The sequence below is a fragment of the Desulfobacterales bacterium genome, assembly GCA_034520365.1.
Classification (GTDB): domain Bacteria; phylum Desulfobacterota; class Desulfobacteria; order Desulfobacterales; family Desulfosalsimonadaceae; genus M55B175.
This window is the reverse complement of sequence record JAXHNP010000007.1, coordinates 863,735-978,506: the sequence shown is the minus strand read 5'-3', so window position 1 is coordinate 978,506 and position 114,772 is coordinate 863,735. Positions and strand designations below refer to the sequence as shown.

Genomic DNA, 114,772 nt, shown 5'->3' with positions numbered 1-114,772 from the left:
ATCATCTGGACCCGGTCGAAATTTTCCTCGTCCTCTTTTTCCTCTTCCGTCAGCGCCGGAAATTCCGAGCGCGGATGGGACCAGACCACGCCCTCGCGGAGGTTGGCCCGCTCGACGATACAGCCGGGAAAATTAAAGACATCATGGTTGAGGCGCCTGGAACAGGCGCCGATCACGATGGTATTCGTTCCCTCATCCACATCCTTCTGGATGAGCTCCGCCCCGTCTTTGCTGCACAGAAATTCATGGGTCTTGCAGGAAAGCCCCTCTTCATCCACGACATCACAGATACTTTTTATATCCAGGGCATCGCCGATGCCGCAGCCTGTGCAGATATACACACCATATTTTTTACTCATGGTTACCTCCTACCGCTTCACCAGGGTTTGAATCGCCTTGAGAGCCATACCGGTTGCGTTCTGGTTGGATGAAACCACATCGGCCGGTTTATTGGCACATCCAGCGGCGAACATGCCGCCTTTCTCAAAATCATTGATGATAAATCCGTCTTCCGTATACTTTAAGTCAGCCGGCAGCTTCGCCTTGGCAGCGGTGGGCTGCATGCCGGTGGCCAGCACCGCCATATCCACCGTCTGGCGGATTTTTTCACCGGACAGGGTATCTTCGGCCACCATCGTCACCTGCTGGCTATCCGGGCCCTCTTCGACCTCGGCGACCTTCCCTTTGATAAAGATGACGTTTTCATCTTCCTTGATCTGTTTATAGAACCGTTCATACCGGTATCCCGGTGAGCGGATGTCTATGTAGAAAATATAGATCTTGGCATCCGGATACTGCTCCCGGATATAGGTTGCATGCTTAAGCGAGGCCATGCAGCAGATATAGGAGCAATAGGGGAGGTGATTTTCATCCCGGGAGCCCGCGCACTGGACAAACGCGATCGTCTCAGGCGCCTTGTCATCCGACGGCCGCAGGATCTGGCCCTTGGTTGGACCGTTGGGTGCGGCCAGCCGCTCCATCATCATATTGGTAATCACATTCGAGAACCGCCCGTAGCCCAGATGATCCAGTTTGGCGGCATCATAGGGCTCCCACCCGGTGGACCAGACAACGGCGCCCACCGGCAGATCAAATGTCTCCGGCTGCATGTCCAGATCGACGGCATCATAGGGGCAGGCCTCTTTGGCGCGGTTGGCGTCCTCGGTGCCGATGATCTGCGGGGATATCACGTAACGGGCCGGAAAGGCCATTTCGTGCGGCAGATAGGCCCCTTTCATCTTATCCATCCCGAAATTGAACTCATTGGGAATATCCATCTGGCAGGCCTCTGCACAGGCGTTGCAGCATGTGCAGTTTTCATTCACATACCGGGGATTTTTCTTAATGCTCACATTGTAGTTGCCGGGTCCGCCGTCCACCTTCTCGACCTCGGCCATGGTGTAGACATGGATGTTCGGATTGTTCTTGATCCGCTGAAAATTGATCTCCAGGCCGCAGGTGGGAGGACAGAGTTTCGGAAAATACTGTTTCAGCTGAGCCACTCGTCCGCCCAAATAGGGATTTTTTTCAATAATGAAGACTTCGTACCCCACCTCGGCGGCTTCGAGGGCCGTTGTCAACCCGCTGATACCACCCCCGACGACCATTATGCTTCCGCTAAACGGGGCTCCTGTTCCTTCAGTCATCCTAACCCTCCGTACATTAAATTGTTGGACTTGCTGGTTTGTGCTTCAGGTAGACGCCTCGTGCCATCCTAATGCTGTCTGAATCCGCACAATCCTCCAAGGCTTGACGCAAAACTTAAAAACTCGATACCGGCCCGACCCACCGGGTTTATCCGGTGCCCAGTTTTTAAGTTTTTCTCGCACAGGCGCGAGCGCCGTCTATGAGCAGCCAGCGGGCCGCAAGGATTAATAAAAACCTCCAGGCGCCGGAGAAGGCACCTGGAGGTGTATCGCTTACATCACAACAGATCCCGGTTTAGCTCGGAATGATCTGGACATAATCGCGTTTAAAGGTGTCCCATTCACCGCTCTTGGGATCGTACTTGGAGTTGGTGAAGCAGAACCAGTTCTCGTCATCCTGTTTCGGATAATCCGCCTGGTAGTAAAAGCCCGGATACCGGGTTTCTTTCCGGAACTGAATGTGGCGCAGGTGGGATTCCACCGTCCAGATACGATGGTAGATTTCCCAGGCGCGCATCAGCTCATGAAGATCGCCGGCAGCCAGTTTTTCACAGTCTTCGCGCATGACCTGGAGCAGATCCATGACAACTTCAAGCATCTTGGAGGTCGTCTCATAGTAGGTCTGATGACCGGCACCGTATTCGTTGGTGGCTTTCATGAGACGCAGCGCCATTCCGGAGGGCTTGATGTAGGCCGGGTTGACGTCGATATCCGTGGTGTATTCGTAGTTATCCAGGAAGGTCCGTACCGGTTTGTACACCATGTCCACGATTTCTTCCTTGCTCATGGGCAGTTCCGGCTTGAAGTCCGCATGGTCCTTGGCGTAGCGGACCATCTGCTTTGCCGCCATCCGGCCTTCCGCATGGGAGCCGGAGGAGAACTTATGCCCGGAGCAGCCGACGCCGTCACCGGCGGTGAACAGACCGTCGACCGTGGTCATCCGGTTGTAGACCTTGCCGTTGTCCGCCTTGATCTTGTAGGAATCCGGAACCCAGTCATAGTCCGGACCGGAAGTCCACAGACCGCAGCAGCCGGAGTGAGAGCCGAGCAGGTACGGTTCGGTCGGCATAATCTCGGAGTTTTTCTTTTCCGGCTCGGTGTTGGTGGCGCACCACAGGTTGGCCTGGCCGCAGGTCATATCCAGGAAGTCTTCCCAAGCTTCGGATTCGAGGTGCTTGAGCTCTTTTTTGTCCAGACTCTTCCCGATTTCGGCCAGCGCGGTGACCGTATCCATCTGGATCGGACCGCGGCCTTCTTTCATCTCAAAGAGCATGAGATGGTTCCGCAGACAGGTGGGGGTAATGGCTGCGGTGCCGTACGGCGCATAATTTTCCAGCTCTTTCTTGGCCGCGTCGCCGGTCACGTAGACTTCGCCCAGACCGTTCAATGCCTTGGCTTTGAACAGCAGGAACCAGGCGCCGACCGGGCCGTAGCCGTCTTTGAAACGGGCCGGGGTGAATCGGTTTTCCATCATGGAAAGTTCCGCACCGACCTTCATGCACATGGTGTAGGTGGAGCCAGCGTTCCATACCGGATACCAGGCACGCCCCTTACCTTCACCAACGGAGCGCGGCTGATAAATATTAACAGCGCCGCCGCAAGCCACCATCATGGTCTTGGCCTTGATGATGAAGACCTTGTTCTCGCGCACGGAGAATCCGACCGCACCAGCGATCTGGTTTTCTTTGTTTTTGTCCAGCAGCAGCTCAACGATGAAAACCCGCTCCAGAATGTTGTCTTCGCCCAATGCCAGCTTGGCGGCTTCAGCAACGATTCTCTTATAGGATTCACCATTGATCATGATCTGCCATTTACCCGTGCGGACCGGGGAAGCGCCAGACTTCAGGGTTCCCAGCTTGAGGCCCTTCTTACCGTCCATGTTTTTGCCTTCGTCGGTCTTTTTCCATACCGGCAGGCCCCATTCCTCGAACAGGTGAACCGAGTCATCGACATGGGTACCCAGGTCGAAAATCAGGTCTTCGCGGACAATGCCCATGAGGTCGTTTCGGACCATGCGGACATAGTCGTCCGGAGTATTGTCGCCAAGGTAGGTATTGATGGCGGAAAGGCCCTGGGCCACCGCACCGCTTCTTTCCATGGCGGCTTTGTCAACCAGCAGCACGCTCTGGTCATCGCCCAGCCATTTTTTAACCTCAAATGCTGATCCGCAGGCCGCCATACCGCCGCCTACGATCAGAACATCAACTTCTCTTTCTTCAACTTCGGGATCCCTTACCGCTTTCAGCTCTCCCCGCGGTTTATTCGGTAATGCCATGTGTTATCCTCCTAACTTATATAAAAAATTGACACATTGTGATCGAAGAAAATTAATCTTCGTTCGCCCGCGCAAGCTAAACAGTCGCCTGCGGTTTCGGAATCTGATACCCTTCTGATTCCTCGGTTGAAAGCAGTTCGCTCTCGAGATCCTTGCCTTTCAGGTCCGCATAAGCATTGGCGGAACCTTCGGGGGTGGTCCGGATGGGGAACTTGAAGCGCTTAATGGTGCCGTTTCGGAATTTGCAGGTCCACATGATATCCTCGGTACCCATCATCGGATAGATGCTGCTCCCCAGGGGAACAAAGTCCGAATAGCCCCTTACTTCAATGGCCTGAGTCGGGCAGATCTTGACGCAGGAAAAACATTCCCAGCATTGATCCGGTTCTTGGTTGTAAGCCTTCATGGTGTTGGGTTCAAGCACCATCAAGTCGTTCGGACAGATGTACTGGCACGCGGTCTTATCGCCGCCCTTGCAACCATCGCACTTTTCTGTGACTACGAAACTCGGCATTATCTACCTCCTACTTGTTTACGGTTTAATGACAGTGGATTCTGAAATCCACTTAAATGTACTATTTTTTGTCAGGTTTAGGTTGCCGACACCTCCTTTCTCCAGATTCCCTTCAAACATTTTCAATCTATTTTTCAGGCAATTAACGGTGATCCTGCCTTAATCTACAAAATCGCTGAAACAAAAATTCCCAAATAAATCAAAAGGATATGTTTGTCCATTTGCAAAGTAAATTATTTAACACCCCCCAAAACACTTGTCAAGAAATTTTGATCTGCCTGTTTTTCATGCAGATACAGGGGGTTACAAAAACATTAATTTTCAACATAGGCGGTTTATCCGAAGCACGCATACAATATATTGTGCATTTATCGGCGCCGCTCCGGGTACCGCCGCTCCACCCGATCGGAAACCCCGGTTACCACTTCATAGGTGATGGTCCCGAGCTGATCCGCCACCTCTGCCACGGGCAGCCCGCCTGTATCATCCGGACCGAAAGCCACCACCTCATCGCCCATTTCCACATTGGCAATGTGTCCCACATCCAGCATGCTCTGATCCATGCAGACCCGGCCGATCACAGGGGCGGATTGGCCCCGGACCAGCATCCGGCCTTTGGAGGAAAGCAGCCGGTTATAGCCGTCCGCATACCCGATGGAGACGGTGGCAATCGTCGTGGGCGCCTTTGTCTCGGCCGTGGCGCCGTAGCTCACGGGAAATCCGGCGCCAACGGTTTTCAGGTGAATGATCCGGGATTTAAGGGTCATGGCCGGCTTGAGCGCCATCCGGGTGCGGCTTACCTGGTCGGACGGATAGAGCCCGTAAACCGATATGCCGGCCCGGACCATATCCATGTGGGTCTCCGGCATATCGATAATCGCCGCGCTGTTTGCCGCATGGCACAGATCAAATGTAATTCCGGCATCCGCAAGGGCGGATTTTAACCGCTGGAAACGCGCAAACTGGCGGCGGGCAAAACGCTTGTCCTGATGGTCGGCGGTGGCAAAATGCGTGTATAGACCTTCGACCCGCAGGCCGGGAAGGTTTTTGATCGCCGCAATCTCATCCAGCGCCGCCTGATTCACACCCTCTTCCCCGCTGCCGTTTTCGGAGCCAGGCGCCGCCGCCATCACCCCCAGCCGCCCCATGCCGGTATCCACTTTTACATGGACAGGCAGAGGATTGTCCGAATGCCCGGCCTGCCCGGCCATCTGCCCGGCCGTCTGATAGGAATAGACGGTCTGGATAAGATTGTGCGCCAGCAGCTCGCAGGTAAACTCAGGCGGGGTGTAGCCGAAAATCAAAATCGGCGCCCTGATGCCTGCCTGGCGGAGACACAGCGCTTCGGGATACCGGGCAACCCCCAGATAATCCGCCCCGGCCGCCAAAGCCTGTCTGGCCACCGGCACAATGCCGTGGCCGTAAGCGTTGGCCTTGACCACGATCATCAGCCGGGTGCCCGGCGTTAAAATCGACCGCAGTTGTTTGACGTTATGACGGATCGCCGACAAATCGATTTCCGCCCACACATCACCGGCACCGTCACCCGCCTCCGTCTTGCCTACGATCTCTTCAGCCATGAAAAACTCCCGCAGCCGCACCCATTATTGGCAAAAACGGCGCCTTTCCTTTGGGACAGACCCATCATAGCCCCCGATCCAAACTCCGGTATTGGATCGCCTCGGCCAGGTGATCCGTGCCGATGGATTCAGAACCCGCCAGATCCGCAATGGTTCGGGCGATCTTTAAAACGCGGTTATACGCGCGGGCAGACAGGCCGAGCCGCTCGACCGCGGATTCCAGAAGCGCGGCCGAGTCCCGGCTTACCTGACAGAAGCGCTTGATATGCCGGTCCTTCATCCGGGCATTCACATCTCCGCCGGCTGCATTAAACCGCTGCGCCTGCCGGCCTCTGGCCGCAGCCACCCGTTCACGGATCGCCCGGCTGCTCTCTTCGGCCCGCTCCCCGGCCAACTCCTGATAAGAAAGGCGGGGCACCTCGATATGAATATCAATCCGGTCAAGCAGGGGACCGGAAATTTTTTGCCGGTATTTCTGTATCTGAGCGGCGGAACAGGTGCAGGCATGATGGGAATCCGTATAATAGCCGCACGGGCAGGGATTTAGCGCACCGATCAGGATAAAACAGGCGGGATAGGTAATGGCGCTGGCCGCCCTTGAAATCGTGACTTCATACCCCTCCAGCGGCTGCCTGAGAACCTCCAGGACCGGCTTTTTAAACTCCGGCAGTTCATCCAGAAACAGAACCCCGTTATGCGCGAGGCTCACCTCTCCCGGTTTGGGGTTTGCCCCGCCCCCGATCATTCCGGCATCGGATATGGTATGGTGGGGCCCCCGGAAGGGCCGCTTAGTCACAAGGCCCGGATGTCCATTCATCAGACCCGCCACGCTGAAAATTTTGGTGGTCTCAATCGCCTCCTCAAAGGTGATCGCCGGCATGATGCCGGCAAATCTTTTGGCCAGCATGGTTTTCCCGGATCCCGGCGGACCGATCATAAGAAGATTGTGCCCGCCGGCTGCGGCGACCTCCATGGCCCGCTTGACATGGGCCTGGCCGGCGACTTCGGCGAAATCATCGGTGATTTCGCCCGCATCATTAAATAAATGATCGAGCTCGCAGGGCTCCGGGCTGATCTCGCGGGCACCGGTAAAAAAATCCACGGCTTCCGCCAAATTTTTCACCGGATATACCGGGATATCTTTTACCACAGCCGCCTCCCGGCGGTTGGCAAAAGGGACCATAATGCCCCCATACCCCCCATCCCTTGCGGCAATGGCCATGGGCAGGCAGCCGTTTATGGGCTTAACCCGGCCATCCAGCGCAAGCTCGCCGATAATCGGCATATGGCTGATGCCATTGTTTGCAATTATGCCGGTAGCCGCCAAAATGCCCAATGCGATGGGCAGATCAAAACCGGTCCCGCCCTTTTTAATATGGGCCGGGGCGAGATTGACCGTGATGCGGTCATCCGGAAACCGATATCCGCAGTTGGTAATCGCCGCCTTGACCCGCTCCCGGCTTTCCCGGACGCTTATTTCAGGCAGCCCGACAGTGGTAAACGCGGGCAGCCCCCGGGCAATATCGACCTCCACCTCCATCAGGTATCCGTCAATCCCGACGACCGCCCCGCTTACAATTTTTGACAGCAAATCGCCTCCTCATTCATGTTTTCAGGCGTATGTCCCCCGGTTATGGACAAGGGTTATAACAAAGCATACAAAAGAGGACAATCGCTTTTGCCACGCATGTGTTTGCATTTTTTTTTCACATCAGTTATATCCGTTCTACATGGACAGCAATCACCCGAAAAATTCTAAAAATGAGAATACCGTCGCGATTTGCGAATCCTGCCCCCTTCATCAGCGGACCCTGGCAAAGCCGGTCCATTTTTCCGGGGTCGGGGTGCATTCGGGCCAGTCGGTAAATCTCACCATCAAACCCGCGCCCACAAATTTCGGCATTAATTTCAGGCGGATCGATCTGCCCACGGCCCCGCTCGTTAAGGCCACTTTCAGCCGGGTGGTGGATACGAGCCTGGCCACGGTCATCGGCGAAGGCGGCTGCATTGTCTCAACGATCGAGCACTTGATGGCCTGTTTTGCGGGCCTGATGATTGACAATGCCATATGTGAACTTGACAATTACGAGCCCCCGATCATGGACGGCAGCACCGGCGAATTTACCCGGGCCATCCGCGAGGCAGGCATTGTCAAACAGGATGCGCCGCGGATGTACTTTGTGGTCAAATCGCCCATAAAATTGGTCGGCGAAGACAAATCCGTGCACCTGTATCCGTCCCGGGAACGCCGGCTGACCAGCACCATTAAATTCGACCACCCGGCCATCGGCGAGCAGACTTTTTCGGTACTCCTCTCGGAGGAAAATTTCGTCCGGGAAATCAGTGATGCCCGGACATTCGGCTTTCTTAAGGAAGTCGAATACATGCAGTTTTTCGGGCTGGCCAAAGGCGGATCGCTTGACAACTCAGTGGTCATTGATGAAAACGGGGTCATGAATGAAGGCGGTTTACGGCACCCGGATGAATTCGTGCGGCATAAAATACTTGACGCGATCGGGGATTTTTCTTTACTTGGTATGCCGATTCTGGGCCATCTTGTTTTATACAAATCCGGCCACAATTTTAACCATGAATTCCTGAAAACCTTTTTTGATCAAAAATCAGCATGGGAGACGGCATCGCTGAATGCCCAGGATATGTTTGAACGACCCGGGGCGGATCAGACCTCGGTGATCATCTGAGGCCGGCGAGATTTTGGAGGCCGAAACGCTTATGAAAAAACCGGATGGCGTAATACTTAAAATTCTGCTGGTCGCCGCATGTTTGCTGCTCGCCCTCTCATCCCCAGTGATGGCCAAAGAGGTAAAAATCGCTGATTTTGCGGTCACCAACAACCGGGATGACCTGCTTGTTTTTTTTTCGGTCAAGGGGGCCTTTACCCGGGAAATGGTCGAGGCGATCCAAAACGGCATCCCCACGACCTTCTCCTATTTCGTGCGCCTGGAGGAAGATAAGATCCTGTGGTTTAAGAAAAAAATCGCGGCCAAAAGCTTTACCCACACGATTAAATACAATAATATGAAGGATGAGTATGTGATCAAGCGCTCCTGGGATGCTGACAAGGCCATCACCACCAAATCCTTTGAGCAGGCCAAATCCCTCATGGCTGAAATCAAAAGCTTTCGCCTGACCGATCTTGATCCTTTGGAAAAAGAGCACCGCTACATAATCCGGGCCAAAGCCGAACTTGACAAAGTCACACTGCCGTTTAAGCTGCATTACATCCTTTTTTTCACCGCCCTGTGGGATTTTGAAACAAGCTGGCATTCGTTTAAGTTTAAATACTAACCCCCGCCCCAGAACCATGAAACCTAACCGATACAAAGCGCCGAGCACTGCAATGGATCGCAAACGCCGCAAGCGCGAGGTCATTATTATCATCGGGGTCGTTGCGCTGATCTCGGTTTTAAGCTATATCACGGTCCGCGCCTTTGGCTCCGGCTCCCAGATCCCGCCGGCCAATATGGCGTTGATGTTCATTTTGATGAATATCAACATGCTGCTTTTGATCACGCTTTTTTTCCTTATTTTCCGAAATGTGATCAAGCTCTATCATGAACGCAGAAACCGGGTGGCCGGCAGCAAGCTCAGGACCAAGCTGATAGCCGCATTTATCGGGCTTACCCTTTTGCCCACCGTTGTGCTGTTCTTTTTCTCCATCCAGTTCATCACCACCAGCATCGAGTTCTGGTTTAAAATCCCCATTGAACAGGCCCTGGAAAACTCTCTGGAGGTGGGGCAGAATCTGTACAAACTGGTGGAGGAAAACAATACCTTTTTCCTGGATAAAGCCGCCTATCAGGTCGACTCCCGGGACCTGCTGGCGCCCAAAAACCGCTCCGAACTGGGCAACTATACCCAGGTGGTCCAGCGCGCCTTTAATTTAAACGCCGTGGAATTTTATAACTCGAATTTTAAGCGGCTCACCCAGTCGGTTTCCGAAAATCTCAAAAACCACACCTTCGAACCGGTGGATGCGGATGCCCTGCAAAAAGGCATGGCCGATTCCAAAAAGACATGGTCTGTCTCCGAGCATATGGCGGGCGGCGAAATCATCCGAAATATCTCCGCCATCCCCTATGGGGCGCAGGGCCCGGATATTGACGGCTTTGTCGTGATCAGTATTATTTTGCCGCCGGATTTGGAAAAAAATCTGGGCTCCATCTCCAAGGGGTTTGAAGAATACCAGCAGATGAAAATGTTAAAGCGCCCCATTCGGATATCCTATTATATTACCCTTTCGATTGTCTCCCTGCTGGTGGTTTTCTGCGCCATCTGGTTCGGGATGTATCTATCCCGAAACATTACCGTGCCGATCATGGAGCTGGCCGAGGGCACGCGCCGGGTCGCGGAGGGTGACCTCTCCTACCGGATCGATGTCATTGCCGACGATGAAATCAAAACCCTGGTGGACTCCTTTAATAAAATGACCCGGGATCTGCGCTTTAACCGAAAAGAACTCGAATTCTCGGCCAAAAAGCTCTATGAGCAGAACATCGAAATCGAGGAGCGCCGGCGGTACATGGAAATCGTGTTAAACAATGTGTCCACCGGCGTGATCTCCCTTGACTCCCATGGTCTCATCACCACCATCAACGATTCGGCCGAGCGGATGTTAAATATCAGTGCCGAGGATGTGATAAACAAGAGCTATAAACATCTGCTTAAGGAGGAAGACAATGCCCTGATCCAGGAGATCCGGGACCGGTTCTGGGAAAAACGGGAGGAGAGCCTCATTAAGTCGGTCAATATGACCATTCAGGGCAAATCGCGAAGCTTCAAGGTGACCTTCAACGCCTTAAAAGATGACAACGGCCGCCAGATCGGGCTGGTGATGGTCTTTGACGACATGACCGAAATCGAGAAAGCCCAGCGGATGGCCGCCTGGCGGGAAGTCGCCCGGCGGATCGCCCATGAGGTTAAAAATCCGCTCACCCCGATATCGCTTTCCGCGCAGCGGCTGAAGCGCAAATACAAATCCGCGATCGATGATCCGGTCTTTGACGAATGCATCCAGACCATTGCCGAGCATACGGAGTTGATCCGCAACCTGGTCAACGAATTCTCTACATTCGCCAAATTCCCGACCGCCAACCCGACCCCGTGTGAACTGCCCCCGATCGTTAAGGAATCGGTGGCTTTGTACGAGGATGGGTACCCCAATATTGAGTTTCATACACAAATCCAGGATAATATCCCGATGCTGCGGCTTGACCGGCAGCAGATTAAACAAAGCCTGATCAACCTTATCGACAATGCGATCTCCTCTATTAAAACCAAGGGACAGATCACCGTGGAGGTTTCCTGCAATGCCCGGCGGGACAAAGTTTACCTGGCTGTCGCGGACACGGGCGAAGGCATTTCCGACAAAGACAAACCGTTTCTGTTTGAACCGGATTTTACCACCAAAAAAACGGGCATGGGCCTGGGGCTGGCCATTGTCAGCACTATCGTGTCCGATCACAACGGCCGCATCTGGGCGGCGGACAACCCGCCCCGGGGGGCCCGGTTTGTGGTCGAACTGCCGGTTAACGGCACCTGAAGGAGCATTTATGTTTCCATCGATTCTGATTGTTGATGATGAAGCGTCCATACTCAAATCATTGAGCGGGATCCTGGCTGACGAAGGGTTTGAGACCCTGACCGCCACCAATGGGTATGAGGCGCTTAAAATCCTTGAAAAGGAACTGCCGGATCTGGTGCTGCTCGATATCTGGATGCCGGGCATTGACGGGATTGACACCCTAAAAGAGATCAAGATACACCATCCCAGCACCCAGGTCGTGATGATCACCGGCCACGGCACCATTGAAACCGCGGTGAATGCCACCAAAATGGGCGCCTATGATTTTATCGAAAAGCCCATCTCCATCGACAAGGTCATCGTGGCCATTAATAACGCCCTAAACTTCCGCCGGCTGGAGGAAGAGAATCAGTATCTGCGGAAAAAAACCATTGAGCGAAACGCCATCACCGGCAGCAGCCCCCCGATCCAGGAACTAAAAAAACAGATCAGCATTGCCGCGCCCACGGATGCCTGGGTATTGATCTCCGGCGAACACGGCACCGGCAAAGAGCTGGTCGCCCGCATGATCCATCAGTTCAGCCACCGGGCGGATAAGCCCTTGATTGATGTCAACTGCGCAGCCATCTCGCATGAACTTTTCGAGAGCGAACTCTTAGGCCATGAAAAAGGCGCCTTTACCGAGGCCACGGCAAAAAAGAAGGGAAAATTTGAACTGGCGGATCAGGGCACCCTGTTTTTTGACGAAATCGGGGATATGGACTTAAAGACCCAGGCCACCCTGCTCCGGGTCCTGCAGGAAAAAAAATACCAGCGCATCGGCGGAGACCGGACACTCTCCGTAGACGTGCGGATCATCGCCTCGAGCAACAAGGATCTGGCCGGGGAAATCGAAGCCGGCCGGTTCCGGGAGGATCTGTATTATCGCATCAATGTGATACCGATCGAAGTTCCCCCGCTGCGGGAGCGCCAAGCGGACATTCCGGAGCTGGCCGGATTATTTTTAACCCAAATTGCCGAAAATAACGCGCTGGCACTCAAAACCCTTTCCGAATCCGCCCTCACAATGCTGCAGCAGTATTCCTGGCCCGGCAATGTGCGGGAGTTAAAAAATCTGCTGGAGCGGCTGGTGATTAGCACAACCAAGGAGACCATCGAGGCATCGGATATCCCGCCGCCGTATAATCCGAAATCAGGCGAGAGTAAAGAAGCAGACCCCGCCCTGTTTGCCTTTGACCGTTTGAAAGAGGCCCAGCAGGCCTTTGAGCAGGCCTTTATCCGTCAAAAACTCAGGCAGTATGAATTCGATATCTCAAAAACCGCCAAACGCATCGGTGCGGACAAATCGCAGGTTCAAAAGATCGCCAGAAAGATGAAATAATCCCATGCGAATTATCAGCGGCTTATATAAAGGCAGAAAACTCATGCCGGTCCGCGGCAAAGAGATCCGACCCACCGGCGGGAAAGTCAGAGAGGCCATATTCAGCATTCTGGCCCGGGATATAGCGCACGCCCGGATTTTGGATCTGTTTGCCGGCACCGGCGCATTCGGTCTGGAAGCCCTAAGCCGGGGGGCGGCGCGCGCGGTATTTATTGAGTCCGATGACCGGGCCATTGCGGCGATAAAAAAAAACATCCGCCTCTGCCGGGCGGAAAAGCAGGCCCAGTGCATCAAATGGGATATCACCCGGGATCTGAACTGCATCCGATCCCTTCGGCCCGGTTTTGACGTGGCATTTATGGATCCACCCTACCAGGGCGATTTTATAGCGCCAGCCCTTAAAAACCTGGCGGAAAGCAACGGGCTTGAAAACGGGGCCGTCATTGCCATCGAACATTCAGCCAAAGCCCCTCTGCCCGAAATCCATCCCCCGTTTTACGTCACGGACCGCCGCAGGTATGGAAAAACCCTTGTAACCTTTTTAAATTTTATGATAGAGAGGGCGTTGCCGCAATCCCCCTCGGAGACGGTATCAGACCAATAGAACCCGAAAATAACATGTGACAAGGATGGCCCTATGGAACGTACGGCGGTATACCCCGGTTCATTTGATCCGGTCACCAACGGGCACCTGGATATTATCCAGCGCGGCCTGAAAATTTTTGACCGAATTATCATCACCATTCTGGACAACCCCGCCAAGCAAACGCTCTTTTCCGTTGATGAACGCGTCGCCCTTCTGCGGGAGTCCCTAAAGGACGTTGAGAATATCGAGATAGACTCTTATAAGGGCCTGCTCGTGGACTATGCCCAGCGCCGGCAGGCCAATGCCATCCTGCGGGGCATGCGGGCGGTATCGGATTTTGAATATGAATTCCAGATGGCGCTCATGAACCGGCGGCTGAACCGGGAGATCCAGACCGTATTCCTTATGACCGGGCTTCGCTGGATATTCACCAGCTCCTCCATCATCAAGGAGGCCGCGCGGTTTGGCGGAAACATTGAAAGCATGGTGCCGCCGGTGGTCCAGAAACAGCTTCAGGAAAAATTCGCCGCCCTGGCCTAACCCACGGCTTTATCTCGGCAGGAGTAATCCGGAGGGCGGATAAGCGCCAGCGCATCCGCCAAATGCTACCCCACGGCTTTCTCGCGGGAGAACCATTCCAGGCAGATCACAAAAATAAAGCCCGCGAGCATCAGCGCCACGGCAAACAGCAGATCCGTATCAAACGCCCCGGGCATAACGTTTTTCTCGCGCAGCACCCGAAGCTCCCCGCCGACCATTTTGGCTTCCAAAGTTTCCTTCCAGGGCCAGATTTTGCGCATGGACCCCACCATCAGGCCGGTGAGAAACGCCAGGGTCAGATTGTGATAGGCATCCAGCAGATACTTCAATACCCGGGAAAATCCGGCCAGCCCCAGGCCGCAGCCGGCCACAAAAACCAGGATAATGCCGGCATTGACCGGATCGAACGGATTTTTGAGCGTTGCGGTGATGAACTCATACTTGCCCAGGATGAGCAGGATAAATGCCCCGCTTAGCCCGGGGAGAATCATCGCACAGATGGCGATAAACCCGGACAGAAAGATAAACCAAAGGGTCTCCGGGGTGGTGGCCGGCACCAGATGGACGACCTGAAAGGCCGCGGCCGCCCCGATGAGAAAGGTTATTGCGGTGCCCGCATGCCACCGGTCGATTTTTTTCCCCACCACCCAGATCGAGGCGGCAATCAGACCGAAAAACAGGCTCCAGGTCAGCTGCGGGTGGTGATGAAGCAGATAATTCATGATCCGGGCCAGCGTAACCACCGCCAGCCCGATCCCCAAAAAAAGCGAGAGGAGAAACCGGATGTGAAGCTCGGCCAGCGCGGTCTTGATATCCAGGACTGCCAGGCGGCCGATTACCCTGGCGTTTGCGGATTTCACCGCTGCCAGCAGGTCCTCGTATATCCCGGTAATCAGGGCGATGGTGCCCCCCGACACCCCGGGCACCGTGTCCGCCGCCCCCATACACACCCCTTTGACCGCCAGAAAAACCGCGCTCTTAAAGGAACGGGGGCCCGGACTGCTGAAAAAGGCCTCCGCCCAGGATTTAGGCGCCGTCTGCCTCACTCTTCGCCCCACCCGTGCTCGCCTACCAGTTTAACAAACCGGCACCCGCCAAGCCGGGTTTTATGAATGCCGTTTTCATCCCGAAACAGCTTGATCAGCTCCTGGGAGAAGGACTGTCCCACGGGAATCACCATCCGGCCGCCCATGGCCAGCTGATTCACCAGGGTTTTGGGGATTTCCGGGGCGCCCGCGGTAACTAGTATGGCATCAAACGGGCTTTCCTCCCGCCAGCCCATGGTGCCGTCCGAGTATCGGGTCACGATATTCATATACTTCAATTGATCAAAGATTTTGCGCGCCCGGATATAGAGGTTGCGCTTTTTTTCGATGGTATAGACTTTATAGGCGATTTCCGCCAAAACCGCCGCCTGATAGCCGGAGCCGGTGCCGATCTCAAGCACCCGGTCCTCACCATCCACCTGCAGCGCCTGGGTCATGTGGGCCACGATATAGGGCTGGGATATGGTCTGCTGCTCGCCGATAGGCAGGGGGTGATCCGCATAGGCCTGGTCCATCAGCGCCTCGCTGACGAACATATGCCTGGGCACCCGGCGCATGGCCGCAAACACCCCCGGATCATTAATCCCGCGGGCCTCAATCTGATTTTTCACCATGGATTCCCGCAGGCGCTGGTATTTTCTTGAGTCAAATTCCATAATGATGAAGGAAACTATCAACTCCCCCCGCACCCGTCAAGCGAATAAAGGGGCGGGCCCAACAAAGCGTGACTTGCTTGGCCCGGCGCTTTAAAATCTTCTTGTTTTTCGCCATCATTCGGCTTACCTTGGGCCCAACCTTTTAGAAGAAGAGTGGATAAATGAAGTGGATTGAAGCCAAAGTGATTATCGACTATTCCCTGTATCAGGATATGGATACCGCCATTTCCCTGATCTCAGATATTTATTATGACATCGGGCTAAACGGGGTGAGCGTGGAAACCCCGGAGTATGATCCGAGCGCCGACTGGGCCCAGGATGCGGCGCCCATGCCGGATCACCATTCCGTGATCGGCTATTTTTCAAAAAACTCGCGGCTGGAAGAGAACTGCCGCCACCTTGAGGCCGCCCTTGCCCGGATCAACGAAAATGACGGCATTGTCACCCGGGTCATCTACACGGATGTCGACGAAGAGGACTGGGCCGAGTCCTGGAAGAAGTTTTTCTATCCGCGCAAAATATCGGATCGGTTTGTGATTAAGCCCACCTGGCGCGAGTATCAAGCCAATCCCGGGGAAACCATCCTTGAAATCGATCCGGGCATGGCCTTTGGCACCGGGACGCATCCCACCACCAGGCTTTGCATTCAACTCCTGGAATCCTATTTAAAGCCGGGCGACACCTTTCTGGATGTGGGCACCGGCTCGGGCATCCTGATGATTGCCGCGGACCGGCTGGGCGCCGGGCCGATGACCGGCATTGACAAGGATGAGGACGCGGTGGCCGTGGCCATGGAAAATCTTTCCCAAAACCGGATTGCCCCGGAAAAATACACCCTAAAAACCGGCCACCTGGCGAACAAGGTATCCGGTCAGTTTGATTTTATCGCTGCCAACATCCTGACCGAAGTGATTCTCACCCTGCTCTCGGATATTCCCGGGCTGCTGAAACCGGATGGAATTTTCATCTGCTCGGGCATTATCGGCGACAAGCGGCAATGGGTATTGGATGAAATGCTTAAAAAAGGCCTGACCGTCTATGAATCCAGGGCCGAGGAGGACTGGATCGCTTTTGCCGCCGGACTGGCCCGGACCGCACGGGCATAACTTCAGCGCTTCATCCCCGCCTCCTTGGAGAGTACAAAATGTGATGAAGGCATATCAACTTTCCTCATCGCCGGATAAGCGCTTTTCCATTTCTATGTATTGACGCTCCTTCTGGATTTCCGCCGCCAATTCCTCTTCGGTCGGCAGATAGAGCTTATATCGGGAAGCGAAAATCTGTTTATTATCCTCCGGCAACGTGTATCGAACCACGGCATCACTTTTATCCGAACACAAGATAATGCCAATGGGCGGATTTTCGCTTTCATCGGTAATCTCACGCTGGTAATAATTCACATACATCTGCATCTGGCCGATATCCTGATGTTTCAACGCCCCCACTTTCAAATCGATCAACACAAAGCTTCGGGTCAGGCGATTGTAAAATACCAGGTCAATATAAAAATGGTTTTCATCCAGGGTGATCCGCTGCTGCCGGGCCATAAACGCGAAACCCTTACCAAGTTCCAAAAGAAACTGCTGCAACTTGTCAATCAGCGCACCTTCAAGGTCTTTCTCCAGAAGCCGGCTTTGCTGCGGGAGCCCCACAAATTCCAACACATAAGGATCTTTGACCAAATCGGCGGCCTGCTGAACATCGTGTCCTTTTTCAGCCAGTTCCCTGACACCGTCTTTGTCCCTTGAGAGCACCAGCCGCTCGAACAGCAATGAATTGATCTGCCGTTCCAGCTCACGGGTTGACCAGCGGGCATTCACCGCTTCGTTCTCATAAAAGGCGCGGGCAGAAGGATCTTCCACGCGCAACAGTATGCGGTAATGTGTCCAGGTCAATTCTCGACGCACTGCGTCGATTTTTGGATAACCGAGATAAAAAGCGCGCATATTCCATAAGTTGGACTTATCAAAGCCCCTGCCAAACTCAGCCGAAAGTCTCCTTGAAAGTTCCTTAATCAATCTTTTACCATATTCTGCCCGCTCTTTTCCCCGCTGTTCTTCTTCAACAATCAGTCGGCCAATATTCCAGTAGCAGGCAACCATCTCGGCATTGACCGCCTGTAGCGCCCTGGACCTGGATTGAATGAGAAGGTCTTTGATCTTCTGGTAGAGGTGTTGGGTGGATTCTTCGGGTGTGTCACTTGTCATAATACGATTCTCTTTAAAGCTTTGCTATGGATAAAAGTTCATCACATGAAATCCATAAAACTTTCCGATTAGCCTAATCCGCTCCTTGACCCGGGTCGTAACCTTTTCCGCGGCGAATTTCGGCAAAGACTTGGCCGCCGAATTCATAAATCTCATCCGAGTAACGGGCGGTAGCTTTAAGCCGATCAAGAGCGGATTGATATTCTAATAAATTTAATGCGTTTTTGTATAGTAAAAAATTGAGCACCATCAGGGTATTGAAATATGGCAAATTCGCCTTTCTCGCCCTCATCAAGATCTGCCTATCCTCGGATATAATCGGCAGCCGAAAGCCGACGGCGGTGCGGAAAAGCATCTCATCGGTCGAATCCGCACAGTCCTTCCGGTTTGTTATGTCAATAATACGAATCGGGCACTCAACCTCTTCGGTACCGAATTCGCGGATAACGCCCGGAATCGTAAATAGCCGGATCCATTGGCTGGTTTCGGCTAAAAGGGCAATTTCTTGCAAATAAATCAATGATGACGTATCAATGATGGCCTGAAAGAGATGATCGAACTGCTGGAGGGCGGAGCGCGGGTCACCAAATATCGAGGTATTAGGCATGGTCAATATTTGCCAAAATTAATTGACCAATGCCGAAGCGGACACCAGCCGGACCCGGCGGTTTAGTTCGGGGAGCTTATCTGAGAGCACGGCATAGGTGATCTCATGGGGGTGGCCGATACCAATGGCTGAGCCGTTAATTTCGGCAATATTGATCAATTCGTCGATCTTTTGGGCAATCGCCTGACGGGTCTGCACGTGGTCTAAAAACACATCCCGCTCGGCAAACGGAAGTTTAAACAGGCGGGCCGAAGAGCGGCACTGACTGGCCGAGGTGGTCCGGCTGTCAATAAAAAAAAGCCCCTGTTTTTTTAATACCGTAAACACCTGATTCATCTGATCTGCCATGGCGGTCATTTTTGATCCCATATGATTGTTCACCCCTTTTATATGGGGCACCGCCGCCAGATCGCTCTTTAACTGGCGGATCCGCTTATCGGGCGTCATGCTGGTGAGCAGGGCCCCCGGGCCGGGGTCGATGTTTGGATACTCATCAGGTTCCATGGGCAGGTGCAGCATGACCTGATACCCCCGGCGGTTGGCGGCTTCGGCAATTTCTCTCTGATACCGGCTATAGGGGAGAATCGCATACGTGAGCCGCGCCTCCAGGTTGAAAAATTTTTCCGCCATATCCTTTCGGTGGCCGATATCATCGATGATAATGGCCACTTTCGGACGGCCGTCCGAAGCCGCCGGCTCCGGTTCAGGGGCGGGAAGTACTTTGGCCCGGGCGGTTTCGACAGGTTTGGACCCGGTTTTGGGCTGAGCTGGCGGGGCTGCCTGGCCGCTGCTTTTTTCAAACTGCTTGACCTTTTTCGGAAGACCCGCCTTTTGAGAGGCTTCCTCGCTTATGGAGGGCGCATCCCCGGCCCTGCCCCCCTGTAACCAGCCGTAAATCCCGCCGCTTAATCCAGCGGCGAGCAGAACAAACAAAAGCACGCCATAGATGCCGGCAAACCGCCCAGACGGACCAGACGCGGGCTTCTTGGCGGGCTTTCGGGAAGCCGGCCGGCTGCTGCTGGATTTTCGGGCCGGCGTTTTTTTCGAACCCGCGCTTTTTTTCGCAGTGGAATTTGCGGATGCCGTGGATTTCTTTGCCGGCGTCCGTTTGGAGGGAACCTTTTTGGCGCTTGCGGATTTGCCCGCCGGCCGCTTGGCTGCCGACTTTTTGGCCGCCGGTTTCTTAGCCGCCGGCTTCTTGGCAGCGGGCTTCTTGGCAGCGGGCTTCTTCGCCGAAGCTTTTTTCGCCGCCGGCTTTCTGGCCGTTGATTTGCCTTTTTGCGTGCCGGCGGTATTTTTCTTTGTCTTGTCCATTTAACCTGTTTTCCGAATCAATTGGAGCACGTACCCAAACCTGAATTGAGCGTTTCAAAAATTTGAAACGCTCAATTTAAGCCAAACTGATCGACGCAGAAAGGCGCAGCAAATAGTGGTTTACTGCGCCTTTCAAGGACTATTCCGGTGACTGTTCAGAAATATCTAGTTTTTCGATATCCGGCTGAAAATCTGATAGCCTTTCAACAGTTCATATGCCCGGTTGATCTGGGAGTCAAGCAGCATGGCCGAGGCGTCCCGGTCGCTGTGTTTGTAAACCGCGTCCCGTATCCGCATCAACTGCTGGATCTCGGCCTTTTTTTCTTGCTTTGTTTTCGTTTTTTTATCAGCAGCGGAGCTATCATCGTTCTGACCGGCATCCGTTTGTTTGTCATCCGCGGACGGCTCCTTTTCTTCTGCTTCCGTATTTTCGCCCTCCGGCTTCAGATGGTTCAGCAGATCCTCTTCTTTAATCCGGCTGGCATCAAACCCCTCGACCGAGGATTCATCCAGCAGCCGGCGCTTAACCACCAGATCCGGATGAATTCCCTCTGCCTGAATGGAGCGGCCGCTGGGGGTATAATACCGGGCGATGGTATATTTCAGGGCATAGCCGTCCCGCAGGGGCTTGACCGTCTGGACCGATCCCTTGCCAAACGAGGTGGTGCCCAGCACCAGGGCCCGCTTATTGTCCTGCAGCGCACCGGCCACAATTTCCGCCGCACTGGCGCTGCCGCCGTTTATCAGCAGCACAATCGGATAATTGCGTTTCTCGTCGTTGGGATGGGCGGAATAGGACTCGCCATTCGCCTCACGGCCCTTAATGGAGACAATTTTACCCTCTTCCAGAAAAATATCCGATACCTTGATTGACTGATCCAGAAGCCCGCCGGGACAGTCCCGCAGGTCAACGATCAGCCCCTTCAGCGTGTCGTTCTCCGCTTCTAATGCGGCCATGGCGTCCCTGACCTCACTTTCGGTATTTTCCCTGAAATTGGTGATCCACAAATACCCATAGCCGGGCTTCAATGTCAGGTACCGGACGCTTTCCAAAGGAATGACCGCCCGCTTTAATGTAAAATCCAGGGTTTCCGAATTACCCTCCCGATAGACCGTAATGTCAACGCTGGTCCCGGGTTCGCCGCGCATCAGCTTAACCGCCTCCCAGAGCATCATGTCCTTGGTCCGCTGGCCGTCGACTTTGACGATAATGTCCTGGGCATGAACCCCGGCTTTATAGGCGGGGGTTCCCTCGATGGGCGAGATCACCGTCAGCTGGCCGTCACGCTTGGTGATCACAATGCCGATGCCGCCGAATTCGCCTTTGGTCTCCACCTGAAGATCCTCATAGGCCTCTGGCGGCAAAAAGGAAGAATGCGGATCCAGGCTGTCCACCATCCCGTTTATCGCCTTTTCAATGAGTTCGGCGGTATCCACATCCTCCACATAATTTTTTTCGATTTCCTCGATTACGTCGCTGAAAAGCTTCAGCCCTTTATAGGTTTCCTCGGACCGGTTGCTATCCCCGTAAACACAGGTGGCAGAGGCCACGATAAAAACGGTGATAAGCACCAGAATGCCGCTCTTGACTGTTGGTCTGTATTTGAAGGCCATATACGATTTCTCCTTTTATGTATTATCGATCCAATCGGATGGATTTACGGGATCACCCTGATGCCGGATCTCGAAATAAAGGGCGGGGCCGGAAAGTGCGCCGGAATCCCCGACCGTACCGATAACGTCACCGGTATCCACTTGATCCCCTTTTTTTAAAAAAAGCTCTTCCGCATGGGCATACACCGTATGATAGGCATTGCCATGGGCCAGAATGACCACATTGCCGTAGCCTTTCAGCCAATCCGCATAGATGGCTTTTCCGGGGAATACCGCCCGGATCGGGGTGCCCGGCGATGAGGCAATCTCAATGCCGTTTCTGAAATTGACCACCCCGGAGCGGGGTTCCGTGTATTTGCCAAAATCCGCGGTGATTCTACCTCGTACCGGTTTATTTAGCAAGCCCTGATATGCAGCAAAGGATTTTCCCGTCCCCGCCTCCTGCGCTGAACGCTCCTGAAGATCCGATACCGTCTGATCGAGCCGGGCGGCCGCATTTTCCAAATATTTCAATGTAGCCATCCGGTTGGCTTTTTTGCTGCGGATTTCGGACAGAATCCGCTCCCGCTCGACTTTTTTTTGTTTCAGGCGGGCCAGGGTTTCGGCATGTTCGGCTTCCAATTCGCGCTTTTGCCTCCTTTTTCCGGCAAGGCTATCAATGGCGGCCGCCAGCTGGCCCTGCTTATCCAGTAGATCCGCCACCAGCTGCTGATCATGGGCCAGAATTTTTTCCATAGCCGCTTTACGGGTCAGCAGCTCATGCATGGATTCGGCGGAGGCCAACAGATTCATGGCCCCGACCCGTTTTATCTTATAAAGGGCGGACAGCCGCTGCATGGCGTATTTTTTCTCCCGGGCCACCGCCTTTTCCAGCGCATCCGCCTGCTTGCGGGTCTCTTTGATCTCCATATTGACCCGGGCGATATCGGACTGTATCCCCCGAAGCTTTTTCCGGGTTTCAGCCAGCGCCTGCTCGGTGTCTTCAAGCGCCGCCACAATCCTTTCCTCACGGCGGGTGTAATCCACAATTTCCGCCTGGCGGGCTTTTATCTTCTGCCGGATATTTCGGGCTTTCTCCCGGGCGGCCTGAATATCTGTGCGCTTTTTATCCTTGACCGTATGGATCTTATACAGGGTAACGAATTTATCCCGTTCTGCGATAAAACCCACATCCCCGTCATGGCTTACCCGCAGCCACCCCGTATGATGGGCGAGCACCTGAACACGCGTATCCTTCTCCAAAACTTTAATCACCGGATGATCCAGGCCGGGGCCGGTCCGCATATTCAAACCGGGCACCATGATCACGCCCACCTCCCGGACCTCCATACCGAATGCGGCGGAAGCCGCAAACAGCCCCGAAAGGATCAGAAAAAGCCGGATTATATTTTTAAAAACCGCTTGATTGAAAAATGGCATCCCGCCCATCCGATCATCATGCTGCACAAAACAAGACCCGCCAGCAAAGGGCCTGGAATAAACCGGAGCTCAAAAAACGACACCAGGATATCCGGCGCAAAACCAGGGACCGTGGCCAAATAGGCCAGGTAAAGAAACCCCATGCCGATACCGGCCCCCGTAAACCCCAGCAGCAGACCTTCAACATAAAACGGATGTTTGATAAACGCCTCATCCGCCCCCACAATCCGCATAATCTCGATTTCCTCCCGGCGGGAGTAGAGAATCAGCCGGATGGTATTGGCCACAATAAAAAGCGTGGCCAGAAAAAACATGGCCACCAGCACCAGGCCGGTGATCTTAAACAGGTTGTACACCCCGGCAAACCGGCTGAGCCACTTCTGGGCGTATTCCACATCATCAATGCCTTCAATGGCCCCGATATTGGCGGCCAGGCGGCCGATGGCATCGAGATTGATAAACGATTCGGACAGCCTTACCTCAAAGGCATCCGGCAGGGGATTCTCGTTTAAGCCCTCGAGCAGCGAGGATTGATCCCCGATATCTGCCTTTAAAGCGGCAAAAGCCGACTCTTTTGGGACAAAATCAACGCCGGCCACCCCGTCCATGGACTCAATCTCTGCCATGATGGCATGGCGGCGGGTATCGGAAAGATCTCCGCCCACATAGGCGATCACCCGGACACCCTGTTTCCAGGCATCCAGGAGTTCGGTGGCATTGATATAGAAAAGCGCAAAGGCGCTCAGGATAAACACCGCCAGGGAAATGGTCACCACGCAGAGCCCGTGCAGATAGAAATTATTCCGGATATCCCGGAGTGCGCGCTTGAACGTAAACCTGATCATTGGCTCACCCGCCGCCTTTAATTCGCGGCCATCCGACCGCCAGCCAGCTGAATGAGGGGGCCGGAATGGGCGCGGATCAACTCGCTGTCATGGGTCGCAATAATGATGGTGGCGCCCCGGCTGTACGCCCCTTCCAACAATTCGAATATGCGGCTTGCGGAATCCGGATCCAGGCTGCCTGTGGGTTCATCGGCCAGAATGAACCTGGGTTCGCCCACCATGGCCCGGGCAACGGCCACGCGCTGCTGCTCCCCGCCGGAAAGCACCGGCGGATAATCCCTGGCCCGATCCGCGATCCCCGCCCGCTCAAGCACCGAATAAACCCGATCCTTGATTTCATCCGGCCGGGTCCGGGCCACCTCCAGAACCAGCGCCACATTTTCAAATACCGTGCGCGTGGGGATCAGTTTAAAATCCTGAAAAATGACGCCGAATTTGCGGCGCATCCAGGGAATCTGCCGGCGCGGGACCCGGGCAAGGTTAACCCCGTCCACCAGAATGGCGCCTTCCGTAACGGCCTCACCCATATACAGCAGCTTAATCAGTGTGGATTTGCCGGCTCCGCTGGCCCCGGTGATAAATACGAAATCATTTTCATGAATCAGCAGGGAAATATCCTTTAATGCCGCAATATCCCCGTATTGCTTGCCAACCCGGAACATCCGGATGGCCGCATCATCTAAAAAGGGAAGCCCTTCTGACTTTGTCATTGCCGAAGGCCTGCTTTTCATGGGATCCATACCTCCCTTATCCGGCGTCTGCAAAAAACGCTTTACATTCAGGGCAAATTTGTTCTGTCTTTTCTTAGGCAGGCACGGTGGCCTGCCCTACGGCCACATGCGTCGTAGCGTCGGCCACCGTGCCGACTAATTGTAAGTTAACAGGACCGTGGTTATGGGTTTTGCGGTTAGAACAAATTAGCCGTGGGTTTACATTTGACCTTATCCACAGCCATCTGCTATTTATCCAAATGAGTTCAAGGAGTGCTGTTTCCAGTTTTTCTTGCTCCCCCCGCTGATCCCAAAAAACTTCGGCTTCTTCCAATCAGTGGGGGTTTTTTTATCCGAATTTGGCGAGCGGATCAACCGTTTCTTGGCGCACAGAATGAAAGATGCAGGGTATAAGGTTTAGGGTGCAGGGTCAACGTCATTAACTTCAGCCTTCCGCCGCTGTCATTTCGAGGAACGAAAGTGACGAGAAATCTAAAAAAAATCATTTAATTATAAGATTTCTCGCTGGCGCTCGAAATGACAACCGAGCCAATTTTCAATCTTAAGCTAATGGCATTGGGTGCAGGGTTTCAGGCGGCATCCGAATTGTAAAAGGTGGCACAGGCGTCATCTGACTCCCAGACGCTAACCCGGGAGACCCGGATCGTGGGATGTTCCGTTAAACGGGACTGAAGCGTCTGCGCGATATAGCGGGCGATGTTTTCCGAGGAGGGATTGGCGCTTTTAAAAAATTCCAGTTCATTTAAAAACTTATGATCCAATGAATCGATAATTTCGGCCAGATACGTTTTAATTACGCCGAAATCGATCAGTACGCCGGAATGTTCCAATTTTGGGCCGGCCACAAAGGCCTCGATCCGCCAGTTATGGCCATGCAGATTCTCGCATTTCTCGGTAACCATTTTCAACTGGTGCGCCGCGGCAAACCGGGTCACCACTTTCAGTTCATACATGGGTCCATCCCTTACTTGGCAGCCTTGGCATTGCCGCTCTTAAACAGCTTTTTAATCCGGCTGGTGAACTTTTCAGACTCGATCTTGGAAAACTCGCGGAGCAGCTCTTCCTGCCGCTTGTTCAGATGCTTGGGGGTTCTAAGCTCCACCTGCACAATTTGATCCCCCCGGATATTGGTGCGCAGGGAGGGAATGCCCTGACCGGCCAATCGAAAGGTATCCCCGTACTGGCTGCCATGGGGGATGGTAACGGTTTCCTCGCCTTCCAATGTGGGCACGGTCACCTTATCGCCCAGCGCGGCCTGCACAAAGGAGAGCTCCACCTTGCAGATTACGTCATTGTTTCGGCGCTCAAAATATTCGTGGGGTTTGACCCGGAGAAACACATACAGATCCCCGGGCGGCCCGCCGTTTACGCCGGGCTCGCCCTCTCCGGCCAGCCGCAGCTTGGACCCGTTGTCCACACCGGCGGGGATTTTAAGCGCCACCCGTTTGGTATCCACCACCTGCTGGCGGCCACGGCACTCGGAACACGGATCGGAAATGATCTTTCCCTGGCCGCGGCAGTTGGGGCAGGTGCTTTTAACCGAGAAAAATCCCTGCTGGCGGACATACTGCCCGGTACCCCGGCACTGACGGCAGATTTCCGGCTCTGTTCCCGGTTTGGCACCGGATCCGTTACAGGTCGGACACTTCACCATCTTTTCCACATCGATTTCCGTATCCATCCCAAAGGCCGCGTCCATGAACTCAACAGAAAGATCATAGCGCAGGTCTGCGCCCCGCATGGCGCTGCTCTGGCCTCGCCGGCCGCTGCGGAAACCGAAGAATTCCTCGAAGATGTCGCCGAAACTGGAAAAAATGTCTTCAAATCCCGCGGCACCAGCGCCGCCGCCGTTCATGCCGTTTAGCCCTTCATGGCCGAACTGGTCATAAATTCGCCGCTGTTCCGGATCGGATAAGACTTTATAGGCTTGAGACGCCTCTTTGAAACGCTCTTCGGCCTCTTTATCGCCGGGGTTTCGATCCGGATGGTTTTGCATGGCGATTTTTCGGTACTTGGACTTGAGTTCCTGTGCGTCTGCATCCCGATTTACACCGAGAATTTCGTAATAATCGCGTTTCGGACTCATGAATCTCCTTGTTGATTAAAGCATATAAATGTTCAAACCGTTTGACGGCCAATTTTCGATGTTTACCAGAAATCTGGCAGTTATGCCATCCAAAATAAAATTTTAAAGCGGACCGCCATGTGATATGAGGATAGGAATCGTTGTTTCTTTTAGCGATACACTAATGCATAAATACGGAATGTCAACATGGAACTCGGTTTTATCAAAGATATGTTCAACCACATTGCTCCCCGCTACGATTTTTTAAACCGGCTGCTTAGCCTGCGGCGTGATGTGTATTGGCGGCGGGAGATGGTACAGGCGCTTTCCATACCGGAGGGGGGATATATTCTGGATGCCGCCTGCGGCACGGGGGACGTATTGATTGAACTCGCCCGGCAATCAAAAACCGGCCGCCGAATGGTGGGCATTGACTTTGCCCCGCAGATGCTGGCGGTGGCCCGCCGCAAAATAGGGCCTTTGCCTGAAAACGCACAGACCAGCTTGGTCGCGGGCAACACTCTGGCCTTGCCGTTTCTGCCCGGGATTTTTGACGCAGTGACCATCGCCTTTGGCATCCGCAATATCATGGACCGAAAAGCCGCACTCCGGCAATTTCACGAGCACTTAAAACCCGGCGGCCAGCTGGCTGTGCTGGAGCTGGCCACCCCCCGGCAGCGGCTTTTGAAAACCATTTATGCCACCTATTTTGAACGCATCCTGCCCGCTGTGGGCGGTTTTTTTACAAGCAACCGCATGGCCTACCGGTATCTTCCGGCCTCGGTCCTTCGGTTTCCGGAACCGGAAGTATTTGCGGGCCTCATGCGGTCCGCCGGATTTCGGGAGATCCGGTGGCGCCGGCTGACAATGGGACTTGCCACCTTGCATGTGGGAGTTAAACCGACTAAATTAAACAAGTAAAAAACTCTAAGCAACTCAACCCTGAGCCCAGACCTGACGGAAGGTGAGCTGAATGAGACTTAAACCCCTTGGGCTTATATGCGCCATCCTCATCATTGTGGGGATGGCCTCATTAAACTCACCCAGAATTCGAGCTTTAAGCAGGAGCTTAGCGTGGAGACCGGGGCGGATCAGACCGTCACCAAATCCGGATCTTCGGTGAAAGCCCAGGTTATCGGCGCCCTTTCCATGAAAGCGGCGTTTACCCTGGAACACACCTCAAGCGTACCGGCGGGCAGAGAGAAGACAGACACGGAAACCGCACTGACAATGGTCTATAGCTTTTGATGGAACGGAATATTACAATATCCGGCACTGCCTATGAGTGTTAATGTACCTGAACCCAATATGCTGGACAGGCTCCTCAGGCGCCTGGGAAAATCCCGGGGGGTCATCATCCCGAAGGATGCCTATCACTACCATGGCAAGGAGACCCAGATCCTCTGCAAAAAGGAGAACCTATGGGTAAGCCTCATCCGTCCCAGAAAGCAGCAGCTCCCGGAAGACCGGGCCGATATCTTCCGGCTGCAAAAAATTTACTGTAAAACCCGTTCAAAAAAAGACGTCAGCACTTGAAGGGATAGAAATGAAAATAGCAGTATCCCGCGGGATCGCCGTACATGACTTCGGTTTCGGCCATGCACTGCCCGATCACCTGCTGGGCCACCGCCTCATAGTCCGGACGGCGCTCCTCCTCGTTTTTGCAGGGCATGCAGATGGGCTGATGGTCATACACGGAAAGTATCCGTTTGGCTCCGGATTCCAGTATTGCGCCGCATCGCTTGCATTCCAGAGCGCAGCTTAATGCTTCCTTCCACGCATCAGACATTGATAGATCCCTCCGTATTCATCCAAGACAATGGCACCGAAATTGCGGAACCGCCGATTTCAGCATGTCAGGTCGGCACGGTGGCCGACCCTACAAAATATCGGCTTTGCTGCGTAGGGCGGTGCCACCGGGCCCGCCTGAAAAATAGATAGAACAAATTAGCCGCCGCATCCATTGCGGCAAACTTGACGGTCTTGTAAATTAGGCAGCAGTCGCCATGAGCATTTCATTTCGATGCCTTATCGCTTCCCGCCGCCTCCAGTTCGAAAACCACTTCATCGGGAACATAGCTGATATCCAAAGCGGGCGGGGTGTCCTTAAAAACCTTAACTGACGGCTCATGCCCCGGCAGCTTCGCTACCACGGAATAATCCTCGGTTTTTGTTATCGGCCAGGGATACCAGTTGTCCCTGAACCGGTAATAAAACGGCGTCTTCCCGATATGCTCATCATTAATTTCAATATTTGCAAATGCCGGGGAAGAATCAATGCGGACCAGTTTGGAGGTGCAGCCAGCCATCAGCGGGCCCACGGAAATAAGGAAAATGATAAGCCACAACGGTTTATTCATAATCATGCCGTCCTTTCTCTGCATATCTGAAATGTCATTTGTCAAATAATCTATCATTTATTCTAAATCCGGGCAATATGGAATATCACGCATCCGAGGCGTTATTGTTCAGCTGATAAAATGAGGATTTCCTGTGTGAATGGCCGGGCGCCTCATTTGACAGGCCAGATTCTGCATATATATTAACTCCTAGATTAATTACCCAACAGACCGCAACGGAAAGGAGCCAGTTATGGACGCAAAATCTTACTGTGACACGATTAATCAGCAATTAACCGGCTGGAAGGCAAACATTTATGATGCTATCCTGGCCACCGAAAAACTTAAAGAAACAGACAAAGGAAAAGTTCAGCCGTTGATTGACAGCCTAAACGGCATTGTGGCGGAGCTGAATAAAAACCTGGAACAACTTCGCAACGAATGCCCGGCGGACTGGTCACCGCAGAAGAAAACCATTGATAGCAATCTAAGTGAGTTACAAAAGGAATTTGATCAGCTATCCGAAAAAATGGATGCGGTGATGCCTGACACCACCGCCTGGGTTTAGTCAAACCTTTATAATTTAAACAGCCCTGGGCATTCTCAGCCCTTTCCCCTATGATCCGGTTTTCTTGCAGTGGGGATAGGAATCTGTCCGGGCGGGCGTGGCAAGGCTTTCCGCCACCACCCCGCCGGGCGATGAATCGGTTTCCACCCATATATAGCCTGTTGCCAGCAGCGGGGAAACCCGCGCGTAAACCGTGTAGCTTTGGCCCGGCGCAGTTTCAAAGGTAAGGGTTTCGCAGAAATGGAAAAAACCATGCAAATAGGGATAATCCAGGGTAACCTGGACAAAAATCGTATTCTCCCCGGGCATGACCTCTACCCCGGAATCAAACCGATTTACCGGGTAATCGTTAATTCTTAAAATTCTCACATGGGTGAAGGCTTTTTCCGTATCCGGCCGGATGACGGAAATTTCCTCAGGCGCCAGCACCGCCCCGTCATAGGCTTTCATCGGCCCGCAGGCGGATAGAAAAGCAGCCAAAAACACCGTCACGCCCGCCAAATAAAATGCCCCCCGCCTCTGCCGGCACCGGAAAAAATTGCCATCTGCCATCGCCATACCCCACCTCGCAAGCCCGGAGATTAAAATGCGCATTGACACGGATGTTAATTATGCCTCTAACCAACAAATATAATAACATACCGGGATTGGTCAACAAATTCATCATTCTCAGGTAAATTGGGAATGGGAGAGCCGCTTCATGGTCAGATATCGCCCATTTCGCGGTTTACATCTTCTGAAATTTCATCCAGACATTTTACCTCCCGGCGGTTGCTTATTGCCCGGATCTTATCCGGATCCAGAAGATCGGTCTGCCCATAATAGGACTTCAGCATCTTGACAATATCCAGCCGATCCGCCAGCCCTTTTTCGGATCCCGGGTTCTTGGCATAGCGGTTTAGCTTCAGGGCGATCACAAGCTCCGGCTTGGCAATCAAAAGCCGATGCTCATCCATGGAGAGAAGATTGGTGGCCGCATCCGGGTTCTCAAGAATGTGCCGGACGAGCTTTTTTCGTACCGGTTCGCTCTGAACCGAGAGAAAATCCACATAAATATGGGTTTTCTTGTGTTTAATGCTGTGGCTGACCGAATCCGAGGTTTCAAAATAGGTGTCCAGGATTTGATTTTTTTCAAAAGGAATTTCATCGTTTAAAAAATCTTCAAAATCCGGCTCCTTTAGGATCACGTCGATATCAAAGGTGACCCGCGGCTCAATCGGCGGCTGCACGTATTTGGAAACCGCGATCGCCCCCACCAGAACCGCATCGTCATAGACCCGGGCCAGATCCAGCAGCGCCCGGTCAAAGGTGGTCACCCCCGCCTCATCACTGAAATACTCGAAAAAGTGCTCCGCTACCATGAAGCACTGGATCTCATCACAGGAAACAATGGTCTGCTGTATCATTCGGCCGGCTCGTCCTTAAATATAGTTATCAATCATGGTTGGCTTTCGGCAATCATCTCCCATCTCTCCTTATAACACCGCCGCCGTTTATGCAAACCAGAATCCTGCGTTTCAAGCTTGATCCCCGCCCGCCCGGGCTGCTATAAAAAAGAAAAAAACAAGCGTAACCCATTTGAAAGGGATTTATATGGACAAGAAAAGGGTTTTGGTCATTGATGATGATCCGGATTTTAATATGGTGGTCCAGAGATATCTGAAAAAAAGCGGCTTTGATGTCGAAGCCGCCTATAACGGGGTGGAGGGGATGGAAAAAATCCGGCAGCATCCCCCGGATGCCATTGTGCTGGATGTGATGATGCCGGAGAAAAACGGCCATGAAGTGTGCCGGGAGCTCAAACAGGACCCCGAGCTTTCCGATATCCCGGTGATACTGCTGACCTGCGTGGGCGGCCGGGTCACCTCGGCGGATGTCGATGTCCCGCCCACCAATTATTCCCATTATGACAGCATGTGCACCGAGGCGGACGACTACCTGGAAAAGCCGGCATCCGGCCAGCAGATCGCCGAGGCCATAAACCGCCTGATAGACGAATAATCCCGAAGGCGCGTTCAGGCATCCCCTGAAGTTTCCGCCGCCGCTTCCTCGATCGGCAGATACACCGTAAACACGCTGCCCTTGTCAGGCTCGCTGCTGACCTCAACATGTCCGCCAATGGAGGTCAGCATCTCCTTGGCAATGGCAAGCCCCAGGCCGGTGCCCGGAATCATCCGCGTTTTTTCGGTCTGCACCCGATAGAAGCGTTCAAAAATCTTATCCATATATTCCGGTGCAATCCCCAAGCCGTTATCCGCGATGGCGACACATATAAATTCCCCGGCAAATCCGGCCCGTACTTCAATGCGGCCCTCCTGCGGGGTATAATTAATGGCATTGGTGATCAAATTGGAAAAAATGCTCTGCAGGGCGATGGGATCGGCCTTCACCGGCGGGAACGCTTTTTCCGGCAGATCAAGGGTCATCGTATGCCCCTTGTCCCTGGCCTTTGACTGGTAAAAATCCACGGTTTCGGTCAGGACCCGGGCAAGATTCGGGGTATGGCCCTCCCCGGAGATCAAGCCGGTCTCAATCCGGGAGATATCCAGCAAATCGCTGATCATGGAGATCAGGCTGTTGGTCCGCTCCCTGGCCCGGAACAGGATCTGCTGGTTGTCACTCTGCTGCTCGGCGGTAAGCTCCTCCAGTACAATGCTCAACTGCTCATGAATGGTGGAGAGCGGGGATTTCAGTTCATGGGAGACTTTGGCCACAAATTCGGATTTGAGGCGGTCGAGGAGCTTGATGGCCGTAATATCCACAAGGATCACCACCGCCCCCAGATTCTCCTCCTGCTCGCCGCTGACCGGCCGGGCCTTGGCCAGAAAATATTTATCCTGGGAGCGGCCGAATTCACAGGTCGGCGCTTCATCCGGATCAATCGCCGCCTGCTCCGGAATGCTCCGCACAAACCGGCAGAAATTCCGGTTATCCACATATTCCTCGATCGGTTTACCCGCCGGCGTATCCGGATTCAGCTCCAGATGTTTCTTAAAGGCCGGATTCATCAGGACCACCTGGCCTTTTTCATCCACCACCAGGGCGCCCGAGGGAAAAGCATCGATAATGGCCCGCTCCCGGCTTTGCGAAGCCCTGATTTCCGCCTGAAGAAGCTGCACCTGGGTTTTTTCCAGTTCATCGCGGATTCTTAGCTCCTCCCGCAGATCATGGAAAAACCCGATGGTTGCCACCTCCTGCTGATCCTCGTAGATAATGGCCGCATTAAGGAGAATCGGTATAATTTCGCCGTCTTTGCGCTTGACATCGATTTTGCGGGATTTGAGCTTGCCGACCCCGCCGTAATCCTCGGAACGGAGCTTTTGCATCACCTCCCGCGCCCCGTCGCCCGGATAGACATCCCGGATATTAATCTCCGTGAACACCTCCCTGCCGGTATATCCGCTGATCTCAGAGGCCGAATCATTAAAAATTATGATGTTTCCCTTCATGTCCGCAGCAATGACGCCGTCCACCGCACTCTGGATCAGTTTCTGCAGAAACGCATCCGAGCGTTTCAGGGTCTGCTTTTGTTCGGAATCCGAATTTTTCATCGGTTTAAAAGGCTACCTCCCAAAATTTTCCCGGTAAATTAGCAAAACCCGAACCGCAAAACAAGACAAGACAATGCCATTTTTCATATGCTCAATTCAGGTCTTAATAAACTGCTTGGCACACCAGATAACCTCGCCGATAATGCGGATTTCTTTGCTGTCCGCCTCATAGGGGGCGTATTCCTGGCGGTTATCGCTGATAATGCGGATTCTGCCGTCTACCAGGTATTCCAGACGCTTGATAATAATGGTGTCTTCTATGCCGATGGCAAAAATGCTGCCCGACTTGATACGGGTGCGGCCCATATCGATCATGACCGTGTCCCCGTCTGAAATGGTGGGCGTCATGCTCTCGCCCTCGACCATCATCAACACGATGTTGTGCGCAGCCGTCGCCACCTGCCTGAGCCAGTCCTTTCTAAAGGCATAGAGCTCGCCGTACTGCTCTGATATCACCACATGGCCGCCACCGGCATTCAGCTTGGCCTCAGCCATGGGCACAAAATCAAAATCCCCCTGGTGGTTGAAGGGTTTTGGCAGCCCCTCCCGCCCGGCCCGGGCAAGAGAGGGCTGGTGGGGCGCGGATTCCGGATGCGTATCCGACAAAGAAATACTCTCGCCCAGCCTCAGCATGTCCTCATAGCTCGTACCCAGCGCACCGGCAATCAAATGCAGGGTTTTAACGCTGCCGATTCGGGAACCCGTCTTGATCTGATTGAGATAGGACTGCGAGATGCCGGCCTCGATGGCGACTTCGGTTTGCGCCCCCCGCCCTTTTCGCTCAAGCAAATAATTTAGCGCTTTTTGAAAAAATATTTCTTTGTCCGGGCGAATTTTATAAACCTCCTTTTTTTATTGATAATACATAAAAATTAGCCATATTCAAAGCCTTAAATTATTTCAAAAAGCAATAAATATTTTAGTTTTTGCTTGACTTAAATAGCATAATGCAATAAATTTTGCAATAAATATCGCTTAAGGCAAAAAAATTTAAGGCATTTGCTTCAGGAGGGTGAAAATCAAATGAAAGAGCGCATCCTTATTCCCATTACCGGCATTCTGCTCATTTCCGGCATTCTGCTCACCGGATCGGACAGCCCCGCATTCCCCTGGCCCAATGCCCTGGGGCTTTTTTCAACAGCAGCAGCGGTCTTTACCGCGCATAAATTGAATTTAGACGATGAAGAAGCGGCAGGTCCGGCTGACGGGGAGCATTAAAAAGCCGCTCATTGGGTTGAAATCCTGTTTTGGTGATCATCAAGATCCTTTAGGGCGCTTATCAGAATAGCCATAAAGCTGCCCAAAGTCTCCATTTTTTCCGCCTCTGGCGGGAGCTTCGGGGAATAGTTAAATTTGCCGGTCCGGTTTTGGCAAATTTTTGCAATTACATGCCTTCCGGTTTCCCGGCCATATTCGGCCTGAATGATTTCCCCCTGATTGAAAAAGACCCTGGCGTTAACGCCTCCCATCCAGAAATTAAGCACGCCGGTTTTCTGATTAATATGCATCGTCTGCATCACGTCCTCTGGCGGCATCTCTCTTAAATCACCGGCCATGACAGCTGACAGATCCCTGGTCCGTTCAGTGTTGCTTTGGCTTAGCCGCTGGGTGAGCAATCGGGCAAAATAGGTTTGCAGGGCCGGAAATTTCGGCAGTATGCGGATAAAATCCCTGCTTGACAGACGAATCACCGTTGTTGGGGCGGCAGCTCGAACCGTTGCGCTGATCGGGTTTCCGCTGATCAGACTCATTTCCCCGAACACTTCGCCGTTGGCGAGAAATGCGATGGAGTTGCCCTCTTCATCAATAACTTCCGCCCGGCCGGCAATAATGATATAGAGATTTCTGCCCGGTTCGCCCTTTTTAATAAAAACATCCCCGCTGCGGTAGGATTTAAACCCCAGGTCATAGATATGCTCCACTTGGAAGTATGACAAAAACCGGGTTATGCTGTATTTGTCAAAAGACCGAAACATGGGTAAATTCAGAAGCAGACGGGATATGGCTTCAATATTTTTCCCCGGCATGGCCCCGGCGAAAATCTTTGTTTCAATATCCGACTTCTCAATAAGATAGGTTAAACTGCAGGACTTGCCGATGCTGTCGCCGCTGCAGTTAAATTCAAAAGCCAGCGCACTGACATTGGCAGTTTCCGGCAGAACGGATGACAAGCTTTCCACAAACCCGAGACACAAATGGATCTCCATTGGCAGTACCAACGAATGACCGGAAAAATTCAAAATCTCATCCGCTTTAAAAGCCGGACAGTTAGCCGCATTTGTAATTCTTATTCGATACCCTGTCAGATCCATGCCATCGCCTTTTAAAATAAAATCCACATTATCTGAAATTCACTGGCCTGAAAACAGTTTCGTATTTATACAAAATTTTGAAAAACTTCAAACCTCAAAACGGAAAGCGGGATGTGCGCGAAAAATCAGAAAGGCAAGGGGCAAATAACCCCGAGACTTTCCACCTTGACCAAGCCTTCAATATCAGTCAGGATTCCTCAAACAGAAAGCTTTAAAGGAGAAAATATGGGCCCACAGGGAAAAAAGACCTTTGCCATGGTGGACTTTGAAAGTTGCGATCCCCGGCAATGTGACCCGGAAAACGGAATTTGTGCGCCGGTGGCAGCCTGCCCCCATAAGGTGATCAAGCAGATGGACGGCCCTTTTGAGCCGCCCATGATATTTCATGACCTGTGCCAGGGCTGCTGGGAGTGCATTGATGTCTGTCCCCTGGGGGCGATATACATAAAGGAGATCGGCAGTTAATCAGACAGAACCGGGGGCAGCAGGACCCCAGACGGTTTCCAATTTCACGGTTAACATTATTGCGGATGACAATAAAAATGCTAACGATAACAATGAAACCGGCGGTTAAACCGGACGTGGAAATGGCTGGCGGCAAATGGGGGGAACCCAATGAAACCCTAACCAATGCGTATGTTGACGGCAATTTAGTAACAGCCGCGGCATGGCCCGCACGTCCGGAATGGATGAAGAAGTTTTTAGAGCTTTTGGGCTCAAAGGTTGCGGCATAGAAAAAAAATGCCGGGTAGCTGCAAGATCTTGTACTGCTTATTTTGAAAGAGGCGATGAGTTTAGCTTTTTCAAATGTGCAGTTGCCAAAGCTAAATGTCAGGCAAGACTTTGGCAAGCATGTTGGATTCTTAAATTATGAACATATCAGCTGATATAAAATTGAAAGGGCCTGAAGGGCGGTGGCAGCACGGTCGTCAAACCTTTCACTTAACAGGGTATGGGCCGAAACATAAATCTCCTAGTCATCTTCGGGCTTTTTGGCCAGAAAATAGCTGTTATCTTTTTCATAATACGGACTTTTACCCGGGATACCAAGCCTGCCGGGATCATAATCTGTGTAAATATCCCGCGGAATTTTATCCATTCCTCCAAAACATTCATAGACAATTTCAAAACCGGCTTCTTTCAATGCCATCTGGTACTTTCTCTGTACCTGTAAAACGGAAAGTCCTTCAGGCGCCGCATAAATAATTTTTGTGACCTCACCTTCCACCGTGGCGACTTGCAGCTCATCATCTTCCACGCCCGAAGGGAACTCGATTCGGTCATAATCAACATGCTCGTACCTTTTAATGACCGAACCCTCATACCGGGAAATCATGGGATGATCCCTGCTTCCTTCCACATCCTCTTCCGCCCGGGCGGATGTTGAAACCGCGACGGAAAAAACAATCATCAATACAACCGGAAACAAAACAACTCTTTTTAGCATAAAGAGACCTCCTTTTTATTGTGTCTGCGCCAAACTTGAAAATCACTCAATTAAAGTATATTATAAATGAAATGGTTCAGCCACAGGAAACCGGAACCTTAAAACCCAACTTTTCGATAAACAAAGACGAGGATTGCCATGAAACCATTTGCCGGCCTGCTTATTTTTGCCATGATACTTTCCACTGCCGGCTGCCAGCTGGTGGAGGTGCCGATTGCCGCCACCTATTCGGTGGGCAAGGCGCTGGATGTGGGAACCTCTGCGCTTCCCTACTATGCGTATTCGGATTTGAGCCTGCAGACCCTGAATCAGCGAATGCAGGAAGCCGACATGCCGGTCACGATCAGCGAGACCTATGAAATGGCCTACGGAAAACTGTTCAGCAAGGTGCTGCCGGACGGTGAAACCGGCCAGGTAATCGGCAATATGAAAGATGCCACCGGATATTTCCAGCGGATATTGTCCGGAAACAATGTAAAAAACGCAGATCATTACTATCTCACCAGCATCCCGGCCCCGGAAGATGAAGATTTTACCCTTTTTGCCGCGGTTTACCGTCCGTACGCGTATATGGAGGTATATGACAAGCAGAATCCGTCTGAAAAACGCACGCTGAGCCAGAGAGATATGAAATTCTATACCCCCTATGAACAAGACGCGGACGGGGAAGAGCTGGATACGGTTTATGAATGGTTTGCCCTGTCCACGGACTGCTATGCAAGCCAGCGCCATCAGGCCATTCTGCTGACCCTTGCCGCCAATGAGGTGATCAAGCAAAAGCCCCGGCCTTATTACTGGACGGCTGAAAAAAAATGGCTTTCCGGAGACTACATGGAGGTGCTGACCGCACAGGACGAGGCGGTTTGCCGGGCCGTCGGCGTAGAGCCCGGATTCACCATCCGCAAGTAATTGCTTCTGTCCGCCCTTTGTCAAATGCCGCCTGGCATCCGGGCCGATCCCGACTGTTTCAGGCTGCACCCGTAAACAAACATTTTAGAGGAGGTGTCCTATGTCCATCGGATGGCTTGCCGGATTTGCCTTTCTGCCCATCCTTGTGGCCCTGATTCTCATGGTAGGATTCCGCTGGCCCGCGACCCGGGCCATGCCGGTCGCATGGCTGGTTTCCGCCCTTACGGCGATTTTTGTCTGGCGGATGGATCTCATCGTGGTCGCAGCCTCCACGCTTCAGGGGTTCGGCAGCGCCATTACCGTGCTGCTGATCGTTTTCGGCGCGCTGCTGATTCTCTATACACTTTCTGAGAGCGGCGGAATGGAAACCATCAACCACGGGTTCCATGGCATTTCCACGGATCGCCGGGTCCAGGTGATCATCATCGCATTTATTTTCGAGGCATTTCTGGAAGGCGCCGCCGGGTTCGGCACGCCGGCGGCCATTGCCGCCCCCCTGCTTTTAAGCCTGGGATTTCCAGCGCTTGCCGCCGTACTGGTGGCCCTGATTCTAAACACCGTGCCGGTCACATTCGGGGCGGTGGGCACACCCATCTGGTTCGGCCTGAAGAATCTTGAAGGAAAAATCGAGGCCGCCGTAGCCGAGGCCGGAATGGATCTGGGGTTTGCCTCCATGGACGGATTCAACATGCTGGTGGGCAAATGGGCGGCCGTTTTCCATACAGTCATGGCTTTTATCCTGCCCATATTCGTGGTCTGCTTCATGACGCGGCTCTTCGGCCGGAACCGATCCTGGAAGGAGGGCCTGGCCATCTGGAAGTTCGCGCTGTTCGCCAGCACCGCCTTCGTCATTCCCTATGTGGGCTCGGCCTTTCTCATCGGCGAGGAATTCCCCGCGCTTATCGGCGGGCTGGTCAGCCTTGGCGTGGTTTTGTTCGGGGCCAAGAAAGGCTGGTTTCTGCCTGAGACCGGCTGGGATTTCGGCCCGCAGTCCGAATGGGAAGCGGATTGGACCGGTGAGATCGCCACGGCGAAAACCATTGAATTTAAGCAGCAGATGAGCCAGTTCCGCGCCTGGCTGCCCTATATTTTAATCGGCCTCATCCTGGTGCTGACCCGTCTTAAGTTCCTTCCGTTCAGCCAATGGGTCACCAGCCTGGAACTCGGAATTTCAGACATTCTCGGCCAATCCGGCATCGACTATGCCCTGCGGCCGTTCTACAATCCGGGGATTATCCCCTTTGTCCTGGTGGCGGTGCTTACCGTGTTTATCCATCAAATGCCCGCGGCAAATGTGAAAAAGGCCTGGACGGATGCATTCAAACGGATGAAGAATCCGACCATCGCCCTGCTTTTTGCCGTGGCCCTGGTCCAGATATTTAAAAATTCCACGATGAATCCCATGGACTACGCCTCCATGCCGCTTTCCATGGCCGAAGCGGTGGCCCTTGTGGCCGGCGGTTCCTGGCCGTTTTTCGCGCCGCTCATCGGGGCCCTGGGATCATTTATCACCGGCAGCAATACGGTCTCAGACCTCCTCTTTGCGCAGTTCCAGTACGGCATTGCCGGCACACTGGACCTGCCCCGTCAGATTATCGTCGCCCTTCAGGCCGTGGGCGGGGCCATGGGGAACATGGTCTGCATTCACAACATTGTGGCCGCATCGGCGACGGTGGGCCTGGTGGGCATGGAGGGCCTGATCCTCAGGCGAAACGTGATCCCGCTGATGCTCTACGCCGCGGTGGTGGGCCTTTTGGGTCTGCTTTTTGCCTATGTCCTTTTTCCAGGCGTCTTTTGATGAATTATGCCAGCAGGAAATATCCATTATGCCAAATAAACACCTGATCAAAGAATTTGAAAAACAGATCGGCCGGCAAAACGTCATGGCCGAGGAAGCCGACCGGCAGGCCTATGCCTACGATTCGGCCGTGCTGGATGCCGTGGTGCCCGCCCTGGTGATTCGGCCGACGACCACGGAAGAGCTGGGGCAGACCGTCCGGCTGTGCCACCGGCACGGGCTGCCGCTTACCGTGCGGGGCTCGGGCACGAACCTAAGCGGGGGCACCATTCCCAGCAGCACGGAATCGGTGGTGATTGTGACCAACGCCCTGGCTGAGATCATCGAAATCAACGCGCAAGACATGTACGGCGTGGTCCAGCCCGGGGTGATCACCGCGAATTTTGCCGCAGCCGCGGCGGAAAAGGGCCTTTTCTATCCGCCGGACCCGGGCAGCCAGACTGTCTCCACCATCGGCGGCAATGTGGCGGAAAATGCGGGCGGCTTGCGGGGGCTTAAATACGGGGTGACCAAGGACTATGTGATGGGCATTGAATTCTTCGATGCCGCGGGTGAGCTGGTCAAATCCGGCTCCCGCACCGTCAAATGCGCCACCGGGTTTAACTTAACCGATCTTATGGTGGGCTCCGAGGGGCTGCTCGGCGTTTACAGCCAGATAACGCTCAAGCTCATTCCGCCGCCCAAGGCCCAGCAGGCCATGATGGCGGTCTTTGATTCCGTGGAAAAGGCATCGGAAACCGTCTCCGCCATCATTGCCAGCCAGATCATCCCCTGTACTCTGGAATTTCTGGATAATTTCACCATCCGGACCGTGGAGGACTTCCGGCAGGCCGGGCTTCCCGTGGATGCCGAGGCGCTTCTGCTGATCGAGGTGGACGGCCATCCGGCGGAAGTCGAAGATGATGCCGCGCAGATAAAAGAGCTCTGCACCCGCCAGGGCGCGACCAAAATCCAGATGGCCCAATCGGCTGCTGAAAAGGATCTCATCTGGCAGGCCCGGCGCGACGCCCTCCCTGCCCTGGCCCGCTTAAAACCCACCACGGTGCTCGAAGACGCCACCGTGCCGCGCAGCAAAATCCCGGAAATGGTGAAAAGAATCAATGAAATCGGGAAAAAATACCATATCACCATCGGCACCTTCGGCCATGCCGGCGACGGCAACCTCCATCCGACGATTCTCACCGACAAACGAAACCATGAGGAATTTTCGCGGGTGGAGCAGGCCATTGACGAGATCTTTGAAACCGCGCTGTCGCTCGGCGGCACCCTTTCCGGGGAGCACGGCATCGGCCTTGCCAAAAGCAAGTATCTGGAGAATGAAACCAGCCGGGGAACGATCCTGTATTCCAGACGGTTAAAAAAGGCGCTGGACCCCAAAAATATTTTAAATCCGGGCAAAATGATCGGAGAGGGGTAAATGGCAGATATTCGCAAACTGGTCCGATTGCTCAATGAACTCGACGAAGAACTGGTCTGCTGCACCCGCTGCGGCATGTGCCAGGCGGCCTGCCCGCTCTACGGCGAAACCGGCCGGGAAACCGACGTGGCCCGCGGCAAACTCGTGCTGGTGGAAAACCTAAGCAAGGAAATCCTCGATAACCCCGAGGCGGTCAAGGAGCGCCTGGACCGCTGCCTCTTGTGCGGCTCCTGCGAAGCCGCCTGCCCCAGCGGGGTCAAAATCCTGGATATCTTTTTAAAAGCCCGGGCGATTATCACCGGCTACCTCGGTTTGTCGCCGGTTAAAAAAGCCATTTTCCGGGGCTTTCTCTCCAATCCGGACCGATTCGATCGCCTGCTCCGCTGGATGGCCAGGATCCAGGGGCCTTTTTCCAAACAGATCGACGAGACCCTGGGTTCCTCATGTGCCCGGTTCATGTCCCCCGTCATCGGGGACCGCCATTACCTGCCGCTGGCCAAAACAGCCTGGCACAAGCACGCGCACCGGCGGTTTAAGAGGCCGAATCATTCAGGCCCCAAAGTCGCCTTTTATCCCGGATGCCTGATTGACAAAGTCCTGCCCAGAGTCGGCGATGCGGCCATGCGGGTGTTTGATTACCATCAGGTGGATGTGTTTGTCGCCGATCAGGTGCCCTGCTGCGGCATCCCCGCCCTTGCCGCCGGCGACCGCCAGACATTTGAGCAGCTGGTAAGAAAAAACATCCAAATATTTGAAAGCGTGGATTATGATTACCTGATCACCCCCTGCGCCACCTGCACATCCACCATCAAAAAACTATGGCCCCTGATGACAGAAAATTTCCCGGCCGCGCTTCGCGAAAAGGTTCTGGCCATCTCGGAAAAAACCCGGGATATCAACGAATTTCTGGTGGATGTCGTAAACATCCAGCCCATAGGGGATCAGCCGATTTCGGAAAAACGGGTCACCTATCACGATCCCTGCCACCTCAAGAAATCTCTGGGCATTTTCTCCCAGCCACGGGCCGTGCTTTCCGCCCTGCCTGACCGGGAGTTTGTGGAGATGCGCGAGGCGGACCGCTGCTGCGGCATGGGCGGGAGCTTTAACCTCCAGCACTATGATATCTCCCGGAAAATCGGTCAGAAAAAATCAAGCCGCATCATTGAATCCGGGGCGGATGTCGTGGCCACGGGATGTCCGGCCTGCATGATGCAGATTACCGATCTGTTATCCCACGCCGGCTGCGGCATTGCGGTCAAACACCCGGTGGAACTCTATGCGGAGGCCCTTGATAAAATGGGTGAAACAGAGGCCGCCGCCCATACACCCGCCAGCGAGGCAAAAGCTAAATGAGCCAGCATGCGTTAATCGAAAAATTTACCGAAAAGGCCCGTGCGGTTTCCACTGAGGTCCAGTTGGTGGACACAATCGAGGCGGCCTATGACTATGCCGTCACCATCTGCCGGGATAAGGCGGCCTGTCAGATTCTCTCCTCAGGCTGTGAATTCCCCTTGTCCGATCCGGCAGAAGAACTCTGCGGGCTGAAACAATGGGAGAGGCTAATGGCCGTACCTGATTTGGGGGAAGATGCGATATCGGCACTCACCCCGCTTTGCCGGGAGGCCGGCATCGGTCTGATCGACCGCGGGATGCACGCCTATACCGGCGGCATTGACGTGGGTTTGACCACAGCAACTGCCGGGATTGCCGATACCGGCACCCTTGTCCTAAACTGCACCAGTGAAGATCTGCGCCTGGCTACAATGATCAGTGAAGTGCACATCGCCATCCTCCGGGCAGCGGACATCCTTGCTGATACGGAAGATCTGGAACCCCTGCTCTTAAAAAGCCTTTCGGCACGGCCCGGTTATACCGCCTTCATTACCGGCGCCAGCCGCACGGCGGATATCGAGCGGGTGCTGACATTGGGTGTGCACGGCCCGCTTGCCCTGCACGTGCTAATCCTTAAAGAAGACACTTAAAGAGGAACGGACGGATGCAAACCGCTGACACCCTTAACGCCTACCGCAAAGAGCTTCGCGAGGCGCTTGACAATAAATTCCAGAAAACCGCCCTGGACAACTTCGCTGTAGCCTACCGCGAGGGACGCGCCAAAAATTTCGCCGGGATTGACCGGGCCGAGCTTATCCGGCAGATCGCTTCCGCCAAGGATGCGGCCATGGGCCGGATGGATGAGCTGTATGCCCAATTCAAGAATGCCGCGGAGGCGGCTGGTGCCACGGTGCATATGGCCGACTCCGATTCGGCAGCCAATGCCATTATCGCCCGGATCGCGGAAGAAAACGGCTGCCAAAAAATCGTCAAGGCCAAATCCATGACCGCAGAGGAGACCCTTCTCAATCATTTTCTGGAGAACAAGGGCTATGAGGTGATTGAAACCGACCTGGGCGAATGGATTATCCAGCTGCGACACGAGGGGCCCTCCCATATGGTCATGCCAGCCATTCATCTCTCCAGAAACGAGGTGAGCCGCCTGTTTACCGAAGTCACCGGAAAACCCCAGGATACCGATATTGAGCGGCTCGTCAAGGTGGCCCGCCGCGAACTGCGGCAGCGGTTTGTGCAAGCGGATATGGGGATCTCCGGCGCCAATTTCGCCATTGCCGAAACCGGCACGCTGGGTCTGATCACCAACGAGGGAAACGCCCGGCTGGTGACGACCCTGCCCCGGGTGCATGTGGCCCTGGTGGGCCTGGACAAGCTGACCCCCACGCTTCATGAGGCCCTGCAGATTCTAAAAGGCCTGCCCAGAAATGCCACCGGCCAGGCCATGACCTCCTACGTCACCTGGATTACCGGCGCAACCCCCTCGGCTGCCGCCCCAGACGGGCAGAAACAGATGCACATTGTGTTCCTGGACAACGGCCGAAGCGCGCTGGCCAGGGACCCGGTCTTCTCCGAGGCGCTTCGCTGCGTGCGCTGCGGGGCCTGCGCCAATGTCTGCCCCATCTATCGCATGGTGGGCGGCCACACTTACGGCCACATCTATATCGGGGCGATCGGACTCATCCTCACCTATTTCTTTCACGGCAAGAACCGGGACAAGAACCTGGTTCAGAACTGCCTGAACTGTCAGGCCTGCAAGGAGGTCTGCGTGGCGGGGATTGATCTGCCCCGGCTGATCAAGGAGGTCCACACCCTGATCCAGGAAGACGGCCGGAAACCGGTGCTAAACGCTTTGGCCGTGCCGGTGATCAAAAACCGCCGGCGCTTTCACACCCTGCTGCGCGCGGGCCGCTATGCCCAGACGCCGGTCACCGGCGGCACACCCTATATGCGGCATCTGCCCCATGCCCTGGTCAAAGAGCATGCGTTCAAGGCGCTGCCGGCCCTTTCCAAAAAACCCTTCAGGGACCGCTGGAATCCGGCGCCCCACCGACCGACACATCCGGAATACCGGGTGGCGCTTTTTTCCGGGTGCCTGCAGGATTTTGTCTATCCGGAACAGCTCGAAGCCGGCCTGCGCCTGTTTACCGGCAAAAACATCCGCATTGACTTTCCCTATGCCCAGGGCTGCTGCGGCCTTCCCCTGTATATGCTGGGCGAGCGCAAAGCCGCCGCCGAAGTGGCCGAATACAATATCAGCCATATGGATCCGGCGGAGTATGATTTCATCCTGACCTTCTGCGCCTCCTGCGGCTCGCACATGCGGGAGAACTACCCGTTTCTGCTGGGGACCGCCGCCGGCCGAACGGTCAAGGCCGCCCAATTTGCCCGGAAAATTATTGATTTCAGCTCATTTGCCCATTTCGTGCTGGATGCCTCCGATGCCGGCCGGCCTGAACAACCGGTGAAAGCCGCGTATCACGCCCCCTGCCACTTGTGCCGGGGATTGGGGGTGACCGAAGCCCCGCGGCAGGTGCTCGAAAGCGCCGGATATGACTACGTGCCCCACGGCGAAGAGGAAACCTGCTGCGGGCTGGGCGGCACCTATTCATTCAAATTTCCGGAAATATCCGCGGAAATTTTGAATAAAAAACTGGCGGCGGTCGGCGACACGGGCGCGGAAATTCTCGCCACAGACTGCCCGGGGTGCGTGATGCAGCTAAGGGGCGGGGCCATTCAGCAGAAATTGCCCTTTGAGGTGCTGCATATAGCCGAAGCCCTGGCCAGGGCGCTAAAATGAATGCACCGCAGGAAAGGGGCTGTCAACCCGCATCTACCGCGACCAGGCTGATGCCCATCCGGGTTTCCAGCTCCTGGATCCGGGAGAGGTCTTCCTGGGATAAGTCCGAAATTTTAAGATTTTGACAGGAAAAAGCCAGAAGTGACGTTTTAAGGCTGCCTTCCAGTTCCTGGATGGCTTTAAGCTCCTGATCGGTCAGATTTGAGAATGAACAAATCATGGGTCTCCCTCCCTGCTTGAATTTGAAATTTTAGATGAAACTTCTACATTAAGGATTATTTATTAAAATAATCATGCGATGCGATTGATGACATATTTTTTTAATATATTTCCTGCGAATATCCCCAAGAGCGGCTGCCCTGAAGCAAAACCCCCTTATCCTTTGCGGCGTCTGCTCTTTTTCCTTCTGATGACGGGATTAATTATTTTTTTCGGCTTTGGCTGTGATTCCGGGAGCGACGGGGATGAGGCGGACACCACCCCGCCGACCGTCACTAAATACACCTTATCCGGCACCATCACCGCAGCCTCCAACACAGCCATTGACAGCGATGTCAATGATCCCAAAGCCGCTTATACGCCAAATGACAGTGCAGAACAGGCCCAGACAGTCCCGACCCCGGTCACCCTGGGCGGCTATGTCAACCAGCCGCAGACCGGGCAAGAGGGCCGCTCGTTTGACCGGGGCGATATTAATGACGTATTCCGGGCGGAGCTGCTGGCCGGGGAGCGGATTGTGCTAAATATCGCCGCCCCGATCCTGGATGCCGACCTGGATCTGTACCTCTATGATGCGGCAAGCCTTGAATTGATCGACTCCGCCATCGATCGATTCGCCCGCACCGAGTCCCTTAGCGCACCGGATGCCGGCACCTACCTGATCCAGGTCATCACCGAACTCGGCGCCTCCAATTACACACTCACCATCGGGCAGGCACAAAACAGCCAAAACCGATCCAGCCTTCGCCTCAGCCAGAATTTCGTGCCCGGCGAGGTGATCGTCAAATCGAGTAAGTCCCAGCCAATCGCCGCAGGTACCGCCAATGCAATCCCTGCCCCAGGCATGCGGCATCTCGCCGGCGGACCCGGACGGGCGCAGCTGTTTGCCATTTCCGCCGATAATATTGGCGATCAAACCATTCAGTCCCAATCCGCCGGGCTGAATTCCCAAAGCTTGCTTTTGCCGGGCGCATCCATGAATGCCCGCACGCGGGAAAAATTAGAGACCCTATATAAAATCAAAACCCTGCGCAGCCGTTCGGATATCGCGGCTGCCTGCCCGAACTATATCCACCAGGCGCTCCAGAGCCCAAATGATGAATATTATCCGCTTCAATGGCATTACCCTCTGATCAATCTGCCGGACGCGTGGGAAATAACCCGGGGCAGACAAAATGTTAAAGTCGCGGTCATCGATACGGGCGTGATCGTTGACCATCCGGATCTCGCCGGCAAAATCACAGCGGACAGCTATGATTTTATCAGCGATCCCGACCGGGCCATGGATGGGGATGGTATTGACAGCGACCCGAATGACACGGGAGACGACACTCAGGGAAGCAGCTCCTTTCACGGCACGCATGTGGCCGGCACCGTGGCGGCAGCCACGGACAACGACACCGGCGTGGCGGGTGTCGCTTGGAATTGCCGGATTATGGCCATCCGCACCCTCGGCAAAGGCGATTCCGGCACCACCTATGATATCCTGCAGGGGGTCCGGTATGCGGCCGGCCTTGAAAACGATTCCGGCACAACCCCGGATGAACCGGCGGATATTATCAACTTAAGCCTCGGGGGCAGGAGTTTCTCCCAGACCGAGCAGGATGTCCTTGCCCAGGCCCGGGCGGCCGGGGTGATAATTGTCGCCGCAGCCGGCAACTCAGCGGAGAACGCGCCCTCGTATCCGGCCGCATATGACGGGGTCATTTCAGTCAGCGCCGTGGATATTAATGCCAATCCGGCGCCCTATTCCAATTTCGGCCCAAGCATTGATGTGGCTGCCCCGGGCGGGGATTTTTCCGGCGATCTAAACGGCGACGGGTATGTGGACGGCGTACTCAGCACGGGCGGGGACGATTCCGACGGAAAAATCCAGAACGTCTATACGTTTTTCCAGGGCACCTCCATGGCTGCCCCGCATATGGCCGGTGTGGCCGCCCTCATGAAATCGGTGCGCCCGGATCTTACCCCCGATGATCTGGACGCCTTTCTCCAGAGCGGGGCGATTGTCCGGGATCTCGGGCCGGCCGGCCGGGATGACCGTTACGGCTACGGGTTAATCGATGCCAGCCTGGCGGTCCGTGCCGCCCGGGACGACTCGGCACCCACGGTACTAAATATCAGTCCCGGCTCTATCAGCCTGGGCAGCAGCCTCTCATCCACTACGCTTGCCGCCGCCCGCATGGGCCCCGGAGATTTGTCCATTACCCAGGTCACGGCAGACGCGCAGTGGCTTACCGTATCCGCAGCGGAAACCGATGAAAACGGCCTGGGCACCTATACCGTTACCGCTGACCGCGAGCGCCTGTCAGACGGGGCCTATAATGCCGTGATAACCTTTGCGTCTTCGGAAAACACCGTGGAGGTCCCGGTGAGCCTTCGAATCAGCAGCACCACTCTGGCACCGGATGCAGGATTTCATTATGTGCTGCTGGTGGACAGTCAGAGCGATGAAACCGTGGACCAGGTATCCGTGGCAGGCGCGGACAGCCGGTACAAGTATCAATTTACCGGGGTCGAACCCGGTAAATACCGAATATACGCGGGCACGGATTCGGACAATGATTTCAATATCGGTGATGCCGGAGAGGCCATCGGCGCGTATCTGTCTACAGACCAGCCCACGATATTAGATCTTGACAGCGACCGGTCCGGACTTGATTTTGTCACGGAATTCAATGTAAAAATCCCGGAAGCAGAAAATTCCGGGCTGGTCGTCCCGCTCAGCCGCAGCAATAACAGGGCGCTTAAAAAGGTGAAACAATGAATCGGTCTTTTGCAGCCAGCTTCATATGCCTTCTGTGGATCGGTCTGTTCGGCTGCACCCATGCCGAAACGCCGCAGGATTTTAAATCCATAGATATACAGGTCATGCATGAACGCACGCACTGCGAAAACACGGCGGCAATGTCGACTGCTTTGTGGATTGCGGACAGAGCCCGGCTTACGAGGGTTTTTGACCGGATGGATCGCCGTCAGATCGGAGGCAGCGCTCCGGAATGGACGGAAAACTTTGATTTTAAAAATTACGGCATTCTTTTCGTTCACATGGGGCGGCAGCCCACCGGCGGCTACGCTCTCGAATACGTGAGCGGGCACGCGCATATTTCCGGTAAAACCGTCACGGTAGTGCTTAAATGGATGATACCGGATCCGGATGCCATGGTGACCCAGGTGATCACCAGCCCCTGCATGATGCTCAAAATGCCGAAAACCAATTTTAAACGCATCGAAATCATAGACCAGCACGGCAGGCTCAAGGCGGCAATAGAGATGGAACAGCCGAAAACCGAGTAGCCGGTACCGCCAGACTCAAGTATTCTTAACGCTTGACGAAAACGGTCAAAAAATATATAAGTAATTATTTCAAGAACTTGAAAACAAATGGCGATATAATGCGAATCAATACCAAAAAAATTTTGAAATCAAAAATATTCGGACGATTCCTATACCGCCTCATCCGCCTTTATGCAAAAACCTTCAGGCTGAGCGTGATCAATGAAAAATCATGGCGCGATCATCTGGAAAACGGGGGAAAAGTATTGATTTGTGCCTGGCACCAGCAGTTTTTTTCCTTTATCCGGCATTTTCAGACGCTCCAGATCTACCATCCCAGCCTGATGATCAGCCAGAGTGCAGACGGTCAATTAATTGCCACTGTGGCAAACCTGTCGGGCTGGCACACGGTACGGGGGTCCTCATCAAAGGACGGCGCGATGGCGCTCTCCGGTATTATCGAACGGCTGAAGCAAACGGGACTTGCCGCCCATATCTTAGACGGCCCCAAAGGACCGGCGGGAATTGTCAAGCGCGGCGCTATTCAAATTGCATCGGATGCGGACGCAATGCTGGTCCCTGTCTATGCGGAAGCAGAATCCAAGTGGATATTTAACAGTTGGGACCGTTTTTTCATCCCCAAACCCTTTTCCAGAGTTATTATTCGATATGGCGATATGCTCCCGCCCTTGTCGCCCCAGGATTCGTCACAGGCGTTTGAAAAACAGCGAAAAACCCTGGAAAGGCGCATGCAGCCGGCATTGGTCAAATAACCGGTTATGCGGCAAAAGACATGTCCGTATGCGGTTTTCAGGCGTCTTCGGCTGTCATCAGTTTCTGTTGCACTTCTCTCAACTCAGCTTCGGTATCTGAAACCAGCGTATCGATAATCTCTTTTACCGGCAGGATGCCGCTTACCAGCCCCACGGATTGGCCGGCCATCAATGATCCATGGGACACATCGCCGTCCACCACCGCATTGCGCAGCCGGTTTTCCCAGAAGCCCTCAAGTTTATGCTGGGCCTGGGTCCGGGAAATGCTGCCCTGCGCCAGTTCATCCAAAAGCTCCATTTGAAGCCGGCTGAAATCCTCGGTAGCCTTGTTGCGGACCGCCCGCACCGGAATCACCGGCAGGCGCTTGTCCACCTGCGGCGTGGCCACCGCATCCCGGGCCTTGGCTTTGACATAGGCTTCCTTTAGCTTCGGGTGGGCGGCGCTTTCCTCGGATACGGCAAACCGGGTGCCGAACTGAACGCCGGCCGCGCCCATTAAAAACATGTGCGCGCACATCCGGCCGGTTGCAATGCCGCCGCCCGCAAAAACGGGAACCGGCGGGTCCTGAAACAATACCTCCTGGATCAGGATGGCAAGGCTCACCTGGCCCACATGGCCGCCGGCTTCCATGCCTTCTATGATCAGGGCATCGGCCCCGTTATCAAGCATGCGCTTACCGGTGGCTTGGGTGGCGGCAAAACACATGGTCTTCGCGCCCGCCTCCTGAACCGCGGCCAGATCCTTTCTGCGGGGCAGGCCCGCATAAACCACATAGGGGCATGCCATCTCCCGGACCAGGGCCAGGTGGTCCGGATATACGGGCGCCAGGGGGATCAGGTTCACCCCAAAGGGTTTGTCCGTCAACTGCCGGGTCTCCGTGATCTGTGCCTTCAGCGCCTCAACCGGGGCGTTTCCACCGGCCAGACAGGCGAACCCCCCGGCATTGGCCACCGCGGCGACCAGTTTTGGATCGCTCACCCATGTCATGGCCCCGCAGATAAACGGATATTGGACGCCTAAAAACGCCCGGCCTTTTTCAAAAAACCGCTCGGATAGTGCTGTCGTCATCCACTGACTCCCTCGCCTGTCTCCATCACCAGACCCGGTGGGCCCCGGTGTCACCGTCATACTCCGGCAGGATATCCCCAACCTGAAATGGCAACGCCCCCTGCTTCCGGTCATTGAAATAATCCGCAAGCGTCACGGAAATCACTTTAAAGGCCAGCTCATCCCAGGGGATCTCGGACTCGGAAAAAAGATCCACAGCCAGACTCTCCTCGCCGGCAGAAAAATCATCATCCGCCAATTCACCGCGAAAAATCAAATACATCTGGTTTACATGCCGGATATTAAACAGCCGGTAGGGGGTCAGGTCCCTGAACCGGGCATACGCCTCTTCAAACGACTCCCGCCGCGCCCCCGCCATGACCGTTTCCCCGTTTTCAAGATAGCCCGCCGGAATCGTCCATTTGCCCAGGCGCGGCTCGATCGCCCGCTTGCAGAGCAGAATACGGCGGCCGGATTCCGGAATGCAGCCCACTACCATTTTGGGGTTCTGATAGTGAACCATGCCGCAGGATTCGCACACATAGCGGCTTCGGTCATCCCCTGCCGGAATCTTTATGGATAAGGCCCGGCCGCAGTTGGAACAAAAATTCATGGGTCGTATATGCCGCCTTAGATTTTTATAGGTCAATACCGTCAACCTAAATCCATTTTTACCCTCATCCCGCCCTTCTCCCAGAGGGAGAAGGAGATAAATGGCACTTTAAGTTAATGGCATTGATTTTTAAGTTATATTAATGTGCAAGTCCATATCAGGAAGTGCCGGTGTTTTTCAAGCGCGGGCTAGTTCGGCAGGTAGGTGGAGCCGTCGATCAGATGGCGGGGCGCGGCTTTTCTGAACATGGGCAGGGCGTTTAATTTCTGGAACAGCCGCAGGTAGTTGGCAGTTCGCTTATCCACCATCCGATCCACCATCAGGGCGGCCGGAAACTTGGCCACGGTTTTCATAAAATCAAATAAAAGGATCATCCGCGGCAGCCCGCTGTACAGATGGAGATAGGTGCCGGCCAGCGCCGCCATGGACCGGGAAAGATGCAGGTATTCGTTTTTAACCACCAGGCCCAGGTGCTGGGTGTTGGACATCAGGTGCAGCACCACCTGCAGCCGCCGGTGCATTCCCTCCGCCCCTTCGGCATGCAGCTGAAACAAGAAATTCCGGGGGGTCAGGGGATTGACGTTTTTTTTCTTAAGGGTCTGGGACAGAATGCACTTGATCTCGGATTTGCGCCGCTGGTTGCGCTCCGGATCAGAGCTGATATTGATCAAGGCGGTGGCCAGAAGCTCCACATCCGCAAACACAGCGCCGGAGACATAATCCCACAAAGGTTTCCATTTGCCATGCAGATCCACGCAGTTGCCCCAGTCGATAAAAAACATCTGCCCCTGGGTATTGATCAAAACATTTCCCGGATGCAGGTCGCCGTGGAACTCCTGATAGACAAACACATGATACAACAGGGTATACAAAAAGCGGGACGCGGTCTGCCGCGCCAGTTTGGGCCGATGCTTTTCCGGCACCGCATTGATGACCTGATTGATGCTGCCCGCGCTTTCAATATACTCCATTTCAATGATGCGCTTGGTGCAGGAAAATATCTCCGGTACATTCCAGAACATGGAATTGCGGCTGCGCTCCGCAAACCGCTGCTGGTTGTCCGCCTCCCGCTCGAAATCAAGCTCCTGCTGAAACCCCTTGGCAAACTCTTCGGACTGCTGCTGCATGGCTTCTAAAAACGGGGCCAGCTTTGAATGGGGCGCCCAGTAGTGGGTGCTGATAATCGCAATGCTCAAGACGGTTTTACCCAGCAGAAATTCCCGGTCCAGCCCTTTTCTGGCGATCTTTACGACAACCGGCTTTAAAAACTCCTGGCCGTTTTCCACCACCGGTTTTTTGGCCAGATAGACCGAACCGATGGAGCCGGACTTGATCGGCGCGGCCACATCAAAATCAAAATAACATTCATGGGGTTTTTTGCCGTAGCACTCCTCGAACGCGGCGTAAACTTCTGCCGCGGTCATGGGCGCGACATCCTCCTGAAACACCATGAGCTCCCTGGAAATCTCATCCGGCAGAAAATCGGCATTTGCCGCGGCCACCTGGGCCATCTTGATAAAAAACGGCCCGAACTCGCGGACCATTTTGGCGATAATCTCCGCCTGGGCGGCAAAATCTTTGGGATCCGTCTGAAAAAACGGCTTGATATAGCGAATGGCGCGCACCTGGCGTCGAATAATCTTTAAGTCGCTCCGAACGATCCGGACCCTTTCCCCGATATCCTTAAAAAACGCCTTGTTCTTACGTTTGGTATCTTTCAAAAGATTGACGATCTCAACCAGAAGCGGCTGATAACACCTCAGCACAATGCGGACCACATCCAGGTTCAACTCAACCAGCCCCCTCAACTCCGGCTCGCTGAAAAGCTCGTCAAAAAACGACCAGAATTCCTGGACCACGACCTCCGGCACCTCGATGGGGCTGCGCAGGGTGATCTGATCCACCACATAGCGGATCAGTTTCTCCGTGGTCTTCTCATTCGGAATAATATTGGTGCGCCGCATGTAGCTGGTCACGGAGCGGCTGTGGCGGGTCAGGGGGTGGAGGTAAAGCGAGTCGAAAAGCTGGTCCAGGGCTTTATCCAGTTCCTCGACCGTGAGCAGATCATCGCTGGCCAGGGTTTTTATCAGCGGAATCGTGGCGCGCGTGACATTGAAGCTGTGATAGGTATAAGATCCGGTTTCCTTGATAATCAGAAACAGGTGGTCCTGCAGAACCTGGAGATGGGAAAAAACTTTTCGTCTGCCCATTAAAAAATCTCAGCCGTATTCCGGTTGAAACGATTATCAGGTCAGGCACCCGAGTCCCGGATGCCGGGCTTCTTTTGGCGGGCATTAATTGATATTATACCAGACTAAATTGTGTGTCAAATATATTTAAGACACATGATATTGTGGTTGGACCAAAAAATGACTGGATGATAGATATCAGAGCCCCGGAGAAATGTCAATCGCTGGTTTTATAAGATTCAAGGCCTGCATCCCGAAACCGGGCGCCCGGTTTCGGAACGGATCAGACATTTATCCCTAAATTGAGGATATATTCTGCACCGCCCGGATTTTTGCCTCCAGATTCAACATATACGCAAACTCCGGCTGTTTGGGCTCAGGCACCGGGTCATACTCTTTTTGTTTAATGCGCTGCTTGGCCGCCTCCGTATCGCCCCGGGTTTCTTCAAGCGTCTCTTCGATCAATTCCCGGAACCAGGTCCCGTATTCAATGGCGCGCGTCATATAATCCGCCGCATCTTTGCCGGTGAACACATGGCCGTGGCCGAGGCAGAGGATATCGACATCCAGGTTTGTGAGTTTTTTCATGGACGTAAAATACTGGTTATAATCCGAGAGCCATTCCGAGAAAATATAGCCACTCTGATCCATGATGCCCAAGGCTTCGCCGGTGAAAAGCATTTTCTTCTCAGGCACGTAAAAACTCATGGAATCCCGGGTATGACCGGGTGTGGCAATGGCGCAAAGGCTCAAATCCGGCCCCAGTTCAACCGTCTCGCCGTCCGCAAGGGTGTGATCCACGGCAAACAGCTTAAATCCGGCAGTATCGGGGATTTCTTCGCCCATCTCTGCAAAATATTCGGCCGCCGACCGATTTAACGCCTTGATAGTCTCAATGGCCCGGGGCCGCTCAAGTACCCCGGCGCCCTCGGCTGAGCAGCAGATCTTAATCTCCGGGAAGGCCTGTTTAAGAACAGAGGCGGCCCCGCAATGATCATAGTGGACATGGGTTAAAAATAAATACCCAGGCCCCTGACCGTCCAGCAGTTCCCGGGCCTCCCGGATATACTTTTTGCCCATCAGGCTCATGCCGGCGTCAATAATGGCAGGCCGTTTGGCATCGAGTAAAAAGGCGGGCAAATCAATGGAACCCAGCACATGCAGCTCCGGCGTAATGGCACCGGTTTTTCGAATAATCATATCCCATTTTCCTCAAAGTTGACGGACAGAAACATAGACACATCTATATGGCATTATCCGCGTAGCCTGTCAATATGCGAGGGGCAAGGAAACAGGGCTAATTTGTTCTGTATCCAAATCGAAATCGCTATCGGGATCGGGATCGAAAAAAATATGACCCTTGAACACGAAAAACTGGACGTCTATCGTCTTTCAATAGGCTACGTTGCATGGGTTTACGAGAAGGCCGACAGCCTGAACGGAGTCCATCGGCCCGCCCGGGATCAATGGCTTCGGGCCAGCCAGTCGATACCGCTCAATATCGCCGAAGGTAATGGCAAGACCGCGGAAGCCGACCGAAGGCGTTATTTCGAAATCGCTCGTGGCTCCGCGCTTGAGTGCGCGGCGATTCAAGATGTGCTGGTTGTCGGCAAGGCACTGGACAAGATGGAAAGCCGGAACCGCAAGGATGAACTCGACCGTATGGCCGCGATGCTCAGCCGTCTCGGCGGAAGAGGATACCAAGTTCGAGAGGATCAGGAAGTCTACAGCATCGATTTCGATCCCGATAGCGATTTCGATCCCGATTTCGATCCCGATTTCGATCCCGATAGCGATCCCGATAGCGAAGAAAACGAATCCCAACCTTAGCGTTAACAGGACCGGGGGTATGGATTTTGCGGTTAGAACAAATTAGCCGTGGGCAAGGAAATGAGGGTTGAAAATCAGCGTGGAAAGATTAAATTAAGACTGGTAATCTTAAAATTTCAGACATATGCTCAAAATTTTCCAGTAACCGAAAACCTAAAGGAGGATAACTGTTATGGCCAAAATGACCGATCGCATGAAGGAGTTGTTCGAAAAAGTGCCTGCCGCAGTCGTAGCGACCGCAACGCCGGACGGCGAACCCAATGCCGTGCCGGTGGGGGCAAAAAAAATCATTGATGATGAGACGATCCTGATATCTGACCAGTTCCTTAACAAGACCCTGGCCAACATGAAATCCAACCCCCGGGTAGCCGTATCCTTCTGGGAAGGCCATGAAGGCTACCAGTTAAAAGGTTCCATCACCATTGAAACATCCGGCAAGCGTTATGAGGAAACCGCCAAATGGGTCGAGGAAATGGGGAACAAGGCCGGATTTCCGCTAAAATCCAAGGGCGCGGTGATCTTAAAGATCGAAGAGATTTACGGCCTGGCCCCCGGCCCCGGCGCCGGAAAGAAACTGGCCTGAGGCAATTTATTTTACACGAAACATCAGCAGGCAGGCGATGGCGTATAGCCCTATGTATAGCCCATAAGCCGCATCATAGGTGCCGGTCAGATCATAGCTCAACCCGGAGATCAGGTAGCCCGTCATCTGAAGGACCAGGAACATGTAGAGGAACCGGAACACGCGGGGAAAGGCTTGGCGGCCGAACCGTTCGGCCACGATAATCGGAAAGGTGGAAAGCACGCCGCCCATGGAAAAGCCGAAGACCACGATAAAAATGGTCAGCGTCCATATGTTCGGTGCGCAGAGGCCGAAAAAAAGACCGACGGCGGTGGTCCCAGCCATCACCGCGGCGACCCGGGTGGCGGCAAACCGGTCGCAAAGCGAGCCCCACCAATATTTACCCGCCGCCCCGATCAGGGCGGTTACCGCCATCATGGCCATGGCATCCCCGGAATCAAAGCCGATATCCGAAAACCGCGGCTTTAACTGCGACATCACCCCGACCACCCCGATCATCATCATGCCATAGGCCATGCCGATCTTCCAGAACGTATCCGTCCGGATCAGCGCGGAAAGCGGCCACTTGTCTATTTCGGCGCGGCCGGTCAAATCATATCCGGCAGCCCCATCGCCGCGGCCGGAAACTGTCGGCGCAAGCGGTGCTCCCGGGGGCCCGGCACCATCCGGGGCCATCCCGTATTTTTCCGGCCAGTCCCGAACCACCAGCCAGGCTATCGGGCTGATGCATAGCATGGCCAGGCCAATGATCAGCGCGGCGGTTTCCACCCCATGTTCAAGAATCAGCACCATGGCCAAAAATGGCAGCACCGCCCCGGACAGGGAGATTCCCGCGGTGGTCAGACCGAGGGCTTTGCCGCGCTGGGCCACAAACCAGTTGCTTACGGCGGTATTGGCCACAATACCGCCGTAAGCGCCATTGAAAACAAAAAGAAATATATAGAAAAGATGGAACTGCCAGAGACTGGACATTCGGAAGAGGAAAATAAACGATACGCCGGCCCCCAGGGCACCTAAGCTCATCAAAACCCGGGGGCCGATCCGTGCCACAAGGGTACCGTAAACGAACTGGCCGACAAATCCGCAGAAAGTGCCCAAAGTGACCGCCAAATTGATATCCGTCCGGCTCCAAGCCCGCATCTGGCTGACCGGCTCGAGAAACGCATTTAACGCATAGAATCCGGAGCCAACCGCCATAAAATTGGCCAAAACAGCCACGACGGCAATATACCAGCCGTAATAGGGCGTCTTCGGCACTTTCAATGCGGTTACTTACCCTGCGCCTTAAGGGAAACCGGTAATCCGGCGCCCCTTTTCCGGGCCGCTTTCACTGATCGCGCGGTCAAAAATATCATCCATGGACTCCCGGATGTCCCGCCGGTCAAATACAAACTTGGCGCTGTTAAAAATCTGAAACGCTCAATTTAGGTAGAATATTCATTGCCCCATCCTGGCTGTGGTGTCAAAGCAATTTTTGTCGTTTGACTTTGCGAATAATTTTAATGCTTACACAATTTCCGGCTTTTTGCCTTCAGGCCCCATGGTCAGCATTTTAACAATCGCCCCCTTACCGAACGGCATGATCCAGCAAAGGAATTTAAGCAGTTTGCCTGAACCCATCAGCCAGTGAAGCCTGTCTTTATGGACGGCCTTCCAGACGGTGCGGGCCACCTGCACCGGCTGCACCCGGACCCCCATCTTCTTGATACTGTATACGTGCTCCGAATCGGCCAGCATCGGGGTCTTCACATAGGGGGGCTGGATATCAGAGACCCTGATGCCGCGGCCGGAAAATTCGATCGCCAGTGCCTCAGTCATCGCGGACAAGGCATGCTTGGTGGCCGAATATACGGCAAGCTCCGGTATCCCGTAGATAGCCGAAGCCGACGACAGATTGATGATCCGGGACCCGGGCGTTTCTTTTAGGTATTTCATGGCATAATAAATGCAAGAGAGACAGCCCTTCAGGTTTACATCCACAATCTTATGGCTGATTCCAAGATCCACATCTTCAAATCGACCGAATTTCAGGATGCCCGCATTGTTGACCAGCACATCCAGCCGCCCGCCGGTTTTTCCGGCAAAAGCGTCAATGCCCGCGCTCACGCTATCCGGATCGGTCACATCCATGTGCCCGATATGACAATTCGACTGCCCGATTTCGGCTTCAAGGGTCTTGAGACCAGCCTCATCAACATCAAACGCCCCCACATACCAGCCTTTTCCGGCAAACAACACGGCCGTCTCCCGGCCGATGCCCGAGGCCGCCCCGGTTATCAGAATGCATTTTTGATCCATGAATCAGGCTCCTGATTTAGAGTCGGAAACGCTACACTTTTTCCAGAATATGAATACACATGGCCGCCTCTTCCAAGCCGATATTGCCGCCGCCGTTTTCCGCGAGCCCAAGCTTGACATCCTCTGCCTGGCGTTTGCCCGCCTCGCCCCGAAGCTGAAGCCCCAGCTCGTAAATCTGGGCCAGGCCCGAGGCGCCGATGGGATGGCCCCGGCATTCCAGGCCGCCGCTGGTGTTGATGGGCTTTTTACCGCCCAGCTTGGTGGCCCCGGTTTCCGCATAGGGGCCACCCTCGCCCATGGGGCAGAAGCCCATGGCCTCGGTCTGGTGGAGTTCGCCGTAGGCGGTGGCATCATGGAGCTCCGCGATATCGATATCATCCGGGCCCACGCTCCCCATATCATAGGCCTGTTTGGCCAGACGCTCGCCGATGTCCTCGCCGTCAAAATCCCGGTCCGTGCCTGAGCCGTGCACCGAGGCCCGGATTTTAACCGGCCGCGGATTCTTCATCTTTTTTAAGAAATCCTCGGAGCAGACGATCGCCGCGGCCGCGCCGTCGCCCACGGGCGCGCACATGGAACGGGTCAGGGGGTAGGCGATGGGCTTGTCCGCCATCACTTCGTCCACACTCATATCCTGCTGATACTGGGACATGGGGTTAAGCGAGCCGTGGAAATGGTTCTTGGCGCAAATGGTGGCCAGCTCCTTCTGGGTAGAGCCGAAGCGGTTCATATGCCATCTTGCCCCCATGGCATAGGCATCCATGAAGATACTCCGTCCCTCGCCCGGCGGGGTCTGGCCTTCCGGAATCTCCACCTGGAATTGGGCATTGGCCTTTTCCATGAGCTTGAGCTGATCTTCGAATTTTTCCACATCCATGCACGTGGCATAGGCGGAAAGCGATTTCATCTTATCCGGATGGGTGATTTTCTCCGAGCCCACCACCAGGGCCACATCATACATCCCGGCCCGGATGCCGGTATAGGCCAGATGCAGCGCCGTGGATGCGCCCGCGCAGGCGTTTTCCACATTGGTCACCGGGATCTCGCCGATCCCCATGGATCGCAGCACCACCTGGCCCCGAATGGAGTGCTGGTTGTCAAACATGCCCCAGAAGGTGTTGGAGAAAAACGCCGCCTGAAGATCATTCTTGGTCAGCGCCGCATCATCCATGGCGGCCTGGATTACCTCATGGGCCATGCTCCGGACGTTTTTGTCCGGATACTTGTTGAACCGAATCATGCCGAGACCGGCAATATACACATTGGTCATAGATACCTCCTTAAATCAATCCTTTCGCGGATACGTCGCTATAATTTTATGGCCTGCGGCAATGGCCAGCGTGTCGTTGGAGCCGTCTTCGATCAGCATGGCCCGGGCATCCCGGTAGAGCTTTTCCACCAGGTACTCCTTGGTCAGGCCGTTTCCGCCGAAGATCTGAATGGCCTCGTGAGCCACATTCAGGGCCGCCTCGGTGCCGTGGATTTTGGCGATATTGGAATACTCCTCAGCCGGGGTGGTGGTATTCTGGTTATAGGCGAACGCGGCCCGGGTAAAGGCCCGGCTGGTCTCCACCTGGCGAAGCATCTCAAAAAGCTTGGCCTGGATGTTGGGATATTCGATCAGGTACTTACCGCCCTGAACCCGGGTCTTGGCATAGGCCAGGGCCTCATCAAATGCCGCCCGGGCGACACCCGTGCCGAAAATCCCCATGAGCGCCGTGGTTGCGGACAGCACGATTTCAACAAGCGCCTCATAGGCTTCCGGCCCGGCGATCAGGTACTTGCCCGGCACCCGGACGTTGTCAAAAAATATTTCTCCCTGGTTCAAATCCCGCTGACCCATTTTATTCAAAGGCGCCCCTCTTTTCACTCCGGGCAGATCAAGGGGCATGCAGAAAATGCCGCCCCCGGCATGGCCCATGGAGGGGTCGATCTGACAGAAAAGGGCGCAATGGGTTGAAATGGTGCCGCAGGAGACCCAGGCGGACTTCTGGCCGCTGATGATATAGTCATCCCCGTCCGGCGTGGCCACGCACTGGGAAGGGATACATTCATCCGAAAAACAGGGGTAGAACGGCACCAGGGTGTCTGACCCGTGGTCCGGCTCGGTGATGCCCCAGCAGCCGATGATGCTTGCATCATCGCACTCACAGAACGGCACCAGGATTTCGTCGATCATAGTTTCCTCCGGCACCATAGAGGCGCCGAACGCGTGGAAACTCGCCACCCCCAGCGCCACGGTGAGCCCCACGCTGCCCCAGGCCAGCTCCTCATAGACGATCGCCTGCTGCAGGGAGGTGAGCCCCATCCCCCCGTAGACATCCGGGATTAGAATAGAATGATAGCCCAGGCTGTATGCCTTTTTCATAAAATCCCAGAATGGCGAATCCTTGGCAATCACCTGCTCCGGGGTCATCTCGTCCAACTCCTTGGCCACCGGCCGCATCACCTTTTTCGCGAATTCATGGGCGTTTTGTTTCAACATGATGTCTTCGCGGGATAAATTAATATCCAGGTCCAGGTAGTTCATATACCCCCCTATTTTTCCTTGTCCTTGTATCGGGCCTCAATCTTGTCGGCATGCTTCACAACGATTTCCGGCACCTGCTCAAACAGCACCTGCTGCATCGCCTCCATGGCCTCGGGTGAGTAGGCCATGCCCATGAATTCCGGCGGCGCCCACCATTCATCCTTGGTCTTATACATGGGTGTGCCCCCGCCGGGAAACGCGGTAAACATATTGGGCAGGCAGTTTAGCATATCCTGCTTGTCCATCTCATAGTTCATGGTCTTGTGCATCTCTTCGCGGCTGTAGTAGACCATATCCCGCGGCGGCCCCAGTGCCAGCCCGAGCTTCACATCCATATGCGGCATAAACCCCAGGGCGTTTAAGGCAAACCCGACAGAGCCCATGATCCGGTTGTCAATCCGATACTGCCAGGCGGATGCGCAGGCCCAGTCACAGGCAATCGAAAAATCCAGGGCCTTCCAGTTGCAGGTAGGCCCGCCCAGCTGCCCGCCGCCGCGGTTTTCCTTGGCGTATTTATTGAACTCCTTGCACGTGTTAAACCCGCACGCGCCGCAGTCCCACATGAGATTGGAGCGCGCGGTTTTGGCCCCGACGGCCACGATGACCGGGTTCTCCCCTTTTTCATAGCAGTTCTTGATGGTCTCATAATCCCACTGCACATACCGCATGAGCTGGGCCACCGGGCCCATGACCTCAATGATGGGCTCCAGGTCCTCACCCCAGATGATTTCCGCATCCACTTCGGTCTTTCCGGTGATCTGCGGCGCCTTGTGCACGGCCAGCGCAATGTTCTTGGCCAGCTCCAAAACATGCTCCTGACAGAATTGTTTTCCCATTAAATGGCCCATTATTCATCCTCCTCATCCGATTTCCGGGGTTTGGGCACCCACTTGCGGTAATCAAAGCCCCGGATGATCCGGGCGGTCTGATAAATTTTGCGCGTGTTGTCCAAAACCTTGTCCATGTTGATGAGATGGTAGTCCACGTTGACATCCACATAGGGATTCTTGGATTTCACCGCCATCGGTACGCCGACCACCATGCCCGAGTTGCGGCAGTATCCCAGCTGCATGCCGGCCATACCGAGGCTGGCAAAGGGGCGGGCATCCACCATCAGGGTATGTGCTGTCCACAGGGCGCTGCCCACCGCATACCCCAGGTCATTAACCCGGGCCGTGCAAAGCGGCCCGTCAATCTCCTTTTCAGAGGAGCGGTCCGTGATATCCACCAGGCCATTGCGCTGGGTTTTCTGGTCATAGAAGTAGCTGCAGTCAAGCCCGCCCCCGCAAAGGCCGCAGCCCGCATCCAGCGGGGTCTCATGACAGCGGGTGTTTCCGATAAACAAAATCACATCCGAGTCCCGGACCATGACCGCCTCATAGAGAAACGGTTCCCGCCACTGCTCTTTCTGATGGGCAATCTCCTCGACTTTTCGGGCCACGGTTTCCAGCTCCTCCTGGCCATAGACGATATGGGCCTCAATCTGGGGCACGCCGCCGGCCAACGGGGCGGTAAGCGCAGAATTTAGCATCAGCCGGGCCGCCTCCAGCGCCCCCTTTTTCCGGCGGATGTCCTGGGGCGACCAGGGCGTCCACTCATTCACATACTCTTCGCCTCGGAAATCGAGGTCTTCGACATATTTTTTCATCAGACTCACTCCTATCAAGTTTTATGCGTTGACCCGGTCCTTATAGTCCGAGAATGCATATACGTTGTCCGCCTCTTTGCTGAAATCGTCCTTCAGCAGCCGATCCAGGTTCTTCTCGGATCCGGATTTCGGAATTTCATCGACCACCTGGAGGTAGGACGGTACGGCATTGCGCTCCAAATTTTCCACACAGTTCTGAAAAACCGATGCCGGATCGATTGAACTGTCCGGCATGGGCACCACAGCGGCCACAATGTCACTTTCCCCGGGTGACCCGGAGGCCGCGGGCACGCCATAGACGCAGACATCGCTCACATCCGGATTACCGGCAATGGAGGCCTCCACGGTCTGGGGCTGGATAAAATCCCCGGATCTTCTGAGGCCGCCGCCGGCGCGGTAGTCAAAGAAAAACCAGCCAGCCTCATCCATATGTCCCATATCCCCGGTATGGAGCCACCCGCCGCGGGTCTTTTCCTCCGAGGCCTCCTTTTTGCCCAGGTACTGGACTTCGGTTTTCTGGCCGATCAGCCGGAAAACGATCTCCCCGGTTTCAAACGGCTCGCATTCGCTGCCGTCTTCTCGCACCACCTTCATCTCCATCAGCCCCTCAAGCGGCTTGCCAAAAGACCCGATAGGACCCACACCCGGCGGCTTGTGGGCGAATCCGCCTTCGACCGCGCCGTACCATTCATGAATCCACACATTGAACCGCTTTTCAAAGGCATCCCAGATGGCCACCGGCGTGCCGGCACTTAAGACCACCCGGACGGGGTTGTCCGCATCATCCGGCCGCGGCGGTTCACTGTAGATCCCCATCATCATACCGCCCAAAAGGGAAAATGTGGTGCAGTTATAGTGCCGGCAGATATCCCAGATACGGCTCTTGGTAAATTTACGGCTGATCACGCAGGGGATGTTTAAAATCAGGGAGGGCACCAGGGTCACCGCCTGGGCGTTGCCGTGGGTCAGCGAGAGCCCCGTGTAGAGCCGGTCATTTTCCGTGTACTGCCAGACAAAGAGACCCACCTGGGCGAACTGGCTCATCCGCGAGCCCTTGACCACCACGCCCTTGGGATCCCCGGTGGTGCCGGAGGTATAAATGACCTCAAAGGGCTTGTCCGGATCCTCATTGGGGTTGTCCGGGAGGCCCACTTCCGGGCCGGCCAGGATATCATTCAGGGAGGGAAAATCATTGCTCACCGGCACATTCATGCCGTCCTTGTAGGCCACCCCGATGGTTTTGACCTCAGGCAGTTCCGAAAGCACCGGCCTGGCCGTCTCCATGAATTCACTGGTAAATATAACCCCCTTGCTGCCCGAGTCGGACAGCACATATTTCAGCCGCTCGCCCTTGGTCCGCGGATCAATGGGCACCATAATCGCCCCGAGAATGGATGCGGCATACATGGAATAAATAAATTCAGGGTGGTTGCGCATGAGCAGCGCAAACGCATCCCCCATGCCGATGCCGTTTTTCTTTAACTCCCGGGCAAGGATGCGACCCCGGCGGACGATATCCTGATAGGTCAGCGGCTCCTCCGGAAAATCGCCGTTTTCAAAGGTGACCACATTGAAATCCGCCGGCATGGTTTCCGCCCGGCTGTCAAGCTCGTAAGCGATGTGACCGGGGACTTTCGGTTCCGTCATAGCTTCCCCCTTTCCGTTTATTGATGATAATCTTTAAGCTCAGAACGTCAGGCCCGGTTATTCCACCGGTAGCCCGTGTTTTTTACAGAACTCCGGATACGCCTCATGCACCGGCTTCAGTGCCGGAAGCATTTTCAAAACCTTGGGTATCGGGCCCTTGGCTTTGATTTTTTTCGTGGCCAGCGCCACGGGCAGAGAAATCTGTTTCAGCCAGAATTTATGGATCGTATCCCCGGAGAGCTGCATGGTGATCACCGCATCCCGGTTGGCCTCCTTGCCCGTAATTACGGTGTCGGGGTCTACGTAGAGGTAGCCGTCGGGATCATTGATCACGTATTTGTAGCTCACCCCGTAATCCCGCATTTTGTCCCCCAGGCCCTGCTCAAAGACGATGTATTTCCAAAGATCCTCAAGAAACTCATACATTTGCTGGGTATCCTTGAACACGCTCATTAAGAACCTCCTCTTGCTTGGTGGTTGGTTATAAAGGATGCCGTTTATACGGCAAGAAATGAATCATTGGAGAAAACAAATAATGCAAGTCTTATGCCTAACCCAACTATTTTATAACCAATTGATATATTATTATAAAAAAATTTATATGATCTTGTACTGTTATTATTTGGACAGCCATATGCCCATATTTGGACAATTGGGTTGACCTGGCGCCCGGCCATGGTATGATTGCATAGAAAAAAGGAGAGAGAGAAATGACGCAAACGCCAAAAACGCCGCCGCCCAGCGAAGAGGTGCTTCAGCTGGAGAAAAATCTGGCCAATGAGGCCGTCGCGTCCGGGGACCGGGAAAATGCGTGGCTGCACTTACAGAACATCGTGAACCGGCTCGTCCAACGCCCGGCCTCAACCGAGCGCGACGCCCTGTTCGTCTCCACCGCCATCCAACTGGCCAATGTCAGCTTTGTGCTCGGCAAAGGCTTCAGCGACCTCATTGTCACCCTTGAGGAGGCCCTGGGCCGGGCCGAAGAGATTGGCGATCTAAGATCCACCGCTATCATCCATCTGCATCTGGGCCGCCTCTTCTATTTTGCCGAGCAGCGCGATAATGCCTTGGCCTTTTTCGAGGCGGGCAAAAGCAAGGCTGAATCCCTGGGCGATGAGGACATTCTGACACAGGCCGCGGAGTTCATTGGTCTCTACTACTTCCTGCAGGGCCGCTTCCGCGAGGCAATTGCCTACTTTGAACGGGCAGCCAAAAGCTTTGAATCCGAAACCCGGGGCCGCGTCATCAACCCGTCCGGCCCGCTGTGGCTATCCTACTGCGCGGCCTTTTTGGGCGAATTCCACCGCGCCATCGGCACGCTTGACTATTACCGCCGGCTTGCCATCGAGGGCGCGGACCCGGGGCTTGCCAATACCCTTCGGGCGGTGCTGGGCATCATCCTGTTAAGTATCAAAAAAAACAAAGAGGCCTACTTCCACCTCTCCGGCGCCCTGCAGGAGGCCCGAACCACCCAGAATGCCCTGGCCAACTATTTTGCCAAGGGGGGCTTAGCCTTTCACCATTTTTTGGAAGGCCGCTACAAGGAGGCGGGCGACTGGATCGAGCAGACCATCAGCGAAGGGGCGGCCTCGGGGCTTATCCACCAATACGCCTCACCTATTGTGATCGAAACCGTTTTTGAATTAAACCGGAGAAACCTCTGGCAGATCCCCTCCCTTAATTTCATGGATGAATTCAACCGCATCATGAGCGAGCCCAACATCCATCTAAGGGGCGTGGCGCTTCGCCTGAAAGGCGCGGAGGCCATGGCCAATGCCGAGGATATCCATTATGTGGAATCCCTTCTAAACAGCAGCGAAGACTACCTGATCCGCTCCGGCGACCCTATCCAGCTCGGCAAAACCCGCGTGGAGATGGCCCGGCTCAAGCTGCGCACCGGCGACCAGGAAAACGCCCGGATACTGGCTGAAAAAGCCCGCAAGGATTTTGCCAGCTACGTGGATGTCTATTTTCCGGACGATCTCCGGCCGCTTCTGTCCATTAAAAGCGACATGGCCGGCCAGCAGGCCTCAAGCAACGAGATGCTGGACATGTTCGCGGATGTGATTCAGGACCTTGCCCCGAGCTCAAATTTCGACAAACTTTTAGAGCGCACGGTGAAAACCACCAACCGGTTTTTCGGCGCCGAGCGCGGGGGCATCTTCTGGTTCCGCCGTCACGGGCCAAACAAAGGGCCGGTGCTCCGCGGTCCCTGCAACCTCTCCCGGGCGGATGTGGCCACCGAGGCATTTAAAGCCAATCTTCCCCTTATTTTTACCGCATTCCGGGAAAACCGGCCGCAGATCATCCGCCGAAAGGACCAGGAAATGGATCCCAGCCGGGTCAAGGCCATACTCTGCGTCCCCTTTGAAGTGGAGGGCCGGCCCCGCGGCGTGCTCTACCATGACAACTCCTATGTGGAGGACTGTTTTGACGAATTCGATGAGTCCCAACTGATCCGCATGGCCCGCTGGCTCACCGGATATATCGACCAGATTTTTGAATTCAGCCGGCAGCTGGAACAGAAAACCGTGGCTCATTTAAGCCAGCTCGAGCCTTCGGACGCCTATTCCATTATCACCCAAAGCCCGGAAATGCGGGAGCTTCTGGCCCAGACGGACAAAATCGCCGCATCGGACAGCGCGGTGCTGATCCTGGGCGAGACCGGGGCGGGCAAGGAGCTCCTGGCCCGCCGCATCCATCAGCAAAGCCGCCGCCGGGATAATCCGCTGATCATCGTGGACCCCACGGTGCTTCCGGAAAACCTGGTGGAAAGCGAGCTCTTCGGCCATGAGAAAGGCGCTTTCACCGGCGCGGATCGGCAGAAAAAGGGCCGGATGGAGCTGGCCCATCAGGGGACTTTGTTCATCGATGAGATCGGCGAGGTGCCCAAATCCATCCAGGTGAAACTTCTGCGCACGCTCCAGGAGAAGACCATGATGCGGGTGGGCGGCACCAAAAATATTTACTCGGATTTTCGGCTGGTGGTGGCCACCAACCGGGATCTGGCCAGTGAAGTGGCGGCCGGCCGCTTCCGGGAGGATCTTTACTACCGGTTAAACGTGATCCCCCTGACCCTGCCCCCGCTCCGGGAGCGAAAGGAAGACATCCCCCTTTTGGCCAGGCATTTTCTGCACCGGTTTGCCGCCAAATACAGCCGGCAGGGCCTTGAGTTAACGCGGGCGGAAGAGGCCATGCTCGCCGGCTATGAATGGCCCGGCAACATCCGGGAACTGCAGAATGTGATGGAGCGGGCAGTGCTGTTATCCAAAGACGGCAGCCTCAATCTGAACCTGCCCGCGGAGCGGCGCACCGGCTCCAGGGAGCTGTTTGCCGATCTGCCCACCCTGGATGATATGCAGCGGCGCTATATCCGGCATGTGCTCTCCCACACCCGGGGAAAAATCAGCGGCCCGGACGGGGCGGCCGAAATTCTTGGCATGAAGCGCACCACGCTTCACAACCGGATAAAGAAGCTGGGGCTAAAGTAGGCGGACAAACCGGCCTTAAAGTCGGACATATAATTTCTTATTTTTTGCCTTGTTTATTCATAATTATTTGATATAAATAATATATGAACGAAAACAAACCGGACATAGAACCGGACTTTAAAACGGCCGCGGACCGGGGAGAACCCCTATCCCAGATGGAGCCTTTGCTGATTGCTGCCGATTCCCGCCACCGGGATGAATTGACAGACCTTGCCTTTGAGCTCGCCCAGCAGGCGGCCGGATTCCGGCACAGTCTGCCCGCCGGCATCCAGCCTTCCCTGGCTGATCTCATCCGATCCATGAACTGCTATTACAGCAATCTAATTGAGGGGCATTACACCCATCCCATTGATATTGAACATGCGCTGAACAACCAATATAGCAATGATCCGGAAAAACGGAATCTCCAGCATGAAGCCGCCGCCCATATCCACGTTCAAAACTGGATTGATAAGGGCGGCTTGCTTGGCCGGACGACCGCCGTCGAAGGACTCCGCGAAATCCATCGCCGTTTTGGTGAACTGCTGCCGGAGGCGCTGCTGTGGACCGAGGACGCAGAAACCGGCGAACGGCTGAAGGCTATACCCGGCGAACTCCGCCGGCGTGATGTCCGGGTGGGGCCGCATGTTCCGATCAGTCCCGGCGCCGTGCCCCGCTTTTTGGCCCGGTTTGAAAATCTCTACCATCCGCTTGCCAAACTGGAGAGCATTCTTGCATCAGCCGCCGCACACCACCGACTTCTCTGGATTCACCCGTTTCTGGATGGCAACGGGCGCGTGGCAAGACTTATGTCCCACGCAACACTGCTTGAAAAACTTGATACCGGCGGGATCTGGTCGGTTGCGCGCGGGCTGGCCAGAAACGCCCAGACCTACAAAATGCTACTGGCAGAATGCGATCAGTCTCGCCGAAATGACCTGGATGGCCGGGGCCACCTGAGCGAAGAGGCGCTTGCCCGGTTTACCCGGTTCTTTCTTGAAACCTGCCTGGATCAGGTAAAGTTTATGAAAAACCTTGTCCAGCCGTACAGACTGGGCCATCGCATACGGATCTGGGCGGAAGAGGAGATCCGCGCCGGCACATTGCCGCCCAAGGCGGGGAAAGTGCTTGAAACCGTGCTTTATCGAGGCCAATTGAATCGCGGCGAGGTTCCGGAAATCCTTGGCGTTGGGGCCCGCCAGGCCCGCCGCGTCATTTCAGCTTTAACAGAACAGGGGGTACTTGCCTCAAAAAGCAGCCGGGCTCCCCTGCATCTCGCCTTCCCTGCCAGGCTCGCCCCCCGCTGGATGCCCGGCTTATTTCCTGAACCATAAGGTCTCGGATAACTGTCCTTATTTAATTGAAAACCGCGGCGGGTCGATGTGCTCGCTCCGGCACCTGGGACATTTGCCGGGTTTTTTATGCCGGCTGCGGTCCTTGAACCGATACCCGCAAGAATAGCACTGGGCCGGCGTGATAATCAGCTTCATACCGCGATGCGTCAGACTGCGGCTGATATGACTCAGATGTTCCGTCACATCCTTTTCCGACACCCCGATCTGGCCTGAAATCTCCCGGGCGTCCAGTTCCCTCTGCAACAGCAGCTCAATAATATTTTCGCGAATGGTGCCCATTTGCTGACCGTCCCGTTAAGCCTTTTCTTATAATCACAGCTACCCTATATATGCGAAAATATAAAAATACGAAAGGGTTTTGAAATTTTCCGCAGAAATTGCTATCTCAAGAGGCAAGTAAAAACAACCCACCATTGAAACCCTGAGCGGAGCAGTGCATGGAAAATATCGGCCAGGTGGAAGCAAGACTCTGGGAAGCCGCGGATCAACTGCGCGCCATTCGGGAGGGACTGGATGAAGAGCATCTGGCGCTGTTCGATATTCTGACTTCCGGGAAAACCCTGGATTTAGGGCACCCGAAACCGGATAAAAAAGGTGGCGAGCGAACTGCTGGCCGCCCAGGTGTTTGATCATATCTATCAGCAGTATCCCGGTGCCGACCGGCACGTGTATGCCTGATGTAAACAAGAGGGAGCCATGAAGCCAATCAAAGAGATGCCGGAGTTCGGCCGGCCGCGGGAAAAACTGAAAGAAAAGGGCGCAGTTTGTTTATCCGACGCGGAACTGGTGGCGGTGATTCTGGGCAGCGGCCAGGGCGGGCAGGAGGTCATGAGCATTGCCACGCGGGTGGCCCGGGTGATTGCCAAAAGCAAAGGACAGCTGGACCTGGAAAAGATTTCAGCGGTCAAGGGCATCGGCCCGGCCAAGGCTTCTCAAATTCTGGCCGGGTTTGAACTGGCCCGGCGGTATATCATCAAAGATACTGTAAAAATTGACGGGCCGGAAAGCGTCCTGCCCCTGGTCAGCTTTATCACGGCAAAGAAGCAGGAATATTTTGTCTGCATTTCCTTAAACGGCGCCAATGAAGTGATTGACACCCGGGTGGTTACCATCGGTTTGCTGAACCAGAGCCCCGTGCACCCCCGGGAGGTATTTGCCGACGTGATCACCGACCGGGCCGCCTCGGTGATTTTTGTGCACAACCATCCCTCCGGGGATTTGACCCCCAGTCACAATGATTTTAAAACCCATAAACAGCTAAGCGACGCAGCCCGGATTCTCGGCATCAATGTGCTGGATCACATGATCGTTACGCCGAAAGGCTATTACAGTTTTCTGGAAAATGATAAATTGGGCTGACCCCGAGATTTAAGAATAATAAAATAAAAACAATTAATTAAAATTAAACCCCAAAAAATAAAAGGCGTTGACAACGTATCAATTGATACTATACTATGAATAGGCCGTCAAAAAAGGAATTATTTAACAAGATACGCCAAGCCGGGCGAGCAATAGCGGAAGGCCGCATTGAAATTATCGATGCGGTGGCGATTGCATCAGATGCAGGAGAGCTCGACTATGATGTTGAAACCGAACTTGTGGATATTCTGCAAAATGTATTATCGGAAGTGACCCCTGACCACTACAAAGGCACCCGGCCCCCTCAAACGTCCTATAAACCGCAGATTGACGGCTTGGAGCTTTTCGCTTTTGTTGTCGAACCGGCATGTTTCAAATGTTCGGTATATATTAAGTTTGCATTGACCCAAGATGCATTCTGGCTGGTTTCACTGCATAAAGATCGGCCCGAAAAGGAGGATAAATGAGCGCCAAAGAATGCCCGAAAGGGCACGGACCGATGAAGCGCCAGACCAATTTAAAATCAACCACTTTCCGGGGTGTTGAGCTGGAGGTGGCGGTAAAAGAACACGTATGTCCGGAGTGCGGATTAACCGCGGCCGACATTGCCGCCACAGCTGACGTGCAGCATCAAATCGCCGAGGGCTACCGGAAAAAAATGGGCCTGTTAACCGGAACGGCAATTCGTGACCTTAGGCAGGCCAAAGGGCTGACCCAGGAAGAACTCGCTGATTTAATCGAAGTCGGCGTGGCCAGCATTAAACGCTGGGAAAAATCCAATATACAGAGCGCCTCGATGGATAAGCTCCTCAGGACTTATTTAATGGATGACTGCCCGGGCGATGTCTATCATGGGAACCGCCCCCTGTCACTGCCGCGGATCAAACTCGTCATCAAACAACTTGAAGGGCGATTAAACCGGCGGCTGATCAAAAAAACGGATAAATTTTTATTTGTGGCGAAATACCTGTGGTATGCGGATATGCTGGCATACCAGAGACTGGGGCGGGGCCTAACCGGAGCTGCCTACGCAGCCATTACGTATGGCCCGCAACTTAATAACTACCGGGATTTAATTGATGAGATCAAGGATTCAGATACAGCGGAAGCAGAGCCTCTCAGCGCCGAAGAAATGTCAGTTATTGAGAAAGTCGCCAAAACATTTCCGGAAGATCGGATGGTCTATGACGCGGCGCACCGGGAGCATGTTTGGCAGGACACTCCGACCGGGTATATGATTTCCTATGCGCTGGCTTCAGAATTAATAGAGATATCTGATTAAACAGTACGCACCCTCATTTCTGCCTGTCAACTATCCAGCCATTTTTACATGACCAAGGCATCGGCATAGCCCTGACTGTGATGGTTAAACGCCATGGGCCGGCGGCCCGCGATCTCATAAAATATGGGCCGGATGCCTTCAAAGTCGTCTTCTACAGATTCCCGGATTTGCCTTATTCGCCTGCGTAATACTGAATTAACCTGACCCCATTATCCGAGACGATCCGCGGATATTGGACACATTGCTCAACCCTTGCCTTTTTCCGGCTTTTTTGAAACTCAAACACCCACTTATCGCCAAAGTCGAAAACATAATAAAGTTTTAGCCCTTTGAGCGGGTAAATATCTTTTAACAGAATTTTTTCATACTCCCCGCCATCAAAGGGATAACCGGCATCTTCCGAAAATATCAGTTTGCGATGGCGCTCGTTTCTGCCGGCAAAGAATCCAAACAAATGGTCATTGTCAAAATCTATAATCTGCTGCATATAAAGATGCAGATCAAATAAAGAATAATTATCAGGCACTTCAATTTCTGCTTCCCAGAAATTTCTGTCCTCAACGGGATCCCATGTATTAAAAACTTTCAGCCGGCAAAGTGAAAAATCTGCCATCACAATCTCCATTTCTAAATTTCGGCTTTTTGACGGTGTTTCCGATGCTTACCGGAAAGGGCGAATCCTTAGGTTTTTGATCCGTCGCTTGCATTATTTGCCTTTTTTTCCGCTTTCCGGTTTCTTTTTTCAGCCGCCTTGTCCTCAATGGGTCGGGGACATAAGATCGGCTCTTATTTTGCTGAATTAGTGGCCAGAACTATCGTCCAAATCTTCAGCTTTTTTGAGCTTTTCGAGGTCGATTTGATCCTGCGGCCGGCCGCTGGCTTTCTTTGCCTGAATGAGATCCTGCCTGGAAATAAAAAAGACCCTGTTGTCATTGAGTTCAACTAATCTTCGATTTTCCCATGCGCTATTAAACTCCACACCCGGAATAGACATCATAATATCCACACGCAGCGGAGGTCTGCCCATTTGATAAAAATAGCCTTTGTGTGTGAAGTCCTCCGGCGAAAGATCTTCAAGCGGTGCCCCAAACTCCTTTAAAGCTTCATAAACCCTTTTTGCATTATCTTGATCCGTGGCAATAAACACATCAAGATCTTTCGTGAAGCGAGGTTCGCTGTATTTCATGACAGCATACCCACCCACAATAAGATACCGAATGTTATGCTTTTCGAAAAGATTCAACAGTTCTTTGAAGTCTGAACTCGTCAGCATTTTCGCCCCTGATCAAGAAATAATCCTTTAGCATCTCCGTAACCGCTTCAAATATTGCCAGATCCCCCTGTTCCTGCCAGAAGCGGACATCAAATGAACGGTCGTCTACCGAGATTAGTTGATAGCTTTCTTCTATTTGCTTCATTTTTGAATCAATGGATGCATTAGAAATCGTTCGAAAGGGAAAAGCCCAAATAATATTCTAATAATTTTATAAATAATACCATTTTAACGTGATAGGTGCAATTCTTTCTCTAATTTGAAAGCGCAAGGAGCGATCTCATTCCGAAAGTCCAATCAACTCCTGCAATTCACTGATGGGAATAGCCTGAACCACGGCCCGGCCGAGGCGTTCCAAAAGCACGAAGTGGATTTCATCGCCTTCGCGCTTTTTGTCCCGGGCCAGGGCATCCATGATTTGTTTTTGGTCCACTTGGCTTTCAAGAGGCAGGTGGAATGCCGACAGCAAGGCGGCCAGGCGATCGACGGATTTTTGATCCAGCATATGCCGGCTCATGGACAGGCGTGCGGCCATCATCATCCCGATGGCAACCGCCTCCCCATGCGGCAGGCCTTCGGTTTTTTCCACCGCATGGCCGAAGGTATGGCCGAAGTTCAATTTGCGGCGCTCGCCTTTTTCCCGCTCATCCCGGCTCACCACATCGGCCTTGATGGCAATGGAATCATACACCACCCGCGTCATGACTTCAGGATCAAGGGATCGGGCACGGCTCGCTTCCTGCTCCAGAAACTCAAAATAATCCGCATCGTAAATGGCCGCGTGTTTGACCACCTCGGCAAATCCGCAGGCAAGGTCTCTTGCCGGCAGGGTCTTTAACACCCGGGGGTCGCACAGCACAAACCCGGGCTGATTGAACACCCCCACCATATTCTTATACCCCCGAAAATTCACCCCGGTCTTGCCGCCCACGCTGGCATCCACCTGGGCCAGCAGCGTGGTGGGCACGTATCCGAAGCGCACGCCACGCAGGTAAGTGGATGCGACAAACCCGGCAATATCACAGACAATCCCGCCGCCGATGCCCAACAGGAATACCGAGCGGTCCGCCTGGGATTCGATCAGCTGGTCATAAATCGCGGATACGGTCTCCAGGGTCTTAACGGCCTCGCCCTGGCCGACGGGGATCACCTCCCGGCTGGGAAACGCGGCGCTGTAGAGCCTTTCGACATTATCATCGGTAATGATGACAGTGCGTCCGGCGGGCAGATAACCCGCCAGGTTGTCTAAAGATTCGCCCGCCAGAATTTGGGACTTGCCGGTCTGGCCGGATATGGTGCGTGTTTTCATAAAATTTTTACCCTCATCCCAGCCTTCTCCCAGAGGGAGAAGGGGACTAGTGTAATTTAAATGCCACTTAAAATCGACAATCAGGAAACTGATCGTACTCAGTCCCGCGCAAGCGGGACGGCTCTCGTACTCGTACTCGAAAAATTTAAATGCCGATTACGAGTACGAGCACGCGTACGAGTACGGAGCGAGCGTTAATTTTAGGTGTTACTCTAATGCTGCACAATATCATAGATCGCCCGCATCTGTCTGCAAAGGGTTTCAAACTGATGGGGGTAAAGGGACTGCACGCCGTCGCTTCGGGCTTTTTCCGGCTCATTGTGAACCTCCACCATCACGCCGTGGGCGTTGACCGCAGCGGCGGCCCGGGCCAGCGGCATGACCTGGTCCCGGAACCCGGCCGCATGGCTGGGGTCCACGATGATCGGCAGATGGCTTTCCCGCTGCACCACGGGAACGGCCGAAAAATCCAGGGTATTTCTGCTGTGGCGGACAAACGTGCGCACCCCGCGCTCGCATAAAATAACATCCGCGTTGCCTTCGGCCATGATATATTCCGCGGCCATGAGCCATTCGTCAACAGTTGCCGACATGCCCCGTTTTAACAGCACGGGGCGGCGGGATTGGCCCGCCCGGCGAAGGAGACTGAAATTCTGCATGTTCCGGGTGCCGATCTGCACGATATCCGCATAAGCCTCCACCATATCAAAGCACTCAAGGTCCATTACTTCCGTGACCACCGGCATGCCAAAGGTCTCCCGGACCTTTTCAAGGATCTTAAGGCCCCCCTCCCCCAATCCCTGAAAAGAATACGGCGAGGTACGCGGCTTAAACGCCCCGCCCCGGAATAAATGCGCACCGGCCGAACTGACCTGCTCGGCAATCCGCATGGCCCGGTCCTCATCCTCTATGGCGCACGGCCCGGCAATAATCGCCATTCCCCGGTCGCCGATACGGATATCGCCCACCGTGACCACCGTATCCTCCGGCTTGGTTTCGCGGCTGACCAGCTTAAAGGGACGGGTGACGGGAATCGCCTCCTTAACCCCCGGCAGTTCCTGTGCCCAGGCCGGATCCACCGGTTCCTTGTTAAATAACACGGCGATGGATACCCGGTCGCCCCCGGGTATGGGCCGGGCCTGATACCCCTTGGCCTCCAGTGCACGGATGACTGTTTCGACCTGTTCTTCACCGGCATCCCGGCGCATGACGATTAACATGATTCACCTCCATTGATATGCCTTTAAAATAAAAAAACCGCGGGCTCTCTATGGGAGAGGCTCCGCGGTTTTTGGATCAGTTACTTATCGGTTAGACGGCTAAATCGGTACCTGCCGCACGGCCCACCCCTGGCTATGACGCCTGCGCCACCAGTACCAGAACCATTGCCGATAAGTTTGAATCATCAAAAACTCCCGAAATTTAAAATATCTTTATTTTCTCTTATACAATCATTTCCAGTTTGTCAATTACCAATCCTGACAACATTACCAATCCTGACTCTTCCCGGCCAAGCCAGCAACCCGTTTAAATCCCATTGTTTTCTTGACTGGCACGGCATTTCCGATATAACTAAAATAATAAATCAAATAACCACTTACCTGTCACACGGTGAATTTGTTCTGGCAAACAACCCCATAACCATGGGGTTTCTCGCATGTGAGGTCGGCACGGTGGCCGACCCTACAAAATGTCGGCATTGTCGCGTAGGGCGGGCCACCGTGCCCGCCTGAAAAATAGATAGAACAAATTTACCGTGTTACCTGTCAATGGCGACCTTGTGGGAGGGAAAATGACCTTTGAGAACATAGATAATTTCCTGTCAAAACCCGAAGTGGCCCAGGCGATCAGTTCCAACAACACCGTGCTGCTGAAACGGCTTAGCTTTATCCCGGAGCTCTGCCCGGCCTTTAAAACCCCTTACACCTATCTGTCCCCGGATACCCGGCATCAGTTCAAAATCCACCCGGCCTGCCGGGAGCATCTGCCGGATATCATCGACAACCCGGTGCAGAAGATTGCCGGGACCGAGGCCCCTGATGACAGCGTGCGCGCATCCTATGAAAAAAAGCGCCATGTCGGCATTGTTTTCTCCGGCGGCCCGGCCCCGGGCGGGCACAACGTGATTGCCGGGGTTTTTGACGCCATGACCGCGGCCAATCCGGAAAGCCGGCTGTTCGGCTTCCTGATGGGCCCGGACGGGCTTCTGGAGAGAAACTATATCGAACTCACGCGCAAAATCATTGAAAACTATCGGAATATCGGCGGGTTTTCGATGATTAAGACCGGTCGGACCAAAATCGATACCCAGGAAAAAATCGCCCTGGCCCGGGAGACCTGCAAATTTCTGGATCTGGATGCCCTGGTGATTGTGGGCGGTGATGATTCCAACACCAATGCGGCTTTCCTTGCCCAGGAACTCTACAACGACGGGATTCAGGTCATGGGGGTGCCCAAAACCATTGACGGCGATCTGCAGGCCCGGGACAAGGACGATAACCAGCTGGTGGCCATTTCCTTTGGCTTCCACACCGCCGCCCGGGCCTTTGCCAATGATATCAGCAACCTCTCCACGGACTGCAGCTCAGATGTTAAATACTGGCATATCTGCAAGGTCATGGGCCGCTCCGCCAGCCACCTGGGGCTGGAAGTGGGCCTTCAGGTACACCCCAACATCCTGGTGATCGGCGAGGAGCTGGCCGAGTTTGTGGATACCGAACGGCTGGAGCGGGCCAAAAAACAGGGCACCATTGATTACACCGCCTATGGGATGACCCTGCGCCACATCTCCCGGGTGATCTGCGACGGAATCGTGCGCCGGGCGGCGGTGGGCAAAAACTACGGCGTGGTCATCATCCCCGAGGGGATACTTGAGTTTATCAATGAAATCCAGATCTTTATCATTAAACTCAACACCATTATCGCGGACTACAACAGCACCCATGATACGGATTTTCATTCGGATTTCCTCACCCTGGAGGAAAAACTCGATTACCTGCGCCGTCTGGCCCGGCTCTCCCGGGAGGAAAACACGTTCACCATCTGGAACACCCGGGATGACGACCTTTTCAATGACATCCCGGAATTCTTCCAGGAGGGGCTGCTTACCGAGCGCGACAGCCACGGCAATTTCCAGTTCTCCCAGGTGCAGACCGAAAAGGTGATCATGGGCCTGGTCAAGGACTACCTTAAGATCCTCCAGGAAAAAGGGGAATACAAGATCGGTATCGAGCGGCCCTGGTACCGGCGGACCATGGAAAACGGCGGGCTGGACCCGGATGCCTACGGGCCGGTGCTGTTTCACAACTACGGCACGGATGCGCATTTTCTGCTAACCCGCCCGGCGATCGTCTCGCTTAAAACCCTGAAACAGGAACTGGACAAGGCAGCCGGATTAAAATCCAATCCCGATATCCCCGGGCCGGTCAAAAAGATTTTCCAGGCCTCGGTGCCCAAGTTCAGCACCCAGGACCACTTTTATGGCTATGACGGCCGCGGCAACGACCCCACCTGGTTTGACTGCACCTATGCCTATAACCTGGGATGGGGGGTTTTCTCGCTGATTGCAAACAAAGCCACCGGCCAGATGGCGGGGATTAAAAACCTTGAGAAAAGCTTTGCCGACTGGGAGCCCATCGGCATCCCCATTGCCCCGATGATGCATCTGGAGGAACGGAAAAGCAAACTCGCCCTGGTTCTTGTGCGTACCACCGTTGACATTGATTCCCCGGCTTTCCAGGCGGTCAAATCGCTTCGGGAAAAATGGCTGGCCGCCCGCCCCGGGCCCGATGATTTCCGGCATCCCGGCCCGGTGCGCTATGCCGGCGAGGGCGAGGATGATCAGCCGCTTACGCTGATTTTAAACCATTTGGGTAATAATCACGAGAGATAACACCTATCTACTCTCCCATCAGCTTAATCAGATGCCCGGCAATGCCGGCAAAGGCTTGGGCCGCTTCTGAATCCTTGTAGGCATCCTGGAAGGAGGAGCCGGAGTCGCCGGCTTTGACCAGGTTGGGATCAAACGGAATCCGGCCCAGGAAATTAATCCCGAACTCCTTGGCGGTCTTTTCCCCGCCGCCGGTGCCGAAGAGGTCCGCTGTTTTGCCGCAGTGCGGGCAGACATAGCCGCTCATGTTCTCCACCAGGCCGAAAAGCTCCCGCTGGATTTTTTTGCAGAAATTAATCGATTTGCGGATATCCCATAGGGCCACTTCCTGGGGCGTGGTCACGATGATGGGCCGGCAGTCCTCAATGGTCTGGGCCACGCTCAACGGCTCATCCCCGGTGCCGGGAGGAGAGTCCACGATCAGGAAATCGAGTTCCCCCCAGTCCACATCCGATATGAACTGACTGATGGCGGAATGCTTTAACGGCCCCCGCCAGATCACCGCATCATCCTTGTTCGGCATCAGCGATTCGATGGATATCGCCGTGAGATTTTCCGAATACTGCATGGGGGCAAGCTTTTGATTTTCACTGGCCCCGATCATTCCCTCCAGCCCCAGCATGCGGGGGACATCCGGACCATGCAGGTCCACATCCATGATGCCGACCTTATAGCCCTTATTGGCCAGTGCGATGGCGAGATTCACCGACACACTGGTTTTACCCACCCCGCCTTTGCCGCTCATGACCAGAAACTTGTGCTTGATTTTGCCAAGCGTATCTTTTACCGCCTGCTCCTGTATTTCCCGGGATTTCTGCTGATCCTGATTTTGACCGCAGGACCCGCCTGAACATTCAGCCATATGAGTTCTCCTTTAAAAATTCCTTACATAAAAATTGTTGTCCGGTTCGCATCCCAGCGCCGGTTTATTTATCTTTCGGCGCGATCGACCGGTTTGTTTTTCTCACACGCCGGCACCCGGTTGATATTCTTATCCGAACAGGCCGGACATTTAGCCGGCGGCCCGGTGCCAAGGGCTTCATTCCATTCATAGGCGCAGTCGTTGCACCGGAACAGGCGTTCGCTGTCACCGAGGCGGTAATTGCCGCCCTCAATATTGATGGCCTTGCCGTTGATTAATGCATCTGCCACGGTTTTTCGCGCCCGTTCGATGATGCGGCCGAATGTCGCCCGTGAAACCTGCATCCGCCGCCCGGCCTCCTCGTGGGAGTAGCCCTCGAGATCCGCCAGCCGCAGGGCTTCCCGCTCGTCAATGGTTAGATGGATTTCCTCCAGCTCAAGCATCGGAATGCCCCGGGGCTTGAAATAGCTCACACCGGGATTATACGCAACATATCGTTTTTTATGCGGCCGTCCCATAATCTCCCTTTTTTGAGCATATTCTCAAAAAATTTAATATAAAGTAAAACGCCTCATTCGGATTGTCAAGCCCTGAACCAAATCATTTATGGCCCTTTTTTATGCGCTCCCGGACTGATCCGGCATGGGCGCCCAGCCCCTCGATATCAGCCAGCCGGATCACATCATCGGCCTCCTCGGCCATGGCCGCCTCGGAATAATAGATCAGGCTGCTCTGCTTCATGAAGGTATCCACGGACAGGGCGGAGGAAAACCGGGCGGTGCCGCCGGTGGGCAGCACATGGTTCGGACCGGCCACATAGTCGCCCATTGGCTCCGGGGTATAATGGCCCATGAATACGGCGCCGGCATTGCGGATGCGGCTTAGGTGCTCAAACGGTGTGGTCACCAAAAGCTCCAGGTGCTCCGGCGCAATCTGGTTGGCCAGGGAAAGCGCGGTGGGCAGATCCGGCACCACAATAATACCGCCATAGGCATCAAGCGAGGCCCGGGCGATATCCTTTCTGGAAAGTGCCGCCAGCTGTTTTTCCACCTCGGCGGCGGCTTTGGTGGCAATCCCCCGGGAGTCGGTAATCAACAGCGCAGAGGACAGGGGGTCGTGTTCGGCCTGGGACAAAAGATCCGCGGCGATAAACTCAGGATCCGCCGAGTCATCGGCAATCACCAGGATCTCGCTCGGCCCGGCGATCATGTCAATGCCCACAATGCCGGCCACCAGCTTTTTGGCAATGGTCACATAGATATTGCCCGGTCCCACAACCACATCCACGCGCGGCAGGGTTTCCGTCCCATAGGCAAGCCCGGCAATGGCCCAGGCACTGCCTGCCTTGTAGACGGCATCCACCCCCACCCGCCGGGCGGCCACCAGCAGATGCGGATCAATGCTGCCGTCCTTTTTTGGGGGAGTCACCATGACCACGTCATCCACCCCGGCAATGCGCGCCGGAATCGCCCCCATAAGAACTGAAGATACAAGCGGGGTCATCCCGCCTTTGGCGCCCGGCACATAAACCCCCGCGGCACCGACTGGATTGACGAGCTGGCCGAGAAAGACCCCGGGCCGGGCCGCCTCAAACCAGGAATTTTTAAGCTGCTTTTGGTGGAAACTTTTTATCTGGCTTACCGCCCGGTCCAAGGCATTTAAAAAAGCCGCATCCACCTGAGCTTCCGCTGCCTGATATTCGGCTTCGGAGACCGCCAACTCGGCGGCGGTCAAATCCGGGGCATCAAATTTTGCCGTATATTCGATAAGCGCGGCATCGCCGCGGGCCCGAACCGCATCCAGCATGGCGGATACGGCATTGACATCTTCGGGATTAAAGGACAGGCCTCGCCGGGTGATATCATCAATCCGCTGCGCGGCCTCATCAGAGGGATAATCCAAAATAAACATATTTAAATCCTTTATTTCCGTGGTTTTCAAAACATGCCTGAGGGATAATTGAAAACTACGCCAAACACGTAAAAGTGTCAATCATTACAGCAGGATAGGCGGCCCCATAGTGAGCATATTCTCAAATAAAACTTGACATTTATAAACGATTTTGTAATGAATTACAATTTCATTTTGAATTCAAATATAAAATTTCAATAAGGAGAGTGCTGATGACTGAAAACAGAATTTATAACTTTAACCCGGGCCCGGCCACTCTGCCGCTGCCGGTATTGGAAGAGATTCAGAAGGAGCTTTTAAACTATAAGGGCAGCGGGATGTCGGTGATGGAAATCAGCCACCGCTCCAGCTGGTTTGAAGATATCATTGAAGATGCCGTGGCCCGCGCCAAGCGCCTGCTGGGACTGGATGATCGGTATCAGATCCTTTTCATTCAGGGCGGGGCCAGCCTGCAGTTTGCCATGATCCCCATGAACTTCCTGCCTGAAGGCAAATCCGCCGATTACGTCAACACCGGGACCTGGTCCACCAAGGCCATCAAAGAAGCGGAAATCCAGAAAAAACCCCACAATGTGGTGGCCTCCTCAGAAGACCGGGATTTTTGCTATATTCCCAAAAACATTCAGTTCAACAAGGATGCGGCTTTCGCCCACATCACCTCCAATAATACCATCAAGGGCACCCAGTTCCATGAATTTCCGGATACCGGCGGAGCCCCCATCGTATCCGACATGTCCTCGGACATTTTCTCCCGGGCCCTCGACATTGAGAAATTCGGCATGATCTATGCGGGCGCGCAGAAGAACATCGGCCCATCCGGTATCTGCATGGTGATCATCCGCGATGACATGTTTAAACTGATTCCCGAGGGCCTGCCCTCGATGCTCGACTACAACACGTTTCTCAAGAAAAAATCGCTTTACAACACGCCGCCGACTTTCTCCATCTATTCTGTGCAGCTGGTGCTCAAATGGATTGAGGAAACCGTGGGCGGCATGGCGGCCATGGAAAAGCAGAACCAGGAAAAGGCGAAAATCCTGTACGACTGCATTGATGAAAGCGATTTTTACCGTGGTACGGCGGATAAAGACTCCCGGTCTTTGATGAATGTCACCTTCCGGCTGCCCAGCGAGGATCTGGAGAAAAAATTTATCGAGGAGGCCACCAACAGCGGCCTGGGCGGGCTCAAGGGCCACCGGTCCGTGGGCGGCTGCCGGGCCTCCATCTATAATGCCATGCCGGTGGAAGGCCTGAAGGCGCTGACCGATTTCATGGCCAAGTTTGAGAAGGCGAACAGCTAAGGCGACGACTGAACCATTTTTCTCAAAACGGCCGCCGAAACGGGCGGCCGTTTTTTATCTGGGCAAAAAGTGTTCGGTGTTCAAGTTTCAGCATGAAGGATCGCATATCCTGACACCTGAACATTGAAGCCCGAAACCTGAAACCTGGCCCCGACGCTTAAAGCATTGCCCGACGCCGGATTAAAGATAAACGCCCCAGACACAGCCCCTATAATCGACTTTCCCGCCACATCCCCTGTGGCGTTTTGAAACACCCGGAGACGCACGGAAAAAAAGATAATTTTCTTGAAAGATCGTATGGAGTTATCGTAGTGTGGGTTTTTGATTTGAACCGGTTCATTAATTTTACGTGAAATTCCGAGGAATGTAGCGCAACAAAAATAATAGAGGCAGTCATGACAGATCAGACCATTACGCTTAACGACCAGACATTCTCATTTGAATCCGGAGAAACCATCCTTGAGGTGGCCCGCCGCAATGACATCGATATTCCGACCCTGTGCTACCTCAAAGGGGCAACGCCTACCGGCGCCTGCCGAATGTGCGTGGTAGAGATCAAAAATGCGAGAAATCTCATGCCCGCCTGCTCCACCCCGGCCGAACCCGGAATGGTGATCTGGACCGAATCCCCCAAGGTGGTGGAGTCCCGCAAAATGACACTCCGCTTTCTGCTGGCCTCGGGCAACCACAACTGCGCAGTGCGCGGCGGCGATACCGAAAACTGGACCGCTTTTCAGCTCAAAGTTCAGCAAGAAGACCAAAGCGGAGATCTTTGCCCGGTTTGGGGCGATTGCGAACTCCAAAGCCTGGCCTACCGCTACCAGGTCTCAGGTGAGCGCTTTCCGGCCACACCGACCCGATACCCCATGGAAACGGTCAATCCCTTTATCGTGCGGGATTTCTCCCGATGCATCCTGTGCGGCCGCTGCGTTCAGGCCTGCAATGAGGTGCAGGTAAACAACGCCATCAGCTTCGGCTATCGGGGCTCTGAGTCCAAAATCGTGGCCGCGGGCGACCGGCCGCTCAAGGATTCGGACTGCGTTTTCTGCGGCGAATGCGTTCAGGCCTGCCCGGTCGGGGCACTGGTGGAGAAAAACGCCCGCTATGACTGGCGGCCCTGGGAGGTTAAAAAGACCCGGACCACTTGCAGCTACTGCGGGGTGGGCTGCCAGATGGAGCTGCATGTGAAAGACAACCGGGTGATTAAAGTCACCGGCGCCGAAGGCACCCTGCCCAACAAGGGCAGCCTGTGCGTTAAAGGCCGGTTCGGATTCGATTTCATCAATTCCGGGGATCGGCTGACCACGCCGCTCATCAAGGAAAACGGCGAATTCCGCAAAGTCACCTGGAATGAAGCCCTGAATCTGACTGCCAGGCGCCTGGGAGAGATCCGGGATGAACACGGATCAGACAGCCTGGGTGTGCTCACCTCTGCCCGGGTATCCAACGAGGAGAACTATCTGGCCCAGAAATTTGCGCGCGCGGTGCTTAAAACCAATAATGTGGATCACTGCGCCCGGCTCTGACACAGCTCCACGGTGGCCGGTCTGGCCGCCGCATTCGGCAGTGGCGCAATGACCAATACCATTGCGGATATTGAAAAGGCGGAAGTTATCCTGGTGACGGGATCCAATACCACGGAAAACCATCCGGTGCTCTCGAGTTTTGTCAAACGGGCGGTCAAGTTCAGGGGGGCTAAACTGATTGTGGTGGACCCCCGGCATATCAAATTAACCGATCACGCCAATCTGTGGTTAAGGCCCAATCTGGGTACGGATGTGGCCTGGATCAACGGCCTGATACATGTGATTTTAAAAGAGAACCTCCAAGACCAGACCTTTATCGGCGAGCGCACCACCGGATTTGATGAACTATCGGCCATGGTGGAAAAATTCACGCCGGAATACGTGGAATCGATCACCGGCATCCCGGCCGGGCAGATCATCGAGGCCGCCCGCCTCTATGGCAGTGCCGGGGCCGGAAGCATCCTCTACTGCATGGGCATTACCCAGCACACCACGGGCACGGACAATGTCAAGTCACTGGCCAACCTGGCCATGCTCTGCGGCAATCTGGGCATTGAAGGCGGCGGGGTCAATCCGCTGCGGGGGCAGAACAATGTGCAGGGGGCCTGTGACATGGGGGGCCTTCCCAATGTCTATACCGGATACCAGAAAGTCACTGACGAGGCGGCCCGCACCAAAATGGAAAAAGAATGGGGCGTTACCGGACTTCCGGACAAACCGGGGCTTACGGTGACCCAAATGGTGCCCAAAGCCTATGAGGGCGATTTTAAGGCCATGTACATCATCGGCGAAAATCCGCTGGTCTCGGACCCTGATTTAAATCACGCGGAAAAGAGCTTCTCCCGCTTGGATTTTCTGGTGGTCCAGGACATTTTCATGACCGAGACCGCCCGGCAGGCGGATGTGGTGCTGCCGGCCGCCTGTTTTGCGGAAAAAGAGGGCACCTTCTCCAATACGGAGCGTCGGGTTCAACGGGTGAGAAAGGCCCTGGGCCCGCCGGGATCGGTCCGGGAAGACTGGCGGATTACCGCGGAAATCAGCCGGCGCATGGGATACCCCATGAACTACGAGACCGCCCGGGATATCTTTTCGGAAATCGGCCGGGTCACCCCCTCCTACGCGGGGATCACTTATGAACGCATCGAGCGCGAGGGGATTCACTGGCCGTGCCCGTCTGCCGATCATGCCGGCACCCCGATCCTGCACACCCAGCAGTTTACCCACGGCAAAGGGGTGTTCCATGCCATTGATTTCATCCCGCCGGCGGAGCAGGTGGATACGGAATATCCCCTGTATCTGACCACCGGCCGGGTGCTCTACCAGTACCACACCGGCACCATGACCCGCCGCACCGAGGGATTAAACGAGCGTGCGCCGGAGAGCTTTGTGGAGATATCAACTTCGGATGCGGAAAAGAACGGACTGGACGACGGTGAAAAAATCCGGATCGCCTCGCGGCGCGGCGAAATCACCGCCCGTGTGAAAATATCGGATTTGGCGGTGGACGGAACGGTTTTCATACCCTTTCATTTTGCCGAGGCCGCAGCCAACCGGCTTACCAACGCGGCCCTGGACCCGGTAGCCAACATTCCGGAATACAAGGTGTGCGCGGTAAAGATCGAGCAGGCGGCATGAAAAAAAGGTATAGGGTTTAGGGTGTAGGGTGTAGGGTTTGAGGTATAGGGTATAGGGTGTTAGGTGTTAGGTATTGGGTGTTGGGTGCTAGGTGTTCTTAGAAACCAACAACATGGAGTGCCCGGATATTGGGCTGGGGTCATTCCGAGGAACGCCAGTGACGAGGAATCTTCGGGCGCTTAAAAGATTCCTCGCTCGCGCTCGGAATGACAGCCTTATTATTTAAGCAAAAAATATACCTGGAGCTGGCAAAGTAAAATGAGTCAAGTTCAAGGCGCCGCGAATCTCGAGGAATGAGGCGTACTGATAGTACGTTGAATGACGAGAGATGATGCGCAACGCAGAAATTGGCCATTTTACTTTGTAATCTACCAGTTGCTCATGATTTCATGCCCCCTGTGCTTGGCGATCTCATCCTGCAGCTGCCCGAACTGCTGGCCCACTGCGCCCATGAGATAGAACATAACCTCCAGGCCGATCACCGGGTCTTTTTCAAAAAGTTCGGTCAAACCCTCCCGGTCGAACTTGATCAGTTTGCACTGCCGGGATGAGCAATAACCGGAGAGCTGATACTTATAGGGCGGCACAAAGCAGGTCCAGCCGAATGCATTGGCCTCGGCCATAAATGAAACCGCCGGCTCAACCTTTGGCTGCGCCCCCTTTGGGGCCTCGGAACGGAGCTCCACATCGCCCTCCACCACGATCCATACATGGGTGGCGTCACTGCCGTGGGCAAATATTTTCTCCCCCCGGGAAAACTCCGCCATCTCGGCGCGCTCCTGAACCATTTTCAGCTGATCATCATTTAAACAGCTAAAACAAGTCACCTTTTCCAGAAAATCCAGGCTAATCATTTACCCCCCTCTTCCAGCACGCAGTCTTTTTGAACTTTTCCGCTGATAATATGCTCGTTAAATACCCGGCGCATCTTTTCCGCATCCATTTTCTGGTAGACCACCGGGCCCTGATTATGGATCTGCACCGTCACATTCGGCTCGCTCCAGCATTTGCCAAGACAGCCGCCGGTTTCCACGGTCACATTCTGCCGTCCGGAGCGCGACATTTCTTCGGTCAGCGCCTTCATGACGTCACGGGCGCCGGCGGCAATACCGCAGGTGACCATGTGCACAGTCACTTTGGCAAGCGCCAGCGGCGACTCCCCGGATGAACCCTGAAGCTGCTGAAAACGGCTGCCAACGACCTTTAAAAGCTCGGCCAGCACCCGGTATCCGGTTTCCGGATATTGCCGCAGATAATCCTGAAAGCGGCTGCGCTCGATCATCATGACCCGGCACCGCTCAGATGCGCAATAAGCCGAAAGCCTGTATCTAAACGGCGGCACCATACTGGACCACCCAAAAATCGAGTTTTCCTGAACCGAAGAAAGGGTCTGGGCTTCTGATGTCTCCCGCGCGGGCAAATCAAACCGAAGATCCACCAGTCCCTCAATCACCACATAAAGATGCGTGGCATCATCGCCTTCCTTAAATATCCGGTCGCCGTGGCTGAATTCTTTTTCCCGGCAGAATCCGTCGATTACCGCCAGCTCCGTTTTCGTTAATGCCTGAAACGCTTCAACATGCGGCAGCCAATCAAGACAGGCCATTCATTCCTCCTTTGAGCAAAGTAAAAAAATTAGATTAAGAGTAAGATTAAGACGTTTAGTATCATTTACATTTTGGCTAAAGCAAAATCCGTTTGGACTTCCCCCTCAAGCACGTGCCGGCCGAAGACCTGCCGCATTTTATTGGCGGTCATATGCTGATAGACAATCGGCTCCTCGCCTTCCTTCTTAACCGTTACATTCGGCTCACAGCTGCACATGCCCATACAGCCCGAGGCCACCACCCGGATATCCTGACGGTCGGTCTGGGCCATTTCATCCATCAGCGCATTCATGACATCCCGGGCACCGGCGGCAATGCCGCAGGTGCCCATATGCACCGTGATTTTAATGCTGGCCGCCCCGCCCCTTAAGGAGGTTTCTTTGGCGGTTTTTTCCTTGATCTGCTTCAGATCGTCAATGCTCATTTTGGCCATTTGCTTATCCTCCCTGCCTCAACCGGTTTTCACCGGTGCGAAGCGTTTCCATGATATACTGAAACACCTCGGGATCGTTGATCTGCCGGCCGTCCAAAGCCGACTTGACTTCCCGGGTGTTCAATACGAATTCCCGGCCGTCCACCTCGTGCCGGTATTCAAAATCTATCCCCGGACTGCCCATGATCAGTGATATCATGGTTGCCGCCATGTCGCCCACCGGCGCCCGGTCAATATGATCATACACAAATTCCGCCGTAATCCGGGTGCCCTTGCCGGCATCGGAGTCAATCCACATATGCCCGTCACACTGGCGGGCTGCGGCATTTAGCAAAGAAAGCCCCATGCCCACCCGCCGGGTGGTACGGGAAGTATAAAACGGATCAATGGCGCGGTCAACCTGATCCATAGGGATACCCCGGCCATTATCCGCTATGACTAGCGTCAACCGGTTCTGCCGGCGGTCCTCGATCACCTCGATGGCAACCTGATCCGCCCCGGCGGAAATCCCGTTTTCCGCCACATCCAGAATGTGAAGCGACAACTCTTTCACTTATACCTCAATCTGCCGCCTGTCAATGCCCTGAAACGCATACCGGATTTCCTGAAACGAGGGCGAAAAGTTCGTCCAGACCTGGCAAATCAGCCCGTATGATTTACCACACCAGCGGCATAAAGACGGCCGGCCAATGAGAATGCATCCAGGGATGTCAGCAAGACAGGAATGCCCTCTGCATCCGCTTTGGCTTTGGTTTCCTCATCCGGCGAATTACCTCCGACCAAGATGATGGCGGCCATCTCCCGCAGAACGGCTACCGCCACAATATTCTGGTGGACCTGGATGGTCAGCCAGACGCATCCCTCCGGGGCATTGGCCATAATCTCGCTTAGCAGATCCCCGCAGTAGCCGCCCTTTACCCTCCGTTCCATACCGCTTTCGCCGGCGGCCAAAGTTAAATCGAACTGTTCAATTAAATCTGCTATATTCATTAAAAAAAATATAAAAGTTTACCTTTTTAAAATTTGGAACGCTCAATTTAAGTTCATAAAATCAATGCCAATCCAGTGCGGTCGCACAGAGAAGACCCTGGCTTCCGATCCGGCAGAAACCCATCCCGGGGAAGCCAAAGTTACCGAAAATTCTTTGTCTTTTTAAAATATATGGAAGCCGGGGGCATGTCAAACGAATGTTCCAACTTGCGGATACAGGGGCTCTCATGACCGGAAACCACTGATTTATCAGATAGTAGGGAAAGATTGACTTTTAATATGGATTGTGAAAAAGTTGAAAAGGTTTTATCCTGCTGCGAAAAGTTCATCATTTCAGGAGACTTGCGACATGGCGCGACTTGAACACCCCGATATAACGAGTGATATGACAACCCGGATTGATGAAGTCATCAATACCCACAGGGAAACGGCCGGTGCCGTCATCCCCGTTTTACGGGAGAGCCAGGACATTGTGGGCTACCTGCCGGTTGAGCTTATCGACTATATCAGCAGCGGCCTGAACCTGCCCAAAAGCGAAGTGCTGGGCGTTGCCACATTTTACTCCCTTTTTTCCCTCACGCCGAAAGGCCGCCACATCATCCGGGTCTGCATGGGAACAGCCTGCTATGTCAAGGGCGGCAAAGAGATCATGAACCGCATCAGACAAAACTACGGACTTGAAGAAGGCGACACTTCCGAGGACCGCCGATTTTCCCTGGAAGCCGTGCGATGTCTGGGCGCCTGCGGGCTGGCACCGGTGATGGTGATCGGCCAGGACACCCACGGCGGGGTCACCCCGGATCGGGTTATCAATATACTCGAAGAATATGAATAATTACCTATTTGGCCCATCTCCAGCATCTGGGCTGAAGAGACAATCCGAATTCATATCAGGAGATCACAATGGCTACTGCGCGACTCCACCTGATGCTTTGCGGCGGAACCGGATGCCAGGCCTCCGGCAGCCGTGAGTTTCATGCAGCACTTGAAGAAGAAATAAAAAAACAGGGACTTAAAGACGAGATCAAAGTTGTTGAAACCGGCTGCAACGGATTCTGCGCCCTGGGGCCGGTGATGCTGGTCCAACCCGAGGGCATCTTCTACCAGCAGCTAAAGCCCGAACATGCCCCGCTGCTTGTGGAAGAGCATTTCCTCAAGGGCCGGCCGGTGGAAAAACTCCTCTATGTGGAGCCGGCCTCCAAGGAAACCATCCCCATCATGACGGATATCCCCTTTTTCGCCCACCAGAAATTCTGGGTGATGAAGAACAAAGGGGCCATAGATCCCGAATCCATTGATGAATACATTGCCAGAGACGGCTATTTCGGCATGGCTAAGGCGCTCACTGAGATGCGCCCGGAAGAGATTATCCAGGAAGTCAGGGACTCGGGGCTTCGGGGCAGAGGCGGCGCCGGGTTTCCCGCCGGACTGAAATGGCAGTTTGCGAGCAAGGCGGAAAGCGACATCAAATACGTACTGTGTAACGCGGATGAAGGGGACCCGGGTGCCTTCATGGACCGGAGCATCCTGGAAGCGGATCCGCATGCGGTACTCGAGGGGATGATTATCGCGGCCAAAGCCATCAATGCCAGCCAGGGCTATATCTACTGCCGCACCGAATATCCGCTCGCCATCGAGCGCTTAAACCTGGCCATTAAAAAGGCCCGGGAATACGGCCTGCTGGGCGAAGATATTCTGGGCACCGGGTTTAATTTTGATATCGACATCTACCAGGGGGCGGGCGCGTTCGTATGCGGGGAGGAAACCGCTTTGATGCGCTCCATCGAGGGAAAGCGCGGCATGCCCCGGCCCCGGCCGCCCTTTCCGGCCAACAAAGGCCTCTTCGATCGCCCCTCAGTATTAAATAATGTGGAAACACTGGCCAATGTGGGCCAAATTATTCTAAACGGGGCGGAATGGTATGCCAGTGTGGGCACCGAATCCAGCAAAGGCACCAAGGTGTTCGCCCTGTCCGGGGATATTAATAATATCGGCCTGGTGGAAGTCCCCATGGGAATTACGCTGCGTAAAATGATCTACGATATCGGCGGCGGTATCCCCAAAAAACGAAAATTCAAGGCGGTGCAGCTGGGCGGGCCCTCCGGCGGCTGCGTCCCGGAACAGTATCTTGACACGGCGGTTGATTATGAGGAGATCGCCCGGGTGGGGGCCATTATGGGCTCCGGCGGGGTCATCATCATGGATGAAAAAACCTGCATGGTGGATATGGCCCGGTTTTTCATGGATTTTATCCAGGATGAATCCTGCGGCAAATGTGTCCCCTGCCGGGAGGGCACCCGGCGGCTGCTGGAGATTTTAAACAAAATCTGCGGGGGCAAAGGTGAACCCGGGGACATCGAAGACCTGGAAGAACTCTCGGCGGTCATCAAGGAATCCTCCCTGTGCGGTCTGGGCCAGACCGCCCCCAATCCGGTGCTCTCCACCCTGCGCTACTTCAAGGATGAATACATCGCCCATGTTTATGAAAAACGCTGCCCGGCCAAAAAATGCGCCGCCCTGCTGGAATTCCGGGTTGATCCGGACAAATGCAAAAAATGCGGCATGTGCTACAAGGTCTGCCCGGTGGGCGCCATCTCGTGGCAGAAAAAGGAGCCGGCCTATATTGACCAGTCCAAATGCATCCAGTGCCTCTCCTGCTATGAGGCCTGCCGGTTCGGGGCGATTGATTGATGGGGGCTTCGCAAATTTGATTTTAGCTTCGTAGGTTGGGTTGAGGGATGAAGCCCAACAACTCAAAGGAACGCTCAAAATCCGTGGCTCCTGTCTCATCCCCCCTTTTAGTGGAAAGGGGGGATTGGGGGGATTTAAATTTCTAAATGATGGAAATCCTCCTAAATCCCCCCTTTTACGAAAGGGGGACTTAATGGAATTTACCCTACTCGTAGGCCACGAAGTTCTCTTTTTTGGCCTTGCACACCGGGCAGTTGTCCGGGGCCTCACCCTCCAGGGTATACCCGCAGACGCTGCAGACCTGAATGGTGTCCAGTTCCACATCTTTTCCGCTGTCAACCGCCTCCTTGGCCTTTTGGTAAAGCGCCAGGTGCTGCTTTTCGGTCTGATAGGACCAGTCAAAACTCCGGTAAGCGCTCTTTTCCCCCTGAAAATCAGCCACCTCCATGTATGTCGGATACATTTCGGTCACCTCGAAATTCTCGCCGTCAATGGCCAGGCCCAGATTCTTAGCGGTATCACCCGGGCCGAAGGCGCCCATGCTGGTGGCGAGAAAACCGCCGTCAAGATGCTTTAATTCTCTGTAATGATCGCCCGCATGGATGAACTCCGCATGGGCGACGGCGTTGAAAAGCCGGGCCACATTGGGAAAACTCTCTTTTTCCGCCTGTATGGCGAAATGCTTATACCGCATATTGGCCATACTTTCCCCGCCAAATGCATTGATCATGTGCTGCTCAGTCATCTGTTTCATACGTATGTCTGCTCCTTTTTATCTTTTGATGGCTTCGCAAAAAGTCCAATATCTTTGTTGCGCTGCATCCCTCGGAATTTCACGTACGATTTAGTACGCTGCATTCCTCGGGATTTGCGCGCCGCGATCTTGAACATTTTGCTTTGCCATCTGAAAATTGACTTTTTACGAGACTATCATCTTTTCACATCAAGCCAAGCCGCCCTATCCGACGGCGATCTCCCTGGAACTTTCCCAGAGCCCGTGGATATTGCAGTAAGAGGCAGCGATAAGCGTTCCGGACTGGTTGACCTTGAGTCTTGCGGTTACCGCATGATCGGTATAGACCGGCCCCTGGTTGGCGCCGGCTGCCGCTTCACCGTGGGCGGTGAACTCGAAATTTCCGACCTCGTAGGCAAACTTGTCATTTGCCGGCTTGAAATAGAGCCGCATCCACCGGATGTGATGCTCGGTGGTATTGGGATGCGAGATCTCCTTTCCGATGGAGAGCTTGACCTCAAACATCTCATCCGCGGTTACGCCTTCCGGACACTCGATCACCGGCACGTGTTTTTCGTTTTTCCAATCGCCGGATTGAAATAGATCCCCGATACTTGCCATGATGCTCCTCCTTTATGGGTTTGGTTGTAATTGCCGGGTTAATTGATAACCATTTAAAATCTATAAAAATTTTACATGATTACATATATGCTGTCGCCGATTGGGTCAATACAGTTAATCCTGTATTTTACCCTGGGGGGTTCCCTACATGGATCTGCATAGGCATTCTGTTCTAATCTACCCGGGCTCGCTCAGGTTGCCGAATGTCTTGGGAATCAGCTCGGTCAGGGCCGGGTGGATGTGCTGACCGGAAAATAACGCCCCCAATTGGCCGCCGATGGCCATGGCATTGGCCACCTCCTGAATCAGGATGGGCGCATGCGGACCGATGATATGAAACCCCAAAAGCTTTAAGCTCTCTTTCTCAAGGACCACCTTGGCCATGCCGCGGTCCTCGCGAAGCGCCATCCCCTTGGCCACATCCCCGTACCGCGCGGTGCCCACCAAAATCTCATGGACCTTTGCGGCCTGCTCCGCTGTGAGCCCCACCGCCCCGACCGGCGGGTAGGTAAACACCGCCCGGGGAACCACATCATAGTCTATCGACTCACGCTCGCCGTTCATGGCATTATCCCAGACGATATCCGCCTCGGCATTGGCCGTGTGGGTAAACATCTGCCGGCCGATTATATCCCCGAACGCCCATATCCCTTTCCGGCTGGTCTGGAGATATGCATCCGTGCGGATAAACCCATTGGCATCCGTTTCAAGCCCCGCGTTTTCAACCTGCAACAGGTTTGCATTGGACCGCCGGCCCGCAGCCACCAGGATATGCTCCACAGACAAGGACCGCGTCTTTCCATCCTTAAGATTGCGAACCGCCGCATTGATTTTGCCATCAGCCGGCTGGACCCCGTCAACTTCCGAATCATTATAAATAGTCACTCGGTTTGCCAGATCAAATGCCAGAATTTCCGATATTTCAGGCTCCTCGTCGGGCAGCAGCCGGTCCCGGTTCTGAACAATGGTGACATCTGTGCCCAAGGCTGAGAAAAAATGCCCGTATTCACAAGCGATATAGCCGCCGCCGATAATCACCATGGATTCGGGCAGCGCCTCCAGCTTAAGCAGGGTTTCATTGGTCAGGTAGGCAATCCGGTCAAGCCCCGGGATTTCGGGGATCACCGGGCGGCTTCCGGCGGCGATAAAAATCTTATCCCCCCGGATCCGGTGGTTGTTTATCGCGATTTCATTCGGGGCCACAAAATGCCCGGTTCCCTCATAATAATCGATTTTCTCTTCTGACTTAAGCGCCCTGTGGATCTGCTGATGATCCGGTATGACCGCATCGCGCATCTCCTTCATGATCCTGGAAAAATCAATGGATTCAATTCTGGCCTCAATACCGAAGCGATCCGCCTCGCGGATCTCCATGATACGATCCGCCACCGACACCAACATTTTCGACGGGATACACCCCACATTCAAACAGGTCCCCCCGGCCGGCCCCTTATCCACCAGGGCCACCCGAAGTCCCTGCTGAATGGCATTTTCCACAACCGCCATTCCGGATCCGGAACCGATCACAATCACATCATAGGTTTTATCCGGTTTTTTCCGGATCTTTTTTGACGCCTCACTCTTAAGCCCCATGTCGCTCCTTTCCCTTAATTTTCAGCCACAATATGTTTAAACATAATTCTTTTCTTATCCCCGACAACCCCGCCATCTTTTTGAACCAGTGGCTGAACTCTCCTCTCCCCTATGGGCAATTTTAAAAAAATGCGGGTTTTTTCTGCAGGGACTACAGTCCCCTGATGCATAAAATACATCCTTGCCCCAATACACTTTCCGCTTAAAGCCGAATATAGTGAAGCCAAAATTTGGAATCACTGACGCTCGATCATGGTTTTCGTAACATCGTTTTAGGCAAAAGAAAATTAATTGAGAGTCATTGGGTTAAAGTCAGAATCGCCAATCTTTTAAATGGGAGATCAAAATGTTTACTGAAACGACGAAATCTGAAATACCCGCACTTAATCCGAAAAGCCCCAAAACCATCCCTGCTGCCGGTTTAAAAGAAACCGGAGATGACGGCACCAAAGAAGAAAAAACCGCTGCCGCCCCGGCCAGCGCCGATGCCCTCCAGCGCTACATGTCCGATATCCGACGGCACGAGCTGCTCACCCGGAAAGAAGAAATTTCGCTGGCCCGGCGGGTTCAGAACGACGGCGACCAGGCGGCGGTTTATCAGCTCGTGGTCTGCAACCTTCGGCTGGTGGTCAAAATCGCGATGAAATTTCAGCGCTTCTGGAAGCATAATATGAACGACCTGATCCAGGAGGGAAACATCGGTCTTTTGCGGGCCGCCCAAAAATATGACCCGGAGCGCAATGTCAAATTCTCCTATTATGCGGCATTCTGGATTAAAGCCTATATTCTTAAATTTATTCAAGATAATTTTCGCGTAGTTAAAATTGTGACCACCGAGGGGCAGCGGAAGCTTTTCTTTAAGCTCCGCCAGGAAAGGGATAAACTGGCCAGCCAGGGCATCAGTCCCACCCCGGACCGGCTAGCCCAAAACTGCGGGGTGGCGGAAGAGGATATTGTGGATATGGATCAGCGACTGCACAGCAGCAATGTGTTTCTGGATGCCCCGTTAAATGCGGATTCGAATACGGAGTGGCTTGAAATCCTGGAATCCAATGATGAGCCCCTGGAAACCCAGGTTTCGAAAAAGCAGATGTCGGATATGGTCCGCGAAAAAATGGCTCAGTTCCGCAAAACCATCACCTACAGAGAGCGCACCATTTTGGATAAGCGGATCTATGCTGAAACCCCGCAGACACTCCAGCAAATCGGGGATTTTCTGGGCATCTCCCGGGAACGGGTCCGGCAGGTGGAGCGCGAGATTCTGTTCAAAATCCGAGATTTTTTGAAAAAAGAATTGCCGGATTACGAAGAACTGGCCCAAGCCATGGCTTCATAATCCTTTTATCTTTTTGAATTCTTAACGGGGCGGCCGCGATTCGGCCGCCCCGTTTTTATTCTAAAGCCATACTGCCACTTTTATCCGACCGTATTCGAATATTTCTGTGTAACTTCCCGGTGAAATTTCAGTGTTCAGTGTTCAGACCTGCACTCAAAAGCTCCGGCCTGCCTGCCTTTAGAAAATATTTCCTGACATCTGACACCTGAAGCCTCTTATCCCCATCGCCTCAGTACCATATTTTTCCAAAAATTTATATTTACACTTATATCCATTTTTATTATAAATTTTTTATCCTACAGTTGATTTTTACGGTACCCCAAATAATTCTGCGGGCATACTAAGCCAAAAGCCTATGGAAGATAAAAAAACCGTCTTTATTGCAGAAGATCACCAACTATTCCGTGACGGCCTGAAAGCCATGCTCGCCGCCAGGGAAGGGCTCGAGGTTATTGGCGAAGCCAGAGACGGGTTGGAAGCCATTAACTCGATCAAAAAGAAGCAGCCGGATCTCCTGCTCTTAGACCTCTCCATGCCCCGTTTAAGCGGCATCAGCGTCATTAAGGAGCTGCGCCGGCATTTCAGCGACATGCGGATCCTGGTGCTGACCATCCATGAGTCCGATCAGTATGTGATTGAAACATTCGAAGCGGGGGCCAACGGCTACTGCATTAAAGATGCCAGCCGCGAGGAACTGCTGCTCGCCATAACCAGCATTTTAAACGGCAAAACCTATATCAGCCCGGGGATTGCGGATAATGTCATGGAAGGCTATCTGGAAGGGCATAAAAAAATTAAATCCAAATCCTCGTGGGAAAACCTGACCCACCGGGAGCGGGAAGTTTTAAAGCTGCTCGCCGAGGGCTATACCAACAAACAGATCGGCGATCTCTTAAATATCAGCGTTAAAACCGTGGAAAAGCACCGGGCCAACATCATGCAAAAGCTAAACCTTCACAATGCCGCGGCATTAACCGCGTTTGCCATTGACCAGGGCCTGGTCCAGCAGAAATAATCCCCCATTATTCCCCACAGGTGAAGCATATTAAAGCGGCAGGGTAACGGTGATCTTTGTCCCCTCCCCCTCCCGGGAGTTGATCTCCAATTGGCCGCCGCAGAGTTCGGCGCGCTCGCGCATGCCTTCGATGCCATGGCCGGTTAAGGGGTCCTCGGCAAATACATCGGATTTTGGCACAAACCCGCTTCCGTCATCTGTTACTACCATCTGAATCCCGCCGTTATATCGGCCCAGCGTAAAATGGATATTCGATGCCTCGGCGTGCTTGGCGGCATTATTAAAAGATTCCTGAAGAATCCGATAAATGACGATTTTCATCGCATCGGATAGTTCGGATTCATGAATGGTGATCTCATTGGTGATCTCGATATTTTTATAAAACCCCGAAAATTCACGGCAAAACCAATCAATAGTGGCCAAAAGCCCAAGATCATCAAGCGTTGTCGGCCGCAGCTCCGCTGCTATCCGCTTGGTTTCCTTGATGGTATACAAAAGATAGGACACGATTTTCTCAAGAGAGATGGTATCCACATCCGGGACTGACTGCATGGCGGAAAGCCGCTCTTCCAGGCTGAATTTAATGGCCGCAAGGCTTGCACCGATGCTGTCGTGCAGCTCTTTGGCCACTGCCTGCTTGTCCGCCTCAAGGGCCTCAAGCGTGCGCCTGGACATAAGCCGCAGTTCCTGCTGCGACTCCCTGAGCTTTTGCTCCACGCGCTTTCGCTCCTCGATTTCCGTCTTTAAAGTTTCAACCAGATGCTCAAGCTCCACGTTGCGCTCAGCCACCCGTTTTTCAAGGATATTCTTATCCTGCTGGAGCTGCACCTTTTCACTGCGCCGCTGGGTAATGTCATGGAAGACGCCGACCCCGCCGATAACTTCATGCGCCTGATTTTTGATGGGCGTGGTATTGACCAAAAGATACCGCATACGGCCGTCAGGCAGGGATATGGCCATTTCCTGGTCATAAAGCACCTCGCCGTTAAAAACCGAGCGGGAAAGCGGCAGATCCATTGGATCAAAAGGGGTGCCGTCCGGATGCATCAAACTTAAATCCGTCTGGGCGGCCAATGGCTGCCCATAGGGCACCTCCCGGCCGTACAGACGGACGGCCGTGGGATTGGCCATGGTAATCCGGCATTCCTTATCCACCACCACGATCCCCTCCGGCGCACTCCGGATAATGGTCTGCAGGGCGGACTGCTCGGAGATCAACTGCTCGGTGAGACGCTCCAGATCGGTCTCATCCCGCCAGACCGTCACCGCGCCGACGACTTCATCGTCCCGATACAAAGGAGTTGAGGATATAATGTAGACCAGCGGGTTGTCATTATCATCATAGCCGTAATAGCGCTCATCCAGAACGGATTCGCCGCGCAGCGCCCTTGCGTAAGGCATTTCATCTGAAAAAATCCGGGTGCCGTCCGGCAGCTGCAGCCGCATCTGCCGGGCGACATTGCGGCATGAGGTGCCCACCGGATCAAACCCCAGGAATGCGACGCAGGCCGGATTGGCCATCACCGGCGAGCCGTTGACATCGCAGACCATCACCGCTTCCTTGAGGTTGGTAAAAATAAGTTCCATTTCCCGGGAGCGTCGCCTGGCCTCTTTGTTTGAATGGATATGCCGCAGGGCCAGTTCCGTGAACGCGGCCAGATGAATCAGCATGGCCTCATCTTCCGGCGTAAAAGCCACATTATCGGTATTGCCCACCAGAATCATGCCCCCGCCCTCTCCTGCGGGCTCATCCAGGCGGGCAGAGACCAGGTGCTTTAGCCCGGCTTGGGTGGTTTCACCCGATGGGTTCGGAAATTTCTCGCTATAAGAGTAAAATTCCGCTGAAACCAGACGCAGCGATTTTTTCCGGGCCAGATCCGCCAAAAATTTCGGGGCATCCAAGAGCTTCCAGATATCGGCCATCAAAAGCTCACAGGCGGGACTTCCGTCAAGGGCCTTGTCAATAACTGCCCGGCCGGCGGGGGTTATTTTACAGAATATACAGACATTGCCTTTGGTCAGGGCGCAGGCTGCGGAAACCACCTGCTGAATCACGGCGCTTCGGCGGGTTTCCTCCATGACATGCTTGGACAGCTGAATCAGCGTTTCCAGCTGGGTCAGCCGATCCAGTTTTCTCGCCTTTTCAAAATAGTCGCCGGTATCGGCCTTGAAAACGGCGGACAGGTGCGCAATGCCGCCAAGAGAGGTGCGCTGCACATGAATCGTCTGAAAGACCGGAAGCACCATCCCGTTTCGGGTGAGAAGCGCGCTTTCCCCCCGCCACCGGCCGTTGGCAATGGCTGAGGGAATGGCCTGTTCCCGGATCATCTCTTCGGCCCACTTCGGATGACAGTCCGACAACCGACAGGTTAAAGGATTGGACGTACATTCAAAGCCCAAAACGCCCCGGGCGGCTTCATTCAAATATTGAATCGCGCCCTCCGGATCCATCAGATAGATGGGATCTGAAATGTCTTCCAGTAAATTGTTAAACTGCTCATACATGGGTGCGTCTTTCTGATGATACCATTTAACTTAGTATAAAGGCCATTTTGCCGGAGTCAAACAATGATTGCCGGCAAAAGGCGGGAAAAGCAGACGGCTTTTTTTGCCGGCCTCATATAGGGGCCAATTTTGGGTTGTGTGCCATCGGTTAATCGCCTGAATTTTTGGTTTTACATAAATGGATTTAAGAATTAGTATACTTTTTAAATTGCTGCCAAGAGCCCCAAGCGTTCTTACCCACATCCGGCGACGACAAAGGACAGGATTGTTCGCATGACAGATAAAACAACGACTTCCGGGAGCACCCCGCAACCAGTCAGCAGCCACCGCTATTTTGACATCCATCCGCCGGTTTTCTGGCCCGCCGCCATTCTCACCGCGCTTTTTATCGCGGTCACCCTTCTGGTGGGCGAGCCGATGGAAACCGTGTTTTCCGCCATGCAAAGCTTTATATCCAATAACTTCAGCTGGTTTTTCGTCATCACGGTCAACCTCTACCTGTTTATTATGATATTTATCGCCTTCAGCCGGCTGGGCTCCATCCGTCTGGGCGGCAAAAACGCGGTACCGGATTTTTCAAGATTTTCCTGGTTTTCCATGCTGTTTAGCGCCGGCATGGGCATCGGGATTCTCTTCTGGAGCGTGGCCGAGCCGATCTATCACTTTATGGAGCCCCCCTATGGGGGCGGTTCTGCAATTGATGCCGCAAAAATCGCCATGAAAACCACGTTTCTGCACTGGGGGCTGCATCCCTGGGGCATTTATGCGCTGGTGGGGATGGCCCTGGCATTTTTCGCCTTTAACCGGAAACTCCCGCTGGCCATCCGGTCCGTTTTCTACCCGCTGCTGGGCGACAGGGTGTATGGCATTTGGGGGGATGTGATCGATGTGCTGGCGGTGCTGGCCACACTTTTCGGCCTGGCCACATCTCTGGGCTTCGGCGTCCAGCAGGTCAATGCCGGGCTGAATCATTTGTTCGGCATTCCGGACAATACCGGCATTCAGGTGGTGCTGGTGGCAGTGATCACCTTTGCCGCCACCCTCTCCGTGGTCTCCGGAATCGACAAAGGAGTGAAACGCTTAAGCCAAATGAACATCAATCTGGGCGCCATCCTGCTGGTCTTTCTGCTGCTCCTGGGGCCAAGCGTGCTGATTCTGGATTCTTTTGTCCAGAATTTAGGGGTTTATCTGGGGGATTTTTTCAACACCAGCTTCTGGACGGAAAGCTATCGGGACAGCAACTGGCAAAACAGCTGGACGGTATTCTACTGGGCCTGGTGGATTTCCTGGTCGCCGTTTGTGGGCATGTTTATCGCCCGGATCTCCAAGGGCCGAACCGTTCGTGAATTCGTACTAAGCGTGCTGATCATCCCGTCGCTGCTGACATTTCTATGGATCACAGCATTCGGCGGATCGGCCATTTATATCGAGATGGAGAACATGGGCAGCATCGCCGGGCCGGTCAAGGAAAATGTGGCCGTGGCGATTTACTATCTGTTAGAGCAGTTTCCGTTTTCCCAGATCACCAACTTTGCCGCTATTGTGCTGGTCATCAGCTTTTTCGTCACATCCTCGGATTCCGGCTCGCTGGTGGTGGATGCCTTTACCTCGGGCGGAAAACTCAACTCGCCGGTGGGCCAGCGGGTCTTCTGGGCGACAATGGAAGGGGCGGTGGCGGCCGTACTTTTGATCGGCGGCGGCTTGAGCGCCCTGCAGACCGCCTCCATCACCACGGGATTGCCTTTTGCCGTATTATTGCTCATAATGGGGTATAGCCTCTGGAAAGGCCTCAATAACGAGTATGAGGCGGAACAGCTGCGGGCCAGGACAGTCGAAAGGGAATCCTATCAGGAGCTGATCCATCGGCTGCTCTATGAAAAGGAGGCCCGGAATGCGGAAGAAAAAGGCGCATCCGGAGAAACCGAAAACCCAGAAACCTTTTGATATGGGTACCCATATGCCGACTAACGCCAATTACCCCCAATTAGAGCCGGTTCGCAACCTACTGGTATGCCTGGATCTGACCGCCATTGACACGCATTTGATTTCCTATGCCGCGTTCATGGCCCGGATGCTGCCGGCAGCCAAGGCCACATTTTTTCATGCCATTCAGGCCCATGATCTGCCGGACCGCGGCAAGCGGAGTTTCCCGGACATAGAAACCGAGCTCAATTCGATCATTCGCGAGGAAATGCACAACTCCGTGGACAGCCATTTTGAGGAAGAGTGCCAGTGGGATATCGCCACCCAGGTTGGCTATGAGGATGCGTCCCGGGAAATCGTCGATTACATCAAAAAAAATGAAATTGACCTGACGCTTATCGGCCAGAAATACGGGGAAAACCGCCAGGCGCGATACAGCCGCAAAATCGCGGCAGAGGCGTCCAGCGACCTCCTGTTCGTCCCCCAATACGCAGCAAAAAGCATTGATCCGATTCTGTGCGCCATTGATTTTTCATCCCAATCCGTGCGGGCATTTGAGCGGACTCTGGATATGTCGCGGACCTGGGGAGTTAAGATGAACTGCTATTTTGTGTGCGACCCCACCCGGGCTTATTTCCCGGCCACCACGGAACGAAGCGCCAGCCATTATCAGCAGCAGGCCAAAAGGGCCTATGAACAGTTTCTCAAGGATTATGAGCTCTCGCCGGCGGATATTCCCTGCCGGATCGAGACCGGTCATGAGCTGACCAGCGAGGCGGAAAATATCTACCAGGCGGCCATAGACGATAACGCCCGGCTCATCGTGCTCGGTGCCCAGGGCGATACCGCCAACGTGACCTCGCTATTGGGCAACCTTTCGGAATCCTTCCGGCTGATGGAAAAAGAGATCCCGGTGATGGTGCTTAAAAATCCGCCCCGGAAAAAATTTTTCCAGTTCTGGAAGTAAAACATAAAAAAAGGCTGTCCGGATAACCCGGGCAGCCTTTTTTATATATACACACAAGGAAAGGAGGAGGTGCTTAGTCACACAATTCAAAAAGTGCGGCTGCGCCCATTCCGCCGCCGATGCACATAGACTCGATGCCGTATTTGGCGCCGCGCTCTTTCATTTCATTCATCAGCTGGGCGCACAGCTTAGCACCGGTGCAGCCCAGGGGGTGGCCCAGGGCGATGGCGCCGCCGTTTACGTTAACGATGCGCTTGTCGCTGTCTGAGCTCCACAGTTCTTTTTTGTCATACATGCCGAGCTGCTGCAGGCAGTAAATGGCCTGCGAGGCAAACGCTTCGTTTACCTCGAAGATGCCGATATCATCCACCTTCATCCCCGCCATGTCAAGGACTTTCGGGATGGCATAGGCCGGTCCCACGCCCATTTCATCGGCCCGGACACCGGCCACCGTGTAATATTTGATCTTGGCAATCGGCTTGACATCAAATTTTTTGACCGCCTCTTCGCTCATGATCAATGTGGCGGCCGCACCGTCCGTGGTCTGCGAAGAGTTGGCAGCGGTGACCGAGCCGTTAGCCGCAAATGCGGGTTTCAGCTTGGCCATGCCCTCCATGGTCGTGGCCTCCCGGATACCGTCGTCAAAATCCTGCAGCCAGGTTTTTTCTTCCCAGGAGCCGTCTTCTTTTTCCACGAACTTGACCGCCGGGGTGGGAACGATTTCCTTGTAGAGGCCGTTTTTCTTGGCATTTGCCGCCTTCATCTGGGAATGATAGCCGAATTCATCCTGCATCTCCCGGGTGATGTTATAGCGGTTGGCCACGTTTTCGGCAGTGGCGCCCATGGACATGTAGACATCCGGATTTTCCTTGGCCCATTGCGGATGCGGGCGGGGCATGTTGCCGCCCATGGGGACGATGGACATGGATTCAATGCCGCCGCCAATGGCCACATCACACCAGCCGGATTTAATCCGCATGGCCTGCAGTGCAATGGATTCAAGGCCGGAAGAGCAGAACCGGTTCACGGTGGCACCGCAGGCAGAATCCGGGAAGCCGGCCATCTGGGCAATAACACGGCCGATGTTCAAGCCCTGTTCCGCCTCCGGGAAGGCGCAGCCGATCATCAAGTCTTCAACGTCCTTTTTCTCCACATTCGGCGTCTTTTCCATAACGGCATTCAGAACCGTTTTCATAAGATCTTCCGGCCGGGTCTGGGCAAACGCCCCTTTTTTCCGCCGGCAGCCGGGTGTCCTCAGCGAGGTTACAATATATGCTTCTGTCATCTGTATATCCTCCTAAAATTTCGGTTTTTGGATTTTTTTATTACAGCATCAAGGGCTTGCCGGTTGTCATCATATGCTCGGCCATTTTCTGGGTGTTCTCTGTTTTCCAGAGCTCCACAAAGGCCTCGCGCTCCAGGTCCATCAGATGCTCTTCACTGACCATGGTTCCCTGGGGCACATCACCGCCGGACATGCAGTAGGCGGCTTTTTTGGCGATGGCTTCCATGTGCGGGGTAATGTAGCCACCGATGCTCATGTTCAACATTTCTGACCAAAGCATGCCATGGGCTTCCCGGCCGAATACCGGTCGTTTAACCCTTCTTGGCGGGACATAGCCGTCATCTACCATCTTCAAGACCTCTTTCTTGGCCTCACCGATCAGGTTATCCTTGTTGAACACGATCCGGTCGGTGGGGCGGAGGTAACCCTTGTTGCGGGCATCCGCTGCCGAATTGGAGACTTTCGCCTGGGCCACACACATGAATGCCTGGATAAAATATCCGGCGAAATCCGTCAAATTAGCGATATCCGGCTTGGATTCAATATAATTGCGCCACAGATGGATCATGCCGCAGCCGCCCGGCACCAGCCCGGCGCCGATTTCAACCAGGCCCATGAAAAGATCCGCATTGGCGACCATTCTATCGGCTGACATGCAGACTTCGCAGCCGCCGCCCAAAGCCAGGCCGAACGGGGCGGCCACAACCGGAAACGGCGCATACTTGGTGCCCATGATCCCTTTATGGACGGTGCGGATGAATTTGTCAATTTCATCAAAATTGCCGGCCTTGGCGCAGCTCAGCATGTAGGAAAGATCACCGCCCGCAGAGAAGGGGGCGGGCATGCCGGATGCCTGGTTGCCGATTACCATGCCGACACCGTTTTCTTTGACATATTCGCCGGCCTCAGCCATGAATTCCACCATCTCATTGTTGATGGCATTCATCTTGGAATGGAATTCCAGGTTAAAAACCCCGTCGCCCAAATCAATCAGCGAGCAGGAGGCGACCGACTTGACCACCTTGTTGTTGGCCCTGAGATCGGCCAGGATGATCTGCTTATCACTCATCGGGACCGGTTTGTAGCTGTTTGACCCGAAATCAAAGAACATCCGCTGGCCGCCATCCAGCTTATAGAAACTGGTAGCTCCGGAATTCAGCATTTCCCTGACATTGCCGGGAACGGTCAGGCCGTCGGCCTCCATTTTTTCGACCGATTCCTTGACCCCGATGGCATCCCAGGTTTCAAAAGGGCCGAGTTCCCAATTATAGCCCCATTTCATGGCATTATCGATGTCAACCAGCGTATCGGATATTTCGGGAATCCGGTTGGCTGAGTAAATCAGGCCGTTTGAAACCACGTCCCATGCATATTTAGCAGCCTTGTCATCGCCGTAGACAATGGCCCGCATTTTTTCGGGAAGCGACTCTTTTTTCTTGGCTTCCTGAAGGCAGGGGAAATCGGCTTTGCCGTATTCTTCGTATTCAAGGGTCTGGGGATTGATGACCTTGCGGATCTGCTTCCATTCCGGGGTCAGTTCCTTGGTATAAAAGCCCGCCTTGGTTTTGTTGCCAAGCAGGTTTTTCTCTTCAACCATGGTTTTGACGAAATCGGGCATTGCCATGGTTTCCCGCATTTCGTCATCCGGGCACATGTTGTAGCAGTTATCCGCCACATGCTTCATGGTATCCAGTCCGACCATATCAGACGTCTTAAAAACCGCGGTTTTGGGCCGGCCCATGGGCGGACCGAAAATGGCGTCAACTTCCGGAATGGCCAACCCGTGCTCCAGCATGGCCTGCATGGCTTTGCCGATATTTTGAACACCGATGCGGTTGCCGATAAAGTTGGGGGTATCTTTGGCCCAGACAATGCCTTTGCCCAGGAATTTTTCGCCAAAATCCGCCATGAAGTTGAGGACCTCGGGCAGGGTCTCAGGCCCGGGGATGATCTCCAACAGGTGCATGTAGCGGACGGGGTTGAAAAAGTGGGTGCCCAGAAAATGCTGGCGCATGTCCTCGCTTAAATCCTTGGACATCTGCTGCAGCGGAATGCCGGATGTGTTTGAGCTAACAACCGAGCCTTTCTTGCGGATATTATCGACCTTTTTAAACAGATTCTGCTTGATTTCCAGTTTTTCTACCACAACCTCAACGATCCAGTCGCAATCCTTGATCTTGTCCAGATCATCGTCTAAGTTGCCGATGGTGATAAGATCCACATCCTTTTTCGGATTCATGAACAGGGGGGGCTTGGCTTTTATAGCCGCATCCAGCCCGCCCTGGACGATTCGGTTTCTGGCTTTTGGATCATTTTTTTCCTCTTCTTTCAAATCGAAGGGAACAATATCCAAAAGAACTGTGGGGATTCCGGCACTGGCAAGCAGGGCGGCAATTCCGCCACCCATAATACCGGAACCGATTACAGCCGCCTTTTCAATTCTTCTCATAATAACCTCCTGACTAAAATTAAACTCCCAATTATCTAAGTGGTAAATCCGATTACAAAAATAAAAAATATTGAATACAAGAATGATAAAAGTGTGTCAAGAAAATTCTGAGCATTTGCTTTATAAAATTCAGAAAAAAAATCAATAGGTTAAAGGCGAAGCCGGCCTTCAGGCGGCAGTCCGGATGGCTGACCGGCGCTGATTTCTGCGGGCATTTCATTTACATTCCGGTTGCGATTTGATAAAAAGGATAATTTAGGTTTAAATTGGTATTTGATGAATCCGGCCGCACCAATTTTATGAACGACAAACCAACTGATACGGAGTTTATTTTCATGCGATTTTTGGCCTATGCGGCGCTTTGCGGACTCTTCATACTTGCATGCGCTGTCCCCGGGATTTGTCAATCCGGGGCATCTTCAGAAGACAGCCTGTCCAAAGAGGAAATTATTGCCAAACTGGAATCCCGGTATGGCGGGGCGGACATACAGGCCGAATTCACCCAGGAATCAACCCTTGCCGCCATGGATATAACGGACACCGCCACCGGGCGGGTGTGGTTCAAACATCCGGGCATGATGCGCTGGGAATATGAAACCCCGGATCAGCATGCCATTGTTACGGATGGCGAAACCTTATGGATTCACCGGCCCGCGGACAACCAGGTCATTGTGGGCGATGCCCTCACCTATTTCGGAAACGGCAAAGGCGCCAGCTTCCTTTCCAATATCGAACTGGTCAAGGAAGAATTTACCGCCGAAAAAGCGGCAGACCCGAAGCCCGGATATATCACCCTGAAGCTCATTCCGCGCCAAAAGGAACTGGAGATCTCCAAAATTTTCCTAAACATTGATCCGGAAACCTTTATTGTGGAAGGCGTGACAACAAAAAATGCCTATGGGGATGAGACCCGGATCAATTTTAAAAACATCCGCTTCAAAGAGGGGATCAGCACTGAAAAATTTCAGTTTGAAATTCCCAAGGGCGCGGATGTGGTGACGATGGAACAATAAATCGAGAACAGGACAATTCGCCCGTCATGCAGGAAGAACTCACTGACACCATCAGCCGGCTCAAAACAGAGAGAAACGCTATTATTCTGGCCCACAATTACCAGCCGCCGGAAATTCAGGATATCGCCGATCTTTGCGGGGATTCTTTGGAGCTAAGCATCAAAGCCTCCCAGACGGCGGCGGATGTGATTGTCTTCTGCGGCGTGCAGTTCATGGCTGAGACCGCATCCATCCTATGTCCGGACAAAACCGTGCTTTTGCCCGACAAAACCGCCGGCTGCCCCATGGCGGACATGATCACCCCGCAGCAGCTCTCCGCCCGGATCAAGGAATCCCCGGATATCCCCGTGGTCACCTATGTCAATTCCAGTGCCGCGGTTAAAGCCATGTCCACCATCTGCTGCACCTCCGCCAATTCCGTAAAGGTGGCAAACAGCCTCATATCCCAGGAGATTCTCATGGTGCCGGACCGGAACCTGGCCCGGTACACGGCCACAAAAACCGATAAAACCATTTATGCCTGGGACGGCTACTGCCCGTATCACGACCGTCTGACGCCTGAAGAAGTCACCCGGCGGCGGCAGGAATTTCCGGATGCGCTCTTCATGGCCCATCCGGAATGCCGGACCGCAGTTTTGGAAATCGCCGATGCGGTGGCCAGCACGTCAGGCATGCTCAAATTTGCAACAGAATCAGATGCGCAGACCCTTATCGTGGGCACGGAAGCGGGCCTGATCTATCCGCTCAAAAAGGCGTGCCCGGATAAAACCTTTGTGGCAGCCTCTGAGGCAATGGTATGCCCGGACATGAAAAAAATCGGACTGGCGGATGTGGCGGAGAGCCTTGAGCATCTGACCGGCGAGGTCAAAGTGCCCGATCATATTCGGGAACCAGCGCTTGGCGCAGTTCAGAAAATGATCGAGCTGTAGGCATAAAAACCTTCTTTTTGATGGCAAAAGAAAAAGTTCAAGATCAAGGCGCGCAAAATCCCGAGGAATGCAGCGTACGCAGTAGTACGTGAAATTCCGAGGGATGCAGCGCAACACAGATATTGAACTTTTTATGAAGCCATCACTGCATTTCTGCGATCACTTCCTCGGGTATATCCGCATTGGTATACACCTTCTGCACGTCATCATTATCGTCCAGGGCATCCATCAGCCGATACATCTGTTCGGCCTCCTTGCCGGCAAGATTAATATAGGACTGGGGGAGCATGGTGACCTCGTCATTCTCGTAGGGGATTTCCGCCTCGGTTAATGCCGCCTTGACATTTTCGAACGCATCCGGCGGGGCGATGATTTCATAGTTATGCTGATCCTCTTCGCGGATATCCTCAGCCCCGGCATCCAGGGCCACGGTCATGAGAGTTTCCTCATCCGTATTGGATTTATTGACCGCAATCCAGCCCTTTTTATCAAACATCCAGTCCACGCAGCCATTCTCCCCGAGTTTACCGCCGTGCTTGCTGAAAATATGCCGGATTTCTGAGACGGCCCGGTTTTTATTGTCTGTCATGGATTCCACCAAAACCGCCGCACCGCCGGGGCCGTAGCCCTCGTAATTGGTCTCCTCGTAATTAACCCCCTCGAGTTCACCGGTACCCTTTTTGATCGCGCGCTCCACTTTATCCTTTGGCAGGTTGTTGCTCTTGGCGCTCTGTATCGCCGCGCGAAGCCTCGGATTGGCATTCGGATCTCCGCCGCCCATGCGGGCGGCCACAATGATCTCCTTGGTGAGCTTGGTGAAGATCTTGCCGCGTTTGGCATCCTCCGCGCCTTTGCGATGCTTGATATTTGCCCATTTACTGTGTCCTGCCATGAATTCTCCTCCTATTTTCGGCTGATGCCGACAACATATGTTTCTTTACTCTCTTTGCGCGTGCTCTGCGGCTTGTATATCCGGCACGCCTCAAACCTTTTCTTTACCGCTGCGATAAATTCCTCAAAATCCGGGCCCTGAAATATTTTACAGACAAACACGCCGCCTTTGGGCAAAACACCCTCGGCAATGCCAAGTGCGGCCCGGCTTAAGTTATAGGATCGGGCCGCATCCACGTCTTTTTTACCCGTGGTGGCGGGCGCCATATCGCTTAAGACCACATCAAAGCCGCTTTCTGAAAGCTCGCCGCATTTCTCCGGCGCCTCGGCCAGGGCCATGACATCTTCTTCCAGCACCCGGACATATGCCGGCAGCTTCTCGGTCACCGGCTTGAGGTCTATGCCCACCACCAGGCCCTTGCCGCCGGTCAGATCCGCGGCATATTTCAGCCATGAGCCCGGCGCGCACCCCAAGTCCAGGACTTTGTGCCCTTTTTGGATCAGGCGGTATTTTTTCTGTATCTCCTGCAGCTTATATACGGACCGGGCCGGAAACTTCTCCTGCCTGGCCCGTTTCGCATAATAATCAGGCTGTTGTCGGGATTTGGGGTTGCGGCGTTTCATACACAGAAATTGCTAAAGTGTCAATTAATATCAGTTTACTTCTAGCTGAGCCGAATAAGATTAAAAATTAAATCTATAGTGAGCGATTTTCAAGTTTGCCGCAGATACAAGGAAAATGATGTCGAGCTATAGTTGCCTATGCGAGACATCATTTGACGCAGTAGATGCGGTGAAATTGGAAGCGCTCAAAATAGGAGATCCATCATTTCAGCCAATTGATTAATGCCGATCAGCTCGATGCCGTCCATTTTGGATACCGCCTTCAGGCTGCTTTTCGGCACAATGCAGCGGGTAAAGCCCATCTTGCGCACCTCGCTGATGCGGGGCTCAAGCTGCGAAATCCCCCGCACCTCGCCGGCCAGGCCGACCTCGCCCAGAAGCATCATCTTCTCCGGGATGGCACGATCCAGAAAACTTGAGGCCACGGCGGCGGCAATGCCCAGATCCACGGCCGGCTCAGAGACCTTGACGCCGCCGGCCACGTTCATAAAGATGTCATTGCCGGCCATATTGAGCCCCAGCTTCTTCTCCATCACCGCCACCAGAAGCGAAACCCGGTTGTGATCAAGGCCCAGCACGGTTCGGCGGGGCGTGCCGAATCCCGCACTGCTGATCAAGGCCTGAAGCTCCACCAGAATCGGCCGGGTGCCCTCCATGCAGGCGGTGACCACAGAGCCGGCGGCATTTTCCGCGCGTTCGGCCAGAAAGACCGCAGACGGGTTCGGCACCTCGGCAAGCCCGGACTCCTTCATCTCAAAGACCCCGATTTCATTGGTGGACCCGAACCGGTTCTTCACCGCCCGCAGAATCCGGAATACATGATTCTGATCGCCTTCGAAATAGAGCACCGTGTCCACCATGTGCTCCATCAGCCGCGGGCCGGCTATAGCGCCCTCCTTGGTGACGTGCCCGATCAAAAATGCCGGCACCCCGCTCTGCTTGGCCATGACCATGAGTTTCATGGTGGCCTCCCGCACATGGCTGACACTGCCCGGCGCTGAAGAGACATCCGGTGAAAACATGGTCTGAATGGAGTCCACCACCAGAACATCCGGTTTTACCGAATCCACGGTGGACAGAATGGACTCGATGTTTATTTCACAGGCCACCAGCATATTTCCGGACACCGCATTCAGGCGCTGACTGCGCATTTTGAGCTGCCGGATGGATTCTTCCCCGGACACATAGAGGACCTTTTGATCCCTTTTTGACAGGCTGTTTAAGACCTGCAGCATGAGGGTGGATTTGCCGATGCCCGGATCGCCGCCGATCAGCACCAGACTGCCGTCGATAATGCCGCCGCCCAGCACCCGGTCAAACTCCCGGACGCCGGTCAAAATCCGATACTCTTCATCAAGCTCAATGGAATCGATGGGCACGGGCGTCATTTGCGCGGCCAGACCGCCGCCGCCTTGACCAGACCGGTCCGATGCCGTGGGCTTTTCCTCAATCAGGGTGTCCCACCCCCCGCATTCCGGGCACCGGCCCATCCACTTGGGGCTCTGGTGTCCGCATTCCTGGCAGCAGTATATAATACGCGCGCTTTTTTTCATAAAATGAAACTTTCCAAGCTTGATGGACTCGTAAAAAGTCGATTCTGGGACGGCAAAGAAAAAAGTTCAAGATCGCGGCGCGCAAATCCCGAGGAATGCAGCGTACTTAATCGTACGTGAAATTCCGAGGGATGCAGCGCAACAAAGATATTGGACTTTTTGCGAAGCCGTCAAGCTTTCCGGTTTGACAGACCCGACAATCAATGGCATTCATAAATGGAGTAGATGTGCCTGAAAGCCGGGCGGGAAATCCTAAAACATCGCCAAATGACTGATTATCATGTTCATGCCGCACTTTGCAACCATGCTGGACGCCAGGATGCGGAAATATGTGGAATGCGCCTGCGGAAAAGGGCTTGTCGAAAACCTGTGTTCTCGACCCCCCGAAGGCCCAATCGCCGGAGCAAAATGAAATTGACGTCAACGCCAAAAAATATCAAATTGCCAGATAATCAAATACCAAGCGGAGGTAAACCGTGATGAAATTGGCATTATCCTTCTTGAAACGCGCGGGCCTGACCGGCCTTGCCCTGACGATCATTTTTTCTCTCCCTATGGGACAGGCCCGGGCCGAATCCGACCCGGACTATTTCACCGCCCTTCAAAAACGCCTGATCGCAGATGATTTCAATGCCGATCTGATCAATGATATTTTTGACAGCTCCGCCATAACCTTTGATATTGACGGTATATCCGCCTATTTCAGGCATCGGGAGTCAACCCTGAATTATGATCAGTTTCTCTCGGCCAAGTCCCTCCGCTCCGCCCGAAATTACATGGAAACCCACAAAGAGGCGCTGGCAAGCGCCGAAAAAGAATACGGGGTGGACAAATCGGTGATCACCGCCGTTATGCTGGTGGAGACACGCCTCGGGACATATGTCGGCAACCGCTCGGTCATAAACACCCTTGCCACGATGGCGGCCTTAACCGATGATGACGTAAGGGAGCGCTTCTGGCGCAATCTGCCGGAGGATGTGGATATCACCCGGGAAAAATTTGAAAAAAAGGCGGACCAGAAATCCCAATGGGCCTACCGGGAATTAAAGGCGTTTATAGAATATGTGGACTCCGAAAACTTTAACCCCCATGACATCCAGGGCTCCTATGCGGGCGCAATGGGCATTGCCCAGTTTATGCCGAGCAATGTCCTGCTTTTTGCAGAAGACGGAAACGGCGACGGCCGGATAAACCTCTTTGATCACGGTGACGCGATTGCCAGCATTGCCAATTACCTGAAGCACTATGGCTGGAAACCCGGATTGAGCAGGGAGGCGGCGGGTGATGTGATCTACCACTACAACCACAGCAAATATTATGTTAATATCGTGCTTAAAATCGCTGACAAACTGAAAGGCTGATCCATGGGGCTAAAAGCGGCCGCCACATTCGTTCTGCTGTGCATTCCGTTTCTGCTGCTGACTATATGGGCGCTGGTGGATATATCGATAAAGGATTTCAAAACGCTAAAAGAAAAGGTGATCTGGTACCTGATCGGACTGGTGCCGTTTATCGGCTGGCTCATTTATCTGATCTTCGGCTTCCGGCGGGGGGTCAAGACGGAGCGCCTGCCGCCAAAAAATAATTGACAAACCCCCCGTGCTTCAATAATGTCTGGCACGGTTAAATTGAATTTAACCGATCTTTTTTCTCCTCTTCAAGGTCCCATCGTCTAGTGGCCTAGGACGCCGGCCTCTCACGCCGGAAACGCGGGTTCGAGTCCCGCTGGGACCACCAACGAATCCGGGGTAGCCCTAACTGATTAATCGATCTCCACGATTTTCTGAATAATGCCATCGTATATGATGAACTTGTAATAATCTGTCTCGCCCCCGTGCTCGCCGCCCAGACGATAAAACCACAAAAATACATCCCGTTCCACCACCCGGTTGCGCCGCAGGCGGACCCAGTTTGTTTGTTTCTCCTTATGATAAGGCTCACCAAAAGTATCAATCAGGTGCCCCACCGGATCTTCAACACTTACGGTTTTGCCCTGAAACCGGATAAAACGCTTCTCTACTTCAATGACAGCATAAGATGGAACAACAAAACCAAAAAAAGAGATGAACATGACTATAGAGACAAATTTCATTAGCATCACCTTTGCGGATTATTAAGAAGTAGCTGCCAGCTAAAAAACATGCCCGACAAAAGTCCGGAACCTGATTTAACAGCATGGAATTTTTGTTTATATATTTGCAATCCAGGATGACAAATAATATAATTAAACAGTATAATATTTAGCATTTTTAATAATATTACCATCTGAAAAAATTTCGCCCTGTTTTGAAACCACTGCCTGGCGCCATATTGTTGTATGCCATTTTGCTGAAGCTCATCAAATCAGAAAAAGGATCAAATGAAAGATCTTATCCGCCGGTTGCTCAATTTTAAATATGCCGCCTTAATTCTATTGTCACTCATTTTTCTGAACAATACGGCTTTTGCGGCTGTCACTTTCCATCCAGGTGTATCTGCGGGAACTACTTATACAGACAATATAGACCTGACCCCTGAAAATGAAGAACATGATTTTATCACCACAGTCAGCCCGGTCATCGATATCAGCATGACGGGTCGGCTCAGCAGTTTGTCGCTGGTTTACAGGCCCACCTACGCCAATTACCTGCGCTTTCCGGAATATAACACCGTGCGCCATAATGCGGATTTAAGCACATCCAGGCAAATCAGCCGCACCACCGAACTTGAATTCACAAACACCTATTTATACACCGAAGAACCGCTTTATGATACGGAAGAGCCGATTACCGAGGTTGACACGACCGTGCGGCAGGGAAGAGAACCCTATTTTACAAACACGGCGGCTTTCACCGCGATCAACCAGTTTGGGCCGGAAAACTCAATCGAATTCGGATATGAATACTATTTTCTAAAAAATCGAGGCGAGGATGATATTGAGGATAGGGATCACCATACCCCAAACATGATTTTGAATTATTGGCTGATACCGAGCAAGCTCGGCGCTGAATCAGAAATCAGTTATATAAAAAGAAATTTCGATGTTTCTGAAAACTATAATGATATCTCTGCAAGGCTTCGGCTCACAAGGCGATTCAGTCCGCATTTTGATGTTTATGCCGAGTACACCCATGAAGTCACCAATTATGTGGCCGATGGCGAGGACTACCAGGTTTATGCCCCCGCGGTGGGATTTGTCTGGGATGAATATTTCAACTCAAGTTTCAGCGGCAGTTTCGGCTATTTCTTCCAGGACAATGAATTCAGGGAGGATGAAGATGGCCTTGTGGGAATGATAGAAACCAATTATTCCTGGCAGCAGGGTACCACTCTATCCTTCTCAGGCACCGCAGGCTATGATCGGGCTGATACCGGTCCCGAAAATTTGGGGTTCAATACATTTTACGGCTTAACAACACTTTTTGCCCATCCGATCAACAGGCGTCTTGGTACTGATATGACAATTAGCTACCGGCGAAGCATATATACAGAACTGGAGCCGGAACGTGAGGATGCCATTATTCGGGCCTCTGCAGGCCTAACATATCAAATACTACCCTGGATGCTTGTGGAAGCAAGGTACACTTTCAGGGACCTTGATTCAGATATTGACGAAGACGATTATACCGAAAACGAAGCGATGATTACCATCACCCTAACCCCTCGGCAGCCGGTAATGCTAAGCCGTTAGGCGAAAGAAAATTGGAGGGAAAATGATAGAAAAAAAAGATCTTCTCATCAAGGGATTATCCATTTTCTTGATATTATGCTGCTTCTATCTCAAGCCAGCCTGCGCTCTGGATGTCAATGGCATTATCAGCTCTGACAGCCGTTGGACACTCGCTGACAGCCCGGTTAATATCACGGGTGATGTGCGGGTGGCCGCTGATACCACCTTGCGCATTAACCCGGGGGTGGAGGTCATTTTTCGATCATCGCCGGACCCTGGCCAGGGCTATTCCCTAAGGATTGAGGGCACCCTGATGGCCCGGGGAAATCAGAAAGAGCCCATCGTTTTTACGGCTGAGGACCCGGCTGTCCCGTGGGGAGCGATAATTTTCAGCGACCCGAGCAATGACTGGGATCCAGGGGCATCCAGCGGCAGTGCGGTTGAATATTGCGTTATCGAATACGGCGGCAATGATCCGGACAGCGAGGGCATGATCAGCACTATCAATGCCATGCCGCTGATCGCTCGCAATGCCATCCGTTTTAGTACTGAGGCCGGCATCTCCGCCATTGTCTCGGCGGACCCGGGTGTCATAGATTCTTTAAGCGGCCGTATCCGAATTATTTCGAACCGGATCTACAGCAATGCCACCGGCATCCGGTTTTCAGCAGAAGGCGGTATCATTGAAGACAATTATTTTTTAAACAACAACCAGGCGATCGACCTCGAAATCCGCTCAAATGATCTGGAAATTGCAAATAATACAGTTATCAGCACTGCCCCCGAATTATTCGGAACGGCCTTACAACTTGTTCTTGATGAAACAGCCAGCGGTATTACAGCCTACCAGTGGCGGCAAACCGCCGGCCCTTCCGTGACCCTCACCAACCCGCAAAGCGCCCGAACCGCTTTTACCGCGCCGGATCCGGGCAATAAGATAGAAACATTGGCATTTGAATTGACGGTGACCGGTCAAGACGGCGGCAAAACCGCGAATACGGTAGAAGTCACTGTTACCGGCGACAACCCGCCGCCTGTCGCAAACGCCGGCAGAGACCAGAATGTAGAACTGCCCCAGGC

Annotated in this window: 110 protein-coding genes and 1 tRNA gene (2 of these 111 cut by a window edge); 48 read left to right on the top strand and 63 right to left on the bottom strand. The window is 53.8% G+C overall.

The annotated features are described in order from the left end of the window. The 6 genes from U5L07_18530 to U5L07_18505 form a co-directional block, all read right to left on the bottom strand. Window positions 1-359: the 5' portion of an FAD-dependent oxidoreductase gene (locus U5L07_18530; GenBank protein ID MDZ7833748.1), read on the bottom strand. The gene continues 1,978 nt to the left of window position 1, outside the view; 359 of the gene's 2,337 nt are visible here — the first part of the coding sequence; its start codon is at window positions 357-359; the stop codon falls past the left edge of the window. Between the two features lie 9 nt (window positions 360-368). Further along, window positions 369-1,646, bottom strand: coding sequence for a CoB--CoM heterodisulfide reductase iron-sulfur subunit A family protein (locus U5L07_18525; protein MDZ7833747.1), 1,278 nt, complete (start codon window positions 1,644-1,646; stop codon window positions 369-371). 295 nt (window positions 1,647-1,941) lie between these two features. Next, entirely contained in the window at window positions 1,942-3,921 is a 1,980-nt protein-coding gene (aprA, locus tag U5L07_18520) for an adenylyl-sulfate reductase subunit alpha (GenBank protein MDZ7833746.1), read from the bottom strand. Between the two features lie 76 nt (window positions 3,922-3,997). Further along, window positions 3,998-4,435: an adenylyl-sulfate reductase subunit beta gene (gene aprB / locus U5L07_18515; protein ID MDZ7833745.1), complete on the bottom strand. Its 438-nt coding sequence runs from the start codon at window positions 4,433-4,435 to the stop codon at window positions 3,998-4,000. Window positions 4,436-4,803: 368 nt separating this feature from the next. Further along, on the bottom strand, window positions 4,804-6,015 hold the full coding sequence (alr, locus tag U5L07_18510) for an alanine racemase (protein MDZ7833744.1): 1,212 nt from the start codon (window positions 6,013-6,015) through the stop codon (window positions 4,804-4,806). Between the two features lie 64 nt (window positions 6,016-6,079). Next, a complete protein-coding gene (locus tag U5L07_18505; GenBank protein ID MDZ7833743.1) occupies window positions 6,080-7,606 on the bottom strand; it encodes a YifB family Mg chelatase-like AAA ATPase in 1,527 nt (508 codons plus the stop codon). Window positions 7,607-7,745: 139 nt separating this feature from the next. Here U5L07_18505 and lpxC point away from each other — a divergent pair, with 139 nt between their 5' ends. Genes lpxC through coaD form a run of 6 tightly spaced genes read left to right on the top strand, consistent with a single transcriptional unit; the run spans window position 7,746 to window position 14,067 of the window. Continuing rightward, window positions 7,746-8,717 (top strand): UDP-3-O-acyl-N-acetylglucosamine deacetylase, encoded by a 972-nt coding sequence (gene lpxC, locus U5L07_18500; GenBank protein ID MDZ7833742.1) that lies wholly within the window; start codon window positions 7,746-7,748, stop codon window positions 8,715-8,717. 31 nt (window positions 8,718-8,748) lie between these two features. Then, entirely contained in the window at window positions 8,749-9,324 is a 576-nt protein-coding gene (locus U5L07_18495; GenBank protein ID MDZ7833741.1) for a DUF4390 domain-containing protein, read from the top strand. 52 nt (window positions 9,325-9,376) lie between these two features. After that, entirely contained in the window at window positions 9,377-11,578 is a 2,202-nt protein-coding gene (locus U5L07_18490) for an ATP-binding protein (protein MDZ7833740.1), read from the top strand. Between the two features lie 10 nt (window positions 11,579-11,588). Beyond that, window positions 11,589-12,941 (top strand): sigma-54 dependent transcriptional regulator, encoded by a 1,353-nt coding sequence (locus U5L07_18485; GenBank protein MDZ7833739.1) that lies wholly within the window; start codon window positions 11,589-11,591, stop codon window positions 12,939-12,941. 4 nt (window positions 12,942-12,945) lie between these two features. Continuing rightward, window positions 12,946-13,545, top strand: a complete 600-nt coding sequence (rsmD, locus tag U5L07_18480) for a 16S rRNA (guanine(966)-N(2))-methyltransferase RsmD (protein MDZ7833738.1) — start codon at window positions 12,946-12,948, stop codon at window positions 13,543-13,545. Window positions 13,546-13,578: 33 nt separating this feature from the next. After that, window positions 13,579-14,067, top strand: a complete 489-nt coding sequence (gene coaD, locus U5L07_18475) for a pantetheine-phosphate adenylyltransferase (protein ID MDZ7833737.1) — start codon at window positions 13,579-13,581, stop codon at window positions 14,065-14,067. 65 nt (window positions 14,068-14,132) lie between these two features. Here coaD and U5L07_18470 read toward each other — a convergent pair whose 3' ends face one another. After that, window positions 14,133-15,125 (bottom strand): DUF368 domain-containing protein, encoded by a 993-nt coding sequence (locus U5L07_18470; GenBank protein MDZ7833736.1) that lies wholly within the window; start codon window positions 15,123-15,125, stop codon window positions 14,133-14,135. Beyond that, window positions 15,110-15,769, bottom strand: a complete 660-nt coding sequence (locus tag U5L07_18465; GenBank protein ID MDZ7833735.1) for a protein-L-isoaspartate(D-aspartate) O-methyltransferase — start codon at window positions 15,767-15,769, stop codon at window positions 15,110-15,112. The genes U5L07_18470 and U5L07_18465 overlap by 16 nt, the downstream gene beginning before the upstream one ends. A gap of 161 nt (window positions 15,770-15,930) precedes the next feature. On the opposite strand from U5L07_18465, the gene prmA reads away from it, so the two are divergent. Next, complete coding sequence (gene prmA / locus U5L07_18460) at window positions 15,931-16,875, top strand: 50S ribosomal protein L11 methyltransferase (GenBank protein ID MDZ7833734.1); 945 nt, start codon at window positions 15,931-15,933, stop codon at window positions 16,873-16,875. Window positions 16,876-16,929: 54 nt separating this feature from the next. Here prmA and U5L07_18455 read toward each other — a convergent pair whose 3' ends face one another. The 9 genes from U5L07_18455 to dnaJ all read right to left on the bottom strand — a co-directional run bounded on the left by U5L07_18455 (window position 16,930) and on the right by dnaJ (window position 26,592). Further along, window positions 16,930-17,976: a PDDEXK nuclease domain-containing protein gene (locus tag U5L07_18455; GenBank protein ID MDZ7833733.1), complete on the bottom strand. Its 1,047-nt coding sequence runs from the start codon at window positions 17,974-17,976 to the stop codon at window positions 16,930-16,932. A 73-nt stretch (window positions 17,977-18,049) separates the two neighbouring features. Further along, complete coding sequence (locus U5L07_18450) at window positions 18,050-18,583, bottom strand: hypothetical protein (GenBank protein ID MDZ7833732.1); 534 nt, start codon at window positions 18,581-18,583, stop codon at window positions 18,050-18,052. An 18-nt stretch (window positions 18,584-18,601) separates the two neighbouring features. Then, window positions 18,602-19,897, bottom strand: a complete 1,296-nt coding sequence (locus U5L07_18445) for a divergent polysaccharide deacetylase family protein (protein MDZ7833731.1) — start codon at window positions 19,895-19,897, stop codon at window positions 18,602-18,604. Between the two features lie 165 nt (window positions 19,898-20,062). Further along, complete coding sequence (locus U5L07_18440) at window positions 20,063-21,511, bottom strand: S41 family peptidase (GenBank protein ID MDZ7833730.1); 1,449 nt, start codon at window positions 21,509-21,511, stop codon at window positions 20,063-20,065. 15 nt (window positions 21,512-21,526) lie between these two features. After that, window positions 21,527-22,930 carry a peptidoglycan DD-metalloendopeptidase family protein gene (locus U5L07_18435; protein MDZ7833729.1) on the bottom strand — a complete coding sequence of 468 codons (1,404 nt, stop codon included), beginning with the start codon at window positions 22,928-22,930 and terminating at the stop codon, window positions 21,527-21,529. After that, window positions 22,894-23,775 (bottom strand): permease-like cell division protein FtsX, encoded by an 882-nt coding sequence (locus U5L07_18430; protein MDZ7833728.1) that lies wholly within the window; start codon window positions 23,773-23,775, stop codon window positions 22,894-22,896. Before U5L07_18430 ends, U5L07_18435 begins: the two co-directional genes overlap by 37 nt. Before the next feature lie 17 nt (window positions 23,776-23,792). Next, window positions 23,793-24,485 (bottom strand): ATP-binding cassette domain-containing protein, encoded by a 693-nt coding sequence (locus tag U5L07_18425; protein MDZ7833727.1) that lies wholly within the window; start codon window positions 24,483-24,485, stop codon window positions 23,793-23,795. A 590-nt stretch (window positions 24,486-25,075) separates the two neighbouring features. Continuing rightward, entirely contained in the window at window positions 25,076-25,459 is a 384-nt protein-coding gene (gene queD / locus U5L07_18420) for a 6-carboxytetrahydropterin synthase QueD (GenBank protein ID MDZ7833726.1), read from the bottom strand. A gap of 11 nt (window positions 25,460-25,470) precedes the next feature. Beyond that, the gene (gene dnaJ, locus U5L07_18415; protein MDZ7833725.1) at window positions 25,471-26,592 is read right to left on the bottom strand and encodes a molecular chaperone DnaJ; all 1,122 of its coding nucleotides are present in this window, start codon (window positions 26,590-26,592) and stop codon (window positions 25,471-25,473) included. Window positions 26,593-26,778: 186 nt separating this feature from the next. On the opposite strand from dnaJ, the gene ubiE reads away from it, so the two are divergent. The 3 genes from ubiE (at window position 26,779) to U5L07_18400 (ending at window position 28,107) form a co-directional block, all read left to right on the top strand. Beyond that, the gene (ubiE, locus tag U5L07_18410) at window positions 26,779-27,492 is read left to right on the top strand and encodes a bifunctional demethylmenaquinone methyltransferase/2-methoxy-6-polyprenyl-1,4-benzoquinol methylase UbiE (GenBank protein ID MDZ7833724.1); all 714 of its coding nucleotides are present in this window, start codon (window positions 26,779-26,781) and stop codon (window positions 27,490-27,492) included. Window positions 27,493-27,570: 78 nt separating this feature from the next. Then, window positions 27,571-27,819 (top strand): DUF481 domain-containing protein, encoded by a 249-nt coding sequence (locus U5L07_18405; protein ID MDZ7833723.1) that lies wholly within the window; start codon window positions 27,571-27,573, stop codon window positions 27,817-27,819. 33 nt (window positions 27,820-27,852) lie between these two features. Continuing rightward, window positions 27,853-28,107 (top strand): hypothetical protein, encoded by a 255-nt coding sequence (locus U5L07_18400; GenBank protein ID MDZ7833722.1) that lies wholly within the window; start codon window positions 27,853-27,855, stop codon window positions 28,105-28,107. Here U5L07_18400 and U5L07_18395 read toward each other — a convergent pair. Together U5L07_18395 and U5L07_18390 are read right to left on the bottom strand one after the other, a co-directional pair. After that, entirely contained in the window at window positions 28,097-28,360 is a 264-nt protein-coding gene (locus tag U5L07_18395; GenBank protein ID MDZ7833721.1) for a hypothetical protein, read from the bottom strand. The two genes, U5L07_18400 and U5L07_18395, sit on opposite strands and share 11 nt — an antisense overlap. 226 nt (window positions 28,361-28,586) lie before the next feature. Then, entirely contained in the window at window positions 28,587-28,931 is a 345-nt protein-coding gene (locus U5L07_18390; protein ID MDZ7833720.1) for a hypothetical protein, read from the bottom strand. A 232-nt stretch (window positions 28,932-29,163) separates the two neighbouring features. Between U5L07_18390 and U5L07_18385 the strand changes: the two genes are divergently transcribed. Next, the gene (locus U5L07_18385; protein MDZ7833719.1) at window positions 29,164-29,478 is read left to right on the top strand and encodes a hypothetical protein; all 315 of its coding nucleotides are present in this window, start codon (window positions 29,164-29,166) and stop codon (window positions 29,476-29,478) included. Between the two features lie 48 nt (window positions 29,479-29,526). On the opposite strand, the gene U5L07_18380 is transcribed toward U5L07_18385, so the two are convergent. Then, window positions 29,527-30,030: a hypothetical protein gene (locus U5L07_18380; protein MDZ7833718.1), complete on the bottom strand. Its 504-nt coding sequence runs from the start codon at window positions 30,028-30,030 to the stop codon at window positions 29,527-29,529. A 152-nt stretch (window positions 30,031-30,182) separates the two neighbouring features. After that, window positions 30,183-30,884 (bottom strand): hypothetical protein, encoded by a 702-nt coding sequence (locus U5L07_18375; GenBank protein MDZ7833717.1) that lies wholly within the window; start codon window positions 30,882-30,884, stop codon window positions 30,183-30,185. 187 nt (window positions 30,885-31,071) lie between these two features. On the opposite strand from U5L07_18375, the gene U5L07_18370 reads away from it, so the two are divergent. Next, the gene (locus U5L07_18370) at window positions 31,072-31,479 is read left to right on the top strand and encodes a response regulator (GenBank protein ID MDZ7833716.1); all 408 of its coding nucleotides are present in this window, start codon (window positions 31,072-31,074) and stop codon (window positions 31,477-31,479) included. Between the two features lie 14 nt (window positions 31,480-31,493). Here the strand turns inward: U5L07_18370 and U5L07_18365 are convergent, their stop codons facing one another. Beyond that, a complete protein-coding gene (locus tag U5L07_18365) occupies window positions 31,494-33,029 on the bottom strand; it encodes an ATP-binding protein (protein MDZ7833715.1) in 1,536 nt (511 codons plus the stop codon). 96 nt (window positions 33,030-33,125) lie between these two features. Beyond that, the gene (locus U5L07_18360) at window positions 33,126-33,818 is read right to left on the bottom strand and encodes a S24 family peptidase (protein MDZ7833714.1); all 693 of its coding nucleotides are present in this window, start codon (window positions 33,816-33,818) and stop codon (window positions 33,126-33,128) included. A 234-nt stretch (window positions 33,819-34,052) separates the two neighbouring features. Between U5L07_18360 and U5L07_18355 the strand changes: the two genes are divergently transcribed. Then, window positions 34,053-34,247 carry a hypothetical protein gene (locus U5L07_18355; protein MDZ7833713.1) on the top strand — a complete coding sequence of 65 codons (195 nt, stop codon included), beginning with the start codon at window positions 34,053-34,055 and terminating at the stop codon, window positions 34,245-34,247. Between the two features lie 8 nt (window positions 34,248-34,255). Here the strand turns inward: U5L07_18355 and U5L07_18350 are convergent, their stop codons facing one another. Then, window positions 34,256-35,236: a cyclic nucleotide-binding domain-containing protein gene (locus U5L07_18350; GenBank protein ID MDZ7833712.1), complete on the bottom strand. Its 981-nt coding sequence runs from the start codon at window positions 35,234-35,236 to the stop codon at window positions 34,256-34,258. Between the two features lie 330 nt (window positions 35,237-35,566). Here U5L07_18350 and U5L07_18345 point away from each other — a divergent pair, with 330 nt between their 5' ends. Both U5L07_18345 and U5L07_18340 read left to right on the top strand, forming a co-directional pair. Further along, window positions 35,567-35,806 (top strand): 4Fe-4S binding protein, encoded by a 240-nt coding sequence (locus U5L07_18345; protein MDZ7833711.1) that lies wholly within the window; start codon window positions 35,567-35,569, stop codon window positions 35,804-35,806. A 77-nt stretch (window positions 35,807-35,883) separates the two neighbouring features. Beyond that, complete coding sequence (locus U5L07_18340) at window positions 35,884-36,075, top strand: DJ-1/PfpI family protein (GenBank protein ID MDZ7833710.1); 192 nt, start codon at window positions 35,884-35,886, stop codon at window positions 36,073-36,075. A 239-nt stretch (window positions 36,076-36,314) separates the two neighbouring features. Here the strand turns inward: U5L07_18340 and U5L07_18335 are convergent, their stop codons facing one another. Further along, the gene (locus tag U5L07_18335) at window positions 36,315-36,788 is read right to left on the bottom strand and encodes a hypothetical protein (protein ID MDZ7833709.1); all 474 of its coding nucleotides are present in this window, start codon (window positions 36,786-36,788) and stop codon (window positions 36,315-36,317) included. 138 nt (window positions 36,789-36,926) lie between these two features. On the opposite strand from U5L07_18335, the gene U5L07_18330 reads away from it, so the two are divergent. The 6 genes from U5L07_18330 to U5L07_18305 all read left to right on the top strand — a co-directional run bounded on the left by U5L07_18330 (window position 36,927) and on the right by U5L07_18305 (window position 45,059). Beyond that, complete coding sequence (locus U5L07_18330) at window positions 36,927-37,697, top strand: hypothetical protein (GenBank protein ID MDZ7833708.1); 771 nt, start codon at window positions 36,927-36,929, stop codon at window positions 37,695-37,697. A gap of 100 nt (window positions 37,698-37,797) precedes the next feature. Continuing rightward, entirely contained in the window at window positions 37,798-39,495 is a 1,698-nt protein-coding gene (locus U5L07_18325) for an L-lactate permease (GenBank protein ID MDZ7833707.1), read from the top strand. A gap of 28 nt (window positions 39,496-39,523) precedes the next feature. After that, window positions 39,524-40,912 carry an FAD-linked oxidase C-terminal domain-containing protein gene (locus tag U5L07_18320; GenBank protein MDZ7833706.1) on the top strand — a complete coding sequence of 463 codons (1,389 nt, stop codon included), beginning with the start codon at window positions 39,524-39,526 and terminating at the stop codon, window positions 40,910-40,912. Further along, window positions 40,913-42,265: a (Fe-S)-binding protein gene (locus tag U5L07_18315; protein ID MDZ7833705.1), complete on the top strand. Its 1,353-nt coding sequence runs from the start codon at window positions 40,913-40,915 to the stop codon at window positions 42,263-42,265. It abuts the gene before it with no gap. Next, window positions 42,262-42,894 carry a lactate utilization protein gene (locus U5L07_18310; protein MDZ7833704.1) on the top strand — a complete coding sequence of 211 codons (633 nt, stop codon included), beginning with the start codon at window positions 42,262-42,264 and terminating at the stop codon, window positions 42,892-42,894. The genes U5L07_18315 and U5L07_18310 overlap by 4 nt, the downstream gene beginning before the upstream one ends. Window positions 42,895-42,908: 14 nt before the next feature. After that, the gene (locus U5L07_18305) at window positions 42,909-45,059 is read left to right on the top strand and encodes an LUD domain-containing protein (GenBank protein ID MDZ7833703.1); all 2,151 of its coding nucleotides are present in this window, start codon (window positions 42,909-42,911) and stop codon (window positions 45,057-45,059) included. Between the two features lie 22 nt (window positions 45,060-45,081). On the opposite strand, the gene U5L07_18300 is transcribed toward U5L07_18305, so the two are convergent. After that, on the bottom strand, window positions 45,082-45,279 hold the full coding sequence (locus U5L07_18300; GenBank protein MDZ7833702.1) for a hypothetical protein: 198 nt from the start codon (window positions 45,277-45,279) through the stop codon (window positions 45,082-45,084). A 189-nt stretch (window positions 45,280-45,468) separates the two neighbouring features. On the opposite strand from U5L07_18300, the gene U5L07_18295 reads away from it, so the two are divergent. The 3 genes from U5L07_18295 (at window position 45,469) to U5L07_18285 (ending at window position 49,327) form a co-directional block, all read left to right on the top strand. Further along, entirely contained in the window at window positions 45,469-48,045 is a 2,577-nt protein-coding gene (locus U5L07_18295; protein MDZ7833701.1) for a S8 family serine peptidase, read from the top strand. Next, window positions 48,042-48,575, top strand: coding sequence for a protease complex subunit PrcB family protein (locus U5L07_18290; GenBank protein MDZ7833700.1), 534 nt, complete (start codon window positions 48,042-48,044; stop codon window positions 48,573-48,575). The genes U5L07_18295 and U5L07_18290 overlap by 4 nt, the downstream gene beginning before the upstream one ends. Window positions 48,576-48,673: 98 nt before the next feature. Beyond that, complete coding sequence (locus tag U5L07_18285; protein MDZ7833699.1) at window positions 48,674-49,327, top strand: lysophospholipid acyltransferase family protein; 654 nt, start codon at window positions 48,674-48,676, stop codon at window positions 49,325-49,327. Window positions 49,328-49,364: 37 nt separating this feature from the next. Here the strand turns inward: U5L07_18285 and U5L07_18280 are convergent, their stop codons facing one another. From U5L07_18280 to U5L07_18265, 4 genes are all read right to left on the bottom strand, one after another. Continuing rightward, window positions 49,365-50,396, bottom strand: coding sequence for a nitronate monooxygenase family protein (locus U5L07_18280; GenBank protein MDZ7833698.1), 1,032 nt, complete (start codon window positions 50,394-50,396; stop codon window positions 49,365-49,367). Window positions 50,397-50,421: 25 nt separating this feature from the next. Further along, window positions 50,422-50,988, bottom strand: coding sequence for an NUDIX hydrolase (locus tag U5L07_18275; GenBank protein ID MDZ7833697.1), 567 nt, complete (start codon window positions 50,986-50,988; stop codon window positions 50,422-50,424). Between the two features lie 188 nt (window positions 50,989-51,176). Beyond that, window positions 51,177-53,198, bottom strand: coding sequence for an AarF/UbiB family protein (locus tag U5L07_18270; GenBank protein MDZ7833696.1), 2,022 nt, complete (start codon window positions 53,196-53,198; stop codon window positions 51,177-51,179). Window positions 53,199-53,474: 276 nt separating this feature from the next. Beyond that, window positions 53,475-54,377 (bottom strand): MBL fold metallo-hydrolase, encoded by a 903-nt coding sequence (locus U5L07_18265; GenBank protein ID MDZ7833695.1) that lies wholly within the window; start codon window positions 54,375-54,377, stop codon window positions 53,475-53,477. Between the two features lie 102 nt (window positions 54,378-54,479). Here U5L07_18265 and U5L07_18260 point away from each other — a divergent pair, with 102 nt between their 5' ends. Together U5L07_18260 and U5L07_18255 are read left to right on the top strand one after the other, a co-directional pair. Beyond that, window positions 54,480-55,007, top strand: coding sequence for a four helix bundle protein (locus U5L07_18260; GenBank protein ID MDZ7833694.1), 528 nt, complete (start codon window positions 54,480-54,482; stop codon window positions 55,005-55,007). 172 nt (window positions 55,008-55,179) lie between these two features. Next, window positions 55,180-55,590, top strand: coding sequence for a pyridoxamine 5'-phosphate oxidase family protein (locus tag U5L07_18255; protein MDZ7833693.1), 411 nt, complete (start codon window positions 55,180-55,182; stop codon window positions 55,588-55,590). Window positions 55,591-55,596: 6 nt separating this feature from the next. On the opposite strand, the gene U5L07_18250 is transcribed toward U5L07_18255, so the two are convergent. The 8 genes from U5L07_18250 to U5L07_18215 all read right to left on the bottom strand — a co-directional run bounded on the left by U5L07_18250 (window position 55,597) and on the right by U5L07_18215 (window position 64,166). Then, a complete protein-coding gene (locus U5L07_18250; GenBank protein ID MDZ7833692.1) occupies window positions 55,597-56,847 on the bottom strand; it encodes an MFS transporter in 1,251 nt (416 codons plus the stop codon). A gap of 249 nt (window positions 56,848-57,096) precedes the next feature. Continuing rightward, on the bottom strand, window positions 57,097-57,888 hold the full coding sequence (locus U5L07_18245) for an SDR family oxidoreductase (protein MDZ7833691.1): 792 nt from the start codon (window positions 57,886-57,888) through the stop codon (window positions 57,097-57,099). A 31-nt stretch (window positions 57,889-57,919) separates the two neighbouring features. Then, complete coding sequence (locus U5L07_18240) at window positions 57,920-59,158, bottom strand: thiolase family protein (protein ID MDZ7833690.1); 1,239 nt, start codon at window positions 59,156-59,158, stop codon at window positions 57,920-57,922. 15 nt (window positions 59,159-59,173) lie between these two features. Further along, window positions 59,174-60,418: an acyl-CoA dehydrogenase family protein gene (locus tag U5L07_18235; GenBank protein MDZ7833689.1), complete on the bottom strand. Its 1,245-nt coding sequence runs from the start codon at window positions 60,416-60,418 to the stop codon at window positions 59,174-59,176. 8 nt (window positions 60,419-60,426) lie between these two features. Then, window positions 60,427-61,266, bottom strand: a complete 840-nt coding sequence (locus U5L07_18230; GenBank protein ID MDZ7833688.1) for a DUF2148 domain-containing protein — start codon at window positions 61,264-61,266, stop codon at window positions 60,427-60,429. After that, complete coding sequence (locus tag U5L07_18225; GenBank protein MDZ7833687.1) at window positions 61,266-62,066, bottom strand: DUF2148 domain-containing protein; 801 nt, start codon at window positions 62,064-62,066, stop codon at window positions 61,266-61,268. Before U5L07_18225 ends, U5L07_18230 begins: the two co-directional genes overlap by 1 nt. A 21-nt stretch (window positions 62,067-62,087) precedes the next feature. Then, on the bottom strand, window positions 62,088-63,713 hold the full coding sequence (locus tag U5L07_18220; protein ID MDZ7833686.1) for an AMP-binding protein: 1,626 nt from the start codon (window positions 63,711-63,713) through the stop codon (window positions 62,088-62,090). 57 nt (window positions 63,714-63,770) lie between these two features. Continuing rightward, window positions 63,771-64,166, bottom strand: coding sequence for a hypothetical protein (locus U5L07_18215; GenBank protein ID MDZ7833685.1), 396 nt, complete (start codon window positions 64,164-64,166; stop codon window positions 63,771-63,773). 257 nt (window positions 64,167-64,423) lie between these two features. On the opposite strand from U5L07_18215, the gene U5L07_18210 reads away from it, so the two are divergent. Both U5L07_18210 and U5L07_18205 read left to right on the top strand, forming a co-directional pair. Further along, on the top strand, window positions 64,424-67,204 hold the full coding sequence (locus U5L07_18210) for a sigma 54-interacting transcriptional regulator (protein ID MDZ7833684.1): 2,781 nt from the start codon (window positions 64,424-64,426) through the stop codon (window positions 67,202-67,204). Window positions 67,205-67,287: 83 nt separating this feature from the next. Further along, a complete protein-coding gene (locus U5L07_18205) occupies window positions 67,288-68,517 on the top strand; it encodes a Fic family protein (protein ID MDZ7833683.1) in 1,230 nt (409 codons plus the stop codon). 18 nt (window positions 68,518-68,535) lie between these two features. On the opposite strand, the gene U5L07_18200 is transcribed toward U5L07_18205, so the two are convergent. Then, the gene (locus tag U5L07_18200; GenBank protein MDZ7833682.1) at window positions 68,536-68,817 is read right to left on the bottom strand and encodes a transcriptional regulator; all 282 of its coding nucleotides are present in this window, start codon (window positions 68,815-68,817) and stop codon (window positions 68,536-68,538) included. Between the two features lie 158 nt (window positions 68,818-68,975). Here U5L07_18200 and U5L07_18195 point away from each other — a divergent pair, with 158 nt between their 5' ends. The 4 genes from U5L07_18195 (at window position 68,976) to U5L07_18180 (ending at window position 71,179) form a co-directional block, all read left to right on the top strand. Then, window positions 68,976-69,167, top strand: a complete 192-nt coding sequence (locus U5L07_18195; GenBank protein ID MDZ7833681.1) for a hypothetical protein — start codon at window positions 68,976-68,978, stop codon at window positions 69,165-69,167. A gap of 67 nt (window positions 69,168-69,234) precedes the next feature. Then, window positions 69,235-69,897: a DNA repair protein RadC gene (gene radC / locus U5L07_18190; GenBank protein ID MDZ7833680.1), complete on the top strand. Its 663-nt coding sequence runs from the start codon at window positions 69,235-69,237 to the stop codon at window positions 69,895-69,897. A gap of 95 nt (window positions 69,898-69,992) precedes the next feature. Beyond that, entirely contained in the window at window positions 69,993-70,364 is a 372-nt protein-coding gene (locus tag U5L07_18185; GenBank protein MDZ7833679.1) for a hypothetical protein, read from the top strand. Next, window positions 70,361-71,179 (top strand): DUF4065 domain-containing protein, encoded by an 819-nt coding sequence (locus U5L07_18180; GenBank protein MDZ7833678.1) that lies wholly within the window; start codon window positions 70,361-70,363, stop codon window positions 71,177-71,179. Before U5L07_18185 ends, U5L07_18180 begins: the two co-directional genes overlap by 4 nt. A gap of 172 nt (window positions 71,180-71,351) precedes the next feature. Here the strand turns inward: U5L07_18180 and U5L07_18175 are convergent, their stop codons facing one another. The 5 genes from U5L07_18175 to aroF all read right to left on the bottom strand — a co-directional run bounded on the left by U5L07_18175 (window position 71,352) and on the right by aroF (window position 74,981). Continuing rightward, on the bottom strand, window positions 71,352-71,792 hold the full coding sequence (locus U5L07_18175) for a hypothetical protein (protein ID MDZ7833677.1): 441 nt from the start codon (window positions 71,790-71,792) through the stop codon (window positions 71,352-71,354). A 186-nt stretch (window positions 71,793-71,978) separates the two neighbouring features. Then, entirely contained in the window at window positions 71,979-72,452 is a 474-nt protein-coding gene (locus U5L07_18170; GenBank protein MDZ7833676.1) for a nucleotidyltransferase, read from the bottom strand. Next, window positions 72,400-72,597 carry a hypothetical protein gene (locus tag U5L07_18165; protein MDZ7833675.1) on the bottom strand — a complete coding sequence of 66 codons (198 nt, stop codon included), beginning with the start codon at window positions 72,595-72,597 and terminating at the stop codon, window positions 72,400-72,402. Before U5L07_18165 ends, U5L07_18170 begins: the two co-directional genes overlap by 53 nt. A 135-nt stretch (window positions 72,598-72,732) precedes the next feature. Further along, complete coding sequence (aroB, locus tag U5L07_18160) at window positions 72,733-73,761, bottom strand: 3-dehydroquinate synthase (protein MDZ7833674.1); 1,029 nt, start codon at window positions 73,759-73,761, stop codon at window positions 72,733-72,735. Window positions 73,762-73,973: 212 nt separating this feature from the next. Further along, the gene (gene aroF / locus U5L07_18155; protein MDZ7833673.1) at window positions 73,974-74,981 is read right to left on the bottom strand and encodes a 3-deoxy-7-phosphoheptulonate synthase; all 1,008 of its coding nucleotides are present in this window, start codon (window positions 74,979-74,981) and stop codon (window positions 73,974-73,976) included. A gap of 572 nt (window positions 74,982-75,553) precedes the next feature. On the opposite strand from aroF, the gene U5L07_18150 reads away from it, so the two are divergent. Then, a complete protein-coding gene (locus U5L07_18150; GenBank protein ID MDZ7833672.1) occupies window positions 75,554-77,653 on the top strand; it encodes a 6-phosphofructokinase in 2,100 nt (699 codons plus the stop codon). Window positions 77,654-77,660: 7 nt separating this feature from the next. Here U5L07_18150 and U5L07_18145 read toward each other — a convergent pair whose 3' ends face one another. The 3 genes from U5L07_18145 to hisD form a co-directional block, all read right to left on the bottom strand. Beyond that, window positions 77,661-78,512: an Mrp/NBP35 family ATP-binding protein gene (locus tag U5L07_18145; GenBank protein MDZ7833671.1), complete on the bottom strand. Its 852-nt coding sequence runs from the start codon at window positions 78,510-78,512 to the stop codon at window positions 77,661-77,663. A 68-nt stretch (window positions 78,513-78,580) separates the two neighbouring features. Further along, the gene (locus tag U5L07_18140; protein ID MDZ7833670.1) at window positions 78,581-79,030 is read right to left on the bottom strand and encodes a DUF134 domain-containing protein; all 450 of its coding nucleotides are present in this window, start codon (window positions 79,028-79,030) and stop codon (window positions 78,581-78,583) included. A gap of 82 nt (window positions 79,031-79,112) precedes the next feature. After that, window positions 79,113-80,423 (bottom strand): histidinol dehydrogenase, encoded by a 1,311-nt coding sequence (hisD, locus tag U5L07_18135; protein MDZ7833669.1) that lies wholly within the window; start codon window positions 80,421-80,423, stop codon window positions 79,113-79,115. Window positions 80,424-80,635: 212 nt separating this feature from the next. On the opposite strand from hisD, the gene serC reads away from it, so the two are divergent. Together serC and fdhF are read left to right on the top strand one after the other, a co-directional pair. Further along, window positions 80,636-81,724, top strand: a complete 1,089-nt coding sequence (gene serC, locus U5L07_18130; GenBank protein ID MDZ7833668.1) for a 3-phosphoserine/phosphohydroxythreonine transaminase — start codon at window positions 80,636-80,638, stop codon at window positions 81,722-81,724. A 395-nt stretch (window positions 81,725-82,119) separates the two neighbouring features. Beyond that, complete coding sequence (fdhF, locus tag U5L07_18125; GenBank protein MDZ7833667.1) at window positions 82,120-84,885, top strand: formate dehydrogenase subunit alpha; 2,766 nt, start codon at window positions 82,120-82,122, stop codon at window positions 84,883-84,885. Window positions 84,886-85,253: 368 nt separating this feature from the next. On the opposite strand, the gene U5L07_18120 is transcribed toward fdhF, so the two are convergent. The 5 genes from U5L07_18120 to U5L07_18100 all read right to left on the bottom strand — a co-directional run bounded on the left by U5L07_18120 (window position 85,254) and on the right by U5L07_18100 (window position 87,855). Further along, window positions 85,254-85,739 carry a cyclic nucleotide-binding domain-containing protein gene (locus tag U5L07_18120; GenBank protein ID MDZ7833666.1) on the bottom strand — a complete coding sequence of 162 codons (486 nt, stop codon included), beginning with the start codon at window positions 85,737-85,739 and terminating at the stop codon, window positions 85,254-85,256. Beyond that, the gene (locus tag U5L07_18115; GenBank protein MDZ7833665.1) at window positions 85,736-86,491 is read right to left on the bottom strand and encodes a cyclic nucleotide-binding domain-containing protein; all 756 of its coding nucleotides are present in this window, start codon (window positions 86,489-86,491) and stop codon (window positions 85,736-85,738) included. The genes U5L07_18120 and U5L07_18115 overlap by 4 nt, the downstream gene beginning before the upstream one ends. Window positions 86,492-86,556: 65 nt before the next feature. Then, window positions 86,557-86,925, bottom strand: coding sequence for a (2Fe-2S) ferredoxin domain-containing protein (locus U5L07_18110; protein ID MDZ7833664.1), 369 nt, complete (start codon window positions 86,923-86,925; stop codon window positions 86,557-86,559). Between the two features lie 4 nt (window positions 86,926-86,929). Continuing rightward, window positions 86,930-87,478 (bottom strand): ATP-binding protein, encoded by a 549-nt coding sequence (locus U5L07_18105; GenBank protein MDZ7833663.1) that lies wholly within the window; start codon window positions 87,476-87,478, stop codon window positions 86,930-86,932. 89 nt (window positions 87,479-87,567) lie between these two features. After that, complete coding sequence (locus U5L07_18100; GenBank protein ID MDZ7833662.1) at window positions 87,568-87,855, bottom strand: DRTGG domain-containing protein; 288 nt, start codon at window positions 87,853-87,855, stop codon at window positions 87,568-87,570. 409 nt (window positions 87,856-88,264) lie between these two features. Here U5L07_18100 and nuoE point away from each other — a divergent pair, with 409 nt between their 5' ends. Beyond that, the gene (gene nuoE, locus U5L07_18095) at window positions 88,265-88,750 is read left to right on the top strand and encodes an NADH-quinone oxidoreductase subunit NuoE (protein MDZ7833661.1); all 486 of its coding nucleotides are present in this window, start codon (window positions 88,265-88,267) and stop codon (window positions 88,748-88,750) included. Between the two features lie 68 nt (window positions 88,751-88,818). Continuing rightward, the gene (gene nuoF, locus U5L07_18090; protein ID MDZ7833660.1) at window positions 88,819-90,606 is read left to right on the top strand and encodes an NADH-quinone oxidoreductase subunit NuoF; all 1,788 of its coding nucleotides are present in this window, start codon (window positions 88,819-88,821) and stop codon (window positions 90,604-90,606) included. A gap of 205 nt (window positions 90,607-90,811) precedes the next feature. On the opposite strand, the gene U5L07_18085 is transcribed toward nuoF, so the two are convergent. From U5L07_18085 to U5L07_18070, 4 genes are all read right to left on the bottom strand, one after another. Further along, window positions 90,812-91,360 carry a rubrerythrin family protein gene (locus tag U5L07_18085; GenBank protein ID MDZ7833659.1) on the bottom strand — a complete coding sequence of 183 codons (549 nt, stop codon included), beginning with the start codon at window positions 91,358-91,360 and terminating at the stop codon, window positions 90,812-90,814. Between the two features lie 204 nt (window positions 91,361-91,564). Beyond that, window positions 91,565-91,960 (bottom strand): class II SORL domain-containing protein, encoded by a 396-nt coding sequence (locus tag U5L07_18080; protein MDZ7833658.1) that lies wholly within the window; start codon window positions 91,958-91,960, stop codon window positions 91,565-91,567. Window positions 91,961-92,137: 177 nt separating this feature from the next. Next, a complete protein-coding gene (locus U5L07_18075) occupies window positions 92,138-93,553 on the bottom strand; it encodes a dihydrolipoyl dehydrogenase (GenBank protein ID MDZ7833657.1) in 1,416 nt (471 codons plus the stop codon). Between the two features lie 14 nt (window positions 93,554-93,567). Next, a complete protein-coding gene (locus tag U5L07_18070) occupies window positions 93,568-93,723 on the bottom strand; it encodes a hypothetical protein (GenBank protein MDZ7833656.1) in 156 nt (51 codons plus the stop codon). A gap of 176 nt (window positions 93,724-93,899) precedes the next feature. Between U5L07_18070 and U5L07_18065 the strand changes: the two genes are divergently transcribed. Both U5L07_18065 and U5L07_18060 read left to right on the top strand, forming a co-directional pair. After that, complete coding sequence (locus U5L07_18065; protein MDZ7833655.1) at window positions 93,900-94,889, top strand: sigma-70 family RNA polymerase sigma factor; 990 nt, start codon at window positions 93,900-93,902, stop codon at window positions 94,887-94,889. 355 nt (window positions 94,890-95,244) lie between these two features. After that, the gene (locus tag U5L07_18060) at window positions 95,245-95,904 is read left to right on the top strand and encodes a response regulator transcription factor (GenBank protein MDZ7833654.1); all 660 of its coding nucleotides are present in this window, start codon (window positions 95,245-95,247) and stop codon (window positions 95,902-95,904) included. Between the two features lie 30 nt (window positions 95,905-95,934). Here U5L07_18060 and U5L07_18055 read toward each other — a convergent pair whose 3' ends face one another. Further along, on the bottom strand, window positions 95,935-98,409 hold the full coding sequence (locus U5L07_18055) for a PAS domain S-box protein (protein ID MDZ7833653.1): 2,475 nt from the start codon (window positions 98,407-98,409) through the stop codon (window positions 95,935-95,937). A gap of 273 nt (window positions 98,410-98,682) precedes the next feature. On the opposite strand from U5L07_18055, the gene U5L07_18050 reads away from it, so the two are divergent. Together U5L07_18050 and U5L07_18045 are read left to right on the top strand one after the other, a co-directional pair. Next, window positions 98,683-100,353, top strand: a complete 1,671-nt coding sequence (locus U5L07_18050; GenBank protein ID MDZ7833652.1) for a BCCT family transporter — start codon at window positions 98,683-98,685, stop codon at window positions 100,351-100,353. Then, on the top strand, window positions 100,301-101,299 hold the full coding sequence (locus U5L07_18045) for a universal stress protein (GenBank protein ID MDZ7833651.1): 999 nt from the start codon (window positions 100,301-100,303) through the stop codon (window positions 101,297-101,299). Before U5L07_18050 ends, U5L07_18045 begins: the two co-directional genes overlap by 53 nt. A 73-nt stretch (window positions 101,300-101,372) precedes the next feature. Here U5L07_18045 and U5L07_18040 read toward each other — a convergent pair whose 3' ends face one another. Beyond that, complete coding sequence (locus U5L07_18040; GenBank protein MDZ7833650.1) at window positions 101,373-102,584, bottom strand: thiolase family protein; 1,212 nt, start codon at window positions 102,582-102,584, stop codon at window positions 101,373-101,375. Between the two features lie 40 nt (window positions 102,585-102,624). After that, entirely contained in the window at window positions 102,625-105,033 is a 2,409-nt protein-coding gene (locus U5L07_18035) for a 3-hydroxyacyl-CoA dehydrogenase/enoyl-CoA hydratase family protein (protein MDZ7833649.1), read from the bottom strand. Window positions 105,034-105,368: 335 nt separating this feature from the next. On the opposite strand from U5L07_18035, the gene U5L07_18030 reads away from it, so the two are divergent. After that, a complete protein-coding gene (locus tag U5L07_18030) occupies window positions 105,369-106,046 on the top strand; it encodes an outer membrane lipoprotein carrier protein LolA (protein ID MDZ7833648.1) in 678 nt (225 codons plus the stop codon). A gap of 26 nt (window positions 106,047-106,072) precedes the next feature. Further along, on the top strand, window positions 106,073-106,975 hold the full coding sequence (nadA, locus tag U5L07_18025) for a quinolinate synthase NadA (protein ID MDZ7833647.1): 903 nt from the start codon (window positions 106,073-106,075) through the stop codon (window positions 106,973-106,975). Window positions 106,976-107,117: 142 nt separating this feature from the next. Here the strand turns inward: nadA and U5L07_18020 are convergent, their stop codons facing one another. The 3 genes from U5L07_18020 to radA all read right to left on the bottom strand — a co-directional run bounded on the left by U5L07_18020 (window position 107,118) and on the right by radA (window position 110,043). Next, complete coding sequence (locus tag U5L07_18020; GenBank protein MDZ7833646.1) at window positions 107,118-107,867, bottom strand: YebC/PmpR family DNA-binding transcriptional regulator; 750 nt, start codon at window positions 107,865-107,867, stop codon at window positions 107,118-107,120. Window positions 107,868-107,878: 11 nt separating this feature from the next. Then, window positions 107,879-108,490 carry an RlmE family RNA methyltransferase gene (locus tag U5L07_18015; GenBank protein ID MDZ7833645.1) on the bottom strand — a complete coding sequence of 204 codons (612 nt, stop codon included), beginning with the start codon at window positions 108,488-108,490 and terminating at the stop codon, window positions 107,879-107,881. 185 nt (window positions 108,491-108,675) lie between these two features. Then, entirely contained in the window at window positions 108,676-110,043 is a 1,368-nt protein-coding gene (gene radA / locus U5L07_18010; protein MDZ7833644.1) for a DNA repair protein RadA, read from the bottom strand. Window positions 110,044-110,522: 479 nt separating this feature from the next. Between radA and U5L07_18005 the strand changes: the two genes are divergently transcribed. The 3 genes from U5L07_18005 (at window position 110,523) to U5L07_17995 (ending at window position 111,780) form a co-directional block, all read left to right on the top strand. Then, window positions 110,523-111,404 carry a lytic murein transglycosylase gene (locus U5L07_18005; GenBank protein ID MDZ7833643.1) on the top strand — a complete coding sequence of 294 codons (882 nt, stop codon included), beginning with the start codon at window positions 110,523-110,525 and terminating at the stop codon, window positions 111,402-111,404. A gap of 3 nt (window positions 111,405-111,407) precedes the next feature. Beyond that, window positions 111,408-111,632, top strand: coding sequence for a PLDc N-terminal domain-containing protein (locus U5L07_18000; GenBank protein ID MDZ7833642.1), 225 nt, complete (start codon window positions 111,408-111,410; stop codon window positions 111,630-111,632). Between the two features lie 72 nt (window positions 111,633-111,704). After that, window positions 111,705-111,780, top strand: a tRNA-Glu gene (locus U5L07_17995). A 25-nt stretch (window positions 111,781-111,805) separates the two neighbouring features. Here the strand turns inward: U5L07_17995 and U5L07_17990 are convergent. Continuing rightward, on the bottom strand, window positions 111,806-112,135 hold the full coding sequence (locus U5L07_17990) for a hypothetical protein (GenBank protein MDZ7833641.1): 330 nt from the start codon (window positions 112,133-112,135) through the stop codon (window positions 111,806-111,808). Between the two features lie 267 nt (window positions 112,136-112,402). Between U5L07_17990 and U5L07_17985 the strand changes: the two genes are divergently transcribed. Both U5L07_17985 and U5L07_17980 read left to right on the top strand, forming a co-directional pair. Further along, window positions 112,403-113,713 carry an outer membrane beta-barrel protein gene (locus tag U5L07_17985; GenBank protein MDZ7833640.1) on the top strand — a complete coding sequence of 437 codons (1,311 nt, stop codon included), beginning with the start codon at window positions 112,403-112,405 and terminating at the stop codon, window positions 113,711-113,713. Between the two features lie 22 nt (window positions 113,714-113,735). After that, window positions 113,736-114,772 carry the beginning of a right-handed parallel beta-helix repeat-containing protein gene (locus U5L07_17980; protein ID MDZ7833639.1) on the top strand. The gene runs 1,939 nt beyond the window's last position, so 1,037 of the gene's 2,976 nt are visible here — the first part of the coding sequence; it begins with the start codon at window positions 113,736-113,738; its stop codon lies off the right edge, out of view.

What these genes read in the sequence shown, in the direction of transcription:
- U5L07_18140 (MDZ7833670.1), bottom strand. Translation starts at nt 79,030, where the DNA reads ATGGGACGGCCGCATAAAAAACGATATGTTGCGTATAATCCCGGTGTG.
- U5L07_18170 (MDZ7833676.1), bottom strand. Translation starts at nt 72,452, where the DNA reads ATGCTGACGAGTTCAGACTTCAAAGAACTGTTGAATCTTTTCGAAAAG.
- U5L07_18320 (MDZ7833706.1), top strand. Translation starts at nt 39,524, where the DNA reads ATGCCAAATAAACACCTGATCAAAGAATTTGAAAAACAGATCGGCCGG.
- U5L07_18185 (MDZ7833679.1), top strand. Translation starts at nt 69,993, where the DNA reads ATGAATAGGCCGTCAAAAAAGGAATTATTTAACAAGATACGCCAAGCC.
- serC (MDZ7833668.1), top strand. Translation starts at nt 80,636, where the DNA reads ATGACTGAAAACAGAATTTATAACTTTAACCCGGGCCCGGCCACTCTG.
- U5L07_18315 (MDZ7833705.1), top strand. Translation starts at nt 40,913, where the DNA reads ATGGCAGATATTCGCAAACTGGTCCGATTGCTCAATGAACTCGACGAA.
- U5L07_18100 (MDZ7833662.1), bottom strand. Translation starts at nt 87,855, where the DNA reads ATGGAACGGAGGGTAAAGGGCGGCTACTGCGGGGATCTGCTAAGCGAG.
- U5L07_18205 (MDZ7833683.1), top strand. Translation starts at nt 67,288, where the DNA reads ATGAACGAAAACAAACCGGACATAGAACCGGACTTTAAAACGGCCGCG.
- U5L07_18015 (MDZ7833645.1), bottom strand. Translation starts at nt 108,490, where the DNA reads ATGAAACGCCGCAACCCCAAATCCCGACAACAGCCTGATTATTATGCG.
- U5L07_18180 (MDZ7833678.1), top strand. Translation starts at nt 70,361, where the DNA reads ATGAGCGCCAAAGAATGCCCGAAAGGGCACGGACCGATGAAGCGCCAG.
- radA (MDZ7833644.1), bottom strand. Translation starts at nt 110,043, where the DNA reads ATGAAAAAAAGCGCGCGTATTATATACTGCTGCCAGGAATGCGGACAC.
- queD (MDZ7833726.1), bottom strand. Translation starts at nt 25,459, where the DNA reads ATGTATGAACTGAAAGTGGTGACCCGGTTTGCCGCGGCGCACCAGTTG.
- U5L07_18425 (MDZ7833727.1), bottom strand. Translation starts at nt 24,485, where the DNA reads ATGACAAAGTCAGAAGGGCTTCCCTTTTTAGATGATGCGGCCATCCGG.
- dnaJ (MDZ7833725.1), bottom strand. Translation starts at nt 26,592, where the DNA reads ATGAGTCCGAAACGCGATTATTACGAAATTCTCGGTGTAAATCGGGAT.
- alr (MDZ7833744.1), bottom strand. Translation starts at nt 6,015, where the DNA reads ATGGCTGAAGAGATCGTAGGCAAGACGGAGGCGGGTGACGGTGCCGGT.
- U5L07_18115 (MDZ7833665.1), bottom strand. Translation starts at nt 86,491, where the DNA reads ATGGCCTGTCTTGATTGGCTGCCGCATGTTGAAGCGTTTCAGGCATTA.
- U5L07_18395 (MDZ7833721.1), bottom strand. Translation starts at nt 28,360, where the DNA reads ATGTCTGATGCGTGGAAGGAAGCATTAAGCTGCGCTCTGGAATGCAAG.
- U5L07_18430 (MDZ7833728.1), bottom strand. Translation starts at nt 23,775, where the DNA reads ATGATCAGGTTTACGTTCAAGCGCGCACTCCGGGATATCCGGAATAAT.
- U5L07_18380 (MDZ7833718.1), bottom strand. Translation starts at nt 30,030, where the DNA reads ATGGCAGATGGCAATTTTTTCCGGTGCCGGCAGAGGCGGGGGGCATTT.
- U5L07_18050 (MDZ7833652.1), top strand. Translation starts at nt 98,683, where the DNA reads ATGACAGATAAAACAACGACTTCCGGGAGCACCCCGCAACCAGTCAGC.
- U5L07_18230 (MDZ7833688.1), bottom strand. Translation starts at nt 61,266, where the DNA reads ATGGGCCATTTAATGGGAAAACAATTCTGTCAGGAGCATGTTTTGGAG.
- U5L07_18070 (MDZ7833656.1), bottom strand. Translation starts at nt 93,723, where the DNA reads ATGCATCAGGGGACTGTAGTCCCTGCAGAAAAAACCCGCATTTTTTTA.
- U5L07_18120 (MDZ7833666.1), bottom strand. Translation starts at nt 85,739, where the DNA reads ATGATTAGCCTGGATTTTCTGGAAAAGGTGACTTGTTTTAGCTGTTTA.
- coaD (MDZ7833737.1), top strand. Translation starts at nt 13,579, where the DNA reads ATGGAACGTACGGCGGTATACCCCGGTTCATTTGATCCGGTCACCAAC.
- hisD (MDZ7833669.1), bottom strand. Translation starts at nt 80,423, where the DNA reads ATGTTTATTTTGGATTATCCCTCTGATGAGGCCGCGCAGCGGATTGAT.
- U5L07_18150 (MDZ7833672.1), top strand. Translation starts at nt 75,554, where the DNA reads ATGACCTTTGAGAACATAGATAATTTCCTGTCAAAACCCGAAGTGGCC.
- U5L07_18280 (MDZ7833698.1), bottom strand. Translation starts at nt 50,396, where the DNA reads ATGACGACAGCACTATCCGAGCGGTTTTTTGAAAAAGGCCGGGCGTTT.
- U5L07_18145 (MDZ7833671.1), bottom strand. Translation starts at nt 78,512, where the DNA reads ATGGCTGAATGTTCAGGCGGGTCCTGCGGTCAAAATCAGGATCAGCAG.
- U5L07_18325 (MDZ7833707.1), top strand. Translation starts at nt 37,798, where the DNA reads ATGTCCATCGGATGGCTTGCCGGATTTGCCTTTCTGCCCATCCTTGTG.
- U5L07_18225 (MDZ7833687.1), bottom strand. Translation starts at nt 62,066, where the DNA reads ATGAAAAAATATGTCGAAGACCTCGATTTCCGAGGCGAAGAGTATGTG.
- U5L07_18295 (MDZ7833701.1), top strand. Translation starts at nt 45,469, where the DNA reads ATGACGGGATTAATTATTTTTTTCGGCTTTGGCTGTGATTCCGGGAGC.
- U5L07_18290 (MDZ7833700.1), top strand. Translation starts at nt 48,042, where the DNA reads ATGAATCGGTCTTTTGCAGCCAGCTTCATATGCCTTCTGTGGATCGGT.
- U5L07_18335 (MDZ7833709.1), bottom strand. Translation starts at nt 36,788, where the DNA reads ATGCTAAAAAGAGTTGTTTTGTTTCCGGTTGTATTGATGATTGTTTTT.
- U5L07_18060 (MDZ7833654.1), top strand. Translation starts at nt 95,245, where the DNA reads ATGGAAGATAAAAAAACCGTCTTTATTGCAGAAGATCACCAACTATTC.
- U5L07_18175 (MDZ7833677.1), bottom strand. Translation starts at nt 71,792, where the DNA reads ATGGCAGATTTTTCACTTTGCCGGCTGAAAGTTTTTAATACATGGGAT.
- U5L07_18165 (MDZ7833675.1), bottom strand. Translation starts at nt 72,597, where the DNA reads ATGAAGCAAATAGAAGAAAGCTATCAACTAATCTCGGTAGACGACCGT.
- U5L07_18265 (MDZ7833695.1), bottom strand. Translation starts at nt 54,377, where the DNA reads ATGATTATTCGAAAAACCGGTGCCATTACGCCGGAGCTGCATGTGCTG.
- U5L07_18255 (MDZ7833693.1), top strand. Translation starts at nt 55,180, where the DNA reads ATGGCCAAAATGACCGATCGCATGAAGGAGTTGTTCGAAAAAGTGCCT.
- U5L07_18375 (MDZ7833717.1), bottom strand. Translation starts at nt 30,884, where the DNA reads ATGATACAGCAGACCATTGTTTCCTGTGATGAGATCCAGTGCTTCATG.
- U5L07_18435 (MDZ7833729.1), bottom strand. Translation starts at nt 22,930, where the DNA reads ATGCCATTTTTCAATCAAGCGGTTTTTAAAAATATAATCCGGCTTTTT.
- U5L07_18040 (MDZ7833650.1), bottom strand. Translation starts at nt 102,584, where the DNA reads ATGACAGAAGCATATATTGTAACCTCGCTGAGGACACCCGGCTGCCGG.
- aprB (MDZ7833745.1), bottom strand. Translation starts at nt 4,435, where the DNA reads ATGCCGAGTTTCGTAGTCACAGAAAAGTGCGATGGTTGCAAGGGCGGC.
- U5L07_18030 (MDZ7833648.1), top strand. Translation starts at nt 105,369, where the DNA reads ATGCGATTTTTGGCCTATGCGGCGCTTTGCGGACTCTTCATACTTGCA.
- U5L07_18270 (MDZ7833696.1), bottom strand. Translation starts at nt 53,198, where the DNA reads ATGGGCAGACGAAAAGTTTTTTCCCATCTCCAGGTTCTGCAGGACCAC.
- U5L07_18400 (MDZ7833722.1), top strand. Translation starts at nt 27,853, where the DNA reads ATGAGTGTTAATGTACCTGAACCCAATATGCTGGACAGGCTCCTCAGG.
- U5L07_18065 (MDZ7833655.1), top strand. Translation starts at nt 93,900, where the DNA reads ATGTTTACTGAAACGACGAAATCTGAAATACCCGCACTTAATCCGAAA.
- U5L07_18085 (MDZ7833659.1), bottom strand. Translation starts at nt 91,360, where the DNA reads ATGAAACAGATGACTGAGCAGCACATGATCAATGCATTTGGCGGGGAA.
- radC (MDZ7833680.1), top strand. Translation starts at nt 69,235, where the DNA reads ATGAAGCCAATCAAAGAGATGCCGGAGTTCGGCCGGCCGCGGGAAAAA.
- U5L07_18195 (MDZ7833681.1), top strand. Translation starts at nt 68,976, where the DNA reads ATGGAAAATATCGGCCAGGTGGAAGCAAGACTCTGGGAAGCCGCGGAT.
- U5L07_18445 (MDZ7833731.1), bottom strand. Translation starts at nt 19,897, where the DNA reads ATGGACAAGACAAAGAAAAATACCGCCGGCACGCAAAAAGGCAAATCA.
- U5L07_18210 (MDZ7833684.1), top strand. Translation starts at nt 64,424, where the DNA reads ATGACGCAAACGCCAAAAACGCCGCCGCCCAGCGAAGAGGTGCTTCAG.
- U5L07_18355 (MDZ7833713.1), top strand. Translation starts at nt 34,053, where the DNA reads ATGAAAGAGCGCATCCTTATTCCCATTACCGGCATTCTGCTCATTTCC.
- U5L07_18350 (MDZ7833712.1), bottom strand. Translation starts at nt 35,236, where the DNA reads ATGGAGATCCATTTGTGTCTCGGGTTTGTGGAAAGCTTGTCATCCGTT.
- U5L07_18220 (MDZ7833686.1), bottom strand. Translation starts at nt 63,713, where the DNA reads ATGACGGAACCGAAAGTCCCCGGTCACATCGCTTACGAGCTTGACAGC.
- U5L07_18305 (MDZ7833703.1), top strand. Translation starts at nt 42,909, where the DNA reads ATGCAAACCGCTGACACCCTTAACGCCTACCGCAAAGAGCTTCGCGAG.
- U5L07_18495 (MDZ7833741.1), top strand. Translation starts at nt 8,749, where the DNA reads ATGAAAAAACCGGATGGCGTAATACTTAAAATTCTGCTGGTCGCCGCA.
- U5L07_18245 (MDZ7833691.1), bottom strand. Translation starts at nt 57,888, where the DNA reads ATGGATCAAAAATGCATTCTGATAACCGGGGCGGCCTCGGGCATCGGC.
- U5L07_18525 (MDZ7833747.1), bottom strand. Translation starts at nt 1,646, where the DNA reads ATGACTGAAGGAACAGGAGCCCCGTTTAGCGGAAGCATAATGGTCGTC.
- nadA (MDZ7833647.1), top strand. Translation starts at nt 106,073, where the DNA reads ATGCAGGAAGAACTCACTGACACCATCAGCCGGCTCAAAACAGAGAGA.
- U5L07_18285 (MDZ7833699.1), top strand. Translation starts at nt 48,674, where the DNA reads ATGCGAATCAATACCAAAAAAATTTTGAAATCAAAAATATTCGGACGA.
- U5L07_17990 (MDZ7833641.1), bottom strand. Translation starts at nt 112,135, where the DNA reads ATGAAATTTGTCTCTATAGTCATGTTCATCTCTTTTTTTGGTTTTGTT.
- U5L07_18035 (MDZ7833649.1), bottom strand. Translation starts at nt 105,033, where the DNA reads ATGAGAAGAATTGAAAAGGCGGCTGTAATCGGTTCCGGTATTATGGGT.
- U5L07_18005 (MDZ7833643.1), top strand. Translation starts at nt 110,523, where the DNA reads ATGAAATTGGCATTATCCTTCTTGAAACGCGCGGGCCTGACCGGCCTT.
- U5L07_18345 (MDZ7833711.1), top strand. Translation starts at nt 35,567, where the DNA reads ATGGGCCCACAGGGAAAAAAGACCTTTGCCATGGTGGACTTTGAAAGT.
- U5L07_18465 (MDZ7833735.1), bottom strand. Translation starts at nt 15,769, where the DNA reads ATGGAATTTGACTCAAGAAAATACCAGCGCCTGCGGGAATCCATGGTG.
- U5L07_18300 (MDZ7833702.1), bottom strand. Translation starts at nt 45,279, where the DNA reads ATGATTTGTTCATTCTCAAATCTGACCGATCAGGAGCTTAAAGCCATC.
- prmA (MDZ7833734.1), top strand. Translation starts at nt 15,931, where the DNA reads ATGAAGTGGATTGAAGCCAAAGTGATTATCGACTATTCCCTGTATCAG.
- lpxC (MDZ7833742.1), top strand. Translation starts at nt 7,746, where the DNA reads ATGGACAGCAATCACCCGAAAAATTCTAAAAATGAGAATACCGTCGCG.
- U5L07_18310 (MDZ7833704.1), top strand. Translation starts at nt 42,262, where the DNA reads ATGAGCCAGCATGCGTTAATCGAAAAATTTACCGAAAAGGCCCGTGCG.
- U5L07_18370 (MDZ7833716.1), top strand. Translation starts at nt 31,072, where the DNA reads ATGGACAAGAAAAGGGTTTTGGTCATTGATGATGATCCGGATTTTAAT.
- U5L07_18330 (MDZ7833708.1), top strand. Translation starts at nt 36,927, where the DNA reads ATGAAACCATTTGCCGGCCTGCTTATTTTTGCCATGATACTTTCCACT.
- aprA (MDZ7833746.1), bottom strand. Translation starts at nt 3,921, where the DNA reads ATGGCATTACCGAATAAACCGCGGGGAGAGCTGAAAGCGGTAAGGGAT.
- U5L07_18405 (MDZ7833723.1), top strand. Translation starts at nt 27,571, where the DNA reads ATGCGCCATCCTCATCATTGTGGGGATGGCCTCATTAAACTCACCCAG.
- U5L07_18215 (MDZ7833685.1), bottom strand. Translation starts at nt 64,166, where the DNA reads ATGAGCGTGTTCAAGGATACCCAGCAAATGTATGAGTTTCTTGAGGAT.
- U5L07_18110 (MDZ7833664.1), bottom strand. Translation starts at nt 86,925, where the DNA reads ATGGCCAAAATGAGCATTGACGATCTGAAGCAGATCAAGGAAAAAACC.
- U5L07_18275 (MDZ7833697.1), bottom strand. Translation starts at nt 50,988, where the DNA reads ATGAATTTTTGTTCCAACTGCGGCCGGGCCTTATCCATAAAGATTCCG.
- aroB (MDZ7833674.1), bottom strand. Translation starts at nt 73,761, where the DNA reads ATGAAAACACGCACCATATCCGGCCAGACCGGCAAGTCCCAAATTCTG.
- U5L07_18485 (MDZ7833739.1), top strand. Translation starts at nt 11,589, where the DNA reads ATGTTTCCATCGATTCTGATTGTTGATGATGAAGCGTCCATACTCAAA.
- U5L07_18075 (MDZ7833657.1), bottom strand. Translation starts at nt 93,553, where the DNA reads ATGGGGCTTAAGAGTGAGGCGTCAAAAAAGATCCGGAAAAAACCGGAT.
- U5L07_18440 (MDZ7833730.1), bottom strand. Translation starts at nt 21,511, where the DNA reads ATGGCCTTCAAATACAGACCAACAGTCAAGAGCGGCATTCTGGTGCTT.
- U5L07_18000 (MDZ7833642.1), top strand. Translation starts at nt 111,408, where the DNA reads ATGGGGCTAAAAGCGGCCGCCACATTCGTTCTGCTGTGCATTCCGTTT.
- rsmD (MDZ7833738.1), top strand. Translation starts at nt 12,946, where the DNA reads ATGCGAATTATCAGCGGCTTATATAAAGGCAGAAAACTCATGCCGGTC.
- U5L07_18080 (MDZ7833658.1), bottom strand. Translation starts at nt 91,960, where the DNA reads ATGGCAAGTATCGGGGATCTATTTCAATCCGGCGATTGGAAAAACGAA.
- nuoE (MDZ7833661.1), top strand. Translation starts at nt 88,265, where the DNA reads ATGGCGCGACTTGAACACCCCGATATAACGAGTGATATGACAACCCGG.
- U5L07_18455 (MDZ7833733.1), bottom strand. Translation starts at nt 17,976, where the DNA reads ATGACAAGTGACACACCCGAAGAATCCACCCAACACCTCTACCAGAAG.
- U5L07_18490 (MDZ7833740.1), top strand. Translation starts at nt 9,377, where the DNA reads ATGGATCGCAAACGCCGCAAGCGCGAGGTCATTATTATCATCGGGGTC.
- U5L07_18055 (MDZ7833653.1), bottom strand. Translation starts at nt 98,409, where the DNA reads ATGTATGAGCAGTTTAACAATTTACTGGAAGACATTTCAGATCCCATC.
- U5L07_18450 (MDZ7833732.1), bottom strand. Translation starts at nt 18,583, where the DNA reads ATGCCTAATACCTCGATATTTGGTGACCCGCGCTCCGCCCTCCAGCAG.
- U5L07_18235 (MDZ7833689.1), bottom strand. Translation starts at nt 60,418, where the DNA reads ATGAACTACCTGGACCTGGATATTAATTTATCCCGCGAAGACATCATG.
- ubiE (MDZ7833724.1), top strand. Translation starts at nt 26,779, where the DNA reads ATGGAACTCGGTTTTATCAAAGATATGTTCAACCACATTGCTCCCCGC.
- U5L07_18240 (MDZ7833690.1), bottom strand. Translation starts at nt 59,158, where the DNA reads ATGACCAATGTGTATATTGCCGGTCTCGGCATGATTCGGTTCAACAAG.
- U5L07_18045 (MDZ7833651.1), top strand. Translation starts at nt 100,301, where the DNA reads ATGCGGAAGAAAAAGGCGCATCCGGAGAAACCGAAAACCCAGAAACCT.
- U5L07_18390 (MDZ7833720.1), bottom strand. Translation starts at nt 28,931, where the DNA reads ATGAATAAACCGTTGTGGCTTATCATTTTCCTTATTTCCGTGGGCCCG.
- U5L07_18020 (MDZ7833646.1), bottom strand. Translation starts at nt 107,867, where the DNA reads ATGGCAGGACACAGTAAATGGGCAAATATCAAGCATCGCAAAGGCGCG.
- U5L07_17985 (MDZ7833640.1), top strand. Translation starts at nt 112,403, where the DNA reads ATGAAAGATCTTATCCGCCGGTTGCTCAATTTTAAATATGCCGCCTTA.
- U5L07_18340 (MDZ7833710.1), top strand. Translation starts at nt 35,884, where the DNA reads ATGCTAACGATAACAATGAAACCGGCGGTTAAACCGGACGTGGAAATG.
- aroF (MDZ7833673.1), bottom strand. Translation starts at nt 74,981, where the DNA reads ATGTTAATCGTCATGCGCCGGGATGCCGGTGAAGAACAGGTCGAAACA.
- U5L07_18200 (MDZ7833682.1), bottom strand. Translation starts at nt 68,817, where the DNA reads ATGGGCACCATTCGCGAAAATATTATTGAGCTGCTGTTGCAGAGGGAA.
- U5L07_18365 (MDZ7833715.1), bottom strand. Translation starts at nt 33,029, where the DNA reads ATGAAAAATTCGGATTCCGAACAAAAGCAGACCCTGAAACGCTCGGAT.
- nuoF (MDZ7833660.1), top strand. Translation starts at nt 88,819, where the DNA reads ATGGCTACTGCGCGACTCCACCTGATGCTTTGCGGCGGAACCGGATGC.
- U5L07_18385 (MDZ7833719.1), top strand. Translation starts at nt 29,164, where the DNA reads ATGGACGCAAAATCTTACTGTGACACGATTAATCAGCAATTAACCGGC.